Annotated in this window: 112 protein-coding genes, 1 tRNA gene and 5 pseudogenes (2 of these 118 only partly in view); 74 read left to right on the top strand and 44 right to left on the bottom strand. The window is 63.0% G+C overall.

Features of this window, described 5'->3' with window-relative positions; translation table 11 throughout:
* A protein-coding gene (gene rpoD / locus HNO53_RS04890) for an RNA polymerase sigma factor RpoD (RefSeq protein ID WP_209476701.1) crosses the window boundary here: on the top strand, window positions 1–1204 show its 3' portion. 653 nt of this gene lie to the left of the window's left edge; the window shows 1204 of its 1857 coding nt (coding positions 654–1857); its start codon lies beyond the left edge, outside the window; the stop codon is at window positions 1202–1204.
* Between the two features lie 99 nt (window positions 1205–1303).
* On the opposite strand, the gene HNO53_RS04895 is transcribed toward rpoD, so the two are convergent.
* Both HNO53_RS04895 and HNO53_RS04900 read right to left on the bottom strand, forming a co-directional pair.
* Window positions 1304–1966, bottom strand: coding sequence for a hypothetical protein (locus HNO53_RS04895; RefSeq protein WP_242597543.1), 663 nt, complete (start codon window positions 1964–1966; stop codon window positions 1304–1306).
* A 53-nt stretch (window positions 1967–2019) separates the two neighbouring features.
* Window positions 2020–2958: a LysR substrate-binding domain-containing protein gene (locus HNO53_RS04900; RefSeq protein ID WP_209476702.1), complete on the bottom strand. Its 939-nt coding sequence runs from the start codon at window positions 2956–2958 to the stop codon at window positions 2020–2022.
* Between the two features lie 166 nt (window positions 2959–3124).
* On the opposite strand from HNO53_RS04900, the gene HNO53_RS04905 reads away from it, so the two are divergent.
* From HNO53_RS04905 to HNO53_RS04930, 6 genes and pseudogenes are all read left to right on the top strand, one after another.
* Window positions 3125–4504, top strand: a complete 1380-nt coding sequence (locus tag HNO53_RS04905; protein ID WP_209476703.1) for an L-serine ammonia-lyase — start codon at window positions 3125–3127, stop codon at window positions 4502–4504.
* A 270-nt stretch (window positions 4505–4774) separates the two neighbouring features.
* Window positions 4775–5550: pseudogene (locus tag HNO53_RS04910) on the top strand (ABC transporter ATP-binding protein).
* Window positions 5547–6299, top strand: a complete 753-nt coding sequence (locus HNO53_RS04915; protein ID WP_242597544.1) for an ABC transporter ATP-binding protein — start codon at window positions 5547–5549, stop codon at window positions 6297–6299. Before HNO53_RS04910 ends, HNO53_RS04915 begins: the two are co-directional and overlap by 4 nt.
* A 194-nt stretch (window positions 6300–6493) precedes the next feature.
* Window positions 6494–7714 (top strand): ABC transporter substrate-binding protein, encoded by a 1221-nt coding sequence (locus HNO53_RS04920; protein WP_209476704.1) that lies wholly within the window; start codon window positions 6494–6496, stop codon window positions 7712–7714.
* A 61-nt stretch (window positions 7715–7775) separates the two neighbouring features.
* Complete coding sequence (locus tag HNO53_RS04925) at window positions 7776–8663, top strand: branched-chain amino acid ABC transporter permease (RefSeq protein WP_209476705.1); 888 nt, start codon at window positions 7776–7778, stop codon at window positions 8661–8663.
* Between the two features lie 4 nt (window positions 8664–8667).
* The gene (locus tag HNO53_RS04930; protein WP_209476707.1) at window positions 8668–9651 is read left to right on the top strand and encodes a branched-chain amino acid ABC transporter permease; all 984 of its coding nucleotides are present in this window, start codon (window positions 8668–8670) and stop codon (window positions 9649–9651) included.
* A gap of 62 nt (window positions 9652–9713) precedes the next feature.
* On the opposite strand, the gene HNO53_RS04935 is transcribed toward HNO53_RS04930, so the two are convergent.
* Window positions 9714–10619: a LysR family transcriptional regulator gene (locus HNO53_RS04935; protein WP_209476709.1), complete on the bottom strand. Its 906-nt coding sequence runs from the start codon at window positions 10617–10619 to the stop codon at window positions 9714–9716.
* 112 nt (window positions 10620–10731) lie between these two features.
* Between HNO53_RS04935 and HNO53_RS04940 the strand changes: the two genes are divergently transcribed.
* From HNO53_RS04940 to mtgA, 3 genes are all read left to right on the top strand, one after another.
* Window positions 10732–11841 (top strand): S-(hydroxymethyl)glutathione dehydrogenase/class III alcohol dehydrogenase, encoded by a 1110-nt coding sequence (locus HNO53_RS04940; RefSeq protein WP_209476710.1) that lies wholly within the window; start codon window positions 10732–10734, stop codon window positions 11839–11841.
* A gap of 175 nt (window positions 11842–12016) precedes the next feature.
* Window positions 12017–12871, top strand: coding sequence for an S-formylglutathione hydrolase (fghA, locus tag HNO53_RS04945; RefSeq protein ID WP_209476712.1), 855 nt, complete (start codon window positions 12017–12019; stop codon window positions 12869–12871).
* Between the two features lie 24 nt (window positions 12872–12895).
* A complete protein-coding gene (gene mtgA / locus HNO53_RS04950; RefSeq protein ID WP_209476714.1) occupies window positions 12896–13606 on the top strand; it encodes a monofunctional biosynthetic peptidoglycan transglycosylase in 711 nt (236 codons plus the stop codon).
* Between the two features lie 30 nt (window positions 13607–13636).
* Here the strand turns inward: mtgA and HNO53_RS04955 are convergent, their stop codons facing one another.
* Window positions 13637–14551: a DMT family transporter gene (locus HNO53_RS04955; RefSeq protein ID WP_209476716.1), complete on the bottom strand. Its 915-nt coding sequence runs from the start codon at window positions 14549–14551 to the stop codon at window positions 13637–13639.
* Between the two features lie 214 nt (window positions 14552–14765).
* Here HNO53_RS04955 and HNO53_RS04960 point away from each other — a divergent pair, with 214 nt between their 5' ends.
* From HNO53_RS04960 to HNO53_RS04970, 3 genes are all read left to right on the top strand, one after another.
* Window positions 14766–15155 carry a DUF4168 domain-containing protein gene (locus HNO53_RS04960; protein ID WP_209476718.1) on the top strand — a complete coding sequence of 130 codons (390 nt, stop codon included), beginning with the start codon at window positions 14766–14768 and terminating at the stop codon, window positions 15153–15155.
* A gap of 123 nt (window positions 15156–15278) precedes the next feature.
* Window positions 15279–17189 (top strand): DUF294 nucleotidyltransferase-like domain-containing protein, encoded by a 1911-nt coding sequence (locus tag HNO53_RS04965; RefSeq protein WP_209478521.1) that lies wholly within the window; start codon window positions 15279–15281, stop codon window positions 17187–17189.
* Window positions 17190–17192: 3 nt separating this feature from the next.
* Window positions 17193–17918, top strand: coding sequence for a 3'-5' exonuclease (locus HNO53_RS04970; RefSeq protein WP_209476720.1), 726 nt, complete (start codon window positions 17193–17195; stop codon window positions 17916–17918).
* A gap of 21 nt (window positions 17919–17939) precedes the next feature.
* Here HNO53_RS04970 and HNO53_RS04975 read toward each other — a convergent pair whose 3' ends face one another.
* The 3 genes from HNO53_RS04975 to HNO53_RS04985 form a co-directional block, all read right to left on the bottom strand.
* Entirely contained in the window at window positions 17940–19724 is a 1785-nt protein-coding gene (locus HNO53_RS04975; protein ID WP_209476722.1) for a putative bifunctional diguanylate cyclase/phosphodiesterase, read from the bottom strand.
* 242 nt (window positions 19725–19966) lie between these two features.
* Window positions 19967–21631, bottom strand: coding sequence for a BCCT family transporter (locus HNO53_RS04980; protein ID WP_209476724.1), 1665 nt, complete (start codon window positions 21629–21631; stop codon window positions 19967–19969).
* A gap of 53 nt (window positions 21632–21684) precedes the next feature.
* Window positions 21685–22110 carry a universal stress protein gene (locus tag HNO53_RS04985; RefSeq protein ID WP_209476726.1) on the bottom strand — a complete coding sequence of 142 codons (426 nt, stop codon included), beginning with the start codon at window positions 22108–22110 and terminating at the stop codon, window positions 21685–21687.
* 433 nt (window positions 22111–22543) lie between these two features.
* Between HNO53_RS04985 and HNO53_RS04990 the strand changes: the two genes are divergently transcribed.
* The 6 genes from HNO53_RS04990 (at window position 22544) to HNO53_RS05015 (ending at window position 28395) form a co-directional block, all read left to right on the top strand.
* A complete protein-coding gene (locus tag HNO53_RS04990; RefSeq protein ID WP_209476728.1) occupies window positions 22544–23689 on the top strand; it encodes an ABC transporter ATP-binding protein in 1146 nt (381 codons plus the stop codon).
* A gap of 52 nt (window positions 23690–23741) precedes the next feature.
* Window positions 23742–24863 (top strand): extracellular solute-binding protein, encoded by a 1122-nt coding sequence (locus HNO53_RS04995; RefSeq protein WP_209476730.1) that lies wholly within the window; start codon window positions 23742–23744, stop codon window positions 24861–24863.
* Between the two features lie 89 nt (window positions 24864–24952).
* Complete coding sequence (locus HNO53_RS05000) at window positions 24953–26206, top strand: ABC transporter permease (RefSeq protein ID WP_242597545.1); 1254 nt, start codon at window positions 24953–24955, stop codon at window positions 26204–26206.
* 4 nt (window positions 26207–26210) lie between these two features.
* Window positions 26211–27062, top strand: a complete 852-nt coding sequence (locus HNO53_RS05005; protein ID WP_209476731.1) for an ABC transporter permease — start codon at window positions 26211–26213, stop codon at window positions 27060–27062.
* Window positions 27063–27340: 278 nt separating this feature from the next.
* Window positions 27341–27772, top strand: coding sequence for a hypothetical protein (locus HNO53_RS05010; protein WP_209476733.1), 432 nt, complete (start codon window positions 27341–27343; stop codon window positions 27770–27772).
* Window positions 27773–27867: 95 nt separating this feature from the next.
* Entirely contained in the window at window positions 27868–28395 is a 528-nt protein-coding gene (locus HNO53_RS05015) for a hypothetical protein (protein ID WP_209476735.1), read from the top strand.
* A 213-nt stretch (window positions 28396–28608) separates the two neighbouring features.
* Here HNO53_RS05015 and HNO53_RS05020 read toward each other — a convergent pair whose 3' ends face one another.
* The 4 genes from HNO53_RS05020 to HNO53_RS05035 all read right to left on the bottom strand — a co-directional run bounded on the left by HNO53_RS05020 (window position 28609) and on the right by HNO53_RS05035 (window position 33630).
* Window positions 28609–29997, bottom strand: coding sequence for a sigma-54-dependent transcriptional regulator (locus tag HNO53_RS05020; RefSeq protein WP_209476737.1), 1389 nt, complete (start codon window positions 29995–29997; stop codon window positions 28609–28611).
* On the bottom strand, window positions 29994–31451 hold the full coding sequence (locus HNO53_RS05025) for a sensor histidine kinase (RefSeq protein WP_209476738.1): 1458 nt from the start codon (window positions 31449–31451) through the stop codon (window positions 29994–29996). The genes HNO53_RS05020 and HNO53_RS05025 overlap by 4 nt, the downstream gene beginning before the upstream one ends.
* A gap of 71 nt (window positions 31452–31522) precedes the next feature.
* On the bottom strand, window positions 31523–32662 hold the full coding sequence (locus HNO53_RS05030; protein ID WP_209476740.1) for a PQQ-dependent sugar dehydrogenase: 1140 nt from the start codon (window positions 32660–32662) through the stop codon (window positions 31523–31525).
* 92 nt (window positions 32663–32754) lie between these two features.
* Complete coding sequence (locus HNO53_RS05035) at window positions 32755–33630, bottom strand: AEC family transporter (protein WP_209476742.1); 876 nt, start codon at window positions 33628–33630, stop codon at window positions 32755–32757.
* A 170-nt stretch (window positions 33631–33800) separates the two neighbouring features.
* Here HNO53_RS05035 and HNO53_RS05040 point away from each other — a divergent pair, with 170 nt between their 5' ends.
* Window positions 33801–35606, top strand: coding sequence for an ABC transporter ATP-binding protein (locus HNO53_RS05040; RefSeq protein ID WP_209476744.1), 1806 nt, complete (start codon window positions 33801–33803; stop codon window positions 35604–35606).
* A 23-nt stretch (window positions 35607–35629) separates the two neighbouring features.
* On the opposite strand, the gene HNO53_RS05045 is transcribed toward HNO53_RS05040, so the two are convergent.
* Window positions 35630–36232, bottom strand: coding sequence for a hypothetical protein (locus HNO53_RS05045; RefSeq protein WP_209476746.1), 603 nt, complete (start codon window positions 36230–36232; stop codon window positions 35630–35632).
* A gap of 145 nt (window positions 36233–36377) precedes the next feature.
* On the opposite strand from HNO53_RS05045, the gene HNO53_RS05050 reads away from it, so the two are divergent.
* The 36 genes from HNO53_RS05050 (at window position 36378) to HNO53_RS05225 (ending at window position 67579) form a co-directional block, all read left to right on the top strand.
* Window positions 36378–36454, top strand: a tRNA-Ile gene (locus HNO53_RS05050).
* Between the two features lie 65 nt (window positions 36455–36519).
* Complete coding sequence (locus HNO53_RS05055) at window positions 36520–37386, top strand: ParA family protein (protein WP_209476747.1); 867 nt, start codon at window positions 36520–36522, stop codon at window positions 37384–37386.
* A complete protein-coding gene (gene dnaB / locus HNO53_RS05060) occupies window positions 37373–38776 on the top strand; it encodes a replicative DNA helicase (RefSeq protein WP_209476749.1) in 1404 nt (467 codons plus the stop codon). Before HNO53_RS05055 ends, dnaB begins: the two co-directional genes overlap by 14 nt.
* Window positions 38773–39153, top strand: coding sequence for a DUF7673 family protein (locus tag HNO53_RS05065; protein WP_089684758.1), 381 nt, complete (start codon window positions 38773–38775; stop codon window positions 39151–39153). The genes dnaB and HNO53_RS05065 overlap by 4 nt, the downstream gene beginning before the upstream one ends.
* Window positions 39146–39382, top strand: coding sequence for a type II toxin-antitoxin system HicA family toxin (locus HNO53_RS05070; RefSeq protein ID WP_089684756.1), 237 nt, complete (start codon window positions 39146–39148; stop codon window positions 39380–39382). Before HNO53_RS05065 ends, HNO53_RS05070 begins: the two co-directional genes overlap by 8 nt.
* Window positions 39383–39457: 75 nt before the next feature.
* Window positions 39458–41362, top strand: a complete 1905-nt coding sequence (locus HNO53_RS05075; protein WP_089684754.1) for a ParB family protein — start codon at window positions 39458–39460, stop codon at window positions 41360–41362.
* A complete protein-coding gene (locus tag HNO53_RS05080; protein WP_089684752.1) occupies window positions 41359–41961 on the top strand; it encodes a DUF2857 domain-containing protein in 603 nt (200 codons plus the stop codon). The genes HNO53_RS05075 and HNO53_RS05080 overlap by 4 nt, the downstream gene beginning before the upstream one ends.
* A complete protein-coding gene (locus HNO53_RS05085) occupies window positions 41961–43310 on the top strand; it encodes an STY4528 family pathogenicity island replication protein (protein ID WP_089684750.1) in 1350 nt (449 codons plus the stop codon). Before HNO53_RS05080 ends, HNO53_RS05085 begins: the two co-directional genes overlap by 1 nt.
* Before the next feature lie 82 nt (window positions 43311–43392).
* Window positions 43393–44121: a PFL_4669 family integrating conjugative element protein gene (locus tag HNO53_RS05090; RefSeq protein WP_089684748.1), complete on the top strand. Its 729-nt coding sequence runs from the start codon at window positions 43393–43395 to the stop codon at window positions 44119–44121.
* Between the two features lie 214 nt (window positions 44122–44335).
* A complete protein-coding gene (locus tag HNO53_RS05095; protein ID WP_209476753.1) occupies window positions 44336–44833 on the top strand; it encodes a DUF3158 family protein in 498 nt (165 codons plus the stop codon).
* 18 nt (window positions 44834–44851) lie between these two features.
* Window positions 44852–45286: a single-stranded DNA-binding protein gene (locus HNO53_RS05100; protein ID WP_089684744.1), complete on the top strand. Its 435-nt coding sequence runs from the start codon at window positions 44852–44854 to the stop codon at window positions 45284–45286.
* A gap of 37 nt (window positions 45287–45323) precedes the next feature.
* Window positions 45324–45911: a hypothetical protein gene (locus HNO53_RS05105; RefSeq protein WP_143005083.1), complete on the top strand. Its 588-nt coding sequence runs from the start codon at window positions 45324–45326 to the stop codon at window positions 45909–45911.
* A gap of 20 nt (window positions 45912–45931) precedes the next feature.
* Window positions 45932–46156 (top strand): hypothetical protein, encoded by a 225-nt coding sequence (locus HNO53_RS05110; RefSeq protein WP_089684740.1) that lies wholly within the window; start codon window positions 45932–45934, stop codon window positions 46154–46156.
* Window positions 46157–46258: 102 nt separating this feature from the next.
* Window positions 46259–48256: a DNA topoisomerase III gene (locus HNO53_RS05115; RefSeq protein WP_209476755.1), complete on the top strand. Its 1998-nt coding sequence runs from the start codon at window positions 46259–46261 to the stop codon at window positions 48254–48256.
* 820 nt (window positions 48257–49076) lie between these two features.
* A complete protein-coding gene (locus tag HNO53_RS05120) occupies window positions 49077–49352 on the top strand; it encodes a hypothetical protein (protein WP_209476756.1) in 276 nt (91 codons plus the stop codon).
* Between the two features lie 104 nt (window positions 49353–49456).
* Window positions 49457–49990 (top strand): STY4534 family ICE replication protein, encoded by a 534-nt coding sequence (locus HNO53_RS05125; RefSeq protein ID WP_089684733.1) that lies wholly within the window; start codon window positions 49457–49459, stop codon window positions 49988–49990.
* A gap of 92 nt (window positions 49991–50082) precedes the next feature.
* The gene (locus HNO53_RS05130) at window positions 50083–50322 is read left to right on the top strand and encodes a hypothetical protein (protein ID WP_089684731.1); all 240 of its coding nucleotides are present in this window, start codon (window positions 50083–50085) and stop codon (window positions 50320–50322) included.
* 144 nt (window positions 50323–50466) lie between these two features.
* Entirely contained in the window at window positions 50467–51111 is a 645-nt protein-coding gene (gene pilL2, locus HNO53_RS05135; RefSeq protein ID WP_209476758.1) for a PFGI-1 class ICE element type IV pilus protein PilL2, read from the top strand.
* Window positions 51104–51868 carry a hypothetical protein gene (locus tag HNO53_RS05140; protein ID WP_209476760.1) on the top strand — a complete coding sequence of 255 codons (765 nt, stop codon included), beginning with the start codon at window positions 51104–51106 and terminating at the stop codon, window positions 51866–51868. The genes pilL2 and HNO53_RS05140 overlap by 8 nt, the downstream gene beginning before the upstream one ends.
* A 19-nt stretch (window positions 51869–51887) precedes the next feature.
* Window positions 51888–52631, top strand: a complete 744-nt coding sequence (locus HNO53_RS05145) for a TIGR03759 family integrating conjugative element protein (protein ID WP_209476762.1) — start codon at window positions 51888–51890, stop codon at window positions 52629–52631.
* A gap of 9 nt (window positions 52632–52640) precedes the next feature.
* On the top strand, window positions 52641–53225 hold the full coding sequence (locus HNO53_RS05150) for a transglycosylase SLT domain-containing protein (protein WP_209476764.1): 585 nt from the start codon (window positions 52641–52643) through the stop codon (window positions 53223–53225).
* A 14-nt stretch (window positions 53226–53239) separates the two neighbouring features.
* The gene (locus tag HNO53_RS05155) at window positions 53240–53815 is read left to right on the top strand and encodes an integrating conjugative element protein (protein ID WP_209476766.1); all 576 of its coding nucleotides are present in this window, start codon (window positions 53240–53242) and stop codon (window positions 53813–53815) included.
* A gap of 9 nt (window positions 53816–53824) precedes the next feature.
* A complete protein-coding gene (gene traD, locus HNO53_RS05160; RefSeq protein WP_209476768.1) occupies window positions 53825–56008 on the top strand; it encodes a type IV conjugative transfer system coupling protein TraD in 2184 nt (727 codons plus the stop codon).
* Window positions 55977–56267 (top strand): hypothetical protein, encoded by a 291-nt coding sequence (locus tag HNO53_RS05165; protein ID WP_209476770.1) that lies wholly within the window; start codon window positions 55977–55979, stop codon window positions 56265–56267. The genes traD and HNO53_RS05165 overlap by 32 nt, the downstream gene beginning before the upstream one ends.
* 1 nt (window position 56268) lies before the next feature.
* Window positions 56269–56961, top strand: coding sequence for a TIGR03747 family integrating conjugative element membrane protein (locus tag HNO53_RS05170; RefSeq protein ID WP_209476771.1), 693 nt, complete (start codon window positions 56269–56271; stop codon window positions 56959–56961).
* 194 nt (window positions 56962–57155) lie between these two features.
* Window positions 57156–57518 (top strand): integrative conjugative element protein, RAQPRD family, encoded by a 363-nt coding sequence (locus HNO53_RS05175; protein ID WP_209476773.1) that lies wholly within the window; start codon window positions 57156–57158, stop codon window positions 57516–57518.
* A complete protein-coding gene (locus HNO53_RS05180; protein ID WP_209476775.1) occupies window positions 57518–57733 on the top strand; it encodes a TIGR03758 family integrating conjugative element protein in 216 nt (71 codons plus the stop codon). The genes HNO53_RS05175 and HNO53_RS05180 overlap by 1 nt, the downstream gene beginning before the upstream one ends.
* 43 nt (window positions 57734–57776) lie before the next feature.
* Entirely contained in the window at window positions 57777–58139 is a 363-nt protein-coding gene (locus tag HNO53_RS05185; protein ID WP_209476777.1) for a TIGR03745 family integrating conjugative element membrane protein, read from the top strand.
* Window positions 58139–58522 (top strand): TIGR03750 family conjugal transfer protein, encoded by a 384-nt coding sequence (locus HNO53_RS05190; RefSeq protein ID WP_163559715.1) that lies wholly within the window; start codon window positions 58139–58141, stop codon window positions 58520–58522. The genes HNO53_RS05185 and HNO53_RS05190 overlap by 1 nt, the downstream gene beginning before the upstream one ends.
* Window positions 58519–59166, top strand: a complete 648-nt coding sequence (locus HNO53_RS05195) for a PFL_4703 family integrating conjugative element protein (protein ID WP_209476778.1) — start codon at window positions 58519–58521, stop codon at window positions 59164–59166. Before HNO53_RS05190 ends, HNO53_RS05195 begins: the two co-directional genes overlap by 4 nt.
* A complete protein-coding gene (locus HNO53_RS05200; protein WP_209476780.1) occupies window positions 59163–60041 on the top strand; it encodes a TIGR03749 family integrating conjugative element protein in 879 nt (292 codons plus the stop codon). Before HNO53_RS05195 ends, HNO53_RS05200 begins: the two co-directional genes overlap by 4 nt.
* On the top strand, window positions 60038–61483 hold the full coding sequence (locus HNO53_RS05205) for a TIGR03752 family integrating conjugative element protein (protein WP_209476782.1): 1446 nt from the start codon (window positions 60038–60040) through the stop codon (window positions 61481–61483). The genes HNO53_RS05200 and HNO53_RS05205 overlap by 4 nt, the downstream gene beginning before the upstream one ends.
* A 61-nt stretch (window positions 61484–61544) precedes the next feature.
* Window positions 61545–61997: a TIGR03751 family conjugal transfer lipoprotein gene (locus HNO53_RS05210; RefSeq protein ID WP_476695654.1), complete on the top strand. Its 453-nt coding sequence runs from the start codon at window positions 61545–61547 to the stop codon at window positions 61995–61997.
* On the top strand, window positions 61997–64918 hold the full coding sequence (locus HNO53_RS05215; protein ID WP_209476784.1) for a conjugative transfer ATPase: 2922 nt from the start codon (window positions 61997–61999) through the stop codon (window positions 64916–64918). The genes HNO53_RS05210 and HNO53_RS05215 overlap by 1 nt, the downstream gene beginning before the upstream one ends.
* 85 nt (window positions 64919–65003) lie before the next feature.
* Window positions 65004–66056: a nucleoid-associated protein gene (locus HNO53_RS05220; protein ID WP_209476786.1), complete on the top strand. Its 1053-nt coding sequence runs from the start codon at window positions 65004–65006 to the stop codon at window positions 66054–66056.
* Between the two features lie 5 nt (window positions 66057–66061).
* Window positions 66062–67579, top strand: a complete 1518-nt coding sequence (locus tag HNO53_RS05225) for a hypothetical protein (RefSeq protein ID WP_209476788.1) — start codon at window positions 66062–66064, stop codon at window positions 67577–67579.
* Window positions 67580–67692: 113 nt separating this feature from the next.
* Here the strand turns inward: HNO53_RS05225 and HNO53_RS05230 are convergent, their stop codons facing one another.
* The gene (locus HNO53_RS05230) at window positions 67693–68064 is read right to left on the bottom strand and encodes a histone-like nucleoid-structuring protein, MvaT/MvaU family (protein ID WP_209476789.1); all 372 of its coding nucleotides are present in this window, start codon (window positions 68062–68064) and stop codon (window positions 67693–67695) included.
* 237 nt (window positions 68065–68301) lie between these two features.
* On the opposite strand from HNO53_RS05230, the gene HNO53_RS05235 reads away from it, so the two are divergent.
* From HNO53_RS05235 to HNO53_RS05255, 5 genes are read left to right on the top strand one after another with little or no spacing between them, the layout of a single operon-like run.
* Complete coding sequence (locus tag HNO53_RS05235) at window positions 68302–68736, top strand: TIGR03757 family integrating conjugative element protein (RefSeq protein ID WP_209476791.1); 435 nt, start codon at window positions 68302–68304, stop codon at window positions 68734–68736.
* Window positions 68733–69683: a TIGR03756 family integrating conjugative element protein gene (locus tag HNO53_RS05240; RefSeq protein ID WP_209476793.1), complete on the top strand. Its 951-nt coding sequence runs from the start codon at window positions 68733–68735 to the stop codon at window positions 69681–69683. Before HNO53_RS05235 ends, HNO53_RS05240 begins: the two co-directional genes overlap by 4 nt.
* Window positions 69684–69711: 28 nt before the next feature.
* A complete protein-coding gene (locus HNO53_RS05245) occupies window positions 69712–71166 on the top strand; it encodes an integrating conjugative element protein (protein WP_242597546.1) in 1455 nt (484 codons plus the stop codon).
* On the top strand, window positions 71166–71546 hold the full coding sequence (locus HNO53_RS05250; RefSeq protein ID WP_209476795.1) for a hypothetical protein: 381 nt from the start codon (window positions 71166–71168) through the stop codon (window positions 71544–71546). Before HNO53_RS05245 ends, HNO53_RS05250 begins: the two co-directional genes overlap by 1 nt.
* On the top strand, window positions 71546–73090 hold the full coding sequence (locus tag HNO53_RS05255; protein WP_209476797.1) for a conjugal transfer protein TraG N-terminal domain-containing protein: 1545 nt from the start codon (window positions 71546–71548) through the stop codon (window positions 73088–73090). The genes HNO53_RS05250 and HNO53_RS05255 overlap by 1 nt, the downstream gene beginning before the upstream one ends.
* A 46-nt stretch (window positions 73091–73136) precedes the next feature.
* Here the strand turns inward: HNO53_RS05255 and HNO53_RS05260 are convergent, their stop codons facing one another.
* Entirely contained in the window at window positions 73137–73523 is a 387-nt protein-coding gene (locus HNO53_RS05260; protein ID WP_209476799.1) for a hypothetical protein, read from the bottom strand.
* Between the two features lie 65 nt (window positions 73524–73588).
* Entirely contained in the window at window positions 73589–73903 is a 315-nt protein-coding gene (locus tag HNO53_RS05265) for a helix-turn-helix domain-containing protein (protein ID WP_209476801.1), read from the bottom strand.
* A gap of 399 nt (window positions 73904–74302) precedes the next feature.
* On the opposite strand from HNO53_RS05265, the gene HNO53_RS05270 reads away from it, so the two are divergent.
* On the top strand, window positions 74303–74719 hold the full coding sequence (locus HNO53_RS05270; RefSeq protein WP_242597618.1) for a DUF4236 domain-containing protein: 417 nt from the start codon (window positions 74303–74305) through the stop codon (window positions 74717–74719).
* On the opposite strand, the pseudogene HNO53_RS21455 reads toward HNO53_RS05270, so the two are convergent.
* Window positions 74651–75391, bottom strand: a pseudogene (locus HNO53_RS21455) (tyrosine-type recombinase/integrase); the annotation flags it as partial. The gene HNO53_RS05270 and the pseudogene HNO53_RS21455 sit on opposite strands and share 69 nt — an antisense overlap.
* On the bottom strand, window positions 75388–76629 hold the full coding sequence (locus tag HNO53_RS05275; RefSeq protein WP_209476803.1) for a site-specific integrase: 1242 nt from the start codon (window positions 76627–76629) through the stop codon (window positions 75388–75390). The gene HNO53_RS05275 and the pseudogene HNO53_RS21455, both read right to left, overlap by 4 nt.
* Before the next feature lie 247 nt (window positions 76630–76876).
* Between HNO53_RS05275 and HNO53_RS05280 the strand changes: the two are divergent.
* Window positions 76877–77113: pseudogene (locus HNO53_RS05280) on the top strand (transposase domain-containing protein); the annotation flags it as partial.
* Window positions 77114–77768: 655 nt separating this feature from the next.
* On the opposite strand, the gene HNO53_RS05285 reads toward HNO53_RS05280, so the two are convergent.
* The 7 genes from HNO53_RS05285 to HNO53_RS05315 form a co-directional block, all read right to left on the bottom strand.
* Window positions 77769–78227 (bottom strand): c-type cytochrome, encoded by a 459-nt coding sequence (locus HNO53_RS05285; protein ID WP_209476805.1) that lies wholly within the window; start codon window positions 78225–78227, stop codon window positions 77769–77771.
* The gene (locus HNO53_RS05290; RefSeq protein WP_209476807.1) at window positions 78220–79080 is read right to left on the bottom strand and encodes a WD40/YVTN/BNR-like repeat-containing protein; all 861 of its coding nucleotides are present in this window, start codon (window positions 79078–79080) and stop codon (window positions 78220–78222) included. Before HNO53_RS05290 ends, HNO53_RS05285 begins: the two co-directional genes overlap by 8 nt.
* Before the next feature lie 23 nt (window positions 79081–79103).
* Entirely contained in the window at window positions 79104–79847 is a 744-nt protein-coding gene (locus HNO53_RS05295) for a cytochrome c biogenesis CcdA family protein (protein ID WP_209476810.1), read from the bottom strand.
* A 397-nt stretch (window positions 79848–80244) separates the two neighbouring features.
* Window positions 80245–80808 carry a TlpA family protein disulfide reductase gene (locus HNO53_RS05300; RefSeq protein WP_087720536.1) on the bottom strand — a complete coding sequence of 188 codons (564 nt, stop codon included), beginning with the start codon at window positions 80806–80808 and terminating at the stop codon, window positions 80245–80247.
* A 15-nt stretch (window positions 80809–80823) separates the two neighbouring features.
* The gene (locus tag HNO53_RS05305; protein WP_209476812.1) at window positions 80824–81264 is read right to left on the bottom strand and encodes a DUF411 domain-containing protein; all 441 of its coding nucleotides are present in this window, start codon (window positions 81262–81264) and stop codon (window positions 80824–80826) included.
* Between the two features lie 62 nt (window positions 81265–81326).
* The gene (locus HNO53_RS05310) at window positions 81327–82022 is read right to left on the bottom strand and encodes an SCO family protein (RefSeq protein ID WP_242597547.1); all 696 of its coding nucleotides are present in this window, start codon (window positions 82020–82022) and stop codon (window positions 81327–81329) included.
* Window positions 82023–82097: 75 nt separating this feature from the next.
* Window positions 82098–82352 carry a hypothetical protein gene (locus HNO53_RS05315; RefSeq protein WP_209476814.1) on the bottom strand — a complete coding sequence of 85 codons (255 nt, stop codon included), beginning with the start codon at window positions 82350–82352 and terminating at the stop codon, window positions 82098–82100.
* A gap of 256 nt (window positions 82353–82608) precedes the next feature.
* On the opposite strand from HNO53_RS05315, the gene HNO53_RS05320 reads away from it, so the two are divergent.
* Entirely contained in the window at window positions 82609–83040 is a 432-nt protein-coding gene (locus HNO53_RS05320; protein WP_209476815.1) for a MerR family transcriptional regulator, read from the top strand.
* Here HNO53_RS05320 and HNO53_RS05325 read toward each other — a convergent pair.
* From HNO53_RS05325 to HNO53_RS05380, 13 genes and pseudogenes are all read right to left on the bottom strand, one after another.
* A complete protein-coding gene (locus HNO53_RS05325) occupies window positions 83034–83765 on the bottom strand; it encodes a sulfite exporter TauE/SafE family protein (RefSeq protein WP_209476817.1) in 732 nt (243 codons plus the stop codon). The genes HNO53_RS05320 and HNO53_RS05325 overlap by 7 nt on opposite strands.
* A complete protein-coding gene (locus tag HNO53_RS05330) occupies window positions 83766–84305 on the bottom strand; it encodes a protein-disulfide reductase DsbD domain-containing protein (RefSeq protein ID WP_199284340.1) in 540 nt (179 codons plus the stop codon).
* Window positions 84302–85114 carry a prolipoprotein diacylglyceryl transferase gene (gene lgt / locus HNO53_RS05335; protein ID WP_209476819.1) on the bottom strand — a complete coding sequence of 271 codons (813 nt, stop codon included), beginning with the start codon at window positions 85112–85114 and terminating at the stop codon, window positions 84302–84304. Before lgt ends, HNO53_RS05330 begins: the two co-directional genes overlap by 4 nt.
* A 62-nt stretch (window positions 85115–85176) precedes the next feature.
* Window positions 85177–86424 (bottom strand): c-type cytochrome biogenesis protein CcmI, encoded by a 1248-nt coding sequence (gene ccmI, locus HNO53_RS05340; protein WP_209476821.1) that lies wholly within the window; start codon window positions 86422–86424, stop codon window positions 85177–85179.
* Window positions 86421–86897, bottom strand: a complete 477-nt coding sequence (locus tag HNO53_RS05345) for a cytochrome c-type biogenesis protein (RefSeq protein WP_023005049.1) — start codon at window positions 86895–86897, stop codon at window positions 86421–86423. The genes ccmI and HNO53_RS05345 overlap by 4 nt, the downstream gene beginning before the upstream one ends.
* Window positions 86888–87412 (bottom strand): DsbE family thiol:disulfide interchange protein, encoded by a 525-nt coding sequence (locus HNO53_RS05350; RefSeq protein ID WP_209476823.1) that lies wholly within the window; start codon window positions 87410–87412, stop codon window positions 86888–86890. Before HNO53_RS05350 ends, HNO53_RS05345 begins: the two co-directional genes overlap by 10 nt.
* Window positions 87409–89398 (bottom strand): annotated as a pseudogene (locus tag HNO53_RS05355) (heme lyase CcmF/NrfE family subunit). Before HNO53_RS05355 ends, HNO53_RS05350 begins: the two are co-directional and overlap by 4 nt.
* 60 nt (window positions 89399–89458) lie before the next feature.
* A complete protein-coding gene (locus HNO53_RS05360; RefSeq protein WP_209476824.1) occupies window positions 89459–90157 on the bottom strand; it encodes a TVP38/TMEM64 family protein in 699 nt (232 codons plus the stop codon).
* 57 nt (window positions 90158–90214) lie between these two features.
* A complete protein-coding gene (dsbG, locus tag HNO53_RS05365; RefSeq protein WP_209476826.1) occupies window positions 90215–91045 on the bottom strand; it encodes a thiol:disulfide interchange protein DsbG in 831 nt (276 codons plus the stop codon).
* 63 nt (window positions 91046–91108) lie between these two features.
* On the bottom strand, window positions 91109–91243 hold the full coding sequence (locus HNO53_RS21565) for a hypothetical protein (RefSeq protein WP_023005305.1): 135 nt from the start codon (window positions 91241–91243) through the stop codon (window positions 91109–91111).
* A gap of 26 nt (window positions 91244–91269) precedes the next feature.
* Window positions 91270–93759, bottom strand: a complete 2490-nt coding sequence (locus HNO53_RS05370; protein WP_209476828.1) for a heavy metal translocating P-type ATPase — start codon at window positions 93757–93759, stop codon at window positions 91270–91272.
* A gap of 88 nt (window positions 93760–93847) precedes the next feature.
* A complete protein-coding gene (locus HNO53_RS05375) occupies window positions 93848–94255 on the bottom strand; it encodes a heavy metal-responsive transcriptional regulator (RefSeq protein WP_087720525.1) in 408 nt (135 codons plus the stop codon).
* A gap of 91 nt (window positions 94256–94346) precedes the next feature.
* Entirely contained in the window at window positions 94347–94979 is a 633-nt protein-coding gene (locus tag HNO53_RS05380) for a peroxiredoxin (RefSeq protein ID WP_023007340.1), read from the bottom strand.
* A 249-nt stretch (window positions 94980–95228) separates the two neighbouring features.
* Here HNO53_RS05380 and HNO53_RS05385 point away from each other — a divergent pair, with 249 nt between their 5' ends.
* The 4 genes from HNO53_RS05385 to HNO53_RS05400 all read left to right on the top strand — a co-directional run bounded on the left by HNO53_RS05385 (window position 95229) and on the right by HNO53_RS05400 (window position 100830).
* Window positions 95229–95951, top strand: a complete 723-nt coding sequence (locus tag HNO53_RS05385; RefSeq protein WP_023007339.1) for a cytochrome c biogenesis CcdA family protein — start codon at window positions 95229–95231, stop codon at window positions 95949–95951.
* A 100-nt stretch (window positions 95952–96051) separates the two neighbouring features.
* Window positions 96052–98451 carry a heavy metal translocating P-type ATPase gene (locus tag HNO53_RS05390; RefSeq protein WP_209476830.1) on the top strand — a complete coding sequence of 800 codons (2400 nt, stop codon included), beginning with the start codon at window positions 96052–96054 and terminating at the stop codon, window positions 98449–98451.
* 38 nt (window positions 98452–98489) lie between these two features.
* Window positions 98490–100142: a multicopper oxidase family protein gene (locus tag HNO53_RS05395; protein ID WP_209476832.1), complete on the top strand. Its 1653-nt coding sequence runs from the start codon at window positions 98490–98492 to the stop codon at window positions 100140–100142.
* A gap of 67 nt (window positions 100143–100209) precedes the next feature.
* Window positions 100210–100830 (top strand): class I SAM-dependent methyltransferase, encoded by a 621-nt coding sequence (locus HNO53_RS05400; RefSeq protein WP_023007336.1) that lies wholly within the window; start codon window positions 100210–100212, stop codon window positions 100828–100830.
* Here HNO53_RS05400 and merR read toward each other — a convergent pair.
* Complete coding sequence (gene merR, locus HNO53_RS05405) at window positions 100799–101218, bottom strand: Hg(II)-responsive transcriptional regulator (protein ID WP_432206838.1); 420 nt, start codon at window positions 101216–101218, stop codon at window positions 100799–100801. The genes HNO53_RS05400 and merR overlap by 32 nt on opposite strands.
* A gap of 106 nt (window positions 101219–101324) precedes the next feature.
* Between merR and merT the strand changes: the two genes are divergently transcribed.
* The 4 genes from merT to merA are packed head-to-tail and all read left to right on the top strand — an operon-like array spanning window position 101325 to window position 103863.
* Window positions 101325–101675, top strand: coding sequence for a mercuric ion transporter MerT (gene merT, locus HNO53_RS05410; RefSeq protein ID WP_023007334.1), 351 nt, complete (start codon window positions 101325–101327; stop codon window positions 101673–101675).
* A gap of 13 nt (window positions 101676–101688) precedes the next feature.
* Window positions 101689–101967 carry a mercury resistance system periplasmic binding protein MerP gene (gene merP / locus HNO53_RS05415; RefSeq protein ID WP_023007333.1) on the top strand — a complete coding sequence of 93 codons (279 nt, stop codon included), beginning with the start codon at window positions 101689–101691 and terminating at the stop codon, window positions 101965–101967.
* A 2-nt stretch (window positions 101968–101969) separates the two neighbouring features.
* Window positions 101970–102221 (top strand): mercury resistance system transport protein MerF, encoded by a 252-nt coding sequence (gene merF / locus HNO53_RS05420; protein WP_031218777.1) that lies wholly within the window; start codon window positions 101970–101972, stop codon window positions 102219–102221.
* Window positions 102214–103863 (top strand): mercury(II) reductase, encoded by a 1650-nt coding sequence (merA, locus tag HNO53_RS05425; RefSeq protein WP_081712102.1) that lies wholly within the window; start codon window positions 102214–102216, stop codon window positions 103861–103863. Before merF ends, merA begins: the two co-directional genes overlap by 8 nt.
* A gap of 46 nt (window positions 103864–103909) precedes the next feature.
* On the opposite strand, the pseudogene HNO53_RS05430 reads toward merA, so the two are convergent.
* From HNO53_RS05430 to HNO53_RS05440, 3 genes and pseudogenes are all read right to left on the bottom strand, one after another.
* Window positions 103910–104161: pseudogene (locus tag HNO53_RS05430) on the bottom strand (transposase family protein); the annotation flags it as partial.
* A gap of 21 nt (window positions 104162–104182) precedes the next feature.
* Window positions 104183–104695 (bottom strand): signal peptidase II, encoded by a 513-nt coding sequence (lspA, locus tag HNO53_RS05435; protein ID WP_095622753.1) that lies wholly within the window; start codon window positions 104693–104695, stop codon window positions 104183–104185.
* A 3-nt stretch (window positions 104696–104698) separates the two neighbouring features.
* Window positions 104699–105598 carry a cation efflux transmembrane domain-containing protein gene (locus HNO53_RS05440; RefSeq protein WP_095622752.1) on the bottom strand — a complete coding sequence of 300 codons (900 nt, stop codon included), beginning with the start codon at window positions 105596–105598 and terminating at the stop codon, window positions 104699–104701.
* Between the two features lie 95 nt (window positions 105599–105693).
* Between HNO53_RS05440 and cadR the strand changes: the two genes are divergently transcribed.
* Window positions 105694–106101 carry a Cd(II)/Pb(II)-responsive transcriptional regulator gene (gene cadR / locus HNO53_RS05445; protein WP_153716866.1) on the top strand — a complete coding sequence of 136 codons (408 nt, stop codon included), beginning with the start codon at window positions 105694–105696 and terminating at the stop codon, window positions 106099–106101.
* Between the two features lie 166 nt (window positions 106102–106267).
* On the opposite strand, the gene HNO53_RS05450 is transcribed toward cadR, so the two are convergent.
* The 3 genes from HNO53_RS05450 to HNO53_RS05460 form a co-directional block, all read right to left on the bottom strand.
* Complete coding sequence (locus HNO53_RS05450; protein WP_133483786.1) at window positions 106268–107425, bottom strand: ZIP family metal transporter; 1158 nt, start codon at window positions 107423–107425, stop codon at window positions 106268–106270.
* The gene (locus HNO53_RS05455) at window positions 107425–108351 is read right to left on the bottom strand and encodes a multicopper oxidase domain-containing protein (RefSeq protein ID WP_208107412.1); all 927 of its coding nucleotides are present in this window, start codon (window positions 108349–108351) and stop codon (window positions 107425–107427) included. Before HNO53_RS05455 ends, HNO53_RS05450 begins: the two co-directional genes overlap by 1 nt.
* Before the next feature lie 949 nt (window positions 108352–109300).
* Window positions 109301–110740 (bottom strand): DegQ family serine endoprotease, encoded by a 1440-nt coding sequence (locus HNO53_RS05460; protein WP_420827856.1) that lies wholly within the window; start codon window positions 110738–110740, stop codon window positions 109301–109303.
* Between the two features lie 152 nt (window positions 110741–110892).
* Between HNO53_RS05460 and HNO53_RS05465 the strand changes: the two genes are divergently transcribed.
* On the top strand, window positions 110893–111743 hold the 5' portion of the coding sequence (locus HNO53_RS05465; RefSeq protein ID WP_209476834.1) for a cation diffusion facilitator family transporter. 64 nt of this gene lie beyond the right edge of the window; only the first 851 of its 915 coding nucleotides appear in the window; the start codon lies at window positions 110893–110895; its stop codon lies beyond the right edge, outside the window.

A 111743-nucleotide genomic window follows, 5' to 3' on the forward strand; every position in this document is an offset into this window, starting at 1 on the left:
TCCCGAGGAAGCCAAGGCCCGCTTCGAGCAGATCCGCGAGCAGAACGAGCTGGTGCGCGAGGCGATTGCCAAGCACGGTCGGGGTGAAGCGCAGGCCCAGGCCGAGATGGAGCGTCTGGCCGAGCTGTTCTCGCCGATCAAGCTGGTGCCCAAGCACTTCGAGCGTCTGGTCGGTCAGGTGCGGATCAGCGTCGAACAGGTTCGCGCCCAGGAAAAGACGGTAATGCAGCTGTTCGTCAAGAAGGCGAAGGTGCCGCGCAAGAGCTTCATCAAGGCGTTTCCGGGCAACGAGTCGCGCCAGGAGTGGGTGGACGAGTTCATCGCCCAGAATCCCAAGTTCGCCGAGCGCCTGGACCCCCTGCGTCCCGATATCCAGCGTGCCCAGCGCCGGATCGCCTTCGAGGAGGACATGGTTCAGCTGGCGGTGGCGGAGCTCAAGGAGATCAATCGTCGGCTCTCTATTGGCGAGGCCAAGGCCCGGCGTGCCAAGAAGGAGATGGTCGAGGCCAACCTGCGCCTGGTGATTTCCATCGCCAAGAAGTACACCAACCGCGGGCTGCAATTCCTGGACCTGATCCAAGAGGGCAATATCGGCCTGATGAAGGCGGTGGACAAGTTCGAGTACCGTCGCGGCTACAAGTTCTCGACCTATGCCACCTGGTGGATTCGCCAGGCGATCACTCGCTCGATTGCCGACCAGGCGCGGACCATCCGCATTCCGGTGCACATGATCGAGACCATCAACAAACTCAATCGCGTGTCGCGCCAGATGCTGCAGGAGATGGGCCGCGAGCCGACGCCGGAAGAGCTGGGCGAGCGCCTCGAGATGCCTGAGGACAAGGTGCGCAAGGTACTCAAGATCGCCAAGGAGCCGATCTCCATGGAGACGCCCATCGGCGACGATGACGACTCGCATCTGGGCGACTTCATCGAGGACAGCACCATGCAGCTGCCGGTCGACCTGGCCACCGGCGAGGGGCTGATCGAGGCCACGCGCAACGTGCTCGGCGGGCTGACCGCCCGCGAGGCCAAGGTGCTTCGCATGCGCTTCGGCATCGACATGAACACCGACCACACCCTCGAAGAGGTCGGCAAGCAGTTCGATGTCACCCGTGAGCGCATCCGCCAGATCGAAGCCAAGGCGCTGCGCAAGCTGCGCCATCCCAGCCGTTCGGAGCCGCTGCGTTCGTTCCTCGACGAGTGACCAGTCCAGCATACCGGGCATGACAGGACGCCCACCGCCATGGCGGTGGGCGTCCTGCTTTTGGTACGGGCAAAATGAAAGTTTGAGAACTCGCTGCCGTCAGGGCAGGGAACGGGCCTGCTGCCAGCGCCGGGAGAGCAGCACGAGTTCGATGACGGCGATCAGGATCAGGCTGTAGCCGAGCAGCTCGGTGATCTCCTCTGCGGCCTCCTTGAAGGTGCGCAGATAATGTTCTTCGAGGATAGCCATCCACATCTCGCTGCGCCCATACAGGCGAGAGAATACGTAGGTAACGAGGAAGCCGGCGGCGAAGAGGCCAAACGAGAAACTGTTGCCGTAGGTGACAAACTCGCTCGAGAAGCGCTGGCGCCGCCACAGGACGAGGGTCAGGCAGGGAAGCAGCACAAGAGTGACGAGCAACTGCCAGGCGCCGTCGAAAAGGTGCCGGTCCAGATAGTAATCCTGCTCGCGAATCAGCGAAGCAACGATCAGCGCGAACATCAGCAGCGAGACGGTGGGCAGTTCGCGCCTGGCCGAGGGCGTGCACAGCAGAAGCGCGCTGGCTGCCAGCACGACACTCTGGCACAGCTCGGTGAAGCCCAGCTCGGCAAAGGAACGCCGGGCGGGGAGGTACAGCGCTTCGTAGTAGATGCCTTGCAGAAATGCAGCGATGAGCAGGATATAGAATACGGCCCGCAGGCAGGCCGCAGCAAAGCCGATAGGCGCCGCGGGCGGCGACGGCAGGGAAGAAGTTCGAGGCATAGAGGTTCCGGTGGGGCAGGACTAACAGAAACACGCAGAGTGTAGCGTCATCGCTACGGGACTGCCATGGGCAGGGATTGGCTGCGTTGCGCTTCCTCCACGATCCAGTCGTGTACCGCCGCCACGCGGCGGTCGTCCAGGGCGCCGCTGGTATGCACGATGCCGTAGCGCTTGCCCGTGGGGATGCGCTGGGGAAAGGGGGCGATCAGGCTGCCTGACTTCAGTTCGTCGGTCAGCAGGGCCTGGCGGGCGATGGCGACCCCCATGCCTGCCACCGCCGCTTCCATTGTCAGTCGATGGCGATTGAACGTGTAGCCGCGGCGCACATTGATCGGGGGGGCTTCGATAGCTTCCAGGTAGTGCTCCCACTCGGCATAGGAGTGGCCGCCGCGCCAGGCGGTGATGTCGTGCAGCAACGGGTACCAGGCCAGCTCCTCGGGGCGCGACAAGGTGGGGCGGCGACGCATCAAGGACGGGGCGCAAACGGGAAATATCACCTCTTCCATCAGTGGGGTGATGGCAAGGCCGGGGTAGTAGCCGTCGTTGAGGTCTATGGCCAGATCGAATTCGCCTTCGCGCAGCGACAGGCTGCTGTCCTCGGCGATGACCTGCAGCTCGATATCGGGAAAGCGCGCCTGCAGCCGCGGCAGCCTCGGCATCAACCATTTGCTGAGAAATGCCGGCACACTGCGCAGTCGTATCACGCCGCTCATCACGCCGCTGCGCAGTCGCTTCACCTCGAGACCGACCGACTGGTAGGCCTCGTCGACCACGGCAGCCAGCCGCTTGCCTTCCTCGGTGAGCTCCAGGCGCCGCGGCAGGCGGCGAAACAGGCGGAAGCCCAGCCGCTCCTCGAGCTGCTTGATCTGCTGGCTCACCGCGCCGGTGGTGACGTGCAGTTCCTCCGCCGCGCGCGTGAAGGAGAGATGTCGGGCGCTGACGGCGAAGACTTTCAGCCAGGCATGGGTCTGGGCGTGCAAGAGTCGGCTCATGATTTAGTTTTGCTATAGCTTCTAGCAGATATTCTCGTTTGCCGAACGGCAGTCTCGCCACCAACATAAGGTCATCAGTGCCGTAAAGGCAAACATGTTTTAGCCAGGCTGATGCATGAGCCGCATGATGCGCACGGCGAACGACTGGCAGCAGACGAGGTAACGTATGGCAATCAGTGTCTTCGACCTGTTCAAGGTCGGTATCGGCCCCTCCAGCTCCCATACCGTGGGGCCCATGCGCGCCGCCTTCGACTTCGTTCAGGCATTGCGTGACGAGGACCAGCTCGAGCGGGTGGCCCGTATCGAGGTGAGGTTGTACGGCTCGCTGTGCGCTACCGGCAAGGGGCATGGTACCGACCGCGCCGTGATCATGGGGCTGATGGGGGAGCGTCCCGACCAGATCGATCCGGCGATTGTCGCGCCCTGTATCGAGGAACTGCTCGAGGCGAGCACGCTGATGCTCGACGGGCGCCTGGCGATCCCCTTCCTCTGGGCACGCGACATGCAGTGGTACGAGGAGTGCCTTCCCTATCACCCCAATGCCATGACGCTGATCGCCCATGGTCACGGTGGTGAGCTGTGGCGTAATACCTATTATTCGATCGGCGGTGGTTTCGTCGTCGATGAGGCCCAGGCCGAGCGCGGTGAGCTTGACCAGGACCACACCGCGCTGCCTTACGATTTCAACTCGGCCGCCGAACTGATGGCGCTGTGTCGCATGCACGACATGCGTATCAGCGAGCTGATGCTGGAGAACGAAAAGGCATGGCGCAGCGAAGCCGAAGTGCGTGATGGCCTGTGGCGGATCTGGCTGGCCATGCGTGCCTGCGTCGATACCGGCCTCGAGCAGGAAGGCGTGCTGCCTGGTGGGCTCAACGTCAAGCGGCGCGCGGCATCGCTGCACCGTCGGTTGCTGGCGGCGAGTGACGATCAGAGCTTGATCGCTACCACCTTCGGGGCAATGGACTGGGTCAATGTCTTCGCCCTCGCGGTGAACGAGGAGAACGCTGCCGGCGGGCGCATGGTGACCGCGCCGACCAACGGTGCGGCCGGCATCATTCCCGCGGTACTGCACTACTACATGAAGTTTCAGCCCGGCGCCTGCGAGCGCGACGTGGTGGACTTTCTGCTGGCGGCCGGGGCGGTGGGCATCCTGTGCAAGAAGAACGCCTCCATCTCGGGCGCCGAGGTCGGCTGTCAGGGCGAGGTCGGCTCGGCCTGTGCCATGGCCGCGGCGGGCCTGGCCGAGGTCATGGGTGGCAGCGTGGCGCAAGTGGAGAATGCCGCCGAGATCGGCCTGGAACATAACCTCGGGTTGACCTGCGACCCCGTAGGCGGCCTGGTCCAGGTACCCTGCATCGAGCGCAACGCCATCGCCTCGGTCAAGGCGATCAACGCGGCCCAAATGGCGCTGCGTGGTGACGGCGAGCACTTCGTCTCGCTCGACAAGGCGATTCGCACCATGCGCGACACCGGACGCGACATGCAGGACAAGTACAAGGAGACGTCACGCGGCGGCCTCGCCGTGAACGCCATCGAGTGCTGATGCCTGCGACAGGCTCCTGAGGGGGCCTGATCCAATCCCCACGCGATGCCCGATGGCATCGCGTTTTTGTTTGCACGCTATTGACATGGGGCTGCCTCTACGCCATTGGTCGAGTTCGACGTTTCTATGGTTGCCCCGCGAGTGTGTCTCCTCTAGCTTACGTTAACGTAAAGGTTAGAGTTCAGGCTGAACCAGCCACGAACCGCCGCCTTCCACGACAACGACAATAATCAGCATGGGCCGCCGCGAGCGGTCCAGAGAGGACGTCACATGACCCAGGAGTTCATCCTCGAAACTCGCGGACTGACCAAGCAATTCCGCGGCTTCACGGCGGTGGACGACGTCAACCTGCGGGGGTTCGGGAGGGGCATATCCATGCCTTGATCGGCCCCAACGGTGCTGGCAAGACGACCGTCTTCAACCTCCTTACCAAGTTCCTGCCGCCGACACGGGGCGAGATCCTCTACCGTGGCAAGGCCATCACCGGCATGAAGGCCAACGAGATCGCGCGCATGGGCATGGTGCGCTCGTTCCAGATCTCTGCGGTATTTGCCCACATGACGGCCCTGGAGAACGTGCGCGTGGCGCTGCAGCGACCGATCGGCACCTCGTTTCACTTCTGGAAATCCGAACGCAGCCTGGAACATCTCAACGCGAGAGCCATCGAGCTGCTCGACGAGGTTGGCCTACGTGAATACGCCGACGTGCTGACCGTGGAAATGCCCTACGGGCGCAAGCGGGCCCTGGAAGTGGCGACGACGCTGGCCATGGATCCGAAGCTGATGCTGCTCGACGAGCCGACCCAGGGCATGGGGGCCGAGGATGTCGATCGCATCGTCGAGCTGATTCGCCGCGTGGCCAAGGGGCGCACGGTACTGATGGTCGAGCATAACCTCAGCGTGGTGAGCCGCTTGTGCGACCGGATTACCGTGCTCGCCCGCGGTGCCGTGCTGGCGGAGGGCGACTACGAGACGGTTTCCGCCGATCCACAGGTTCGCGAGGCCTACATGGGCAGCGAGGCCGAGACAGAGGAGGCCAGTGCATGAACCAGGTCGTCGAACAGCCGACTCGCAGCGAATATCGCGATCACGATGGCGCCGAAATGCTGCGTATTCGTGACCTTCATGCCTTCTATGGCGAGTCTCACATTCTGCATGGCGTCGACATGGAGGTGCGCCGTGGCGAGCTGGTCACGCTGCTGGGGCGCAACGGCGCAGGCCGCAGTACCACGCTCAAGGCGATCATGAACATGGTCGGTCGACGTACCGGCTCGATCAAAATCAACGGCACCGAAACCGTTGGCATGAAGGCACACCGGATACCGCGGCTGGGGATCGGCTACTGCCCCGAGGAGCGTGGCATCTTTGCCAGTCTCGACGTCGAGGAGAACCTGCTGCTGCCGCCCACGGTACGCTCGGGCGGGATGTCGATCGACGAGATATACGCGATGTTCCCCAACCTTTACGAGCGCCGTCGCAGCCAGGGCACCCGTCTCTCCGGCGGCGAGCAGCAGATGTTGGCCATGGCGCGCATTCTGCGTACCGGGGCACGCATGTTGCTGCTCGACGAGATTACCGAAGGGCTGGCGCCGGTCATCGTGCAGAAGCTGGGAGAGGTGCTGGTGCAGCTGCGCGACCGTGGCATGACCATCGTGCTGGTAGAGCAGAATTTCCGCTTTGCCGCACCGCTGGCGGATCGTCACTACGTCATGGAACACGGCCGCATCGTCGAGGAGATCAGTGCCGCCGAGCTGCCATCGAAGCGTGACCACCTCAATGCCCTGCTAGGAGTCTAGCCAGCCTGCTACGAAGCAAGTCCCGGTTCGCCATGCCCCGGCAGGCGGGCCGCTTGCCAAGACGCGCCTTGAAGGCGAAACAAGAACCACAACCGTCAATACGCAATCGCTAATTTCGAACCACCTAGAATTGCGACTTACCCGCAGTGCGCGTGACAACAACAACCCGCCCAGTTGGGCTATGGAGACGAACAATGACCTTCATCAAGAAGACACTCGCCAGCAGCATCGCCATTGCCGCCACCGCCGCCATGGCAACCACCGCCCAGGCGGAGATCAGCGATGGCGAGGTGCGCATCGGCTACCTCGCCGACATGTCGGGCACTTACCGTGACCTGGCCGGCCCGGGTGGCCTCGAGGCCCTCCAGATGGCCGTCGAGGACTTCGGCGGCAGCGTCGACGGTGCCCCGATCGAAGTGTTCAGTGCCGACGACAGCAACAGCGCCGACGTGGGTGCCAATACCGTGCGCGAATGGGTCGATCAGCGTAATGTCGACCTGGTCGCCGGCATGGTCGCCTCCTCGGTGACTATCGCCGTGACCAAGGTGCTCGAAGACAACGACGGTTTCGGTATCGTTTCCGGTTCGGCGGCGTCGAGCATCACCAACGAGCACTGCACGCCCAACCATATCCACTGGGTCTACGACACGTATCCACTGGCCAACGGTACCGCGCGTGCCGTCGTCGAACAGGGCGGCGACACCTGGTTCATGCTGACCGCCGATTATGCCTTCGGCCATGCACTTGAAGGCGACGTGACCAAGGTGGTGGAGGAGAATGGCGGCGAGGTCATCGGCGGTGTGCGTCACCCGTTCCCGACCAACGACTTCTCCTCCTACATCCTCCAGGCCCAAGGCTCGGGGGCCGAGATCATCGGCCTGGCCAATGCGGGTGCCGATACCGTCAACGCGATCAACACCGCCAGCCAGTTCGGCGTCGTCGAGGCCGGACAGCAACTCGCCGGCCTGCTGGTATTCCTCAACGACGTCCACGCCATGGGCCTGGAGACTACCCAGGGCCTGCTGCTGACGACTGGCTGGTACTGGAACATGGACGATCAGGCGCGCGAGTGGGCCGAGCGCTACTACGAGCGCGTGGGCAGCATGCCGACCATGGTCCAGGCCGGTATCTACTCCAGTACCATGCACTATCTCCAGGCCGTCGAGGCGACCGGCAGCGACGACACCCAGACGGTGCGCGAATACATGATGAAGCAGCCGATCCACGACTTCTTCGCGCGCAATGGCCGCATCCGCGAGGATGGCCGCATGGTGCACGACATGTATCTGGCCCGCGTGAAGTCACCGGAAGAGTCCACTCACGAGTGGGACCTCTACGAGATCCTGACTTCCATTCCTGCCGAAGAGGCATACCGTCCGCTCGCCGAGAGCCAGTGCGACCTGGTTCAGAACTGAGCGTGACACGAGACGGCGGCGGCCTCGGCCGCCGCCCCTCTGACGGCGAGGAGAATCCGACATGACGATGATATTCGGGGTGCCGTTGGCGGTGTTCATGGGCCAGTTGCTGCTGGGTCTGATCAACGGCGCCTTCTACGCCCTGTTGAGCCTGGGCCTGGCGGTGATCTTTGGCCTGCTGAAGATCGTCAACTTCGCCCATGGGGCCATGTACATGCTGGGGGCATTCACCACACTGCTGGGGATGCAATACCTAGGCATCAATTACTGGGCTGCGCTGCTGCTGACACCGGTGGTGGTGGGGCTGGGCGGCATGCTGATCGAGCGCGTGCTGCTGCGACGCATTGCGCATCTCGACCATCTCTACGGGTTGTTGCTGACCTTCGGTCTGGCGCTGATCTTCGAAGGCTCCCTGATCAACTTCTTTGGCGTCTCCGGTGCTCGCTACCCCACGCCCGAGATCTTCCAGGGCGGCTTCCAGCTGGGCTTCATGTTCCTGCCCAAGTATCGGGCCTGGGTGCTGCTGGCGGCTATCGTCGTCTGCTTTGCCACGTGGTTCATAATCGAGCGTACACGTCTCGGCGCCTACCTCCGGGCCGGCACCGAGAATCCCTCGCTCATGCAGGCCTTCGGTGTCAACGTACCGCTGCTGGTGACGTTAACCTACGGCTTCGGCGTGGCGCTTGCGGCTTTCGCCGGCGTGCTTGCCGCACCGCTCTATCCCGTGTCGCCGACCATGGGGTCCAACCTGCTGATCGTGGTATTTGCAGTGGTCGTCATCGGTGGCATGGGCTCCATCCTGGGAGCCGTCGTCACCGGGCTCGCCATGGGGCTGATCGAAGGCTTGACCAAGGTGTATTACCCCGAGGCAGCCAATACCGTAATCTTCCTGGTGATGATCCTGGTGCTGCTGCTCAGGCCCGCCGGACTCTTCGGCAAGGAGGCATGACGCCATGGCCACGACTCAAACCTTGACCCCGTCGATGAAGCGCGAGCGCCGTGCCAACCTGCGTCGCAACGCCTTCTACCTGGCGCTGATCGTCATCGGCCTGGTGGCTCCTTTCGCAGCCTACCCGGTCTTCCTGATGAAGATGCTGTGTTTCGCCCTGTTCGCCTGCGCGTTCAACCTGCTGCTGGGCTATGCCGGCCTGCTCTCTTTCGGTCATGCGGCTTTTCTGGCCACCGGGGGCTACGTGACCGGCTACTTGCTGTCGAGCTATCCGGCGCTGTCTCCCGAGCTCGGCATCCTGGTCGGTACGGCTGCTGCCGTGTTGCTGGGGGCCGTCTTCGGCGCGCTATCGATTCGGCGACAGGGTATCTACTTCGCCATGGTCACGCTGGCCCTGGCCCAGCTGGTGTTCTTCTTTTATATTCAGGCACCCTTTACCGGCGGCGAGGATGGCCTGCATGGCGTGCCGCGTGGCCACCTGTTCGGCGTCATCGACCTGAACAACAGCCTGGCGATGTACTACTTCGTCTTTGCGGTGTTCCTATTCGGCTTCGCCCTGATCCAGCGCACCGTGCATTCGCCGTTCGGCCAGGTGCTCAAGGCGATTCGCGAGAACGAGCCGCGCGCCGTGTCACTTGGCTACAATGTCGAGGCCTACAAGCTGGTGGCCTTCATCCTGTCGGCTGGCCTGGCCGGTCTGGCCGGCTCCACCAAGACGATAGTGTTCCAGCTCGCCTCGCTCACCGATGCCCACTGGCACATGTCCGGCGAAGTGATTCTGATGACTCTGCTGGGTGGCGTGGGCACGCTCTTCGGCCCGGTCCTTGGTGCGGGAATGGTGGTTGGCCTGCAGCACCTGTTGTCGCAATCGCCGCTGGGCAACTGGGTCAGCCCGATCCTTGGCTTGATCTTCGTCGTCTGCGTGCTCAGTTTTCGCAGCGGTATCGTGGGCGAGGCCATCAAGATGTATCGCAAGAACTTCAAGTAAAGGAGTGCTTGAGGCCAAGGTTATCGGCAAGCCTCATCCTGGCGTCCTGCGGGGCGCCTTTTTTATGCTTTGGTTACCGTGCAGGCCCGCGCCAGGTCGGCAGGCAGATGGTCGACCAGGTAGTCGACGAACTGGCGAACCTTGGCGGCATGCTGGCGATGGCGCGGCATGACGGCCCAGACGCCTGCGTCTCGACATTGAAAGCGGGACAGCACTTCGACCAGCTCGCCGCTGGCAAGATAGGGCATGACGTAATAATCGGGCAGCTGCGCCAGCCCCAGCCCCTTGAGAGCCGCATCGAGCAGCGCGAGCCCCGAATTGGCCTGCCAGGGCCCTTGCACACGGACTTCACGATGCAGCCCATCGATATCGAAACGCCACACATCGCGTGAGCCGATCAGGCAACGATGATGGGCCAGTTCCGCCACCGAGTGTGGCTGCGATATGCCCTGGAAGTAATCGGGGGAGGCGACGATGTATTCGTGACGCTCGCACAAACGCCGCGCTACCAGAGAAGAGTCTTGTAGCGTGCCCATGCGAATGACCACGTCGTAACCCTCGTCGATCACGTCCACCTGGCGGTTGGTCAGGTGCAGGCGCATCTCGAGCTGGGGATGAAGGCGCAGGAAGTCGTTGATCAACGGGGCGAGGAAGCGTTCTCCGAAGGTGGTGGCACAGCTGACCTGGAGCACGCCGTGGGGGCGCTCCTGCAGGCTCTGCAGGTCGTTCTCGGCTTCGCGGAAGCCATCGAGCAGTTCGCGGCAGCGCACATAATAGCGCTCGCCGGCATCGGTGAGATGGATCTGGCGCGTGGTCCGGTAGAGCAGCGGCAAGCCCAGCTCCTGCTCGAGCTGAGCGACTTGGCGGCTAATGTGCGAGTTGGACACGTGAAGCTGTCGTGCCGCCGCGGCAAAGGTGCCCAGGCGGACCACCTCGACGAACGCCTCGATGCCATCCCAGTGAGCCATAAATGCTCCATTGTTGCTCAGTTGGAATAATGTTGTGTCGTTGTTTCTATATCATCATAGCCTTGGCCGCACCTAGACTGATAGTGCAAGTCATCATTATCAGGAGATCTGAATGAAGTCGCGTGCCGCCGTTGCCTTCGAAGCGGGCAAGCCGCTCGAACTCACCGAGATCGACGTCGAGGATCCCAAGGCCGGGGAGGTGCTGGTGCGCATCGCCGCGACCAGCGTCTGCCACACCGACGCCTTCACGCTTTCCGGGGCCGACCCCGAGGGCCTGTTCCCCTCGGTGCTGGGCCACGAAGGGGCCGGCATCGTCGAGGCGGTGGGCGAAGGCGTCACCAGCCTCGAGCCCGGCGATCATGTCATCCCGCTCTACACCGCCGAGTGTGGCAAGTGCAAGTTCTGCCGCTCGGGCAAGACCAACCTGTGCCAGGCGGTGCGCGCCACCCAGGGCCAGGGGCTGATGCCCGACGGCACCTCGCGCTTCTCGCTCGACGGCAAGATGCTGCACCACTACATGGGCTGCTCGACCTTCAGCGAGTACACCGTGCTGCCCGAGGTGTCGCTGGCCAAGGTGTCCAAGGAGGCGCCGCTGGACAAGATCTGCCTGCTCGGCTGCGGCGTGACCACCGGTATCGGCGCGGTGCTCAACACGGCCAAGGTCGAGCCGGGCTCCACCGTGGCCGTGTTCGGCCTCGGCGCCATCGGCCTGGCGGTGATCCAGGGCGCGCAGATGGCCAAGGCCAGCCGCATCATCGCCATCGACGTCAACCCGGACAAGTTCGCGCTGGCCAAGCAGTTCGGCGCCACCGACTTCGTCAATCCCAAGGAATACTCGGATCCGATCCAGCAGGTGATCGTCGACCTGACCGACGGCGGGGTCGACTACTCCTTCGAGTGCATCGGCAACGTCAACGTGATGCGCTCGGCGCTGGAGTGCTGCCACAAGGGCTGGGGCGAGTCGGTGATCATCGGCGTGGCCGGGGCCGGCGAGGAGATCTCGACGCGGCCGTTCCAACTGGTCACGGGCCGGGTGTGGCGCGGCTCGGCATTCGGCGGGGTGAAGGGGCGCAGCGAGCTGCCCGGCTACGTGCAGCGCTACATGGACGGCGAGATCAAGATCGACGAGTTCATCACCCACGACATGCCGTTCGAGCAGATCAACGAGGCGTTCGAGCTGCTGCACGCGGGCAAGAGCATTCGGACGGTACTGCACTTTTAACAGGTGCCGCTTTTTACCACGCCCGAAGCCGCGTGCCGCGCCCATGACAGGTGCTCGAAGCCGCACCCAGAATAGGCGCCCGGTGCCGCGCCCATTATTAGCAGGCGCCTGGCGCCAGCTCTGACGAGCCGCCCAGCCGTATTTCGCTGGGCGGTGAAGGTAAGGAGATCGAACCATGACCATGACCGAGAACCTCGAGCCGATATCGAGCAACAAGAGCTTCGGTGGCTGGCACAAGCGCTACCGGCATCGCTCGCGGGCGCTGGACTGCGAGATGGAGTTCGCCATCTACCTGCCGCCGCAGGCCGAGACGGAACGTGTGCCGCTCTTGTGGTGGCTGTCGGGGCTGACCTGCACCGACGAGAACTTCATGCAGAAAGCGGGCGCGCATCGCTTGGCGGCGGAGCTGGGCATCGCCATCGTCTGTCCTGACACCAGTCCGCGAGGCACGGACCTCCCGGGCGAGCACGACAGCTACGACTTCGGCTCGGGAGCGGGCTTCTACGTCAATGCCACCCAGGCCCCCTGGAAGCAGCACTACCGCATGTATGACTACGTGGCCGAGGAGCTGCCCTCGGTGGTGCGTCAGCACTTCCCGGTCAATGGTCGCGAGGCGATCAGCGGCCACTCGATGGGTGGCCACGGGGCCTTGACCCTGGCGCTGCGCCGTCCTGGGCACTACCGCTCGGTGTCGGCCTTCTCGCCGGTCGTCAATCCCACCCAGTGCCCCTGGGGGCGCAAGGCCTTTCGCGAGTATCTGGGTGACGACCCCGGCGCCTGGACGCAATACGATGCCTGCGAGCTGGTGGCCAAGGGCGCTTCGAGTCAGCATCTGTTCATCGATCAGGGCGAGGCGGACCAGTTCCTGGAGGAGCAGCTCAAGCCAGAGCGCCTCGAGGCGGTATGTGAAGAGCATGATCACCCCCTGACGCTGCGGCGCCAGCCAGGTTATGATCACAGCTATTTCTTCATTGCCACCTTCATCGAGGATCACCTGCGCTATCATGCCGAGCATCTGCACAAGCATTGAGCGCTCCACCTGCCAGGGTGGGGCATGATCCAAGCCTGGCTCCATCGCGCACTACGTTGGGCGGCCCTCGTCGGGGCCGCCTTCGTCGTACTGTCCATCGTCCTTGTACTGATGCTGAGGTATGTGCCCGTCTATGGCTCCATGGTGATGCTGGAGCGCAAGGTCGAAGCATGGGCGGCTGGTGAAACGCTGCCCCTTCGCCATCAATGGCGGCCGTGGGCAGAACTCTCCGACCATGCCAAGTTGGCGGTGATCGCCGCCGAGGACCAGCGTTTCGCCCTTCATCACGGCTTCGATGTGGACGAGATACGCCGGGCCTGGGAAGCCAGCCGCAACGGGGCGACGCTGCGTGGGGCCAGCACCATCAGCCAACAGACCGCCAAGAATCTCTTCCTCTGGACTGGGCGTAGCTGGCTGCGCAAGGGGTTCGAGGCCTGGTTCACCGTATTGCTCGAGGCACTGTGGCCCAAGCAGCGCATTCTCGAGGTATATCTCAATATCGTCGAGTGGGACCATGGGGTGTTCGGCCTGGAAGCGGCCGGCCAGCACTATTTTGGCGTCTCGGCCGGGCGACTTAGCGAGACCCAGGCCAGCCGGCTGGCAGCGATCCTGCCCAATCCCCGCCATTGGGACGCGACTCGCCCCGGTCCTCACGTCGAGCGTCGCAGTCAGTGGATTCGCCAGCAGATGCGTAACCTCGGGCCGGGATATCTCGAGCAACTCGCAGCAGATTGAGTCTCTCTGCTCCTACCGCAAGGCGAGGGCCTATCGGCGTGCCTGGCCGCGTGCCGCGAGCACCACACCCACGATGGTGATGGCCATGCCGACCAGCGCCGCCAGCGGCAGACGCTCGTCGAACAGCCACCAGGCCTGCAGTGCCGTGACCGGGGGCACCAGATAGAACAGGCTGGCCACGCGCGAGGCCTCGCCGCGCCGGATCAGCGCCATCAGCAGCAGGATGGCGGCTATCGACAGCACCAGCACCAGCCAGCCCAGGGTCAGTACGAAGGTGGGCGTCCACTCGACATGACGTTCCTCGAGCCACAGGGCACCGAGACCGAGTAGGACGCCGGCGGAGAGATACTGCACCACCGTCCCCGAGAGCAGCGGCATGCCGGTACAGAAGCGCTTCTGGTACAGCGTGCCCAGGGTGATGCCCGCCAGTGCAACCAGCACGCAGGCCAGCGCCCCGAGACCGAAGCCCTGGAACGAGGCCGTCCCCGGATCGAGCTTGCTGCCCAGCACCATGGCGATACCGACCAGCCCGAGTACGAGCCCGAGCCACTGAATGGCAGTGATGCGCTCGCCCAGCAGCGGACCTGCCAGCGTAGCGGTCAACAGCGGTTGCAGGCCGACCAGCAGTGCCGTGAGGCCCGCCGGCATGCCTAGGTAGATGCCGTAGAACACTCCGCCCAGATAGGCGGCGTGCACCAGCAGGCCCGATACGGCGATATGTCCCCTCAAGCGCCAGCCCTGCGGCCAGGTGGTGCCCATCAGCATGACCAGCGGAATCAGCAGGGCGAGGGTCATCACGAAGCGAATGAACAGGAAGGTGAAGGGCTCGGCATGGGGCAGGCCGAATTTTGCACCAATGAAGCCGGTGCTCCACAAGGCCACGAACAGCACCGGCATGCTGGCCAGCAGAGCGGCCTCGAGACGAGAGTTGGCGGATGACGACATGGCAGGGAAGATCCTTGTGCTCGGGCAACCAAGCGCTGACGATACTGAGTTGGTGGCGCAAGCGAAAGCTAGCAGGTTAACTTTTTACACTTGGTTGGCTGGGATTGATGCCAAGGGAGCACTTTTTTACATTTTCTTGCATAAAAATCTGAACTCCCATCGTTCCCCCTCGTCAGACTTCTTACATTCACGGCAACACCCTTGGAGGTATTACATGCAACGGATGACCGCACTGTTCTCGGCTGCCCTGCTCGCTGCCGGGCTGCTGACCGTACAGGCGCATGCTCAGCAGGACCCCGCCCAGGATCCGGCCGGTCAGCCGCAAGCGCAGGCACCCGCACAGGACTTCTCGGATGATCAGCTTCAGCAGTTTGCCGATGCCTCCCAGGAAATCGCCGTGATTTCACAGGAGTACACCGAGCGTCTGCATGCGGCAGAAGACGAGCAGGCCCAGCAGGAAGTGCGCATGGAGGCCAATGACAAGATGGTCGAGGTGGTAGAGCAGAACGGTCTTGACGTCGACACCTTCAATGCCATCGGCCATGCCATCCAGCAGGACCCCGAGCTGATGCAGCGCGTACAGGAGATGGCCGAGCAGTCGTAAGCCGGCCTTCCTGATGGCGAGAAAGGTCACCTGCGGGTGGCCTTTCTTGTGTCTGGCGTCGGCGGGCCCTTATGCTCAAGGCGCGGCATGACGATTGGCATCGACCCTGGGGGCCCTACCGAGATGGAAGCGGAACTACTCGAGATTCGGCAGCACATGGGGCGCTTCCCGCCCTTCGATGCACTCGACGACGACCTGCTCGACAGTATGGCCGGGCAGGTCGAGGTGGCTTATTTCAAGGCAGGAAGCGATATCCTCCAGCTCGATCAGGAGCTCCACGAGCTGTGTTACATCCGCAGTGGAGCGGTAGAGATTCGACGGCGCACGGGCGATCTCTACGATCGCCTGGGCGAAGGCGACATCTTTGGCCATTTCAGTCTGTTGAGAAACAATCGGGTACGCTTCCCGGCCCGGGCCCTGGAAGACACCCTGATCTACTACCTCCCCGAGACGGTCTTTCAGCACCTGTGCGAGGCCGACGAGCATTTCGCCGACTTCGTGGAGCTGGAGCGTCCACGACTGGAAGCGGCGGTGGAGGAGCACAAGAAAGCCAATGACATGATGATCACCCGGGTGCGCAAGCTGCTGACGCGCTACCCGGTGATGGTGGAAGCCAGCGCCACGGTACAGGAGGCAGCCCGCCAGATCACCGCGGCGCAGGCTTCGTCGGCGCTGATCCTGGATGAGCCCGACGACCCGCGTTACACCTTCAGCGACAGTCAGGACCGACCCTGGCGGCTACGCGGCATCCTGACCGACAGTGACTTTCGCACCCGCATCGTGGCCGAAGGGGTGTCGCCCGACACCCCCGTGGGCGAACTGGCGAGTGGCGGGCTGATCACCATTCAATCGGATGAGTCGGTACACGAGGCGATGCTGTGCATGCTGCGCAACAACATTCATCACCTGCCGGTGCTGTACCGTCGCCGGCCGGTGGGCATCGTGCATCTCTCGGATATCATTCGCTACGAGACCCACAGCAGCCTCTATCTGGTCAGCAACATCTTTCACCAATCCAGCGTCGACGGGCTGGCGCGTCTGGCGCCCGACGTGCGTGCCGCGTTCGTGCGCATGGTGGAGGAGGGGGCCAGTTCGCAGATGGTCGGCAGCGCCCTGTCGACTATCGGGCGCAGTTTCGCGCGACGCCTGCTCGAGTTGGCCGAGGAGGCACTGGGGCCACCGCCGGTGGCATACTGCTTCATGGTCAACGGCTCCATGGCACGCAACGAGCAGACCGCGGTCACCGATCAGGACAATGCGTTGATCCTCTCCGACGACTTCGAACCGGCTCGGCACGACGCCTACTTCCTCAGCCTGGCGCAGTTCGTCAGTGACGGTCTGGCGGCCTGCGGCTACGCCTACTGCAAGGGAGAGGTCATGGCGACCAATTCCCAATGGCGCCAGCCCTTGTCGGTATGGAAACGCTACTTCGAGGAGTGGATAGAGTCGCCGACCCCGGAGCGGCTCCTGCACTGTTCGATCTTCTTCGATCTCGACAGCGCTCATGGCGAAGAGGCCTACGTCGAGCAGTTGCAGGACCTGATCGCGAAGAAGGCGCCGAACAGCCCGCTGTTCCTTGCTGCCCTGGCGCGTAATGCGCTGAACCGTACGCCGCCGCTGGGCTTCTTCCGCACCTTCGTGATGGAGAAGGATGGCAAGCATAACAACTCGATCAATCTCAAGCGCCGGGGAACGGCGCCCCTTGTCGACCTGATCCGCGTGCATGCATTGGCGTGTGGCTCGCGTGCCCAGAACAGCTTCGAGCGGCTGGATGACATTGCCGCCACGCAATTATTGGCCCCCGGGGCGAGCGACAAGCTGCGCTATGCCATGGAGCTGCTCTCCATGGTGCGGATTCGCCATCAGGTGTTCGATCTGCAGCAGGAGCATGAACCGGACAACAATATCGAGCCCGAGAACGTTGCCGACAGCGAACGCCACCACTTGAAAGATGCCTTCCAGGCCCTGAGTCATGCCCAGAAATTCCTCAAGTATCGCTATCCGGTGCCGGCGCAAACCGGTCGGGCGCGCTGAGTCATGCTGTCCCATCGATTCACCTCACGCTCGCAAGGGCATGAATGGCCCTCCTACCTGCAGCGCCGGGCGGCCGAAACCCGGGCGCCCTCATTGAAGACCTTCTTCGCCGCGGACTGGCCGGCGCCCGAGACGCCCATCGGCGAGGCACCGCTGGTGGCCCTGGATTTGGAAACCACCGGTCTCGACGTGCAGCGGCATGCCATCGTCAGCATCGGCCTGGTGCCCTTCAGCCTGCAGCGAATCCCCATGGCCGAGCGCCGCTATTGGGTCGTGCGTCCCAGCCGGCCGCTGTCCGAGGCCTCGGTCACCTATCACCACATTACTCACTCGGAAGTGGCCGAGGCCCCTGATCTGGAGGCCATCCTGCCCGAACTGCTCGAGGCCTTGGCGGGGCGGGTCGTCGTGGTGCATTTCCGCCACATCGAGCGGCCCTTTCTGGATGAGGCGATCAAGGAGAGGCTGGGAGAGGGGATTCGCTTTCCGATGATCGATACCATGTCGCTGGAAGCAAGGCTTCACCGGCTTTCGCTGTGGTCGCGAGTACGGCGCTGGATGCGGCGTCCACCCGTGTCGATACGTCTGGGAGACAGCCGGCGGCGCTACGGGCTGCCCGACTATCAGGGGCACCATGCCATGATCGATGCACTGGCGACGGCGGAATTGTTGCAGGCCCAGGTGGCGAGGCACTACGACCCCGCACTTCCCGTCAGTGCGCTGTGGACCTGACGGCTCGTCGCGGCGGGCGACTCACAGCCATAGCTCGGCGAAGGTGTCGCCGTCCACCGGGCGGCCGAAGTGAAAACCCTGAACCCCGGTACAGCCCAGCGCACGCAGGGCCTCGGCCTGCTCAGCGGCCTCGACGCCCTCCGCCACCGTCAGCATGCCCAGGGTCTGGGCCATGGCAATGATGGTGGAAACGATGGCGTGATCATGACTGCTCTTGAGCATGTCCTGGACGAAGGACATGTCGATCTTGAGGGTGTCGGCGGCAAAGCGCTTGAGGTAGGAAAGTGACGAATAGCCCGTGCCGAAGTCGTCGATCGCCAGGCTGAAGCCCGCCTTGCACAGCGCCCGGGTGACGCGCACCGTCTGCTCGGGGTTGCGCATCAGGCCGCTCTCGGTGAGTTCCAGACCCAACTTGCCGGGGGGCACGCGTGTCGCGATGCGCTGAATGTGTTCGGCCAGGCGGGGATCGTCCATCTGCTGTGCCGACACGTTGACACACAGTCGACCGGGGAACGGCTTGCCCTGGCGCTCCCAGGCCAGGAGCTGCTGACAGGCGGCCTCCAGTACCCATTCGCCCAAGGCACAGATCAAGCCCTGCTCCTCAGCCAGTGGGATGAAGGTGCCGGGGCTGACGTGGCCGAGGATCTCGTCGTGCCAGCGGCAAAGCGCTTCCGCTCCGGTCAGCTTGCCTGTCTTGAGGCTGAACTGGGGCTGGAAGGCGAGCGATAGCTTGCCCTTGGCCAAGGCCTCGCTGAAGCGCAACTGTAGCAACTCGTACTGGTGCAGTTCGTCCGCCATGGTGGCGGTAAAGAAGCGGGTGCGGCTGCTGTCCCGCTTGGCATGGTTGAGCGCGATACTGGCATGCTGGAACAGTGATTGGGCCGTGTCGGCATCGCGGGGAAACAGTGCCGCGCCGACACTGGCGGAAATCGAGAAGCTACGTTCCGATAGCTGGATCGGTGCCGTGAGACTGTTGCGGTACCGCTCGATGGCGTGCGCCATGGCAGCCGGCCGAGTGTCGGTGAGCAGCACCATGAACTCATCGCCCCCAAGACGGGCGATGAACTCTCCCGGCTCTGCCTGGGCGCCGAAGCGGCCGGCGATCTCGGCCAGTATGAGATCACCCAGCTCGTGCCCTTGGGTATCGTTGATCTGGCGAAAGCGCTGCAGGTCGAGATAGAGCAGACCCAGGCAGTTGTCACGCAAGCGGGCCTGCTCGCAGGCCTCCTCCAGGCGCTCCATGAAGTAACGCCGGTTGGGCAAGCCCGTGACGCTGTCCCAGTAGATGAGCTGCTGGATACGATAGTCGCTGCTGCGCCGCTTCTCCTCCTCGGCCCGCCGCGCCATCTCGGCGCCAGCCTGGGCCGCGGCGATACGCAGCACCTCCGGGGCATAGGCCGCCAGTTCCAGCGGATGGTTGGAGAGCACCGCCAGCAGGCCGACGAGGTGGCCTTGCGGCGCACGCAGTGGAATGCCCACGTAGCTCTCGACGCCCAGCTCTTCCAGCATGATATCGTCAGGAAAGCGTTGACGAACGTCGCCGGAGAACTCGCAGACTTCGCCCTCCAGAACGTGCTCGCAGGGAGTGCCGGCCAGGGCATAGACCGAGGCTGGCTGGAACGAGCCCCGTGACCAGAAGGCAACGGTTCGGATCGAGGCATTATCGGAAAGCAGCTTTCCGATGAGCACGTGCTCCCCACCGAGTATCGTGGAGATGCGCTCGACCAGGTGATCGAACGCCTGGGGAGTGCCGGCCTTGCCCAAGCCATCGGCGAGCAGACGAAAGGCGTCTTCGGGTGCCATCATGGGCGAGAACGGTCCTTAGGCATAGTTGTAATGATCTACTCGAAATATGCCCGAAGCGATAGCGCGTTGCTAGTGGCCGATAGCCGCATGAAACACTTGACGACGGCGGCTTTTTCATCCCGCAGAATGAGCCCCCGTCGGGAGTGGCCAGTCGGATGGCGATGGAGGTCCGGCAAGCGGGGGAGTGTGTCGCCCTCGACGTCAGGCAGCCCCGTGGGCTGCCTGACGTTCGGCCGGTTGCGTCAAGTACGCGGTTCGCTCATCAACCCCTTGACGATGGCATAGCAGCCAGCCAGCAACACCAACGTGAAGGGCAGACCCGTCGAGACGGCCATGGCCTGCAGGGCGGTCAGCCCGCCGCCCAGCAGCAGGGCGATGGCGATGACACCCTCGATGATGGCCCAGAACACGCGCTGTGGTTTGGGCGCGTCGACCTTGCCGCCGGCGGTGATGGTATCGATCACCAGCGAGCCGGAATCCGACGAGGTGATGAAGAACACCACCACCAGCACGATGCCGACGAAGGAAGTGATGGCCGTCAGCGGCAGTTCACCGAGCATGACGAACAGCTGCAGCTCAAGGGCTGAGTCGCGCACACCCTCGAAGCCGTCACCGACCAGTTGGTCGATGGCCGTACCGCCGAAGGCGGTCATCCACAGGACCGAGACCAGCGAGGGCACCAGCAGCACGGCGATCAGGAATTCGCGCACGCTGCGACCACGGCTCACGCGGGCAATGAACATGCCGACGAAGGGCGACCAGGAGATCCACCATGCCCAGTAGAAGGCAGTCCACCCCTGACTGAAGTTGGCATCCTCACGGCCGAAGGGGTTCGACAACGCCGGCAGGTTGACGACATAGGCGCCCAGGTTCTTGAAGAAGCCGCTCAGGATCAGCAGGGTCGGCCCGACCAGGATGACGAACAGCAGTAGCAGCACCGCCAGCCCCATGTTGATCTCCGACAGCCGGCGTACGCCCTTGTCCACCCCGGCCAGGATCGACACGATGGCGATGGCGGTGATGCCGAGAATCAAGAGCACCATGGTGGCATCCGATTCGGGTACGCCAAAGAGATAGGTGAGGCCAGCCGAGGCCTGCGAGGCGCCGATTCCCAGCGAGGTAGCGAGCCCGAACAGGGTGGCGAAGACTGCCAGGATGTCGACGATATGACCCGGCCAGCCCCATACCCGCTCGCCCAGTATGGGGTAGAAGATCGAGCGCATGGTGAGCGGTAGGCCCTTGTTGAACGAGAAGATGGCCAGCGCCAGCGCCACCACGGCATAGATAGCCCAGGGGTGCAGGCCCCAATGATAGATCGTCGCGGCCATGCTCAGGCGGGCGGCGCCTGCAGGATCGTCCGCGGCTGCCCCCAGCGGCGCCCAGTCGGTGCGCACGCCGTCCTCCACGGCAGTGCCGCCCAGAGCCGAACCGAAATGAGACATCGGCTCGGAGACGCCGTAGAACATCAGGCCGATGCCCATCCCGGCGGCGAACAGCATGGCAAACCAGCCTAGGTAGGTGAAGTCTGGTTTGGCATGCATGCCGCCGATGCGAACCTTGCCCAGCGGTGATACGACCAGGACCAGGCACAGCAACACGAAGATGTTGCCGGCGAGTAGGAAAAACCAGGACAGGTTGCCGGTGAGCCAGTTGCGCATGGCATTGAACAGCGGCTCGACCTCGGTCTGCAGGGCAAGGGTGATGACCACGAAGAATACCGTGACCAGTGCCGATATGGTGAAGACCTTGCCGTGCAGGTCGATACTGAAGCCGAGCTTGTCGGTGGCCAGATTGTCCTGCCCGATGACGTAGTCGGTATCGATCAGGTTGGCCGGCCCTTCCGGCGCCGGCACGCCTTCCGAGGGCTCAGGTTCTCTGGCCCTGTCGGTGCGAGAATCGTTATCCACGTTACGCTCTCCCCTTGAAAGATCGAATGTACGATGGCGGTGAACGGATGGGGTCAGGAACGAGAAGGCCTGACCAGAAAGACCGAGACATCGGTATGGGTGGCAATCTTGCCACCATGAGACGGCATGATGACGTCGAGGTGCTTCGGTGGGTGGGTGGGCATGACCACGAGGTCGGCGCCTACGTCGTCGATTGCCTGAATCAGAAGGTCGTCGAGATCGGCGACCGGGTCGGCACTGCTGATGGTATGCACACTGACGGGCTGGCCATGCAGCGCCGCTCGCTGCTGGGCGAAGGTCTCCAGTTTGCGTTCATACTCTTCCGGGCTTCGGGCCACGCTGCTGGGGGCCGTGGAGGTTACCCCGACATAGCAGACTTCGGCCTGATAATGTCGAGCCAGATCGGCCACGGCTTGCAGGGAAGGCTCGAGCACTTCCAGGTGGGCGAGGTCGACCGGAACCATGATTTTACTGTACATGTTCGTGCTCTCCTGATTTACGTGATGTCGGCGCTCCGACGAGACGTACGCGGGTGCACGTATGGGACGTTACACAATGTCAAGTGTGGCGGCTTTGGCGCGTGGTGCCAGTTCTATAATCGGCATGCAGGACGTTCCTGCGCGACACTATAGTGTGGACAGGGATTGTACATGAACGGAATGGCGTTGCCGAATTCACCCGGAAGAGCGTTGCCAGAGGTATTGGCGTAATAATAATTTACCTTGGGTAACGTTGGGTTAACCGATATCCCGCCGTCTGTCCCCCGTCCTGGTTCAACGATATTTGGACTCTGTGGGGATTGCGGGCACTGACCGGATAGGAATAGGGTCAGGGAATTCCGACAAGAACAAGGGCCAGCCTGAGCAAAGACAATCATTCTTAACGTTCGGCCAGCCGCTATGGGAACCCTGCATGAACGAAAGCCTGCTACAAGAACGCCACGATAACGCAAGGGAAGACGGTCATGAGACGGATGCAGACTTCGTCCGTTTCATTGACGTGCAGAAGAGCTACGACGGGGTCGAGCTGGTCGTCAAGGGATTCAACCTCGACATTCACCGAGGGGAGTTCGTCACGCTGCTGGGCCCTTCCGGGTCGGGCAAGACCACCTGCCTGATGATGATGGCGGGCTTCGAGACACCCACTCATGGCCAGATCCTGCTCAAGGGCGACCCGATCAACGACCTGCCGCCGCACAAGCGGGGCATCGGCATGGTATTCCAGAACTATGCTCTCTTTCCGCATATGTCGGTCGCCGAGAACCTCGCCTTCCCCCTAGAAGTCCGTCACATGAGCAAGGCCGAGACCAAGCGCAAGGTGGACCGTGCGCTGGCCATGGTGCGCCTCGAGAACTTTGGCGATCGGCGCCCGGCGCAACTGTCAGGAGGGCAGCAGCAGCGCGTGGCTCTGGCCCGGGCGCTGGTCTTCGAGCCCGAGCTGGTGCTGATGGATGAGCCGTTGGGGGCGCTCGACAAGAACCTGCGCGAGGAGATGCAGTACGAGATCAAGCGCATCCATGCCGACCTGGGCGTCACCATGATCTACGTGACCCACGATCAGACCGAAGCCTTGACCATGTCCGATCGCATTGCCGTTTTCAACGATGGCGTGGTTCAGCAGTTGGCGGCACCGGATACGCTCTATGAAGCGCCCGAGAATGCTTTCGTGGCCAATTTCATCGGTGAGAACAATCGTCTCTATGGCGAAGTGACCGAGACCATCGGGGACAAGTGCCAGGTCCGCCTCGACAGTGGGGAGACGGTACTGGCCAAGGCCGTCGCCGCAGGGGGCATCGGGACGCGCACGACGCTCTCCCTGCGTCCGGAGCGCGTCGCCATCGTCTCGGGCGAAGCCGACGAGGCTTTCGACAACCGCTTCCCTGCGGAGGTCCGGGAGGTCATCTATCTCGGTGATCACCTGCGTACCCGTCTCAGTGTCTGCGGCAACGATGAATTCATTCTCAAGACTCCCAACGCGAAGGGATATGCTTCGCTGAGGCCGGGCCAGTCGATCGACGTCGGCTGGGCCAGTAGCGACTGTCGGGCTCTCGATGCCTGAATGCGTTTCAATCTGAAGCGGTGTCAACAAGTACAACAAGCGGAGATAGACGATGAAAGACGATAGCAAGCAAGCAGGGAAACCGGCTCTCAAACTGATGGTATGTGCCGTGGCGGGAGCTTCGGCGATGGGCCTGGCGAGCGTGGCGCAGGCTCAGCAGACGCTCAACATCGTCTCCTGGGGTGGCGCCTACACCGAGAGCCAGCAGAAGGCCTACCATGAGCCGTGGATGGAGCAGACCGGCGACGAGATCATCAATCTCGACCGCAGCGGCAATGCCCTGGCCGGCCTGCGTGCACAGACACAGGCGGGCAACGTGACCTGGGACCTGGTCGACATGCTGCCGGCCGATGCCATGATCGCCTGTGCCGAGGGGTTGATCGAACCGCTGGATCACGACGAACTGCTGGCGGATGCGCCGGATGGCACGCCGCCGAGCGAGGACTTCGTCGACGGCGCCCTGGGCGAGTGCTTCGTCGCCTCGATCGTCTACTCCAACATCGTCGCCTTCAACACCGAGATGTTCCCCGAGGACAACCAGCCCAGCACCATTGCCGATGTCTTCGATCTTGAGAACTTCCCCGGCAAGCGCACCCTGCTGCGCAAGCCGATCAACAACCTCGAGTGGGCGCTGGTCGCCGACGGAGTAGCGCCGGAGGATGTCTACGACGTGCTCGAGACGGAGGAGGGCATCCAGCGCGCCTTCGCCAAGCTCGACACGATCAAGGACGAGGTCATCTGGTGGGAGGAGGGCGCTCAGCCGCCGCAGTTGCTCGCCGATCAGGAAGTCGCCTTCGGCTCTGCCTACAACGGCCGCATCTTCAATGCCATGGTCTCCGAGAACCAGCCCTTCGAGATCATCTGGGATGCCCAGGTGTTCGAGCTGGATGGCTGGGTGGTCCCGACCGGCAAGCTCGACAAGGTGAAGGACTACCTCCACTTCGCCACCGACACCCAGCGCCTCGCCGACCAGGCCCAGTACATCTCCTACGGCCCGGCGCGCTACTCCTCCTCGGACCTGGTCTCGGTCCACGCCGAGACGGGCATCGACATGATGCCGCACATGCCGACGTTCCCGCCCAACTTCGCGACTGCCATCCAGAAGGACGACGAGTTCTGGGCCGACTACAACGACGAGCTGACCCAGCGCTTCGACGCCTGGCTGGCCCAGTAAAGGTCCGCCGTCGCCCGGGTTTCCCGGGCGACGGCCCCATCGTCATACGCGTTTCCCAACCGCTTCCTTTGCTAGATGGAGAGGCCTGAGTGTCCCAATCGCCCTCTGTTCCCCTGACCACTGCGGATGGCGTACCGCTCAAGACCAGCCTGCGGCGCGCCGTGCGGCGCTCGAAGGTCAAGGCCTTCTTGCTGGTATCGCCATTGCTGCTGTTCCTGGGGATCGCATTCATCATGCCGATCGTCGAAATGCTGTGGCGCAGCGTCGACAATCCCGAAGTTTCCACCCAGCTGTCGCGCACAGTCGCCGCCCTGGAAGGCTGGGACGGCGAGTCGCTGCCTGGCGAACCGGTATTTGCCGCACTTGCCGAGGATCTGCGTGAGGGGCAGGAAGCGCGCAACCTGGGTTTGCTGTCGAGCCGGCTCAACTACGAGAAGTCGGGCATGCGCTCGACGATCAGCCGCACGGCACGGCGAATTGGCCGTGTAGAACCGCCTTTCCGTGAATCACTGATCGAGATCAACGACACCTGGGGTGAGCTCGACACCTGGAAGCTGATCCAACGCGAGGCAACTCCCTACACGCTTTCCTATTACTTGGCGGCGGTGGATCGCCAGCTGTCGCCGTCGGGAGAGATCGTCGAGGTGCCGGATCATCTCAAGGTGCATGTCTCGCTGTTCTGGCGCACCTTCTGGATGAGTGCGGTAATCACTGGCTTGACGCTGCTGCTCGGCTATCCGATCGCTTTCCTGCTGACGAGCCTGCCACTGCGCCATTCGAACCTGTTGATGATTCTGGTATTGCTGCCGTTCTGGACCTCGCTGCTGGTGCGCACCACCACCTGGATCGCGATCCTGCAGTCCCAGGGGGTGCTCAACGATGTCATGGTCGCGCTTGGCGTGATTGCCGACGAGGCACGCTGGCAGATGATCCACAACAAGGCCGGCACCATCATTGCCATGACGCATATCCTGCTGCCATTCATGATCCTGCCGCTCTACTCGGTGATGAAGACGATTCCGCCGAGCTACATGCGTGCGGCTCGCTCATTGGGCGGCAAGCCGTTCCTGAGCTTTCGGCGAGTCTATTTCCCGCTGACCATTCCGGGCATCGCCGCCGGGGGTATCCTGGTCTTCATCCTGTCGATCGGCTACTACATCACGCCGGCGCTGGTGGGCGGCCAGTCAGGGCGCTTCATCACCAACTACATCGCCTACCACATGCAGACCTCACTCAACTGGGGACTGGCCGCAGCCATCGCCTCGATCCTGCTGTTCGTGGTGATCGTCTTCTACATGGTCTTCAACCGCCTTATCGGTGTCGACAAGGTCAAGCTGGGGTAATCCGATGGCCATTCCTTCCTACGCGACTCGCGGTGAGCGCATCTGGCACTACGTCTTTCTGGGCATTTGCGCGCTGATCTTCCTGTTCCTGGTGGGGCCGCTGCTGATCATCATTCCGCTATCGTTCAATGCGGAGCCCTACTTCACCTTCTCGGATAAAATGCTCAGTCTCGACCCGGCAGGCTATTCGCTGCGCTGGTACGAAGACTTCTTCACTTCCAGCGCTTGGCTCAACTCCATCAAGAACAGCTTCATCATCGGCATCGCCTCGACGTTTTTGGCCACGGTCCTGGGCACCGTGGCTGCGCTGGGCCTCTCCAACCGGCACATGCCGGCGCGCGGCGCGATCATGGCGCTGCTGATCTCACCGATGATCGTGCCGCTGATCATCTCCGCGGCGGCAATGTTCTTCTTCTTCTCCAAGGTCAACCTGGCGCAGACTTACCTTGGCGTAATCCTGGCGCACACCGCGCTTGGCATACCGTTCGTCGTGATCACCGTCACCGCGACGCTGTCGAGCTTCGATACCACGCTGATCAAGGCGGCGCACAGTCTTGGCGCCAACCCCACGCGCACCTTCTTCAAGGTGGTGTTGCCCCTGGTGACGCCGGGTGTCGTTTCCGGCGCCCTGTTCGCCTTCATTACTTCCTTCGATGAAGTGGTAGTGGTGCTGTTCATCTCCGGACCCGCGCAAACCACCATGCCGATACAGATGTGGTCGGGTATCCGCGAACAGATCAGTCCGACGATTCTTGCGGTGGCAACGCTGCTGGTGCTGCTCTCCATGCTGCTGCTGACGACGCTGGAACTGCTACGGCGTCGTAGCGAGCGGTTGCGGGGCATTACGCCGGAATAGTGCGGCGGCGCAAGGCTCGATTCCCTGGCAGGGGCACCGTTCGGTGCCCCTTTTTGCTGCCCCTTGCTTCTGCCCGTGCGAGATACGGGGCCATTGCCTGTGGCAGACCTGCCCATGTGTCAATTTGCGCCAGCAATAAGAACAGTGTCGGGAGCAGGAATGCCTCTCTTGATTAAAGTTAATATTCTGTATTTTAAGAAAAAAATAGAAATCCCGGTGAGGCTGGCACGTCTTCTGCTGGAACGGAGTGAGGACGAGTCAAATCAGGGAGAGAGCCAATGAGTCATGAGACGCGTAAACCCAGATCTGCCTGGCGACTGACTGCCTTGGCTTCGGCAGTGGCGGTAGCGCTAGGGACGCTGTCACTTGCTGGTTGCGGCAATGAGGAAGACGAGCTGCCGCCCATCGAGGAGGAGGCGCCCGCCATGGAGGAGCAGGGTACCCAGATGGATGACGCGACGTCTGATCCCGGAATCGATCAGACCGACACCGCTTCCGATGATGGCGCTGAGGTGCCTGGGACGAACGCCGATGCAAACACGGAAGAGCAGGCTGACTCGGAAGTGACCGAGAACGTGGCTCCCGAGCAGGATCCGCTCCCGGAAGCCGAACAGGAACCGGTACCTGAGGAGCAACCCGAGGGGCAGCAGGCCACCATGGAGGGTGATCAGGAAGCGTCCTCCGAGGAAGAGCAGGGCAGCGGCAGTTAAACCGACGGCCCTTTCACGTGCCCCTGCCGAGGATGGCGGGGGCAGGCAGGAAGCCCAACCCGTCGTCGCAAGACGATATGGCAGGAGGTGGAGAGATGATGTCCAAGGAATTTCTGAAGAAGCTAGGCATTTTTGGCATTACTGTAGGTCTGACGGCGAGCCCGCTGGCGCTGGCGCAGCAGACTCAGCAGGACCAATACCAGACTCAGCAAGGCACCGATCAGCCGTCATACCCGACTACGGAAGAGGCTCCGGGCCATGAGACCGCACCCGGCGTCGATCCGGGGGATCCTGCGGCACCGGGTATCGACGGTACCACTGCACCAGGCGCGGATCCGGCCATGCCGGGCACCGAAGCGGATCCGGGCATGCAGCAGGATCCGGGTATGCCGCAAGAGCCGGGTATGCCACAGGAGCCTGGAATGGAGCAGAACCCGGGCATGCAGCGACAGCCAGGCACTGAAACCGTTCCGGGTGCCGATCCGACCATGCCGGGGGCGCAGGACGACGCCGGCTTCGGCAAGGGCGCGGAGGCGGTCCCGGGTGAAGAGCCCGAGTACGAGTACGAGAACGAGGAAGAAGAGTGGGACTATCCGGAGGAGGAGAACGAAGGCGCTTCGTGATCTACCGGGTTTCGGCCCCGGCCGGGCGGCTGGGGCCAGAGGAGTAGGATCGACGCAAGGATGCGTCACTCTAGCATGACGCGGCGCAATCCGCTGGCGGCCCGCCACCCTCCCCCCTTGCACCGTCAGTAGGATTGCATGGCGTGCTTCGCCCCCGAGCTCCCACGGGGGCCTTTTTGTGTCTTGCCATGGCATTGCATCGCTACGACGCGGTTACTCTTCCTCGAGGCGGCGATAGAGCGTACGCCTGGCGATGCCGAGGATGTCGGCGGTACGCCGCTTGTTGCCACCCGTCGCCTCGAGCACTTTCTGAATGTAGCGCTTCTCGACCTCCTCCAGACTGGGCCAACTCTGCTGGCCACGGGTCATCAAGGCATGGCCGGCTTCGACCTGACGGGCCACCCCCCGCTGTTCCTGACCATGCTGACGAATACGCTCGGGCAGGTCGGCATGGCTGAGCAGACCCTCCTCCGCCAGGGTCACGGCGCGCATGACGGCATTCTCGAGTTCGCGCACGTTGCCGGGATAGGGGTATTCCAGCAAGGTCTGCAAGGCCAGGGGCTCGATGCGCTCGATGTGCTTGCCCTGGGCGCCGGCATGCTTCTCGATCATGGCGGAGATCAGTCGCTCCACATCTCCCGGGCGTTCACGCAAGGGAGGGATGCGTAGCGAAAAGGTCTCCAGACGATAGAACAGGTCGCTGCGGAAGTTGCCGCTCTCGATCTCCTGCTCCAGGTCGCGATGGGTGGCGGCAATGATGCGCACATCCACTGCTTCTTCCTTCTCGGCACCCACTGCCTTGATCATCTTCTCCTGCAATGCCCGTAGCAGCTTGGCCTGCAGGCCGGGCGACATCTCGCCGATCTCGTCGAGAAAGAGGCTGCCGCCATTGGCTGCCTGGAACAGGCCCTGGCGTGATTCGTTGGCGCCGGTGAAGGCGCCTTTCACATGGCCGAAGAACTCGCTCTCCATCAGTTCGGAAGGAATGCTGGCACAGTTGATGGCAATGAAAGGTTCGTCGGCCCGCGGGCTCTCGGCATGAATGGCACGGGCCAGCAGCTCCTTGCCGGTGCCGCTCTCCCCGAGGATAAGGATAGGTGCATCGCTTCTGGCCAGGCGGGCCGCATCGTGGAAGAGAGACTGCATCGTCTCGCTCTCGCCGACGATGCCGTGGAAGTGGCCGGCCGGCTCGCTTTGATACAGACGCTCTGCCAAGCGGCGGTTTTCCAGTACCCGAAAGATCGCCTCCCCCACGCTCTCCAGGTCCAGTGGCTTGGTAAGGAAGTCGTCGGCGCCAATTTTTAGTGCCTCGACGGCCTGGTCGATGGTGCCGAAGGCGGTGATGACGATGAACCCCACTCGATTGCCTTCATGGCGCAGCTGCTCGAGCAACTGCATGCCGCTCATGCCGGGGAGGCGTACGTCGCTGATCACCAGAGCCACTTCGCTATGACTCAGGGTAACCACGGCTTCCTCGGCACTGCTTACACCTAGCGTGTGATACCCGGCCTCCTGGAGCTCCTCTTCCAGCAGTTCGAGAATGGCGGCGTCATCCTCGACGATGAGGATCGGAAGGTCGGTATGGCTGTGGCTCCCAGTCACGTGGCGGTTCCTCCTTCATCGCTATCGTTCAGTGGCAGTCCGATCTCGAAGCCGGCTCCCCCCAGTTCGCTGTCGAACACCCCGACGGTGCCACCATGGTCGTTGATGATTCGGTGCACCATCGAAAGCCCCAGGCCGCTACCTTGGCCAACGGGCTTGGTAGTGAAAAATGGATCGAAGACCTTCGGTTTGTCCTGATCGGCGATTCCAGTGCCATCATCCTCCAACCATAGCGTCAGCCAGCCTCCCTGTTCCCGTGAGTGGATGCGGACACGGCTGACGCCCTCGGCCTGGGCGGCGTTGCGTAGAAGATTGGTCAGCACCTGGATCAACTGCTGGCCATTGGCCAGCAGCGGTGAGGACGACGGCGCAAGGTCGAGTTCGAGCCGGATAGCGTTCTGCTCGAGGTCTTCCTCGACCAATTCGCGTGCCGTCGCGAGAAGGTCGGACAGCTCCAGCGGCTCCTTTTCGACATTGTGACGGCGACCCAGCTCCATCAGTTGGCGCACGATCTCGACGATACGCTCCACCTCGCTGCGAATGCGCCCGAGCTTGGCCCTATCCGCCTCGTCCAGGGTCTCACGCCGGGCCAGGCGCTGGGCCTGGCCGTTGATCACCGTGAGCGGCGCACCAATCTCGTGTGCAACCCCGGCGGCCAGCACGCCCAGCTCGGCGAGCTTCTTCGACTTGCGCAGGCGTTTCTCGAGCTCGATCTCCTTGCGCCGGCGCGCCTCGATGTCGGCGTCTTTCTCGGCCATGGCATCGAGCATGCCGTTGAGCGCAACGGCCAGGCGTTCGTACTCCTGCGGCCCCTTGGCTTCGGCACGCTGGCCGCGGTCGCCGGCCTCGACACGCTGCATAACGGCGAGCAGGCGCTCCAGCGGTCGCTCGATGTGGCGCCGAAAGCCCCACCAAATGCCGAATACGATGCCGGCGGCGCCGATGACGAAGGCCAGTAGCGCCAGCTGACTGAGGAACCCGGTGTAGTTCTCGATGCCGGTATTCAGGCGGTTGACTTGCAGTACGCCTTGAATCTCCCCGGTGGCGGAAAGCAGCGGCTTCAACGCCGAGTAGTAGTGCCAGCCTTCGTGCTCACGGTAGGCGGCCCGCATTTTTCCTTCCTCGGCCACCTCACGAATGGTCTCGGGGCTGAACAGCGCCTGGCCCAGCCCGAGGCCGTAGATCTCCCGCCCGCTGGCGTCGAACACATAGGCGCCGTAGATGCGATGAAACGAAAAAGCGGAGTAGAGCGACTCCTCCAGGGGCTCGGTGGCATCGCGCGTCAGGGCCTGGCTCAGGGTCGTGCCGATTACGTTGGTGATGACCTGGACTTCCCTCTCCAGACGATTGCGCACGTTGTCCTCCAGCGACTTGATGGCCACCAGGCTGAAGGTCAGCAGCGCGAGAAAGAGCGGTGCGATGATGGTCAGGAGTATGAGGTTGCGTAGGCGCATGGCGGCTCGCGAACGGTGGTCGACGAATGCGGCGGCTGTGCCGGCTCTCAGGCCGGGCGCCGCGCCTGAGTTCAATTCACCGGCCTCAGCCGGTAGAGATTGCCCTGGGGATCGTCGTTGATCAGGTAGATGGCGCCATCCTGCCCCTGGTGAACGTCGCGGGTGCGACCGATCTGTCCGTCGAGCACCAACTCCGTGTCGACCACCTGGGCGTTCTCCAGCGTCAGACGATACAGCTGCTCGCGGTGCAGCCCCCCGGCCAGCAGATTGCCGCGCCAAGCCTCGAACATGGGGGAGGTGACCTCAGCCAGGCCGGAGGGGGCGAAACGATCTTCGAAGACGTGAACGGGATCGCGCATGCCGGGCAGGGTGGCCTCGCCGACAGGGCGACGGGAGACGTAGGTCTTGCCGAGACTCACCTCGGGCCAGCCGTAGTTTTCGCCGCCGATCAGCCGGTTGAGCTCGTCGCCACCCAGCGGGCCGTGCTCGGTGGCCCAGGCGTCGCCCGCTTGGGTGACTACCAGGCCCTGGGGGTTACGATTGCCGAAGGTAAATATTTCGTCGAGGGCCTCGTCGTTCCCGACGAATGGGTTATCGTCGGGCACGCCGCCGGTCTCAGTCAGCCGCAGCACGCTGCCGGCATGGTCGCGGCGATCCTGCGCACGCGATGGGCTGCCGCGTTCGCCAACGCTCATCAGCAGGGTGCCGTCGGGCAGCCAAGCGAGCCGGGAGCCGTAGTGACGCCCGGGATCGCTGTAACGCCCTTGTGCGAAGAGCAGCTCGACGTCGGTCAGCTCGCCATCGCCGAGCCGGGCACGACTCAGGGCGGTGGCGGTGCCGCCCGCGCCGGGCTTGCTCCAGGTGAAGTAGAGCCAATCGTGCTCGCCGTCGCCATAGTGCGGATGCAGTGCCACGTCGAGGAGCCCGCCCTGTGACTGTGCGCTGACCTCGGGCACGCCTTGCAGGTGGGTGACATCGCCAGTCTCATCGATCAGCGCCAGGCGCCCCGGGCGCTCGCTGACCAGGAAGCGTCCATCGGGAAGTTGCTCCACCGACCATGGGTGTTCGAGCCCCTCGGCGATGCGCTCCAGGCGCAGCTCGAGGTGTTCGGTAGAGATTCGGTCGAGGGCCTCGACGGCCTGGGCCGAACCGCCACTCCCCAGGGTAGCGGCCAGCAGAGGCACTGCCAGCCGCTTGCTTGCCTTAAGCATGTCTCCCTCCCTTGCATTTTGTTACCGCCCCCATCGAATAAAGACTCCGGGGCGGCCTGGGTGTTCCCATCACCCGTATGCGGCCCTTGGCGCTACATCAGGATCGCCAGCAGGATCGGCAGGTAGAGCAAGGCCAGCAGCGTCGAACAGAACACCAGGCTGGCCACGTACTCCGGCTCACGCTTGGCGCGCTGCGCGAACAGATAATTGAAGACCGCCACCGGCATGCTCATCTGCAACACCAGGATGCTGAGCGCCAAGGGCGACAGATCGAGCAGCGTGCCGATGCCCCAGGCCAGCAGCGCGGCGACCGGGATGCGCAGCAGGCTGAAGCCGATCCCGGAGCGCAGGTTCTTGACCTTGATGCTGGCCAGCGACACGCCCAGCGTGATCAGCATCAGCGGCACGGTGAAGCCCGAGATCAGCCCCACGCTGTTGGCCAGCCAGCGCGGCAGCTCGGTGTCGGTCAGCAGCAGCGTCAGTGCTATCAGGATAGCGTAAACCGTGGGTGTCCTGACCAGCGTTCGCAGCGGGTTGCCGGTGCTGGCGATTACGGCGCCGATGGTGAACTGGAACAGCGAGACCGTGACCATGACCGTGATGCCGAAGGCGAAGCCGGCGCTACCGAAGGCGTAAAGCACGACCGGCAGCCCCATGTTGCCCGTATTGGGGTACATCATGGGGGCCAGCAACACACGCCAGTCACGGCGTAGCAGGCGTGCCATGGCGAAGGTGGCCAGGCCCATGCAAACCATCACCAGGGCGGTGGCCAGCATGGTGCGCCCGAAGCTGCTGGCGTCGATGTCAGCGCCGGCGAGTGACGAGATCACCAAGGCCGGCGTACCGATGTTGAAGACCAGGCGCGTGACGAAGTCCACGGGGTAGGGCTGGCCCATGCGAATCCAGGTGAAGCCCAGGCCGGCGCCGGCCAGCACGGGCGCCATCACGGCAAAGAGGTCGGCGAGCATCGAGCGTCCTTGGCGGTGAGCAAGCTAAGTATTGTACAGTTCCGGTGCGCCAAGATCATGTCGACGGTTCGCCCGTCTCGCCGCTCGAGTCGATGGGCTGGCCCGGTTCCTCCTTGGTGGAAGCGCCCTGACCCGGTAAGCTGCGACTCTTGTTCGCAAGGAATTCTCAAATGCCAACCGATGCTTCCGCCAACAGTTTCCAGGCCCTGGGGCGCCTGCTGCGCTACGCCCGCGGCTATCGCCGCCGTATCGTCGCCGCCACGACCTGCTCGATCATCAACAAGATCTTCGACATCGCCCCAGAGATTCTCATCGGCGTGGCCATCGACGTGGTGGTCAACCAGGAGCGCAGCTTCGTCGCCCGGATCGGCTTCGAGACCGCCCAGCAGCAGATCATGGTGCTCGCCGTGCTCACCTTCTTCATCTGGGCCGGCGAATCGATCTTCGAGTATCTCTTCAAGATCCTGTGGCGCAACCTGGCCCAGCGGTTGCAAGCCGACATGCGCCTGGACACCTACGAGCACGCCCAGCGCCTCGACATGGCCTACTTCGAGTCAAAGAGCTCGGGCCAGCTCGTGGCCACCATGAACGACGACGTCAACCAGCTCGAGCGCTTCCTCGACGGCGGCGCCAATGCGCTGATCCAGGTCGGCGTCACCGTGGTGGCGGTGGGGGCGGTGTTCTTCGTCATCTCGCCGCTGATCGCGCTGCTCGCCTTCACGCCGATCCCGCTGATCATCTGGGGCGCCTTCTTCTTCCAGCGCAAGGCCGGCCCGCTCTACACCGACGTGCGCGAGAAGGTCGGCGACCTTGCCAGCCGGCTCTCCAACAATCTCTCCGGCATTGCCACCATTAAAAGCTTCACCAGCGAGGCGCGCGAGGCCGAGCGGCTGCGCAGCGTCAGCGAAGCCTACGTCGAGGCCAACCGGCGCGCCATCCAGGTCAGCTCGGCCTTTATCCCGGTGATCCGCATGGCGATCCTGGCCGGTTTCCTGGCTACCTTCACCGTCGGCGGCATGATGGCGCTGCGCGGCGACCTCAACGTGGGCGCCTACGGCGTGCTGGTGTTCCTCACCCAGCGTCTGCTGTGGCCGCTGACGGGCCTGGCCGAGGTGATCGACCTGTTCGAGCGCGCCATGGCCAGCACCCGGCGCATCCTCGACCTGCTCGCCGTGCCGATCACGGTGAAGGACAACGAAGGCCAGCCGCTGGCCGAGCCGGTGCGCGGCGAGGTGAGCTTCGATGCGGTGAGCTTCCGCTATGCCGCCAGCGGCGTGGGCGTGGAAGGCGTCAGCCTGCACGTGCCCGCCGGCAATACCCTGGCGCTGGTGGGCGCCACCGGCTCGGGCAAGTCGACCCTGATGAAGCTGCTGCTGCGCTTCTACGACCCCGAGGCAGGCCGTGTCTGCATCGACGGCCAGCCGATCGGCGAGGTCAGCCTGGCGTCGCTGCGCCAGGCCATTGGCCTGGTCAGCCAGGACGTCTACCTGTTCGAGGGCTCGATTCGTGACAACATCGCCTACGCCCGTCCCGAGGCCAGCGAGGCGGAGGTGATCGACGCGGCGCGCACCGCCGAGGCGTGGGAGTTCATCCAGGCCCTGCCCCAGGGGCTCGATACCGCCGTGGGCGAGCGCGGCGTGCGCCTCTCCGGCGGCCAGCGTCAACGCCTTTCGCTGGCGCGTGCGCTGCTCAAGGATCCGCCGATCCTGGTACTCGACGAAGCCACCAGCGCGGTGGACAACGAGACCGAGGCGGCCATCCAGCGCTCGCTGGCCAAGATCGGCCATGGCCGCACGGTGATCATGATCGCTCATCGGCTCTCGACCATCGTGCACTCCGACGAGATCGTGGTGATCGACGCCGGGCAAGTCGTGGAGCAGGGCACCCATGCCGAGCTGCTCGAGAAGGGTGGCCGCTACGCCGCGCAGTGGAAGGTGCAGACCGGGGCGTTGGAGGAGAGCGAGGCGCTTAGCTGAGAGGGCATATTGCCCGAGAGATTTTAAGTCTCTGGTTTGACCAGCAGGGCATCGAGGCTGACCGGTACCTCGTCGCCGATCTGCTCATAGCCGAGCAGCAGCAGCACCGAACGCAGGGTGGGGTTGGCCATCAGTGCCTGCCCATCCAGCGCCACCCGCTCGGCGTTGGTCACCTGCACCTGGCCGCTGCTCGTCTTGGTGAAGCGCACCGGCAGCGACTCCTCGCGCACGGCATTGCCCGAGCGTACCTTCATGGTTAGGGTTTCCACCAGGGAATCGCCCACTGCCAACCGATCCAGCCGTCCGGGCGGGAACTGCGTGGTCAGTGTGGCCATGGGCCGCTCGGTGACGCCGGCAAGCCACGGCGGCAATTGCCCGAGTCGTTCCACTACATCACTCTGGTTGAGTCGCAGCGGCATCTCCAGGGAGCCGTCCTCATTCGCGCTGCCGGAAAGCCGGCGTACCTCATGCTGGCGCGGCACTGGCCCATCGGGAGTGATCTGCATCACCGTGGCGGAGACCCGCGAGTGCTCGGGATCCAGTTCCCAAGCCGCCAAAGGCAGGGCGAACAGCAGGGCGGAGGCGCCCAGGGCGATCAAAGAGAAGGAAGAGAAAAGGTGTTTCATCAGCGGTGCGTCTCCTGCAGCGGAAGCTTCCCCCAGAAGACACGCCAAACGCTGAGAAGTGCCCGAACCGTCGGCATGGAAAAAGCCGACCCCGAGCCTCTGGCCTCGTCCAGCCGCATTCGCTATCATACGGCGGCGCAATGCAGGGCCTATAGCTCAGTTGGTTAGAGCAGGGGACTCATAATCCCTTGGTCGCTGGTTCGAGTCCAGCTGGGCCCACCAAGTACGCACTGCATTGATTGAGGTTCGACCCTTAGGCCACTCGTTACCACACGAGGGCACAATCAATGCGCATCATGTCTGTTATCTCCACCAAGGGCGGCGTCGGCAAGACCACCGTCACTGCCAATCTGGGCGGCCTCCTGGCCGATGCGGGGCTCAAGGTCCTGTTCATCGACCTGGACAGCCAGCCGACCCTCTCCAGCTACTACCCTCTTCGCACCGAAGCCCCCGGCGGTACCTATGAGCTGATCGCGCTCAGCGACACGGCTCCCGACCGCGTCATATCGCAAACGGCCCATCCCAACCTGGATGTGGTGATCTCCAACGATCACGCCGGCCAGCTTCCTCAGCTGCTGCTCAACGCCCCGGACGGCCGCTTCCGGCTTGCCCAGCTGCTCTCCAGCCTATCGGGCTATGACCTCATCCTGATCGATACCCAGGGGGCGCGCTCCATCACCCTGGAGATGGCGGTCCTGGCCTCCGATCACGCCCTCTCTCCCATCACCCCCGAGCTGCTTTCCGCCCGCGAGTTCGTGCGCGGCACCGTCGGCCTGCTGCGCGATCTCGAGGCGCTCAGCCAGTTCACCCACCTCTCCGTTCCTCCCGTTTCCGTACTCGTGAATCGCCTGGATGAAACCGCCGATGCGCGGGGCATCCACCAGACGCTGGCAGAGATGTTTGCCGCCGGCGAGCAGGGCGTCACCGTGATGCAGAGCACCATCCGCGCCGGTGTCGCTTTCCGACAGGCCGCCAGTGCCGGCCTGCCGGCACACCAGTTCGAGCCCAGAAAGCCCGCCGGTCGCAAGTCGCCCGCCGCCGCCGATCAGGTCAAGGCGATGGCCTGTGAGCTCAACCCCGGCTGGCAGCCACTGATCGACGCCATGGTCTGCACCACCACCATGCAGGGAGGCTGCCACGATGAGTGCCATTGAGAACCTGGTCCAGCTCCGGGTGGCCGAAGAGCGCTCCGACGCCGGCTATCTGCCTCCCCACAGCCTGGAAGCGGAGCAGTCGGTGCTGGGGGGCCTGCTGCTGGACAACGCCATGTGGGATGAAGTCGCCGACCGCCTGGCGCCGGCAATGTTCTATCAGCAGGCCCATCGCCTGGTGTTTCAGGCCATTCAGGGGCTGGCCGAGCGTGACCAGCCGATGGATGTGGTGACCGTCTCCGAAGCGCTGGAGGAGGCGCGTCAGCTGGAGCAGGTGGGAGGCCTCGCCTTCCTGGCAGAGCTGGCCCGCAATACGCCCAGCGCGGCCAATGTCGTGGCCTATGCCGAGATCGTGCGGGATCGCCATGCGCTGCGTCAGCTGATCCATACCTGCTTCACGCTGAACCAGCAGGCCCTGAACGCCCAGGGCCGTTCGGCCGCCGAGCTGATCGAGGAGGCCGAGCAGAAGCTCTTCGCCCTGACGGAGGACCGGCATGAGCGGCTGAGCTCCATGAAGGAGATGCTGGGGGAGGCCATCAACGTCATTGATCAGGCCTTCAATGCGCAGGGCGGGGTGACGGGTATCCCGAGCGGACTTAGCGAGCTGGATGCCATGACCGCGGGCTGGCAGCCCGGGGATCTCATTATCCTGGCCGGCCGCCCCTCCATGGGCAAGACCGCCATGGGGCTCGGCTTCGCGGAGCATGCGCTGACGGCAGAGGAGGTTGCCGGTCCGGTCTTTATCTTCTCCCTGGAGATGCCCGAGTCGCAGCTGATGCTGCGGTTGATCGCCAGCCTGGGCAATGTCTCCCTGCAGAAGCTGCGCACCGGAAAGATGGAGGACGAGGATTGGCCGAAGGTGACCGCTGCGGTCAATCGGCTCACCCAGCTGGAAGGGAAGCTCTTGATCGATGATGCCTCAGGCATCACCGCCTCCAGCCTTAAGGCTCGCGCACGCCGCATGACGCGCCGCTTCGGGCGCCCCTCCATGATCCTGGTGGACTACCTGCAGCTGCTTCAGGAGCCGGGCAGCGAGAACCGGACCCTCGAGGTGGGCAAGGTCAGTCGGATTCTCAAGGAGACCGCCAAGGAGCTGCGCTCTCCGGTCATTGCCCTGTCGCAGCTCAACCGCTCGCTGGAAACCCGCCCCAACAAGCGCCCCTGCATGGCCGATCTGCGTGACAGCGGTGCGCTGGAGCAGGACGCCGACGTGATCGCCTTCATCTACCGCGACGAGGTCTACCACCCCGAGAACGAAGACAGCCACGGCCTGGCCGAGCTGATCCTGGGCAAGCAGCGCAACGGGCCGACCGGCACCGTGCACCTGGCGTTCCAGGGAGAGTCGGCGCGCTTCAAACCGTTGGCGTGGCAGCACCAGGAGGGGACCCCATGAGCCAGCATCGTGTACGCACACCCGACCCCCGCTCCCGGCTCTCACAGGCCCTTGCCCAGGTCATGCACGAGACCCGCCAGCGGCAGCTCGAGGCGGAACGGGAGGGCCTGTCAGCGCTCGAGCACCTGATCCGTGTGGCCGAGGGCCATAGCGGCCAGTCCCACCATCTTCGTCGCCTCCTGCTCGGACTCTACAACGGCTACCACTGGCCCTTCGAGATGCAGCGGCTGCGGGGGCTCGATGCGGACCTGCAGGCGGATGCCCTCACGGTGATCCGGATGGCCACCTACAGCGGCCACGAGATCCACACCTTCATCGAGGGCGGTGATGCCTTGCTGAAACGCTTCTGGGAGATCGAGGAGGCCGAAGATGAGTAAGTCGTCTTCTGTAGCGCGAGGGTGCAAGGGGATGCAGCGCCTGATTCGCTATGCCGCGTCTCAGGGATGGGAGGTGCAGCGTACCAGCGGCGGTCACCTGCGGTTCAGCAAGCCGGGCTGTGCGCCGGTCTTCACCTCCTTCACCACCAAGGACCGCCGCGCCGAGCTCAATGCCCGCTCCCAGTTGCGTCGGGCGGAGTGGCAGCAGAGGTGCCGCCATGACGAGTGATGCCACTGTCATCAGCACCAGGGCGCCGCATGCCTGCGCCGCTTCTGTCAGCACCGTCACCAAGGAAGTCACCCGATGAAACGTCCTACCGACCAGCAGCTTCGCGAACGCCTGATGCAGCCGGGCCCCAAGCGTCAGGGGCAGCCCGTGGATGCCGTAACTCCTCCTGACCAGGAGATGGCCGTCTGGGTCACGCTGGACATGCTCAAGCCCTACGAGCACAACCCCCGGCAGGTCCGGAATCCCAAGTACGAGGAGATCAAGGCTTCGATCCGTGCCGCGGGTCTCAAGCACAAGCCCCCGGTGACCCAGCGGCCGGGGGAGAAGCACTACACCATCTGTGATGGCGGCAATACCCGCCTGCAGATCCTGCGCGAGCTCTTTGAGGAGACCGGCGAGTCGCGCTTCCATGCATTCTATGCCCTGTACCGACCCTGGCAGTCGGAAGTGAAGATGCTGACAGGGCATCTCAGCGAGAACGACAACCGCGGCCAGCTGCTCTGGATCGAGCGTGCCAAGGGCGTAGTGGATGCCAAGGCGATGTACGAGGAAGAGAGCGGCGACACGCTCTCGCAGCGCGAGCTGGTCAAGCGCCTGGCCGAGGATGGCTATCAGGTTGCCCAGAGCCATATCAGCAAGATGCTCTATACCGTCGAGCATCTGCTGCCCACCCTGCCCAACACCCTTTACAGCGGCTTAGGGCGGCCACAGGTCGAGAAGCTGATCAGCTACCGGGAAGCCTGCCGACTGATCTGGGAGCGCTGCACCGAGGAGGTCGCGCCCGAGGGCTTTGCCGAGGCCTGGCACCAGACCATGGCCTGGTTCGATGACGAGGGCCAGACAGAGATGAACTGGAGCATCGTGGTGGATCGGCTGTGCGGCATGCTGGCCGACCACACCGGCGTGCACTTCAACGTCTGCGAGCTGACCCTCGATAACATCGTCACCTATCGCAAGCGGCGCTGGGACCTGGAAGAGCATCAGGCCTTCGAAGCCCTGGACGTTGAGCTGCAGCAGATGCGCGACCCCGACGCCCAGCCGCCCTCGCTTTATCCACCGCTGCCCGAGACCTCTGCCGAGCCCGCCGCGGGCGGTGCGCCGGTGGCGAAGGTGTCTGCTTCCGACTCTGGCCGTGAACCCCAATCCCAGCCCCAAGCTGAGCAGCTGCCATCGCCACGGGCCCTGGGCAGAGACGCGCTTTCCGACGACGAGAGGACAGAGAGCGCCGAGCTGCTTCGGCTGCGTGAGCAGGTTGCCGCGCTGGAGCGTGAAAAGGAGCAGCTGAGCGAATCATCGTCTCCCGTGCTGCGAGGAATCGGTGAGCCGGCGTCGGAGCCTGGCCCTGTGCCCATGGCTGCGACCCCAGAGGAGGAGGTCGACTGGCCAGAGGGGGCTGCTCGGACAGAAGCCGAGCGGGCCGCCCGCCTCGAGGGGCTGACCCAGTCCAGCTGGCAGGAGAGTCCGGGGAAGCGCGGTTACCGCCACCATCTGGCCAGCGAGCTCGGCGTGCCCAGCTTCGATTTCGAGCAGCTGGCCCCCCTGGCGGCGCCGGTGCTCTCCGGCGAAACCACCCCGCCCATTGCCGACGTCTGGTTTATCGAAGGGGTGGAGGATGAGCCCCGCTCACTGCGTATTCGTATCCGCGAGCTGGTCCAGGTGATTGCCCGCTGGGGAGGCTTCGGCGGCAGCGACGTGGTGGTCGCCGATGACGACGGCATCGGTTTCGACCTCAACCCGCTGCCGGACGCCGCCGACCGCCGTGCACGCTTCGCCTGGCAGGCGCTGGCGAGCCTGCGCGGTGAACTCAATCCCGAGTACCCCTCTGACGCCACCCTATGGGGAGCGCTGCTGGGCACCCATCGGGAAGAGGGCGATGAGAGTGCCTGGGACGATGCGGTACTGCTTCGTTTCTTCCGTCTGGTGCGGCTGATTCGCCGCCTTCGTGAACACCTGCAGGGACAACAGGAGGCCCAGTCATGAGCTCTTCATCCGCCAACCTGAACCAGGCGCTGCTCAGCCAGGTCATGGGGTTTCTTCGGGAGGGCAATATGCGCCGAGCGCTGGCCCTTGGCTTCAGTGAGGATGAGCTGCGCACCCTGCGACGGCTGAGGGCGAGCGATATCGACTCGCTGGCCTGCGCAGGGCCGGTGGTAGCGCGCTTCTCGGTGGATCATGCCGCGCTGCGCGGTGTTCTGGCGCGCATCGATCGTGACCAGGATCGTGAGACCCTGATCGACCGCTGCCTGAGGCTGGGGGCCAGCGTCAGCATGATGGGAGCCTTCTTCGGCCTGACCGGCAACGACTGCTCGACGCGTCGCCAGCTGCTGGGCATTGCGCCGCGCCAGGGGCGGCTGGCGATGCCGTCGGAGCAGGCAGAGCATGATGCCTGGGAGCGCTGGCAGCATATCGCCCTGGACCCCAAGGCGACCGACGACCTGCAGGGTATGGTCACCCTCGCCGAGGAGACCGATATCCCGCTGGCGGTGGTGTGGCACCTGATCAAGCAGTGGGTCGATCCCGGCCAGCCGCGCACGGCGCCCCCGGCCGAAGAGTGGACGTCCCCTGCGGGAGAGCGGTGATGGTGCAGCTGCGGGACGCCACTCGGCAGGGGCTGGATCGCCTGATCGGCCAGGCAGCTTCCGAGATGACCCAGCGCCGGGGAGAGCCCCCGGCGTCTGGCGCTGTGAACGGCGAGACGGAGCGGTCAGGGGAGGCTTCGTCAGGCCTCGATGGCCTGCTGTTTTTCGGGAACCCCCATGAGACCGTGCCGCGGTCTCTGCTGCTGGATCCCCGCCTCGGGCACGTCGACAAGCTTGGCTGGCAGATGATGCGCATGCTGGTCAATCCGGACCGAACCACGGCGGTGCCGACCTATGACGAGCTGCAGCCCTTGCTGCGGGGGGCGCCGGGCCAGAAGGCGTCGAGGGCCACGGTCGCCCGCGTTATCGCTGTGCTTCGCCTGACCCGCTGGGTCAGTCTCGGTCATCGGGCGCGCAACGCGCAGAACGGCCGCATTATCGGCAACGTCTATATCCTGCACGACGAGCCGCTTTCGCCTGCGGAAGCCTCGGTGCTGGATGCCGACTACGTGGAGTATGTGTGTCGCTGCCTGGATCACCAGAACAAGGTGGTCAAGGCCGTTGCTGCCATGGTGCTCGAGGAGCTCCAGGAGGCCGGGGCGCTACATGAGCTGCCGACGCGTCTCGATACCCTGGCGTCTCGGCCGAGGCAGGCCCAGTGCCGGTCGCCTGCCAAGCATGACGCTGCCCAGTTCTCCGCTGCGACTGAGCAGAAGAACCAGGGCAGGCAGCCGAGTTCTCAGCGAGAACCCGGCCGGGTGAGCCGAGAGAACTCCCCTGGTTTTCAGAGAGAACCAAGTCTGGAATCAAAGGCTTATCGGGCTGTCGAGGCAGTTCTCGATGAAAACTCGGGCAGTTCTTCCCGTACAGTACGTACTTCACACTGTGTAAAACCTACAGGTACGTCAGCCCCGAGGCTGCACTGGCCGGCGTGTCTCTCGCTGGATGGGAGTGAACGTCAGGCGACTCAACTCCTGATGTCGGGCCTATCGGGCGATACCCAGCAAGCGATTCTCGATGAGGCGGCGGGTCGTGTGAGCAGCGGTTCGGTGAGAAACCCCAAGGGCTTCCTGCGGGGGCTGATCAAGCGCGCTATCAGGGGCGAGTTCGTGGCGACCGGCTATGCCCAGACCCAGGCCGAATGCCGGGCGGGCAGCAGGACCCAGAGCGCTTCACCGGCCAAGCATCTGTCTGAACCCCGTGCCGCGGCTCAGCCATCCACGCAGGCGCCGGCGCCCACGCCACCGAGCTCCACGTCACCTGATGAGGCCCGAGCGGCCCGAGAGCAGTGCCTGCGCAAGCTGGGGCTATGGCCTGCTGGCGACAAAAACTCACTCAATAGCCATTAACAATTCCGCTGTCCCCCCCACCTCAACTGATTGACAGTGCCTGCCATACCGCAGACACACATCAGCATGAGGACGACGCGCCATGGCCGTTGATCGCCTGGGAGCACTGCGCAGCAAGATCGAACTGACGCTCCATACCCACCACGCTGCACGGATCTGGAAGGGCCGTGGGGTCGAGACGGGTCGCCCACAGATAATCGGCATGCGGCAGTTCCTGCTGATCTGCGGTGCGATCAAGCAGAACGCAGCCAAGGATGACCCCTATGCGGATCACTGGCTGCTGCAGCTGGATGCCAAACTTGCCGAGACTCGTACTCAGCTGGACCAGCGTCTCCATGAGCTCGATAGCCTGATGGCACAGCTTCCACCAGAGCTAGACGTGGAGGAGAACCTTAATCAGCAACCCTTGAAGATTCCTGTCTATACCGGCGGTCAGCATGGATGGCTCGCCCTGCGCCTGCTGATCGACTTCGACCGCTTCGTCAGGCGCGTCATGCTTGCCCACCATATCGCCCTGATTGGGCGGCGACAGATGGAGGAGTACGTCCGGGGCGGTGGCCACCTGTTGCGTAGCCTATGCGCGAGCACCCAGAAGTACCCGGGCTTCAGCGGTGCCACCCGGGACGACTTCGCCGCCAACAATGCCAAGGCCCGAGACGCCATCGAGAAGTTCGGCGCACTGCCTGACGACGTGCTCTCCGGCAAGCGGCGCAGCGAGTTTGCACCGCCGATTTCCAAGCCGGGAGAGTCCAAGGTCGCCGGTGGTGGGAGCAAGGCGGAGAGTGACCAAGCCCCTTCCGCCGAGGAGTAGCGGCTTGGCTTCCCGGAGTGATTCCACTGGAATCACCTGGGCGGTGGTGCCGGGGAGGCCTCCGGGGTGATTCCACTGGAATCACTGGGGCGGCGGTGCCGAGAGGGCTTCGGGGTGATTCCACTGGAATCACCTGGGCGGCGGTGCCGGAGGAGGTCTCCGGGGTGATTCCACTGGAATCACTTGGGCGGCGGTGCCGAGGAGGTCTGTGGTGATGTCACCGGCATCACAACAAGAGCATGAGGGGGGGGGCAGGGTGAGTAGCGCATCGAATAGCTATGGCAAAGACGCATTCAACAGCTACGCAAAGGGTTTTTTAAAACCCTTTAAGGGTAAGGGGGAGCTGATTCGGCTCCGTGACGAGCTGGAAGAGGCGGCAAGAGCGGCGCGGCAAGAGGCGATCGATATGGCATCTCAAGCGAATGGCGGCTTGCTGAAATCGACCGACCTCTGGCTTACCCCATGGGGTAAGTCAGGCATCCCAGCCAGAACCCTGCAGTGGCGCGATAACAGGCAGAGAAGCATGGGGCTTTGGCTGCTGGAAGCGTTCCTGTCTCGTGACGACATATCCGAGGCGATGCGGCAGTCCGTCATTGATCTCGAGGTGCAGCGCTGCGTGTTCAATGCCAAGGCGGCCACGATCAACTGGTCGATCAAGCGAATCGGCAAGGCGCTGGCCGATATCGAGCATGCTGTCTCATTTCAGCGATAACGACCAAGGAGGATACCCATGGGCACACGCTTCTACGGCGAGGGGAATATCGGCAGCGATCCGGAGGTTCGGACCTTCCCCGTGCGTGACAACCAGCCGCCCCGCACGCTGCTAAGGCTCAATGTGCGGTTCGATAACCTGGTCCCCAAGGACGGAGAGGTCGTGGATCGCGGTGGTTTCTGGGCAGACGTGGAGTGGTGGCACCGGGAAGCAGAGCGCTGGTCGCGGTTGTATCAGCGAGGGATGCGGGTCGTGGTGGTGGGCAAGATGATTCAGGACAGCTGGGAGCAGAACGGCGAGACGCGCACGGCCTTCAAGGTACAGGCTGAGCGAGTGGCCATCTTGCCTCATCGGGTAGCTCAGGTAATCATGGATACCCCCCATAGCCATCAGCAGCCGGCTGAGCAGTATGCCAGTGGCCCGGGGGCCAGCCAGGAAGGCTACGGGGACTAGCCGCTGAGTGATCATGGATGAATCAAGGAGGAGAGCGATGAAGGGAGCCAGGAGGGTGCTGTGCTGGATGGGCCTGGGTGCTGCTGCGGTGCTGGCAGCGGGCTGTACCACACAGGACCATCTCTACTCTCAAGGCCGCTGCCTGACCTGCATCAACAACCCGGTGACCGGGGAGCCGATCAACTACGATCCCGAGCAGCAGCCTGCTATCGACGAGGAGGCTGTGGCAGCCAGCAGCGGCCAGGAGGTATCGGCAAGCAGCCGGCATGGGCGTTTCAGCATGGCGTCGCCGCTGGATGTGGATACGGCCTATGCTCGGGTGCGTTCCGAGTTCGGATTCCGCTCCGAGGCGGACTTCAACCCGAACAGCAACTCTGACCAGTGGGCGATGATGGACAACGCCTGGCACTTCGATGCCACGCCCGGCGCCTTCTATCAGATGAGTGACTATGCCAGGCAGACCGTCAACGGTGCCGAGCACTCCCTGGTGCTGAAGGCACAAATCCAGCGCGACGGCAGCGGCTCTCGCATCAACGTTGAGTACCTGCCGACGACCAATGCCGGGTACGATGGTGATGCCATGGGTGAGGCGCTCGAGGAGCGTTTCCGCATGGTGCTCCGTTAGCGTAGAGAGGAGGGAATTCGGTGACATCGCCAGCACTGAGACAAGAGCGGATCGGCATTGGCCACGCGGCTCAGCTGCTGGGCGTCCGTGTGACCGAGCTCAAGGATGCCCTTCGGCATGGCCGCGATTTGCGCGGCCATGCGCCACCCCAGCCCATTGTCAGAGGCGCCGGCTCATCCGGCACTCAGATGCTGTTTTTCCTGGGCGACGTGATGGACGTCGCCGAGCTGATGGCTAACCCCTGAAGACGGCGGTGCAAAGCCCTATCGCTGATGTTCCCTTTCTTGCTTCGCGCGCTTCCATCGCCTTGCCATGCTGCCCTCCACGTTCATGAGGGAGGCGAGCCAATGCGTGTATTCCTGTGCGAGAAGCCTTCGCAGGCCCGAGATATTGCCCGCGTGATCGGCGCCGGCCAGCGCAGCGAGGGCTTCCTGAAGGGCGAGGGGTGTGTCGTGACCTGGGGCTTCGGGCACCTGCTCGAGCAGGCCCCTCCGGAGCAGTATGACCCAGCGCTCAAGCGCTGGTCGATGGAGGCGCTGCCGATTCTGCCTTCGACCTGGAAGATGGAGATCAAGAAGAGCGGCCGCAAGCAGTTCGGGGTGGTGAAGAAGCTGCTGGGCCAGGCGACTGAAGTGGTGGTGGCCACCGATGCCGACCGGGAAGGGGAAACCATCGCCCGTGAGCTGCTGGATTACTGCGGCTATCGGGGGCGGGTCACACGCTTGTGGCTCTCGGCCCTGGACGACGCCTCGATCCGCAAGGCCCTGGCCGGCATCAGGCCCGGAGAGGCGACCTACCCGCTATATCTGGCTGGGCTTGGGCGTAGCCGGGCCGATTGGCTGGTCGGGATGAATCTGACCCGGGCCTATACGGTGCTGGCCCAGCGACAGGGGCATCAGGGTGTGCTTTCGGTGGGACGTGTGCAGACGCCTGCGCTTCGGCTGGTCGTGGATCGCGACCGGGAGATTGCCAACTTCGTACCCCAACCCTTCTGGGAGGTCGTGGCTCAACTCCAGGCGGCAGGCGGCACCTTCCAGGCGAAGTGGCAGCCGCGTGATGCCTCGATCCAGGATGCCGCTGGGCGCTGTATCAGCGAGGAAGCCGCCCGGTCGCTGGCTCAGCGAGTCACTGGGCAGCAGGGGCGTGTCGGCCACCTCGAGACGAGCCGCAAGAAGGAGGCGGCGCCGCTGGTGATGGACCTGTCATCGCTGCAGCAGGAGGCCTCGCGCCGCTTTGGCTACGGTGCCCAGCAGGTACTGGACATCGCCCAGGCGCTCTATGAAGCCCACAAGGCAACCAGCTACCCGCGAACCGACTGTCGGTATCTGCCGGAGTCGCAGCTCGAGGAGGCCGAGCGCATCGTGACGATGCTGCTGCACTCGGATGAGGCGCTGTCGCCGCTTCGCCAGCGCCTGGACACGACCCGCAAGAGCCGCGTCTGGAACGACAGCAAGATCACCGCACACCACGGCATCATCCCGACGGCGGCATTCGATCTCGCCAAGCTGAGCGATGCCGAGCGCAACGTCTACGACCTGATTCGTCGCCACTACCTGGCCCAGTTTCTGCCGGCTCACGAGTATGATCGGACCGAGCTTCGGGTGGACCTGGAGGGCGAAGCGTTCGTGGCCTCAGGGCGGCAGGTGCGTGTGGAGGGGTGGCGCATGCTCTTTCCCCGGGCGGCTGCTGGAGAGGGCGATGAGGAAGAGCGGGAAGCGTCTCCGCTGCCAGCTCTGAGCGAGGGAGAATCCTGCCAGGCCCGGCAGCTTGAGGTGCTGGCCAAGCAGACGACTCCGCCCAAGGCCTTCACCGAGGGCACCCTGATCGCCGCCATGAAGCATGCCGCTCGATTCGTGACGGACGAGCGCCTGAAGGCGCGCCTCAAGGAGACCGCCGGCATCGGCACCGAGGCAACGCGGGCCGGTATCATCGAGACGCTGCTGAAGCGTGGCTTCATCAAGCGGCAGAAACGCGCCCTGGTCTCGACGCCGACCGGCCAGCAACTGATCGATGCGCTGCCTACCGTCATCACCAATCCCGGCATGACGGCGCTCTGGGAGCAGGCGTTGGATGACGTCGCGGCAGGGCGACTGTCGCTGCAGGAGTTCATGGGGCGTCAGGCCGGCATGGTAGAGAAACTGGTACAGCATGCGCGGGAGTCCACGGTGACGATGCCTCAGCCGAAGAGCAAGACGTGTCCGGAGTGTCAGGCACCTATGCGTAAGCGCCAGGGCCAGTACGGTGCCTTCTGGGGCTGCTCGCGCTACCCGGAGTGCCGCGGCATGTTGCGCGACAAGGCGCCCGGGAAAGGCGCCGGCAGCCGGCGTAAGGCGGCATCGCCTTGACCGTGAAAGGGGCAGGCTCAATAATAGAACTTGTACCCCGTTGGTTGCTGACGGTCATCACGCAACGCCCTTTGAGCCTGCGGCTCGAACCCCCAAAGCGGCAGCGCCTCGCGAGACTGTCGCGTCCCACTCCCTACCTTTGAAGCCAGAGCCACTGACTTCATTGCTTCCACCGGGATACGAGGCTCCTTTATCCCAGGCCAGCTTGGTTGGTTGGCCACCTCTCTCATATGACGACCGGCCTGCCGGCTACCTTGATCCAGGGTGGCGGGCAGGCCGGTTGACGTTTCCACGCTGGAAACGCCTGCCCTTCTGCGGAGCCCGCCGCATCACCAACGGGAGCCCTTTGTACAGGGATCTGTGCTTGATCGACCGAATGCGTCCGCGAAGAGATTCGGGTGCTACCGTGAGCGAAGCATGGCAACGAGGGACATGCCTTGGCTCCAGTTGCATGGCGGACATCCTGGTACTTGTCGATACGGCGACGACCCTGTTGATGCCCTCTATGGTCTTCAATCCCAAGACGTGGCGTGCCGCGTCTTGCGAGTGGGGATATTGAGGAGACGCTGACGAAGAAGTAAGCAGCCTCCCAGTGGGCAAGTGCCGCCGCTGGCGGCCCGGTGGTCTCGACCGGCTCCAACCGAGACACCCCAGGCACCCAGGCGTTTCGAGGGTGCGCCGCTTGGCGGTACGCCGCCACCCAAGGCCTCGCGCATCCCGAGACGAGGCCGCCCATCAGGGCCGGATGCCACTGCTACCACCCATTCGGGGAGATGCCTCCCCAGGGGGGCGGACCCCCTGGAACCTGGAGGAATACCCCATGGCCACGATTGTCGACGACCATGTCATGGTCTGTGACGACTGCCTGATGATCATCGGCAATGACGATGCCACCGGGCTGGATCACTTCCTGGATGAAGAGAGCGCCGCCGCCCGCGAGCGGGAGGTGCGTGACGCCATCGCCGCAGCGCAGCGCGACGGGAACACCCTCGTCGTCGGCGATAGCGAGCAAGACGAAGCGTTCTCGACGTCATCCTGCGGCTGCTGCCACACCAACCTGGCGGGCTCTCGGCACCACTGCGTGCTGATGGGCTGAGCCAGCGCCTGAATCCACCCCTTGCCCACCCGGGAAGCCACTCGACTTCCCAGGGGGGGCGAGTGTCTCCCGGGCGCAGACTGAAACCACCGAGGAGACACACCATGACGGTCACCACTCACCAGAGTGCCACCACTGGCTTCTTCGATCTTCATATCACCGGCCTTGGCTACCTCAATCGCATCCGGGAGGTAAAGCCGAAGCGCGGAGACGCGTTCTGGGCATGCGATATCGCGGCCCTGAATGGTCCCGCGGACGATGTGGGCTACACCCGCTTCGACTGCCGGATCAGCGGCCGCGATGCCGAAGCGCTCGTCAAACGCTGCCGTCAGGCAGTCTACCAGGGCCGCAAGGTGCTGATCGGCTTCAAGCTGGGCGACCTCTGGACGGATACCTTCGTCTATTCCAAGGGCGACAAGGCCGGCCAGACCGGCGTCAGTCTCAAGGCCCGCCTGCTGTTCATCAGCTGGATCAAGGTGAACGGCGAGATGGTTTACCAGGCGCCCCGCCGCGACGAGCAGGGTGCCGGTAACGACAGATCCGCTGACTCAGCGGAGCAGCCTGAGTCCGTCAATGGCTACGCCGCTGCCCACTCGGGAGAAGCGGCCGGCTCCTTCGATTCGCCGGCCATGCACTGAGCCACAGCGTTTCTATCAACCCACCCAGCCGGGGAGTGACCTCCCCGCTGTGGAGGCTCTTCTCAGCAATGCAGTTCACTGGAGGAAACCCCATGCGAGTCGAGATGAACCAGCTGCTCTATGACGCCCAGGATCCGATGTGCAAGTACATCCTGAGCGCGAGCGCCGGCAAGCTGTATGCCTTCGTGCAGTGCATTGATCGTGGTATGGATCTCAAGGCCCGCTATCGCGCCCGCTACTGGGGCGAGTATAGTCATGATGATCCGGAGGGCAGTATCCGACATATTCTCGCCCATGGCGGCAAGTGGCCGGGCCTGCCCACTACCGCGTGACCCAAGTACTTCTGTCTTAGAAGAACGCCCCACCCCGGGGCGTTTTTCATTTCCCGCCTGATTACGCTTTTCAATCGACCCGCCCCCGCAAACCCGAGAACCTCCTGCCTCAACGCCATTGAATGGACTCCCTTGAGGCAACGCATGCTCAACCTTCCCACCCTCTCGACCGCTGCGCTGATCACCACCACGCTGCTGGCGGGCTGTGCCCATCAGCCGCCACAGTCCCCCGAACCTTCGGACTTAGACCCCCTGGTGCTCTCGCTCCCGTACTTCGAAGTGGATGGCGAGCGGCATCGGGCCGTGGTCACCGGCCCCAACCCGCCGACGACCGAGGCCGTGACGCCGGACATCTATAGCGACGAACTGCCTTCCGTCGAGGTGATTCGCACCGGGCGCTACCAGCTGGTGGCGACTCAAGCCTCGCTGGGTCAGCGCTATCTCCTGGAGCAGACCATCGACGTGCGCATCCCGGCATCCATGACCACCACCGTGGAGGATGCGCTGTATCACACCCTGCGCCATACCGGCTATTCGCTCTGTCCCGCGCCCGGTCTCGCCCAGCGCACCCTCTACCGCAAGCCGCTGCCGGCGGCCCACTACCGGCTGGGCCCCATGCCGCTCCGCGAAGCCCTGCAGGTGCTGGGCGGTGACGCCTGGGAGCTGGAGGTCGACCCCGTCGCCAGAGAGGTCTGCTACCAAGTGCGGGATATTCGCTATGTGCCGGGGCATGGCGACGACAGTCGCGACGAGAGCACTGCAGCGGTGACGGAGGTGAGCGATGAGTGAGCCCACCGAGCTAACGCCCGACCACAAGCCGATTGGCCACGCCTCCTCTGCGAAGCACCGCGGCAAGCAAGGGGCAGGGAAGGGCAGCAGGAAGGCCCTCTACGGCCTGCTGGCGGTCAGTCTCGCCGGCGCCGTGGTGTCAGGGGCTCTGCTGTTGAGGCCGGCGCCCGATGAGGTGCCGATGGAATCCCTGGTGCAGTCCCAGGTGCAGCAGGCCGTGGTGCCCCTGGAAGAGACGCTTGCCCGAGTGGAATCACAGCAGGCGGCGCTGGAGCAGCGCCTGACGCGTCTGGATCAGCGCCTCGAACAGGCCGAACAGCAAGTTCAGGAAACTGCTTCTGCCATCACTGCCAGGCAAGCTCAGCTGGAGCAGCTTGAGCCCCGTCTCGCTAGCCTGGCCGAGGAGCTGAGCCGCCTGGATAGCGAGCTCAACCTGCGCATCACCGCCCAGAACGAGCAGATCCATGCGCTGAGCGAGCGCCTCGAGCAGAGCCGGCAGGCGGCGTCACGCCCGGCTCCTGCCCGCCAGGCGCCGCGGCCAGCGGCCCCGCCGTCGCCCTCGTTCCAGGTCACCGGCGTCGAGTCCCGGGGCGGGCGCCCCTACGTTGGCGTTTCTCCCAACGGCTTGTCGAGCCTGCGGGATATCCGGCTGCTGGGCATAGGGGATCGCCAGGATGGCTGGGAGCTGACGAGGATCCGCGGCACCCACGCCGTTTTCAGCCGCAACGGCCGCTCGGTCGACGTCCAGATTCCCTGAGCCCACCGGAGATCCTGCGATGACCACTATGACACGTGCTGTTCTGCCCGTTGTGACCGTTGCCATGGCGCTGCTGGCAAGCCAGGCCGATGCCCAGCCCACCCCGGAGCGCCGCTCCGACGCCTCCGCCGTGATTCAGGAGGCCCAGCGGCTGCTCGAGAGCGAGCGCACCACCACGCGCACGCAGCGGGCCGAAGCCTGGAAGCTGACCGAGCGCGACTGGGAGCGCTACGAGACGCTGATGGAGGGGCCGCGGGGGATCTGGTCGCCCGACATCGACCCCATCACCGCCCTTGGCGTGGAGGCGCGCAGCGCCGAGGAGCGCCGCCGCTATGCGGAGCTGCTGGTGGAAGTGGAGCGGGCCCGCACCGAGCGGGAGCTGGCGTTCCAGCGGGCCTACGACGAGGCCTGGCAGCGCCTCTATCCCGACGAGATGCCGGTGGATGAGTTCACCCTGCGGCCGCGCAGTGCATTTCACTTCACCGACGAGGGCGCGCTGCAGGCGCGGCTGACGGTGTATGTGGCACTCGAGGCGTGCGAGCGTTGCGACAGCACCGTCAGCGAGCTGATGGCCCAGGGCGCCCAGATGGACATCTTCGTGCTCGACAGCGACGGCGACGACGCGGTGATACGCGACTGGGCGAGCCGCGTGGGCGTGCCGGCAGACCGCGTGCGGGCGCGGGACATCACCCTCAACCACGGCCAGCCGGACCCCGAGCACGGTATCACCGTGGGGTCGCTGCCCCAGGTCTACCCGAGGTGAGGGGGCGGAATGAAGATGACAGCATGCCGACGCCTGGTGATGGGATGCGCGCTTGCCTGTGCCCTGGCGGCGCTGTCATCGCTGGCCAAAGCAGCCGCGGTGCCGCCGGCCTATTTCGATGCCGCAAGCCTGCATCAGGTCCCGCCCGAGGTGCTCTATGCGGTGGCCACGGCGGAATCGGTGGTGAGCCTGAAGGCGGGGCGCCGGCCCTGGCCCTGGACCCTGAACGTGGCAGGGGAGGGCTTCCACTTCGCGACTCGCCAGGCGGCCTGCGACGCCCTGATGCTGGCCCTCGAGGAGACCCGCGTCGTAGACGTGGGGATCGCCCAGCTCAACGTGCGCTGGCAGCCGCAGCTGTTCGGCACCGGCAAGCGCTTTCCCCACCCCTGCGATGCCCTGGACCCCTACGCCAACCTGGAGGAGGCGGCCCGCCTGCTGCGCGGCCACTTCGAGGCCACCGGCGACTGGGTGAAGGCGGCCGGGCGCTACCACCGTCCCGCCGGCGGGGAGCCGGCGGCCCGCTATCGCCGCCTCGTCGCCGCCGAGCTCGAGCGGCTGAAAACGTCTCGCCAGCAGCAGCTGGCGGCCAACTAAGGGAGAGTCGACCGATGGTGAAACGTGATCGCTGCCGCTGGGCGTTACCCGCCTTGGTGGGTGGGCTCCTTGGGCTGCACGCCGCCGGCGCCCAGGCAGAGACCATTCCCCCAATGTCCCTGGCCGAGCGGCCTGCGTTGGAGGTGCTCGCCGATCATGGCGGTGAGCCGGCCCGCCCCTACTTCGTCGCCATCGGCATGGCCGACGTGCCGGAGGAGGAGGGCTACGCGCCGGACCCGCGTGCGCCGGTGCCGTTCAGCGAGGCGGATATGCTGCCGGTGACCAGCGAGCGGTTATCTCCCGGCGAGGTGCGCTTCCGCCCGCTGGAGCTGCCGAGCCGCATGACGCCTTTCTTCCTGGTCGGTGACGATGCGCTGTCGCTGCGCTGGCTGGAGGCCCGCGGGGAGACCCTGCGCGAGCTCAACGCGGTGGGGCTGATCGTCGAGGTGGCCGCGCCCGAGGGGCTTGAGCGCCTGCGCGAGGCGGCGCCGGGGCTCGAGCTTCGCCCCACGCCGGGGGACGACCTGGCCGGTCGGCTGGGCCTTGCCCACTACCCGGTGCTGGTGACCGCCCAAGGGCTGGAGCAATAGGAGCGTGCGATGAACCAGACACACCCCCTGGAGGCGCTGCTGCGCCCGGCGGTAGAGCTTAACACCGCCCTGGTCTGCCTGGCCTGTGCGGTGCTCTGCATCATGGCGCCCTGGTCGCTGGCCCTGTCGCCGAGCGTGGGTTACGGCATGGCGGCGGGCTTTTCTGCCTTCGGGCTGTGGCGTGCCCGGCAGGCCTGGGTGGTACTGCGCTACCGTCGCAATATGAAGCGCCTGCCGCGCTTCGCCCTGCGCAGCCGGCAGATTCCGGTTAGCCAGCGGCTGCTGTGGATGGGCAAGGGCTTCAAGTGGGAGGCGCGCCACACCCAGCGGCTCCATGAGAGCCAGCAGCCCCACGTGCAGCGCTACCTGCGTCCGGGGCCGGCCTACCGCGTCGCCCGGGAGCTAGAGAACCGGCTGGAGCGCTATGGCGCCGGCCGGCCGCTGGTGAAGCTGCTCGCCGCGGATGTGCCCTGGAATCCGGTGCGCCCGCTGCCGCCGGTGGGCGGCATGGCGGCACTGCACGCCGTGGAGTGGAAGGAGCGCGACGTCTACCTGCCCTTGGGCGAGCGGGTCGGTCACACCCTGGTGGAGGGCACCACTCGGGTCGGCAAGACCCGGCTCGCCGAGATCCTGATCACTCAGGACATCCATCGCGGCGACGTGGTGATCGCCTTCGACCCCAAGGGCGACGCCGACCTGATGATCCGCATGTATGCCGAGGCGCAGCGGGCGGGCCGCGGGGATGCGTTCTACGTCTTCCACCTGGGCTGGCCGGATATCTCGGCGCGCTACAACGCCGTGGGCCGCTTCGGGCGCATCTCCGAGGTGGCGACCCGGCTTGCCGGCCAGCTCTCCGGGGAGGGCAACAGCGCCGCCTTCCGCGAGTTCGCCTGGCGCTTCGTCAATATCGTGGCCCGGGCCCGTCATGCCCTGGGGCAGCGCCCCACCTACGAGCAGATCCTCTCTGACGTGGTGAACATCGACGGCCTGATGATCGAGTACGCCCAGCAGACCCTGACCCGCCACGACCAGCACGCCTGGGAGCGCATCACCACTATCGAGGGCAAGCTCAACGACAAGAACATCCCCCGCCAGTTTCAGGGGCGCGACAAGCGGGTGGTGGCCATCGAGCAGTACCTGCAGCAGATCAAGGTGGTGGACGCCGTGCTCGAGGGGCTGCGCAGCGCCGTGCGCTATGACAAGACCTACTTCGACAAGATTGTGGCGAGCCTGCTGCCGCTGCTGGAGAAGCTGACCACCGGACGCATCGCCGAGCTGCTCTCGCCGGACTATGACGATATCGAAGATCCTCGGCCGATCATCGATTGGCAGCAGATCATCCGTAAGCGCGGCATCGTCTACGTGGGCCTGGATGCCATGTCTGATTTCGAGGTGGCCCAGGCGGTGGGCAACTCGATGTTCGCCGACCTGGTCTCGGTGGCCGGCCATATCTACAAGCACGGCATCGATGACGGCCTGCCGGCGGTGAACGGCCAGCGCATGGGCAAGGTGCCGATCAACCTGCACTGCGACGAGTTCAACGAGCTGATGGGTGACGAGTTCATCCCGCTCATCAACAAGGGGGGCGGCGCCGGCATCCAGGTCACCGCTTATACCCAGACCCTCTCCGACATCGAGGCGCGCATCGGCAACGCCGCCAAGGCCGGCCAGGTGGTCGGCAACTTCAACAACCTGGTGATGCTGCGGGTGCGCGAGGAGAAGACCGCTGAGCTGCTGACCCGCCAGCTGCGCCAGGTCAATGTGGCTACCCGCATGCTGGTCAGCATGGCCTCCGACTCCAGCGACATCGCCAACGATATCGACTTCACCAGCAGCGGCGGCGACCGCATCAGCACCGTGCAGGTGCCGACCATCGAGCCGGCGGACGTGGTCTCGCTGCCCAAGGGGCAGGCCTTCGCCCTGCTCGAGGGTGGCCAGCTCTGGAAGGTGCGCATGCCGTTACCGCTACCCGACAGGCACGAGGATATCCCCGGCAGCATCGCCGAACTCGCCGAGCGCATGAAGCGCGACTACACCACCGGCGAGCAGTGGTGGACCGCGGTGATGCCACCGCCGGTGAACCTGGAGCTGAGTGACCTGGGGACAGAACTCTCCGTAGTGGGTAACGAACAACCCACGTCTCAAGCAATGGAGAACCCAAATGAACATCGAGACAGTGCCCATGACAGCTGACGCTGCGGCAACCGCCATCGTCTCCAGCGTCGCCCTGGAGAGCGGCTCCCTGAGTGAGCTGCCTCAAGCTCTGTTCGGGCTGCTCGATTACGTGGTCATCGGTATCGATCGCGTCGAGCTGACCCAGCGCGCCTATCGCAAGAGGCTCTCGCCGGTGTGGGAACAGGGCGAGCACCCCCATGAGGGGCGGCTGATTCTGCACTATCACGACCGCCGTTGGTCGCTACTCTGCTCGCTTACACCGGTGAGGGTGCACTGAGATGGCCACCGCAGAGCGTGCCCAGGAGACGAGGCGCGGCTGGCTGGCCACGCTGTTCGGCCTGCCATTTCAGATCCTGGCGGTGCTGGTGGTCTCGCTGCTGATGTCGGTACTGGTCGAGTGGGCGGGGGTCTACTGGCAGTGGTGGAGCCAGCCTGGGGCCCAGCACGCCCTGGAGACCCTGGAAGCGGAGGTGACCCGGCTGGATACCACCTTCACCCGCTCGCTGCTGGTCTCGGACCCAGTGGCCCTGGCCACGGGTGCCGTTACCGGCGCCTACGATTGGCTGTTCATCAGAAGCGGCATCTCGGGGTGGCTGGAGAGTAACGCCACTCAGGGTGGATGGCTGGGTACCTTGCATACCTACCTGCAGGCAGCGATCTATGTCACGCTGATGACCCTGACCCGGGTGGTCATTCTGCTGCTCACCTCGCCGCTCTTCGCCCTGGCGGCCCTGGTCGGCTTCGTCGACGGCCTGGTTCGCCGTGACCTGCGCCGATTCGGCGCGGGACGCGAGTCCGCGTTTATCTACCACCATGCCAAGCGGGCCATCACACCGATCTTCGTGGTCGGCTGGCTGCTCTACCTCAGCGTGCCCTTTGCCGTCCACCCCAACGCCTTCCTGCTGCCCTGCGCGGCACTCTTTGGCCTGCTGGTCAGTATCGCCACGGGAAGCTTCAAGAAGTACCTCTGAGGCCTCACATCGCAGGCCTTTTGCGGCCTCGTCCTTATCGTCCGGAGCCTGAGAGGGCTCCGGCGCTTGCGTGCCTAGGGTGTTGAGCGAGCACAGATAAACGTCGTGTGCGGCGCTTATGGTTTCCTGCTGCGCTGCACCCCGGCGGGCGACAGGATGACGGCAAACACAGCCAACGGATGGACTGTCTAGCCATGACGCTTCGCCGCTTGCCACGAGCCCTGTCGCCCCTGCTCCTGATGCTGCTGACCGCTCAGTTCGGCGCTCCCTATGTCGCCTATGCCGACGAGCGCGACGGCGTGCGCGATGAGATCGCCCGCCAGGACCTGGCCCTGATACAGGACCAGCTGGCCCAGATCCAGCACATCGTGGATCGGCTCGAGAGTCGCGTCGGGGAGTTCGACCCCTATACCACCCGCGTCTTTCTGGACGTGCCGCGTCTGCGCCGTGACCTCGAGGCGGTGGCCGAGGGCATCGACGACGTGCTCGCACCCCCTCGCTTGCCACCCCGGCAGCCGGCACCGCTCGCCGGTGACTACCTGCGGGAGCTGCGCTGATGGAGGCCTTCGCCGCCGGTGCCGGCTTCGAGGCGCCACCCCTGGGCGTCCTGATTGCCGGGGTGGGCTGCACCGTGGTGCTGCTCTGGGCGTGCTGGAGCGCCATCTCCTCCTACCGAGGCTACGCCAAGGGGCGCGTCAGCGGCGACGACTTCGGCTTTGCCGCCCTGCGTGCCGTCTTCCTGGTCGCGGTGATGTTCTGGATTTTCCTCTGAGGCCGCAGGCCTCGCACTTCCGTCATTCAACAAGGAGCTCGTTATGACTACCGTGCGTTCACTCTTCTCTCGTGCCCGTACCCGGGGCCTCGCCGCGTTGGCTGCCGTAGGGCTGGTCCCGGCTCAGGCCATGGCGCAGGGGCTTCCCACCATGGAGGCGCCGTCACGGGGGGAGGGCGATGGCCTTCTCACAACGCTCCAGAATTATCTCTATGACTTTGGCGCCCTGGGCGGCCTGATCCTGGCCACGGTGGCGTTCCTGATCGTCGCGATTGCCGCCATTGCCACCTTCAACGAGGCCCGGGTACGCGGCGAGTGGTCGAAGTTCGGCGTGGTGGTCGTCGTTGGGGTGGTGCTGATCATCGCCATCATCTGGCTGGCCACCAAGGCGGCGGAGATTCTCTGATGGCCAACCGTCTCGACTTTCTGCCGACCCGCCTGAACGCCGCGCCGGTGGTGTTTCGGGGGATGACCGGGCATGAGGTTGGGATGATGGCCCTGGGCGGCCTGGCCGCGGGCCTGCTGCCGGGCGCGATCGGTGCCTGGCTGCTGGGGGCCATCGCCATGGTGCCCACCGTGGCCTTTGCCTGTGCCGGCATGGCGCTCTACTTCGGTGGCGCCGTGATGCGGCGGCTGCGTCGCGGCCGTCCCGCCTCCTGGCTCTATCGCAGCCTTCAGTTCCGCCTGGCCCGGCAGGGGATACGCCTGTGGGGCGGCGAGACCCTGATCACCCGCTCCGGCCCCTACTCGCGGCGGCGGATGCGCTACCAGCCGGGAGGACGACCATGAGTCGCTTTCGTCACGCCCTGAGCGCCCGGGATGCCCATATCACCACCCTGCGCCTGGTCATCGTGGTGCTGGCACTGTTGAGTGCCGGCCTGTGGTGGGGCTGGAAGTCGGCTCCGGAGAACCTGACCATCCACAACCCGCCCGACCTGCGCTCCGGCAGCACCCGCGCTTGGTGGGAGGTCGACCCGTCGAGCGTCTACGCCTTCGGGTTCTACGTCTGGCAGCAGATCAACCGCTGGCCCGCCGACGGCCAGACCGACTATCAGCGCAACCTGCAGGCCTACTCGCCCTTTCTCACCCCCTCCTGCCAGCGCTACCTGGATAACGACTACGAGACCCGCAACCGCCGTCAGGAGCTTTCCGGGCGGGTGCGCGGCATCTACGAGATTCCCGGGCGAGGCTATCGTCCCGAAGCCGTGGAGATCCTCAGTCGCGACGCCTGGGTTGTGACCCTGGACATGGCCATCGACGAGCAATACGCCGGCACGCCGGTGCGCGACCTGTTCATTCGCTATCCGCTGCGCATCGTGCGCGCCGACGTGGACCCGCAGCGCAACCCCTGGGGCCTGCAGGTGGACTGTTTCGATGGCATTCCCCAGCGCCTGTCTCTACCAGACGCAGCGAAGCAAGGAGGCTCCTCATGAAACGGATGATACTGGCCTGCCTGGCGAGTGTGGCGCTGGTCGGCGAAGCCATGGCCGTGGAGATCATGCACTGGGAGCGCCGCCCCCTGGAGATACCGCTGCCGGTGGAGGAGGAGCGCATCGTCACCCTGGACCGCAACGTGCGGGTGGGGCTGCCCCCGGCCCTGGCCAACCCCGTGGTGCTGCGCGTGCAGAGCACCGGCGGCGTGCTCTACCTGAAGGCCTTTGAGACTTTCGAGACCCAGCGCGTGCGGGTGCAGGACGTGGAGAGCGGGGATGTGCTGCTGTTGGACCTCTCGGCCCGCGAGGGAGCCAGCAGCGAGGAGATCCTGGTGGTGGACAGCCGCGAGGCGTCGCTGGCCAGGGCAAGCGGGTCCTCGGGCAGCAGCGGAGGGCGGGCGTCAGAGGCGTCCCGGCCGGCGGCTCAAGCGTCAGGCGGTGAGCCCCCGCGGGCCAATGCCACGCCGGTGCCCGTGCTGCTGACCCGACATGCGGCCCAGTCCCTCTACGCGCCACAGCGGACCATCGAGCCCCTGCGCGGCGTCTCCCGTGTGCCCATGCGGCTACCTGAGTCCTTGCGCACCCTGCTGCCGTCGCTGCCGGTGACCGCCACACCCCTGGGCGCCTGGCAGCTCGATGGCTGGACGGTCACCGCGGTGAAGCTCGAGAACAACGACCGGCGGCGCGCCTTCGAGCTCGACCCGCGCTGGCTGCAGGGGGAGTTCTACTCCGCGACCTTCATGCACCCCTACCTGGCTCCGCGGGGCTCCGTGGAGGACACCACCACGGTCTTCCTGGTCACCCGGCGCGGCGGCCTGGACAGGGCGCTGATCCCGCTGGAGGAGACGGAAAAGGCCGAGGAGGGCGCCTCATGACCCTGCGCAGCAATACCCTGCTGAAGGTGCTGGTCCCGGCGCTGCTGGTGATCGTGCTGCTGATCGTGGTGCGCGGCCTGAGCGGCGGCGGTGATACCGGAACGGACGCCGAGACCGCGGAGGCAGACCCGACGCTGACCCTGAGCGACGATGAACTGCAGGCGCTCGGCATCGAGGGGGATACCCCGCGGGACACCGTGGCCACCCTGGTAGGCCACGTGCAGGCCATGCGTCGCGACCTGGAGCAGGCCCAGGCGGAAACCCAGGCGCTGCGCGACCAGAACGAGCGGCTGATGACCCGCAACCAGGACGTGGAAGGCGCCATCGACGAGGCTCTGCGCCGTGAGCGCGAACGGCTGCGTCAGGAGATCGGCCAGTCCCAGCCGGACAGCTCCATGCTGGGCACGCTGCAGCGTCAGCTGGACCAGCTGCGCCGCCAGGTGGACGGGCAGCGCGACGATGACCTGCCCATCGGCCTGGGCCTTGAGGGCGGCGGTGGCCCCAGCGGGACAGCCTACTCGGGCCCCGGCTCGGCGCAAGCGCTGACCTGGGTCGAGCCTCTGGACGCCCAGGAGGACGAGCGTGGGCGCGGCGAGACCACCTTCCCGACCCGCTTCGGTGAGGCCGCCGGTGAGCTGGGCGAGGCGGCCCGGCGCGGCTCCAGTGCGGTCGAGAGCCGGGTGACCGGACGCCCCGATGAAGCCAGCGTAGAGCCCGTCTACACCCTGCCGGAGAACTCCACCCTGATGGGCTCGGTGGCCATGACGGCGCTGCTGGGCCGGGTGCCGATCGATGGCACCGTCAATGACCCCTATCCGTTCAAGGTGGTGATCGGCCGCGAGAACCTCACCGCCAATAGCATCACCCTTCCCGAGGTGGAGAGCGCCATCGTCAGCGGCACGGCGACAGGCGACTGGACGCTCTCCTGCGTGCGCGGCCAGGTCAACTCGATGACCTTTGTCTTCGAGGACGGCACCGTGCGCACCCTGCCGGCCCCGGAGGACGTCAATTCCGGCGACGGCTCGGGCCGCACCACCATCGGCTGGCTCTCCGATCCGCGGGGCCTGCCCTGCATCCCCGGGGAGCGCAAGACCAATGCCCAGCAGTTCCTGCTGACCAGCTTCATCCTCGGCGCCGCCGAGCAGAGTGCCAGTGCCGTCGCCATGGGCGAGGTCACCACCAGCGTGGACAGCGGCGGCGTGGTCAGCGGCCTCACCGGCAGCTCCGGCCGCTATGCGGCCAGCCAGGCCCTGGCCGGCGGCGTCTCCGACGTGCGCCAGTGGGTGCAGGAGCGCTTCGGCCAGACCTTCGATGCCGTCTACGTGCCGCCCGGCCAGCCGGTGGCCATCCATATCGAGCGTGAGCTGCCCATCGACTATGAGACACAAGGAAGGAGGGTGCGATATGACCGCATGGGCGCGGATGTCCTCGATCTGCCGTAGTGGCGTAAATCGTGCTGCGAGAAGTGCTGCAAAAAGCTCCGCCAGGCCTTTGGCAGCGCTGATGACCATCCTGCTGGTGGCGGGCTGCGCCACCTCCCAGGAAGAGCTGATGCCGGTGGGCGATACCACCATGATGGAGATCTGGCAGCACCAGGCCGGCCACAGCACCGGCGAACGCCGCCTGCTGGACGTGCGCAGCGAGCTGCGCCGACCTCTGGACAGCCCGGAGCTGGTCAGCGTGCAGCTGCGCTACAGCCGTGACGCCAGCAACGAGATCTACAGCCAGTTCCGCCGCCTGCCCAATCCGGACCTGGTGATGTACGTCTTCCCCCATCTGGCCGGGACCGAGCAGGTGCCGGTACCCGGCTACTCGACGGTGTTTCCCCTCTACCAGCGCACCCAGTACGCCATGCCCGGGGAGAGCGCCCGCCCAACCGCGGCGCTGGGTGAGGGGAAAGGTGAAGTGCCGGGCGAAGGGCTGAGCGAAGGCCCGAGTGAGAGGAGGGCGCACTGATGTCCAAGTTCGACGACCTGATGAACCGGCTGTTTGGCAGCGCCCCGGCCGGCGACAGCGGTCCGGGCCAGACGCAGGAAACCGCGCTCTCAGACCGGGATGAGGCCGAGCAGGACGAGACGCCAGCGGCCGAGCCGGAGGCGCTGGCCGCGCTCAACAGCGACGTTCACGGCCGGCCGCTGGCCCTGCCCCGGGGCAAGGCGCCCTCCGTGGCTGAGCTGCGTTCGCACTTCCGCCGGGCGCCGTCTTTCAGCAATTACCTGCCCTGGGTGGAATACCTGCCGGAGTCGGGCTGCTTCCTCCTCGAGGATGGGGTCTCGGTGGGCGTGGTGGCCGAGGTCTTTCCCATCGCCACCGAGGGACGCGCCCCGGAGTCCCTGGAGGCGATTCGCGACCAGATCGAGGCCGCCTTTCAGGACAGCCTGCCGGAGTATGAGCAGCACCCCTGGGTGGTGCAGCTCTTCGTCAAGGATGAGGTCGACGCCCGCCCCGACCTGGAGCGCATGCGCGACTATGTGCGGCCCCGGGCCCGGGAGACCGAGTTCACCCAGGACTGGCTGGCGAGCATGGACGCCCACCTCAAGGCCATCTCCAAGCCGGGCGGGCTGTTCCAGGACGACGGGGTGACCCAGACCCGCTGGCGGGGCCAGACCCGTCGCACGCGTCTGGTGCTCTACCGCTGGCTCGGCAAGAAGCGCCAAGCGGGGGAGCGTCAGCGGGGGCTCTCCCCCGAGCAGGCCGCCAATCAGGTCTACGGCAGGCTGGCCGCCGCGCTGCGCGGTGCGGGCCTGCGCCTGGAGCGCTACGACGGACGCGCCTTTCACCGCTGGATGCTGCCGCGCTTCAACCCGCGCCCGCGGCTGGCCCCCGATGACCCGGCGCGCTTCTATGCCTTGTGCGACTACCCCGAGGATGCCGCTGCCGTGGCCTGGAACTACGACCTGGCCGAGGGAATGCTCTTCAACTCGCCCCGCGGCGACGTCGAGACGGGGCTCTGGTGGTTTGATGGGCTGCCCCAGTGCTGCGTGGTGGTGGAGGAGATGCGCCGAGCTCCGGTGGTGGGCCACCTCACCGGCGAGGTGCGCCGCTCCGATGGCCAGGCGAGCAATGCGCTGATGGACAAGTTACCCGAGGGCACCGAGGCGGTGCTGACCATCGTCGCTACGCCTCAGGAGCCCCTGGAGGACCATATCAACCGACTGCACCATAAGGCGGTGGGTGACAGCGTGCTGGCACGCCAGGTCCGCGAAGACTGCGAGACCGCCCGCCGCTATCTGGGCCAGAACCACAAGCTCTACCAGAGCACCCTCGCCTTCTACCTGATGGGCGAGGACGAGCAGGATCTTCAGCAGCGCAGCATGGAGCTGGCCACCCAGCTGCTGCAGGTCAACCTCTCGCCGGTGGACCCTGAGGATGAGGTCGCCGGCCTGAACACCCACCTGCGCTGGCTGCCGATGAACTTCGACCCGGAGCAGGATCGCAAGAACCGCTGGTACACCCAGTTCAACTACGTCCACCACCTGGCCAATCTGGCGCCGGTGTTCGGGCGTGGCCGTGGCACCGGCCACCCCGGCATGACCTTCTTCAACCGCGGCGGCGAGACTTTCAGCTTCGACCCGCTGAACCTCGAGGACCGCTCGGCCAACGCCCACATGCTGGTGTTCGGCCCTACCGGAGCCGGCAAGTCGGCCACCCTGAACGGTGTGCTGAGCCAGGTCATGGCCATGCACCGCCCGCGGCTCTTCATCATCGAGGTGGGCAACAGCTTCGGGCTGCTGGGCCATTACTTCGAGCGCAAAGGGATGAGCGTCAACCAAGTCAAGCTGTCGCCGGGCTGTGGGGCGAGACTGCCGCCCTTCGCGGCGGCCACGCGGCTGCTGGAGAACGAGGTGGAGGAGAGGCGCCTGGCCCGAGACGCCGAGGACGCCAATCCTTTCGAGGAGGCGCCCGTGGAGGAAGAAGAGGAGCAGCCCGACGAGGAGCGCGACCTGCTGGGCGAGATGGAGATCACCGCCCGGCTGATGATTACCGGCGGCGACCCCAAGGAGGAGCGGGAGTTTCGCCGCGCCGACCGGCGCATGGTGCGCGACGCCATCTACCGGGCGGCGGAGCGCTGCCGGGAAGAGGCCCACGACTGCATGACCCAGGACGTGCGCGAGGCGCTCTATGCGATCTCACGTGACACGGAGATCCCCGAGGAGCGGCAGCGCCGTGCCTATGACATGGGCGAGGCCATGGGGCTGTTCTGCGACGGCTTCGACGGCGAGGTGTTCAACCGCCCCGGCACCGCCTGGCCCGAGTGCGACGTGACCATCATCGACCTGGCCCACTTCGCCCGGGAGGGCTACGAGGCCCAGCTCGCCCTGGCGGTGATCAGCGTGACCAACATGATCACCAACCTGGCCGAGCGCGACCAGTACAGCGGGCGGCCCATCGTCCAGGTCATCGACGAGTGCCACCTGCTCACCGTCAACCCGCTGCTCAGCCCCTACCTGGTCAAGGTGGGCAAGATGGGCCGCAAGCTCTCCCACTGGATCTGGATGGCCACCCAGAACCTCGAGGACTTCCCGGACGCGGCCCGCAAGCTGCTCAACATGATCGAGTTCTGGCTGTGCCTCTACATGCCCCCGGACGAGATCGAACAGGTCAGCCGCTTCAAGGAGCTCACTGCCACTCAGCGCAAGCTGATGGCCTCCGCCACCAAGGTCTCGAAGAAGTACACCGAGGGGGTGGTGCTGTCAGGGCGCCTGGAAGCGCTATTCCGGGTGGTGCCCCCCAGCCTCTACCTGGCCCTGGCCGGCACGGAAGGCGAGGAGAAGGCCGAGCGCATGCGGGTGATGCGAGAGCAGGGCTGCTCAGAGCTCGATGCGGTATTGACTATCGCTAAAAAGTTAGATCTGGCAAGGAATATAGGCTGTTGATTTGGAGTATTTCTTTTTGCCTGCTGCTTGTTTGTTAGGGGTGATTTGCTATGATTTATTGAGTCTGATAAAGCAAGGGTTAGGCATGACTGACATCGATGTTTTGGAGTATTCGCTTCACAGAGTTGATCTTCAAGAGGTTGGCCCAGTTCTTTTGGCTGTAGATGGGTCAGCTTCTGGGTTGAAAAAATACGCTGAAAGAGTCCTCAAGGAGCTTTTTGAAAGCTCTAGGGCAAGGTATTTTAGGTTTCAAAGTATGGGAGAGCTGGTTGCCTCTTCGCTTGTCGATATTTTGGATGGGGGAGATTGGGGCGATAAGTCGTCTGAGATAGCTAAGAAGCTGTATGACGTTGAGGTTGATGTGCAGGAAAGGGTTGATAAGCTCGGAACAAAGGTTCGAAGGGGTGGTCTGCTACAGATAAAAATAAAGCACGAGGGGAAGGTCAAATTTGTAATAACAAAAATTGACGATGATGATTTTTTTGATGAGACTGAACTGGAGTTGAAGAGTGGGCTTCCTGCGTCTAAGGCGCGCTTACAAAAAACGGCTGTGGCGGCTTTTAGTGACGAAAAAGTTTGTGAAGAGCTGATTTTGTCTGATAGTAAGCCAACCATATCTGAGTACTGGTATCGCTATTTTCTTGTTGCAGCTCAGCTGACGGACTCGGAAACAAATACAAAGAATGCGTTCCAGTCTATAGAAAGGCTTCTGAATCGAGAAGTCAAAAAAGTTTCTTCGGTAGATTACTGGTTTTTAAGAAACGAAATTGTTGGTCATTTCAGGAATGAGGAGTCTTTAGCATTCGACGATCTAGTTGAAAAAGTGGCAAAGCATAAGCCAGAGTCTGAGGTCTTTAAAGACAAGTTCCCTGGTTTTTTGGATGCATTCAGAAATCTGCCCAAGTCATCCTCTAAACCTTTTGAAACGCAGTTTGACATTGCTCCGGGTGTGATTAAAGCAAAAATAATAAAAAAGATATTCTTGGATCAGAACTTTGAGTTAAGGATTAGTGGTGAGGTGGAGGACCTAAGAACGAAGATTAGTGCTGACGAAGACAGCAAGGGGAAGTTTGTTAAAATATATTCTGATGCTGGTTACGAAGAGTTTAAGAGTAGAGATCCTAGGAGTGGGGGTTGAGCCCTATGTCTTTTCTGGAAGATGTTTTTAAGAGTGTGACCGCTCACCCAGCACTGAATGTTTCAGAAAATCCTGAAATATGTAAGGCAGATATTTTTGGCGTTCATATTGATAGCATACCATCAGAGAGGAGGCTTCTGCTCGAAAAAAGATTGGTAGAAGCCGTTGATGCTGGCATGGAAGTCAACCTTATATTTGAGGTAGAGTACAGTGAGCCAATTTATGTTTCAGGGAGCAGTGTTGATGATATCAATAAAAAGCTTGACGAGTTGGAGGACGTGGCTGGAGATGGCGGGAAGGTAAAAGTTGAGCTGAGAGTTGTAAAGCCAGAAGGCGGACCACTAAATATATTCTCAATCAGTGCGTTTTCGTCCTATTTGAGTGGATTGGATTTGGAGGGAAGGTTCTCTCTTTGGTCGAGATATATTTCCTCTGGTCTCGGTAATGTTAAGGTTTGGAGTGATGTTTCACCATTTGAGACACGCTCTTTATATTTCTCATCAGTGGATCAAGATATATCAATTCCCCCTGGTGATGAGCTGGAAAGGCACAAGGCTATTGATAATAGAAATAAGTGTGGTCATTTTGCCAATTCTTCGCAGTTCGATTTCTTGCCGGAGGATTTTTTTATACTTAAAGGCAAGGCTCCAGAAAGCCTGAGTGAGCACTTTTATGAGCTTTCTATATTTTCCTTAGTTATTTTCCTGTCGGACTTTTCTTTGGTGGAAGAGAGTTCGCTTAGCTACAATCTTAAGGGCTATAAGACAGTGTCTGGGGTGGTTGGTTTATCAGATGTTTTGGGGGCTAATGGTGACGAATTAAGAGAAATATATGAATGGGTGTATTTGGGTGGAAATTTCTCTGACAAGATAGGTATTGCCCGAAATGTCATGTCGATTCATTTGGAAAGTGAATCTATTTTGTCGATTGAAAAAGGGACTTCAAGGTCAATTAGGTCAGGGTATGATCTTTATCTTAAGGAGAATGTGAAGCAGTATATTGATATTAAGAATAAAATATCAGAATTTATGCAATCTCAGTCTGATAAGGCTTCAGAAATAACAAAAAACATGTTTTCAATGTTTAAGACAGGGATTTGGTCTTTTGCCACATTTCTGATTAGTGTTTTTTTACTTAGGGTTATTGCCCGGAGTGATGAGTCAAATGCTTTTACGCTTGAGGTTGTTCAGGTTAGTGTTTTTCTGTTTGTTTTTTCGTGCGTGTATTTATTTGTCTCGTTAATGGAAGTTAATTCCGATAGAAATAGGCTTCTTGAAAAATATAGGGCTATTAGGGGGCGGTATGAGGACTTACTTGATCCCAAGGATCTAGATAAGATTATTGATACTGGCAAAGTGATAAGTAGGGAGAAAAGTTTTGTTGACAAAAAAAGGAATCGTTATGCATTTTTTTGGATGTTGGTTAATGTGGCTTTCTTGTGCTTTGTGGTAAGTATGTATTTTGAATGGGCATGGTTTTGGTTTTTGCTTGAGTATGGCTCTTCGAGGTTTGGGAGTGAATGAATTTAAGCATCGTTATGGTGCCACTTAGGGTGCTGGTCGATTAGCCTACACCCTGCTTTCCTACTCGAATCAGCCCTGACAGCCACGCACTTGGAAAGCAGGGCAGGCAGTAATCAGTCCTCAGTCCTCACGAGCCACCCCTCGACGGTCTCCGCACCGTATTCCTCCTTCCACGCCTTCAGCGTCTTCTGGTTGCCGCCGCGAGTCTCGACGACTTCACCGGTGTTGGGGTTCTTGTAGATCTTGAGCTTCCGCTTGGCGCGGCCGGTGCTCGTGGTACTGGCGGCCTTGGCGGCAGCCGGCTTCGGGTCCAGCAGCTTAATCACGTCGGCAGCTGACTTGTCGAACTCGCGCATCAGTGCCTCGAGCTTGTCCTTGAACTCCAGCTCGGCCTTGAGACGGTCGTCGTTCTTCAGCTTGTCGAGCTCTTCCTGGAGCTGCTTGAGCTGCTGTTCCTTCTGCATGTAGGTGTTGAGAATGGACATGCGTCTCCTCGCACTGGGTGAATGTTGAGGGAGAGTATGGTGGCAGTTCTTATTTGAATCAATACTCTTGGAAAGATAAACGAAGATTATTTTGGTTGTCGGCCTGATTATGGGGGTTGCGGAGGCATTGATGGCTGATTCAGAAAACACCCCACGGTCGAATTAATATTTCCTGATGCGGCTCACAGGCAGGTCCGGAATGCTGTGCCAGTTCCTTGATCTTCTGGAGTGGCAAGCATGGAGAGACACCACCCGCGCCGTTGGCTGGCCGCTTTCGGGTTATCCGCCTGCCTCGCAGGCCCTGCACTGGCTGAGCCAGCCATCGAAGTCTTTACCACTGCCGGGGAGCCGGCCGTCAATGTGCCCTCGGGCGTGGCGGTGATCGAACTCGACGCGCCCGGTCGCTTGGATGCCGAGTTGTCGCGTGATCTTCCTGCTGATCCCAATGTTGCGGAGGCCATGATGCGGGAGCGCATGGCGACTCCTGAGTGGCAGGAGACGGCCGACCGCTATGCCGATAGCTACCTCGGGCTGGCCAGGGCCTGGCAGCTGGGTATCGAGAAAGTCCCTGCCGTGGTGATCGATGGCAGCTATGTAATTTACGGGCAGCCGGACGTCGCCGAGGCGGTGAGAGAAGCGGAGCGTCTCTTGGGACGGGAGGGCCGCCGATGATGCCCCCCAAGACCGTGGGGGCCGTGCTGGGCGGCGTACTGCTGAGCCTGGGCGTGGCGGAGAAGCCTGCCCATGCGCTGACGACGCCGCAGATCGTCGCCTCGTCGCTCTCCACCCAGTGCCTGGACTACCAGGTCATCGGCATCTGTGTCTGGCTCAACTGCTCCTGGTCGGGCTGCTCGATCCGTACCTCGGTCCAGGTGCGTCACTACATCCCTGAGCTCGTGGTCTCCAGCTACGAGAACACCGGCGATAACCCCTGGTGGGAGGTGGCGGCGCTGTCGCCGCCTCTGGGCGAGGCGCTGGCCGGTGGGCAGAGCACGTCCGATGCCAGTCGGGCTCGGCACGAGCATCTGCGCTTCAAGAACGTGGACGCCATCGGCCACCCAGCCGGCGGTGCCTTCAGCAGCTTCGCCAGCGCCTTCGGTATGACCTGCGCTGGGGCAGCGACGCCCTTCCAGCCCTACCACCTCTCGACCCTGGATGCCCTGGCGTGGCGCAGCGGGATTCCCGAGTCGCTTTACCCCGAGGCGCTGACGCCCGGCATGCGTGAACTGGGGCAGCCCGGCGACCTGTGGGACAACATCTACCCGCGCAGCGGCTTCCTGACCCAGGTGCACGACTACAAGACCGCGGCGACCACCGCCCAGCGCTCCGCCGATATCGTCACCCGCACAGGGCAGCCCCATGTCTACACGCAGCTGGTCGCCTCTAGCCGCCCCGGTTACTGGCCGCCGGGGCCTGTCATCGAAGGCGACGCCTCGACCCACCGCTGGCAGATGCTGACCCCCAGCATGAGCAAATCCTGCCGGGTGTGGCCGGACCGCAGCGTGACCGACACCTATGCCGATCGCCTCGACGAAGGCGGTGACTATGCCTGGTCGCTGTGGCGCCCCTATCGCTGCTGCCAGCGCCGGGGGCAGACCCTGCTCTACGCAGTCCCCTGAAGGAGAGAGGACGATGAAAGGATCTCGCATGAGACGGTTCACCCTCACGCCGCTAGCCGGCGCCCTGGTCATGGGGCTGTTCGCTACTCAGGCCCAGGCTCAGTCGGCCGATGCGCTCTACTACCAGATCGGTGGCGCTTCGCCCTTCAGCGTCTCCGCCGGCCGGGGGTATGACCCCAACAGCCGTGGGCTCGGCATCAGCTGGAACATGAATGCCAGTTGCGGCAACTTCGATATCGGCGCCACGGTCTCCAACCAGCTCAACGGCGTCACCGATGGCTTCCAGAACCTGATGGGGCAGGTCGTCCAGAACGCTCAGGGTGCCGTGGCCTCTCTTCCCGCCATGATCATCCAGCGCGCCAACCCCGGGCTCTATGACCTCCTGAGCAACGGTGTACTGCAGGGGCGGATCGACTTCGACCGCGCCTCCATGTCGTGCCGCCAGATGTCCGAGCGGATGGCGGACATGGTCACCGGTCAGGGATGGCAGCAGATGGCCATGGCCGAGAGCTGGCAGAGCGCGGCGCAGTCCAACGCCGACGTCGTCGAGGCCCAGGAGCAGGTCGACCAGTCGGGCGGCAACCAGGGCGTGACCTGGGTGGGTGGCCAGCGCCGCGGCGGCCAGGATCAGGCGCCGATCCGCGTGGTACAGGACACCGCCCGCGCCGGCTACAACCTCCTGCATGGGCGAGACGACGCCACCAGCAATGCGCCCATCGCCGGAGGCGGAGGCGGCTGGGGGTCGGTGGCCACCAATGATGGTACTTGGATCGGTGGCGGTGGACTGTCAGCCCCTTCCGGTGGGGGTGGCTCAGGTACCGGTGGCGGAACAGGATCTTGCCTGGGCGGCATGTGCACGGTGTGGCAGAGCCCCGAAGAGGCCGCCGAATGGACTCAGACGGTGATCGGCGAGCAGTCGATCCGCACCTGCGACGGCTGCGAGCGAAGCGAGACCCAGGCTGGCAGTGGTCTGGTGCGCGAGCTGGAGCGTGAGCAGCAGGAGGTCTACGGCAAGCTCCTGAGTCTGGTCGACGGCAGCGAGCCGTTGACGCCAGATAACCTGCGCCAGGTCTCCGCCGGTGACGGCCTGACCGTGTCCCGTGGGGTGATCGAGTCGCTGCGCACCGACCCCGAGGCCTCTCTGTTGATTCACCGCCTGAGCGGCGAGATGGCCCTGGCCCGGACCCTGACCAAGGCGCTGTGGGCGCGCCGGCTGCTGCTGGCCGGCAGCAGTGACCCGGGCATCGCCGACAACGAGCAGGGCATGTCGGCGCTGGATCGCAAGCTGGTAGCCCTGGATCGGGATATCGAGTCGCTGCGCTCCGAGATGGAGATCCGCCAGGCGCTGGGCAACAGTGCTGCCGGCATCGCCCTGGAGCGAGCCTCTCGGCGCAGCCAGGGAGCCTCTCAGGGCGAGACTTTCCGGCCGGATGCGGCCCTGGACGGCCGCGGACGCCCAGCCGGCGAGGAGGGCGGCGACTGATGGCCCGATGCGCTTTCTCCTGGATGAATCCGGCTCGCTGGCCGTCGCTACTGGTCGCCATGGCGGTGCTGATCGCCATGTTCCTGCTCAGCGGGATCATTCTGGTGATCAGCGTGCGGCTGCTGGGTGGGCTCGAGGCCCACCATAGCGCCTGGCAGGCCGCCTGGCCGTGGCTGCTGGCCTGGCGGCTGAGCCTCTACGCCGCGCTAGCCCTGGTCTGGTGGCGTAAGGTGCGCCCCCGGGCGGTGGCGCGGTTGCGCCGAGATCATGACGACGGGCGGCAGGCGCTCGCCAAGCTCCGCCGGCTCGAGCTGATGGCCCTGGGCATCCTGGTCCTGCTGGAAGTCACCAACCTGATCAACCAGTTGGGAGGTGCCTGATGGGAGGCTTGCTTACCGCGCCGCTGGTGGTGTTCGACTACTTCGCCAACGCCATGACGCTGCTGGGCTGGATCATCAACAACGCCATCTGGAACGTCATGGTCGGCACCGGCATCGCCGCGGTGCCGTTCATTACCCTGGTGCTCTCCGAGTGGTTCAAGGCCCGGCAGGAGGGCGACGAGGCGGGGACCAAGGGCATCCTTACGGTCAACCGCATCGAGACCCGGCTCTACGCCATGATCCTGGCCTACGCCTTCACCTGCCTGCCGCTACTGCAGGTCCAGCTGGCCACCGCCGACATCGACGAGAGCCGCTCGCTGGAGTGCGGCACTCGCCAATTTGCCTCCGGCGGCTGGTCCGAGGGGGCGTTCGGGGCGACCGAGAATTCCATCGGTGGCCAGCAGGCCAGGATGCCGCTGTGGTGGGCGGGGGTGCATGCGGTATCGCACGGGGTCACCGCGGCGGCGATCCACGCGATTCCCTGCTCGACGGACTTCGAGTCGATCCGCATGGAGCTGGATCTGCACACTATCGAAGATCCGGGGCTGCAACAGGAGGTAGGGGAGTTTCAGCGCCAGTGCTTCGGCCCGGCGCGAAACCGGCTGCTGCAGGAGGGCGGGACCATTGAAGCGACACGTGCCATGGACGTGGACTGGATCGGCTCGAACTACTTCCAGACCACGCCCGGCTACTACGACAGCTTCTACGCCGGGCGGCCCATCGCCGGTTTCCCCTACGATGCCGACCGGGATGTCTCCCGGCCCAACACCGGCCCCGGCCTGCCCGGCTATCCCTCCTGCCAGGAATGGTGGTCAGCGGAGAACGTAGGCCTGAGGTCCCGGCTGCATGGCGAGGTGAGCACAGGATTCTGGGATGACTTCCGCAGCGTCTTCACCAGCAGCGAGGCCGAGGACTACGTGATCCGGCGCCTGGTCAGCCCCCGCTCGGGTGCGGCCAGCGGCAACCTCGATCAGGCCGTGGTGGGCTTTCGCGGCCTGGATGGCGGCAGCAGCTTCTGGGATGCCACCGTCACAGCCGGCTCCGCCATTGGCGGCACCCTGTCGGTCCTGCCCTTCCAGGCCGGCATGGACATGCTCAAGCAGGCGCTGCCGATGGTGCAGGGCATCCTGGTGATGGCCATCATCATCTGCCTGCCGTTCGTGATGGTCATCTCCAGCTACAGCTTCAAGGTCGCGGGCATGGCCACCTTCGGGCTGTTCGCCATGTGGTTCCTGACCTTCTGGTGGGAGCTCGCCCGCTGGATCAACGCCAACCTGGTCGACCTGCTCTACCACAGCGACGCCGCCAAGCTGAGCTGGCTCTCTGCCGCCAACAACCTCTACGACCGCATGGTGATGCAGTTCGTGGAGGGGATGATGTTTCTGGTGCTGCCGACGTTATGGGTAGGAGTGCTGAGTTGGGCTGGGATGCGGATTGGTAGCACAATCGGTCAGAGTGTTTCTCGGGGCTCTGAAGATGCTCAAGGAGCGGGCAGGTCAGGGGGTAGTAAAGCACAATCAACCGCCTCGGGAGGGAAGCTGTAGCGGTACCTTGGCCGATGAATCCTTGCAGAGCCATCATGTGATGGCTCTACACTTCATCATCCATACGCCAGCCACCGTAGTAATACCCGTACCCAGCATGGCCGTCCCTCCAGCCGTTCTGTCTTTCTACTTGATCTTCTTTCTCTTCAGAATCCGCAGCCTGCAGCACCCCTTGGGCCACGCCACCGGCCACCACGGCCGCACCACCGACCACCTTGCCGGCGCCACGAGCAATCCGCCTCCATCCCTCTGGGGTGGTGGCAGTCCGTGCGGTGGATTTGGCTGCACCGGCGGCGGAGTCGCTCAGCACGCGCAGCGATTCTGCTGTACTCGCCTTGGTTTGCCAGCCATCGGACCAGCCGTCCTGCTGATTCTGGCGATGTGCCTGCTTTCCAGCTGCGACGGCTCGGGCCAGAAGTGATTTCAGGGCCATGGCTTCCCTCCCTGGATACATCAGATCTCTAGCATAGACCCAGTATGGGGGAAGCTCCACTGGGGTCAGCTGAGGGATGCGAGATGCTCGATGGTTTCCGGGTATTTCTGAACCAGCCGGATCAGGGTCTTGGCCTGGGCGTTGGGCTTGGCGCGGCCCTGCTCCCAGTTCTCCAGCGTCCTGGGGTTGGTGCGCATGTACATAGCGAATACCGGGCGAGACATATGCAGCCGCTCTCGTAGCGCGATGAGCTCGCTGGCTGTGACGTCGGGAACCTCCTCCAGCTTGACGGAGTGGGAGCGCAGCGTGCGCTTGCCTTGGCGCTTATCTGCCAGTGCATCGAAGCCCTCGATGAGCTCGTCAAAGATGTTGCGGCCCATGGTCATGTCCTCGTAGTGACACCATCAAATCATACGCAGTTTGCGTGCACTTTGTCCTGCTACCGGTATCTGCGGTTCCCTTCCATGTTCAGGCCCTATCGGCTGAGCGGGGCCAGCAAAGGGTGAAAGGGCCAAAGGGTGGAAAGGTGGAAGGGAAGGGGAGCTGAAGGGGAAGGGGCTTGCCCCGAAATGCGCGATGAGTTGCAAACCCCAAAGGGGAAAGGGTAAAGAGTCGCTTCCGGGGCACCGGTGCTGCTCGACCGTGTCACTGCCGCTTTTGCACACGGCTGCCGTGCAGAAAGAATCCCCACTGCTGCAGAAAGAGCTGCTTCTAACCTGCTGAATCTGCTGTTTCTTACGCCGCTTTAGGTGCCCTGCCTTCAGCAAGGCTTCGCCGCAATGCAGAATGAAGCACTGTCTGTATCTACCGACAAGGAGGTCGCCGTCGTGGGCTTTCGCTTTCAGCGCCGCATTACCCTTGCTCCGGGCATCCGGCTAAATCTGAGCAAACGAGGCTTGGGGCTCTCGGTGGGCCCACGAGGGACCAGCCTCAGCCTGGGGCCGAGCGGCGTGCACGGCCATGCCGGTATTCCCGGCACCGGCTTGTCCTATCGGCAGAAGCTCAACACCCGGAACCGCCGCGTGTCTGGATCTAACGGTGGCGCCGGGCGCTCCAGTCCCGCTGCCACCCTGGATGCCCTGTTGGCACAAGGCGAGACGTTGCCAGAGGAGCGCACGGATGGCAAAGCGATGGCGGAAGTCGTGAATTCGGGGACCGGTGTGCTCGCCCGCTCGTCGCAGCCCTATCTCGCGTGACAAGCGCCAGAAGACACGATAGACATACTGGTGGAGCAAGCGGCCACCGCGCTCGGCCACAAAGAAGTGCGGCCCGCAGTGCGACCCGAGGTGAGCATCCCGCCGCTCGGCGTAGCTGCGTAGAGCCGCGCTGGTCGTCGGATGCAAAGGCACCAGGCGCGACTTACCGAACTTGCTCTGTCGGATTGTCAGCGCGCCTTGGTCCAGATCGACGTCGCTGCGGAGAAGCCCGGTCGCCTCGGACAGACGGATGCCTGTCACTGCGATCAACCCAAACAGATAATGGTAGGTCCATCGCCGCAGGCCTTTTGCAGGGGGTAGGGCCAGAGCCGCCCTCAATAGCGCGTTGATCTCTGCATCGCTGTAGACATAGGGTCTGGCGCGTTTCAAGGGCGGCAAGATCCCTGTGGGCGGCACCTCCGTCTGTGGGTTGAAGTTGGCGACATGGCGCGCGAAGCCACGCACATCGGTTAGTCGCAATACCCAGGAAGCGTGCCGTTCAGGCGGCAAGGTCGCCCAGGCGACAGCCAGCTTCGTGGTGATGGTCGCCGTTTCGTGGCGCTCCATGAAGGAGACGAAGTCGGCAAGCCGGCGCGCCTGATGTTGGTATTTGTATCCGAGCCCCTGGCGCATGCTCAGATACTGCTCGAGTGCGGACCGTAGACTGATCATTGCATACCTCCCGGCCAAGGAAGGCTCAATGTCCGAAGCGCCTCGACATCCACCTTCGCGTAGATGCGCGTCGTGTCATGGCTCTTGTGTCGCAGGAATTGGCCGATCTGCGACAAGGTCGCACCGCAACGGAGAAGCTCTGTGGCAAGGCTGTGGCGGAATATATGTGCCCCCTGGTGTGCGAAGCCACTGATTCCGGCACGCTTGAGAGCCGCCCTGGCGATCATCGTGATGGCGCAACCGGAGGCGAAGCCGGCATGGGGTGCCAAGGTGCGGAGAAACAGCCGGCGGCACGTTGAAGCCGGACGGTCATCACGGAGGTAAGCAACGACGGCCGCGCCGACATCTGGGGGCATCGGCATCCGTGTCTGCTGCCGATTCTTGGCGCGAATGAGCATCGTCCCAGATCGCCAGTCGATATCATCCAGGGTGAGGGTCGCGACCTCGTTGGCCCGCAATCCAACCTTGGCCAGCATCATAAGGATGGCGAAGTCCCGCCGCCCTGACGCCGCCGTTCGATCACAAGCATCAAGGACCGCCTGAACCTGCACGACGGATAGATAGGTCGGCAGGCTTGAAAGCTTCCATCGCCTGATGGAAGGCACACAGCCGGCAAGAGCGAGCAAGTTCGACCCACTATGGTAGAGGTATCGAAGAAAGGCGCGCAGCGACCAGCACATCGCCTTCCCCGAGGCCGCGCTTCCGTCCCTGGCGTGGCGCTCGACGTAGCAGATGACGTCCTCCTGCCCAATCTCGCCGAGATCGCTGTCGCCGCCAGGGCACACCTCGCGCAGAAACCGGCGAATGACCGGCAGGTGGCGGATAATGGACTTCGGCGCTAGCCCGCGTTCTTGTCGTAGATAATCTGCGAACTTCTCGAATATCTGGTCCTCCGGCGTGATCGGCGGCAGAGGCGCAGGTGGAATGAGGTCCGCCTGGCGCATCACCGACTGCAGCCGCTTGAGCGCCGCCCAGTCGCTTGGCTGAATAGATTGCTTGCGCGCTCGGTGCCTCAGGTATCGGTCGAGCACGCGCTCATCGAGATCGGTCAGCTTCAAGCGGCTTCTTGTGAGCCAACTCAGGAGACCGTCGACCAAGTTCAGGCCTCGCCACGTGCCTTGGCTAGCCAGCCCGTCCTTGACGAGACGCGCCGCGTAGAGCTCGATGAGCTGTCCGTGGGGGCCACTCTTCAGGCGTCGGAACAGCCGGCTCCTGCCCAGATACTCTTCTGCCACCATAATCCTGTTCTCCAGTGTTGAACGGAGATACAAGACTAACTATGCCGAACCCATCGTGTGCCATTCGCGCTGATTCTGGGGAAGAACGCCCCCGTTCGGCATAGTTCGGCGGACGGCATAAACGGCCTTATGCCGCGCGCGGCATAAGGCCGTTTCGATCAGGCTGTAGATCGCCGCGCTGGCCTGCGCACCACTCGGTGTGTGGCTGAATAGCCAGTTCCGGCGATTATGCGCAGCTGCGCATAATCGCCGGAACTGGCTGTTCTGTTGGAGCGAGATCGGCGCCGAGCATGTCGGTATCCTGCAGAGCCTGCAGAGCCTGCTGACCACCTGCCGGCTGCAGGGCGTGGATCCCTACACCTACCTGGTCGACGTGCTGCAGCGCATCGCCCTCCATCCGGCCTCTCGCGCCGAGGAGCTGACGCCGCGGCGCTGGAAGGCGCTGTTTGCCGACGCTCCTCTCCGGTCAGACATCGAAGAGTAAAACCAGACGTACTGGAATGACCGCTTACCCCGCAGAGGGGCGCAAGGCAAAGGAAGCCATGGCGAGCTGTGACGATGTTCTGGCAGAGATGGAGCTTCTTGAGCAAGTTGATCAGGCGGCAGCAGACCCTGTCATACTGACCATCGGGAGGAAGGAGAGATGACACGACCATCTCGTAAGGCGCGTTCAGAGGCGGCGATGGCCGGTTTGAAACGCAGCCATCAGCAGCGTCGCAATCGAAGCATAGTGATCGTGCGCCGAGCGATCAGTCGGCTACAGGACACTGGCTGCCCCGTGACACTGGGACGCGTTGCGCGCATATCGCGTGAACTCTCCGACACGAAAGTTGGTGTTTCCGCATCCATCATTCTTCGAAATCCTGAATGCCATCAATTATACGAAGAAGCCGCCCAACCCGTTCACCGGCGGCGTGCTGTTGGTTGGCCGCTTTCTCGCGAAGTGGAAAGTCCCACCGATGCGGAGCGTCGACGTATGCATTATTTGATGCGCCAAACCAAAGCTGAGCTGGCTGTCCGAATTATCGCTGTTGAGCGAGAGTTGGTGTGCTCGGAAAAGTCGAATGGAGTCCTGCACGAACAGATTATCCGGGATAAAATTGGGTCTATAATCACCTTTTCAGTTCCTAGCCCCACAGCTACTCACTTTGCGTCGGAAATGGAGCTCCTACGCTTTCTTCCGCCTGGTGGTGTCGTTGCTCCGATGTCCATAACGACTTGAGGAAATTAATCACAGAGCGGATCTCGGCGGGGGTCAGGACATCCTCGAAGGCCGGCATGGTGAGTCTTTCGGTCTTGTTCCAGGGATCGCGCCACCCCTCGGCGATGATCCGGTAGAGCATCGCATCGGAGTGTTTCCAGGTATGCCCCTCCGGCCCGTGTGGGGGAGCGGGCAATTCGCTCTGGGCATTCTGGCGCTCCCAGTTCGGCTGGCCCTCGCCCTCGCTGCCGTGGCAGCTGGCACAGTACTGCTGGTAGATCCTTTCTCCCTCTTCCAGCCGAGAGGTATCGCGCGAAGAGGGGCCACCCCCCGCCATGGCCTGCCCCGCTGCACTCATCAGCAGCCATGTTGTGACGAGGATCCAGCGCTTACGCATCGGGGGGTGTCCAGGTTTGGCCCTGATCTTCGCTGCGCATGAGTTCCCCCTCGCGATCCAGGGCATAGAGCGTTCCCTGCGGCGCGAGCGTAAGCGCGACGAGCGTCGGGCCATTACCCTTTACTTGCTGCCACTCCTGGCCGCCATTGTCGCTGCGCCACAGTCCTTGCTCCGTGGCTACATAGACGTGCTCGGGATCGTCGAGCTTGTAGGCCAGATCATAGACCCTGCCGGCATCGAGCTCCCCGGTCGGTCGCCAGCCGCAGAAGCAGTCCATCGACAGGCGAACCGCATCGTCGGACACCGCATAGAGCCAACCAGTCTGCATGCTCCCCTCCATATCGGAGTGGATGAGCCGGCGAACGGGTTGGGCAGGACCGCTATCCATCTTCTTCCAAGTCGTGCCGGCATCCTCACTCTGGTATAAGCCGTCGTCGGCAATCACCACATAGAGTGTCTCGGGCTGATGGCGGTGCACGTCCAAGGCGGTAACGTCCTGGTTAGGCAAGCCATCGTTGAGTTCCTGCCAGGTTTCTCCATGATCGGTGCTGCGCTGCACCCCGATCGAGGGGCCGGCGATATAGAGGGCCTGTTCGGCGGTTGCCGATACCGTTACCAACCGTCCCTCCGCTACTTCGTCGGGCAATGGAATCATCGTCCAGGCCGCCCGGCCATCCGTGCTTTCGAAAAGCTGGTTGGCCTGGACCTTGAGCAGCCGTTCGCCTGTTTGGTCATAACTCAGCGCTGGCAATGCCTCCTCGGCGGCCCCGGCCATACTGACGAAGCTCAGACTGGCCATGACCCAGCTCGTCAGTGACAGGGCACGCCAGAAGCGACTCGTGATCTTGTTCATTGCAATATTTCCTCGAATAATGGCTAGCCGATGCTGCCTAGCGCCGGGAAGGTGCGCAATAACCAATAGGACAGCTCGGTCAGTTTGCCGGTGATCATCAAGATGCCCATCAGGATCATGATCAGCCCCGCCGCCAGATGCATGACACGGCCCCAGCGGCGCAGGAATGGCTGGTGGTGCAGGAAGCGATCGAGCGACACCGCCGTCAACAGAAAGGGCACCCCCAGGCCCAGCGAATAGATGCCGAGCAACGCCATACCGCTCGAGGCATTGGCCGTCGAGGCGCTGACCGTCAGAATGGCGCCCAGAATCGGGCCGATACAGGGGGTCCAGCCGAAGGCGAACGCCACACCCAGGAGGTAGGCCGCACCAGGCCCTCCACCCGCTTCCTTGAGCCGGCCGATAAACCGCCATTCCCGCTGTAACCAATGCAGCGGAATGAGCCCGGTCATGAAGGCACCGAACAGGATGACGATGAGGCCGCCGACCAGGTTCGCCTCCTGGCGATAGATCAGCAGCAGGCGCCCGATGGCCGTGGCACTGGCGCCCAGCATCAGGAATATCGTGGTGAACCCGAGCACGAACCAGATCGACTGGGTCAACACCCGGAGTCGCTCCCGTCGATCCGCTTCCCGTATCTGCCCCAGCGAGCGCCCGGCGACGAAGGAGAGATAGCCAGGCACGAGCGGCAAGACACAGGGCGAAGCGAACGAGATCAGGCCCGCCAGAAAGGCCGTCGCCAGGCCGATATTGGCAAGCTCCAGCATCCTCCCCTATCCCGCGGCTAGGCTTGGAGCTTGGATATGGGTCGCTCGGTCGGCGCGTTGTGGTCCACTGCCTGGCGAGTGGTGGGCGCTTTCCCTGTAGACACCGCGGTAGAGGCTTCTACCCCGGCTTGCACGTCGGTGGCTTCACTCTGGTCAGTTGATTTGCCTGTCTTGTCCTTGCATTTCATCATGCACAGTCCTAATCCGCACATGACTAGACAAGGCAAGAGGCTCACCAGGAGAGGGGCGAGCCCAAGCAGGACCAACTGATCCCAGCCCATGGCAAGGCCACCAGCCACCGCCACAGCGCCCAGTAGCATCCAGCGGCGTGGGCCTGTTACCAGGCCTTTCAGTCCGGCTTTCTCTTGACTCTTTTGGGGCTTGTCGTCACAGCAACTCATGGCGCGTCCTCCTGGGTGGTTTCTATGGTTTCGGCAAGAAAGTTGATCATTTCAGGGGTATCCCACTCGGCCTCCCCGACCAGGCGTCCGATCTCTCTGCCCTGGCGGTCGAGCAGAAGCGTCGTGGGAATACCCACGGCACCCAGGTTCGCGCTGGCCATGCCGGTTGGATCGACGTAGGGAGCGAGATGCTCGATCCCCACCTCCTGATAGAATTCGTTGACGACTTCGATGCCCTTGCGGTCTATCGAGAGCGCGACGACCTCGAAATCCGTACCACCCAATTTAGCCTGGAGGGCATCCAGGGTGGGCATCTCCTCGCGGCAAGGGCCACACCAGGTCGCCCAGATGTTGAGCAGGATCAGCTTTCCTCCAAAGGTGGTCAGCGTCAGCGGGGTACCGTCGCCAGCCTCGAAGCTGATTTCCGACACCTCGCGTGGGCTTTCCCAGAGAAGAAACCCATTCGGCCCCACACGTTCGGGTGGTTCGGCGACGGCCGAAGAGGTGATCATTCCCCACAATGCCACCGCTACCCAACTGGTTCTGATCAGTTGTCTCATGACCAAGGCTCACCTTCAGTGGGTGGCGTAAACTTCAGGGGTATCGGTCGGCTGAAAGGCCAGGGTGTAGACCTCCAGTGGGCCCTGTTTCTCGCCCGACATCCCCGGTGAGCCAAGTGGCATGCCGGGTACGCTCAGGCCTTTGATGAAAGGTTTCTCTTCGAGTACCTGGGTGACGCTTTCCACGGGTACGTGGCCCTCGAAGACATAGTTGTCGATAAGCGTGGTATGGCAACCCTGCAGTTTCTCGGAAACATCGTGTTCGGCTTTCATCTTCGCGAGATCGTGAGTATCGATTGTCTCCACTTCGAACCCGTTTCGTTCGAGATACTTGGCATATTCGGCGCAACAGCCACAGTTGGGGTTCTTGTAGAGGGTTGCCGACGTCTCGGCTGCCAGTCCCGACAAGGGAAAGGACAGCAGCGCAGCCAGGGTGAATGTTTTCAGGTGTTTCATACGCTGAACCTCCATTGAGCTCGCGAGAACAGTTGATAGCAAGATCGCTATATCTCACAGTATTAATTGAAGGTGTTGACGACAGTATGGCGAATACGATCCCACACACCGGTGGATAATTCCTCTGGTCCTTCTGCCAACACCTTTACATAGGAAACTAAGTGCTCCGGATCGAATTTGAGCCCATGAAAGCGGGCCCGCATCCGTCCTGTTTGGTCGATGACATGAGTCACGACGCCATGCGCCTGGACGCCCTCGGCCACATCATTGAATCGAAGGCCATAGGCCTCCGCGACCTGGCGGGTGGTATCAGCAGGCTCATTTTCGGCCCGATAGAGAAAACGCCAGTTGGCGGGGTCCAGATCGAAATTTTCACCGTAGGCCCGCATGTTGTTGTGCGTGCCGGAAAAATCCTCGCTGTCGGTAGCGATGGTGATAAATTCAACATCATCTCGTAGGCCGGTATCGTTGACTCGCTCCTGCACCTCGGCAATCAGGTTCATATGCACCGGGCAGGCTTCCTGACAGCGCGAGTAGATGAAATTGAGCACCACGACGCTTTCTTCCAGGTCGGAAGACGACACGGTATTACCGTCTGTATCGGTCAACGAAAATGCCGGCGCTGGCTGGTCGACGAATTGGGCGTAGCGTTCCCGCTCTTGCAGCTCTGCCTCGGCATCTTCGAGGGAATGGGAAAAGGAAGGAGAACTGGTCATCAATGCTAAGACAAGTAGTGGTGTATAGAGCTCTTTTTTCACGTACCGTCCTCCCCTCGCGTTATCCAATCCTAGCAGAGGCCGCTCCTATGCGAAGCAGCCCCGGCCAATGCCACTTCAGGCGTTGCTATCGCCCTCATGACCCTGTTGCATGCTTTCCATCATGGCATTGCAGTTTTTCATCATGGTATTCATTTCACTCATCATTCCCATCATGTCGTGCATGCCGCCCTCCTGCATCATGTCGCCCTGCATGCCCTTGCCCTCCATTGGCGCCTGCTGATTCTCTTCCTGCGCAAGAAGCGAGCCGGCACCGAAGCCGCTGGCGACGATGATGGCGGCAGTCAAGATCGCCGTGTGACGTTTCCGCATGACACTTCTCCTCTATCTTCCTGGGAATCACCTTTCCACCAGCAAGGCTGATGGACGGCCTGGCTTCGATTTTTACCCGGCAGCGGCGCTGCTTGCTGGAAAGGTATCCTTGAAGCCCACTTCAAGGTCAAGCCCTTATTTTTTGGCGCCCCGCGTCATGCGGGCGGCCACCCATTGAGCGCTATAACCAGGCCTTGACCTTTGGGCGGCCGCACGGTTGTAGGCTGACTGCAAATGAGTAGGTGAGGAAAAGGCAATGCGAGTCACTGAACTGGCTCGGGCTGGTGGGGTCACTGCGGAAACGGTACGCCACTACACCCGTGAGGGGTTGTTACGACCGCAACGGGACCCGCGCAACGGCTATCAACTCTATGACGAGGAGGCACTGGGTCGCCTGCGTCTCATTGATTGCCTTCGCTCGTTGGGAGTCGGTCTCCCAGACATCAAGAAGATATTGACCTGGGCGGACCAAGGCAGCCCTCTGCTTAGCGATACGTACGCTCCCCTGGTTGAACAACGGCCATACATTCGCTCGCGGATCCATGAACTCCAGGCGATAGCGCGATGGCTGGAAAGCATCGACCACGATGATGGTTCCGAGGCCCCTAGCCTGAAGCAACTGATCGAAGCGCTGGGATCGGCGAAATCCGCTATCGTCACGGATGGCCCGTGCGGTTGCCATCAGTGATGCGACGGCGCCATGCTGGCCATATCGTCCATGCCGGTCATGGAGTGCAGATGCCAGAGTTGCCAGACGGCAAACGCTATGATCAGCAGCGCCGCCAGCGTGCGGGTCGCTGGATGGCGAATCCATAGCGAGACGCGGCGGGCTGCCATACCGGTCGCCAGGACGACGGGGAGGGTGCCGAGACCGAAGGCCCCCATCATCGCCGCGGCGCGTAGCGGCTCGGCCACGGCCAGACTCCAGGCCAGCATTGAATAGATCAGCCCGCAGGGCATCCAGCCCCAGATCGAGCCCAGCGCGAAGGCCTGGGGCACCTTCACGACGGGCATCAAGCCTCGACCAAGCGGTTCGATACGCCGCCACAGCGAGCGACCCAGGACCTCGACACGCAGCAACCCCTTCCACCAGTTGGCGATATACAGCGCCATCAGAATCAGCATGACCGCCGCCAGGATACGCAGCACCAGGGCGATGCCGTCCAGGGCATGATTGAGCACTGAGCCGAGTAGCGCCACCAGGGCGCCGGCGATCATGTAACTGATGATGCGACCCAGATTGTAGCCGAGCAACAAGCCGGCCAGGCGTCCCGGCTGCCGCATGCTGGGGGGCACGGCAAAGGTCAGGGCACTCATGATGCCGCCACACATGCCGATGCAGTGCGCCCCTCCGAGCAGGCCGAAGACGAAGGCCGCCGCCAGCGGCGGCAGGCTCAGGTCGGTGGGATCCATTCAAGGCGCTCCTTCTTCGCTATCCCCAGTATCACCAGGGGGAGAATCAAAGGCTGCCGGAGGGGAACCGTACAGCGCGTCGAGCTCGACCTGCTCGGGCGGATAGCAGAGTCCCCGGTCGGAACACCCCTGAAAGGTCACCGCGATGGCCAGCGGCTCGGCAGCGGTGTCGCTCGCCTCGATGGGCGCACTGAATACCACCTGGTCATAGAACACCTCGATTTCCCCCAGAGACGCGTGCACCATGGGTTCGCCGGGGGGAATTGCCAGCTCACCGAAACTGACGCCCGGAGAGCGACTTTCCAGTGCAAACCGATGGCGGTGGAGGTAATAGTCCTCGGCAATGACGAAACCGACGTAGAGCCGCCTATCGTCTCGCCAGGCGCTGGCCCGGAAGGCTTCTTTAGCCGCCAGGAATTCCCGTTGAGCCGAGGTACCGAAGGGGGAGCTCTTGCCACTGCCCGCGGGAAACTCTCCACGGGCCGCTACCGGTGTGGCGACGAACAGCAGCACCAGCAGAAAGGTGAAGGCCGTGTTCATGAGGCCGCCGCCGTTTTCGCCCTATCCACTGGCTGACGCATTGACCAGACAACCAGAGCCAGCCCCGCGATGAGCATCGGCAGGGTCAACAGCTGCCCCATGGTCAGCCAGCCGAAGGCGACGAACCCTAGGTGAGGATCGGGCAGGCGCACGAACTCCACGGTGAAGCGGAAGGCGCCATACAGCACCAGGAACAGCCCGGAGATGAGGCCCCGCTGGCGCGGTCGGCGCGACAGCCACCACAGCATGACAAACAGCACCACGCCTTCCAGGGCGAACTCATAAAGCGCTGAAGGGTGCCGCGGCTCCGGCCCCAGCCCCATCATGGGGGGGAAGACCATGGCCCAGGGAACGTCACTGATACGTCCCGGTAACTCGTGATTGATGAAGTTGCCGAGGCGCCCGGCGCCCAGGCCGATCGGCACCAGCGGGGCGATGAAATCGGTCAGCTGGAAAAAAGCCAGGCGATGCTTGCGGGCAAACAGCAGGGCGGCGATGAGCACACCGGCAAGGCCGCCATGGAAGCTCATGCCCCCGTCCCAGACCCTGAAGAGCCACAAGGGGTTGGCCAGCAACTGGTCGAGCCCATAGAACAGCGCATAGCCCAGGCGGCCACCCAAGATGATCCCCACGGCAGCGTAAAAAATCAGATCGCCGATATCATCGTGACTCAAACCCAGGCGATGGGCTCGACGACGCCCTAGCCACCAGGCGGCGGCCAGCCCGACCACATACATCAGGCCATACCAGTGAATCTGCACGGGCCCCAGGGAGATGGCCACGGGATCGATCTGCGGATATTGCAGCATGAGTCTTCCTTATGTTCTGGCAGCCAATGGATGTTGCCGGATTAAGTTGCGATAGGTCTGCATTACTCGACGACGCGATCGATGGTGACGTCGATCGGCGAGTCGGCCTCGCCGAGTGTCACCGGCCCCGCCTCGCCGATCAGGTCGCCTGGCTGCGGGGTGGCCTCGCCCGACGCGGAGACGCGCACCGTCAGGCGCAGCTCGGCAACCTGGGAGAGCCGTGCTTGGGGCGCCATGGCATCGTCGTCGTCGAGTGTCACCTCGAGCGGTAGGTCGGCGACCGTGGCCCGCTCGATGGCCAGCGGCGGCAGTTCGCCGGCCACGTCGCGGGCGACGACGAACACCGTGTCGCCCGGCGCGGCCCACTCGCGGAGCGCTTCGGCGAGGCCGACCCTGACCGCGAGCGACGCGCCGTCCTGCGCGGCCTGATGGGCATCGACCTGGTCGGACGAGGCGTCCAGGCGCTGTTGTGCCACGGCAATGCCCTCCCGCAGCGCTTCCGCCGAGCCGGGGTCGTCGAAGCCGGCGATCGCGCGTCGCCAGTAATCGATAGCCTCTTCATAGCGGGCGCGATCGAAGGCATGGATGCCCAGCATGCCGAGCACCGTCGGCTGACGCGGATCCTTGTCTAGGGTCTCGTCGACCAGTGCCTGGACCTCCTCGGTCATCGAGCGATTGGCGACGAAGAATTGGATCTGTGCCAATTGCGCCAGCAGGGAAGGCTGTCGACCCTCCAGCTCAATCAGGCGCTCAAGCGCGGCGATGGCATCACGTCCCCGATTGCTGTCCCGGTACAGCGGAAACAGCGACATCCACACCTTGGGATTGTCCGGCTGTCGCTTGGCCTGCTCCTCGAGCCGCTCGATCAGCATCGCCAGCGAGCCGTCAGGCGAGTTGCGCACCTCCTGATGCACGGCATACAGTGCCAGATCGCCCTCGGCGCCTTCCCGTTGATACCAGAGCAGACTGGCCACCACCAACGCCACCATCACCAGCGGCACCAACAACCGTCCGGCCTGGGGGGATTTGAGCGGTGTGCGTCGGCGTACCTGGGTATCCTCGAGCAGGCTGCGTTCGAGCTCCAGCCGACCCTCCTCGACTCGCGCGGTGTCGAGCTCGCCGCGTGCATGGGCCGTTTCCAGCGAGGCCAGGCGCTGACGATAGACCGCCACGTTCTGGGCATCGGTGCGCTGCTTGGTTTCGAAGGCCTGCTGAGCATCGTGCAGCGGGCGGGTCCGTCTCAGCGGCAGGATCACGAGCCACAGGGCAGGCAACAGTAACAGGGCGATGCCCAACCAGAGCAGATTCATTCGCTCCCCTCGCGGTTAAACAGGGCATTGAGGTACTCGCGCTCCTCGGCGCTGAGCGCTCGAACCTGGGCATGCTTTCGTTTGCGGACGAAGACCGCCACGATAAACCCCCCGATCATCACCAGCACGAACGGCAATCCCCATAGCAGCCAGGTACGCTCGTCGAGTCGCGGGTTATAAAGCACGAATTCGCCGAAGCGTGCGACCATGTAATCGAGGATTTCTTTATCGGATCGCCCTTCGCGTAACAAATCTGCAACGCGTTCGCGCATGTCGGCAGCCACCGGGGAATCCGAGCTGTCGATGGCCTGGGCATCGCATTTGGGGCAGCGCAATGAGGCAGTAAGATCACGATAGCGCTCGGCCATTACTGGCCTCTCGAAGTCACGCACCTCGATAGCCGAATCCGCCAGCACAGGGACCGACGTTATCAACAAGAGCAACAGCAGGCCGGCCCGGGTCATCAACGCCATTTGCCCACCTCCTGCACGACACGTTCGACATCCTCGGGAGTGATATAGCCCGTGTGCTTATAGCGAATGATGCCCTCGGCATCGACGAGGAAGGTCTCCGGCACACCGTAGACGCCGAGCTCGAACCCCAGATCGCCATCCGGATCGAAGATATTGACTTCGAAGGGGTCGCCGAACTCGTCGAGAAACTCCCGCCCCTTGACGCGGGTGTCCTTGTAGTTGATGCCGACCAAGCGCACGCCGCGCTCAGCGAGTGTCAGCAGCTGGGGCATTTCCTCCTTGCAGGTCGGGCACCATTCGGCCCAGACATTGACCAGCGTGACCTGCTCAAGCAGTAGGGACTCATCGACCCGGGCATCGGGATCCTTCAGTGTCGAGAGGGTAAAGGCCGGAAACTGCTGGGCCAGCAGTGCCGAATCACGGGCACTGGGATCCATGGTCAAGCCGCGATAGAGAAAGAAACCCAGTCCCAGGAAAACCAGCAAGGGGAAAAGCAGTAACAGTCGCCGTTTCATGTATGGACCTCACGGAGGAGAGTGGAGTCAGCTGCCACTGAGCGCTGACGCCGATAGCGACGGTCCGCCACCGCCAGCAGACCGCCAGTGGCCATCAACAACGCCCCCAGCCAGAGCCAGCGTACGAACGGCTTGATCTGGATTCGCATGGCCCAGGCACCGTCACCCAAGTCTTCGCCCAGCGCCACGTAAATGTCCTGCAGCAGCCCAGGGCGAAGGGCGACGTCGGTCATGGGCTGACCGCGGGCAATATACAATCGCTTCTCGGGCCGTAGGGTGGTGACATGCTGGCCATCACGTGCCACCTCAAGGGTTGCCGTATCGGCCAGGAAATTGGGACCGCGGCGCTCGCTCAGGTCGGTCATGGTGAAGCTGTAGCCGCCTATCTCGACACGCTCCCCCACGGCAAGACGTACGTTACGCTCGATGGCATAGTTCGACACCATGGCCACGCCCACGATGGTGATGGCCATGCCCAGATGGCCGACTACCATGCCCCAATGCGCCAGCGACAGCTTGCGCAAGCCGGCCAGGGGTGAGGAGGCATGGCGGGTCTTGTCGAACAGGTCACGCATCAACGCCAGCACGACCCACAGGGCCATGACCAGCCCCAGCGCCACGGCGGCGTTCCATTCTCCGCCGTAGATGAACGGCACCGCCGCCGCCATGATCAGCGCGGCGATGCCGGACCAAAGTAGTCGGCGCATCAACTCGCGCCCCGCCATCTGCTTCCAGCGCGCCACGGGGCCCAGCCCCATGAAGGCGCAGAGCAGCACGGTCAGCGGCACGAATAGCGTATTGAAGTACGGTGGGCCGACGCTGATCTTGCCCAGCCCCAGGGCATCGAGAATCAGCGGATAGACCGTGCCCAGCAAAACGGTCACGGTCATGACGACCAAGAGGATATTATTGATCAGCAACAGCGCATCACGAGACAACCAGCCGAAGCCCACATTGCCGCTCATCCGCGGCGCACGCAGGGGCAAAGATCAGCAAGGAAGCGCCCACCGTGAACCCCAGCAGTGCCAGAATGAAGATGCCCCGTGACGGGTCATTGGCGAAGGCATGCACCGACGTCAGCACCCCGGAGCGCACCAGGAAGGTGCCCAGCAGCGACAGCGAAAAGGTAAAGATCGCCAGCAGGGCGGTCCAACTCTTGAAGGTGCCACGCTTTTCCGTGACTGCCAGCGAATGGATGAGCGCCGTCCCGGTCAGCCAGGGCAGGAACGAGGCGTTCTCCACCGGGTCCCAAAACCACCAGCCGCCCCACCCCAGCTCGTAGTAGGCCCACCAACTACCCAGCGCGATGCCCATGGTGAGGAAAGCCCAAGCAATATTGGTCCAGGGCCGCACCCAGCGTGTCCAGGCGGCATCGAGCCGTCCTCCCAGCAAGGCAGCGATGGCAAAGGCGAAAGCTACCGAGAAGCCCACATAGCCCATATAGAGCATGGGGGGATGGAAGATCAGCCCGACGTCCTGTAGCAGCGGGTTGAGATCGGCGCCGTCCTGAGGCACTCCCGGCAGCAGACGTTCAAAAGGGCTCGAGGTGATCAGGATGAACAGCAAGAATCCGGTGCTGACCATGCCCATGACCCCCAGGACACGGGCCAGCATGTCACGCGGCAGGTTGCGCGAGAACAGGCTGACGGCGAAGCCCCAGCCGCTGAGGATCAGGCTCCATAGCAGCACCGAGCCTTCGTGCCCCCCCCACACTGCCGTGAGCTTGTAATACCACGGCAGCATCGAGTTGGAGTTGTTGGCCACATAGGACACGCTGAAATCGTCGAGCAGGAAGCTCGCGGTCAGGCTGGCATAGGCCACCAGCAAGAAGGCGAACTGCCCCCATGCCATGGGCTCGGCGAAGGCCATCCAGAGTGGGCGGCGGAGCGTGACGCCCGCTAACGGAGCCAGCGCCTGTATAAACGCCAGGCCCAGCGCCATGATCAGCGCGAAGAGACCGAGTTCAGGAATGATTCTGACGAGCATAGGGATTCCGTCTTGAGTCGCGTGATTTCTTGGGTCGAGGCGATCGGCCTCTTCAGACCGTCAATTCGAGCTAGTCCGTCGCTTTCGATGCCGAGTCCACACAACTCTCGCCAGGAGCGGCAGGAGCGTGACCCCACTCGCGAGGATCAGCGCGACCGTGAGGCCACGGGAGTCGGCGGTAATCAGGACTTCGCCGAACATGACGATCAAGTACGCCGTCGGAACCACCCCGGCCAGCGTGGCAATCAAGAAACGCCAGAAGGCCAGCGGTGTCAGGCCCGCCGCGTAGCTGACGGCATCGAACGAAATGAATGGCACCAATCGCGATGCGAATACGACGAGCATCAACCCCGTCTGAGAGCGTTCTCTGCCCAGCCAGTCGAGGATGGGACGAGTACGCGACCAGCGATGGATCACCTCATAGCCGAGCAGGCGGGCGATGCCGAAGGCGAGCAACGCGCCGGCCTCGGCACCGATGACCACATACGCCGTCCCCCATAGAGGGCCGTGGATCGCACCGGCCACCATGGCGATCGGCCCACTGGGTATCGGGCTCATGACAATGGCCGCCATCATCATGGCGATAATGGTCAATGGCCCCCAGACACCCAACTGACCAACCCACTCACGCAGAGCCTGCTTATCGGTGAGCGTCGATAAGGCACCGGTCTCCATCAGGATCCAATAGAGGGTCACCAAGCCAATCAGCACAGAAGCTCCCAATATGAGCCTGTGCTTTACACCGAGCGTGCTTGCCATACTCATCTCAGTTGTGTGAGATGACATCTCATGTCACCCCTGTGCCGTTATGGCGTGTCATTCGACACCCAATATGTTGCGAAGCCGGTCGGTCGACACCGCACCATTGATGCGCTGCACATTACCTTCTTCATCGCGGTAATAGCTGGTCGGCGTTCCCGTGGCGCCGGCCTCGCGCATGAGCTGGGCATGCCGCCTAAGAAGCGCTCGACTCTCCTCCGACGGCACCACCGGACTGATGCCGCCATTGCGGAAGTTCAATTCATGGGTTTCGAGGGCTTTGGTTGGGTCATTCGACTCAAGGATCGCGGCCGCCTTGCGGAGACTGTCCTCTGACAGAACGCCGACCAGCACATGACGAAGCTGAAGCTCACCTTGATCGATTAGAGACCGTGAGCTCTTCCACAGCGCATTGCAGTAGGGACAATTGGGGTCGGTCAGCGTATACACGACATGTGATGCATCATCATCTCCTTCCGGAATAAAGCGAGTGTCCTCGAACGCGCTCCAGGTAGCTTCCAGCATCGGTTCCAGCACCAGAGCTTGAAGTTGATTTTCCATTACAGCGTTGCCCTGAGGATCAATTAAGGTACCGATGATGGCGTGGTCGGAAGTGGAGGGAATATAAGCCGCCACGGGCTCATTATCATAGGACAAGGCATAACCTTGTATATCTCCCGGGGCATTAAAGGTTCCGTGGAATTTGAGTCCTTGATCCAATAATGCCGTAATCGATGCGGGCAGGGGTGTTCCAGTATCGGCTGTACTAATGGCCTGGTGGCCTTCAAGAGAATCGCCCCCCGTTTCCTCCGCCAGAGCGGGGAGCGTAATGAGACCGAACAGCCCTACAACAGCAAGGCAATAAGTGGAGTAGATGATTTTCTTCATGAACGGCCTCTTCATCGCTCTCTGATCAACCCGGGGAATCGAACCTGTCGTAGCGATTGGTTGTCAGCTATCACGCTTCTTTCCGAAGAACAGATACTTGGCGAGCGCGGCGACGCCAAGCACCAACGCAATAATCAGCAGGATGGAAATGAGCCCCATCCCCGCCATCCCCCACGTGCATGCTTCGCTTCCCATCATCCTGGTCTCCTGTTGACTTTCGCTGCTTAGGCCTGGTGGACTTGACCTGTCTGGGGTTCACCGCTCGTCACCGGCGAAGCGTCATCGATATCCGGCGTGAAGCGGCGTAGCCGCAACGAGTTGGTCAACACGAAGACGCTGGAGACGCTCATGGCGGCTGCCGCCAGCATGGGGCTGAGCAATACGCCGATGAACGGATAGAGCACGCCCGCCGCCACGGGGATCAGCGCCACGTTGTAGCCATAGGCCCAGACGAAATTCCCGATGATGGTCCGGTGGGTACGCTTGGAGAGCGCCACGGCATTGACGATTCCCCTCAGGTCGCCACGCATCAGCACTACGTCGCCGGCCTCGATGGCGATATCCGTCCCGGTACCGATGGCGATGCCCACGTCGGCCTGCGCCAACGCCGGGGCATCGTTGATCCCGTCGCCCACGAAGGCGACCTTGCCGCCCTCGGCCTGTAGTCGCTTGATCTCGTCCGCCTTCTGGTCAGGCAACACCTCGGCGAGTACGCGCTGAATGCCAACTTGACGAGCGATGGCGTCGGCCGTACCACGGTTGTCGCCGGTGAGCATGGCCACCTCCAGCCCCTGCGCCTTGAGTGCTGAAATGGCTTCGACCGAGCCCTCCTTGAGCGGATCGGCCACCGCGATGACCGCGGCGAGTCGGCCGTCCACCGCGGCATAGAGGGGGCTCTTGGCATCCTCGGCAAGCGCCTTGGCGCGCTCTTCCGCCTTGCCGAGCCCAATCCCGAGCCGGTTCATGTAGCGATCGGCCCCTATGTGAAGCCGGTGACCGGCGACGTCGGCTTCGATGCCGTAGCCCGGCTCGGCGCTGAAATGGCTGACGGCCGGCAGCTCGAGTCCACGTGCTCGGGCACCACGCACGATGGCCTCGGCGATGGGGTGTTCGCTCTGGGCTTCCACCGCCGCGACAAGGCGAAGCACCTCGTTCTCGTGCCCCTCGATCACTTCGAAGTCGGTCAGCTCGGGTCGCCCCTGAGTCAGGGTGCCGGTCTTGTCGAGCACGACGGTATCCATCTTGGCCAACGTCTCAAGCGCCGCGCCCTTGCGAAACAGCACTCCTATCTCGGCCCCCTTGCCGGTACTGACCATGATCGCGGTCGGGGTGGCCAGGCCCATCGCGCAGGGGCAGGCGATCAGCAGCACGCTCACCGTGGTAACGAAGGCGAAGGACAGCGCCGGGGCCGGCCCGAAGGCGAACCACACACCGAAGGTGATCAGGGCGATGACGATCACTGCGGGCACGAACACCCCGGCGATCTTGTCGGCCAGTTGCTGGATTGGGGGCTTCTCGGCCTGTGCCGCTTCCACCATCTTGACGATCTGCGACAGCACGGTGTCGGCACCGACCCGAGTGGCGCGGAAGGTAAGCGCGCCGTTCTTGTTGATGGTGCCTCCGACGACTTCGGCATCCTGCTGCTTGGCAACCGGTACCGGTTCGCCACTGATCATCGACTCGTCGACGAAGGAATGGCCTTCCTCAACGATGCCATCCACCGGGATACGCTCGCCCGGGCGGGCCAGGATGCGATCACCGGGCACGACGGCCTCTATCGGCACCTCGACCGCTTCACCATCGCGAATGACGCGGGCGGTTTTTTCCTGCAACTGCAGGAGCTTCTTGATCGCTTCGGAGGTGCGGCCTTTGGCGATGTGCTCGAAGTAGCGTCCCAACAGGATCAGCGTCACGATCACCGCTGCCGCCTCGAAGTAGCTCACGGCGGTACCAGCCGGGAAAAAGCCGGGCACCAGCAGGGCGGCGACCGAATAGAAGTAGGCGGCGCTCGAGCCGATCATGACCAGACTGTTCATGCCCGGGTTGAGATGCCGGAGTTCGGCATAGCCACCGCGATAGAAGCGTGCCCCGGCATAGAACTGCACGGGCGTGGTCAGCAGCCACTCGACGCCCATCCAGCCGCGATGCGGCATCAGACTCGCCAAGAGCGCATCAAAGGCGGGAATCACTTTTCCCATGGCGATGATGACCACCGGGATGGTGAGCACTGCCGCGAGCATGACCCGGTGGAGAAGCTGTCGTCCCTCGCGATCCTCGTCGTCCGCCTGCTGCTGCGACTCGGTTTCCTGCGGTTCATAGCCCGCCTCGCGGATGGCATGCTGAATACGTGCCAGCGATACGGTCCCCGGCAGGAAACGGACGAAAGCCTTCTGGGTGGCGAGATTGACACTCACCTCCAACATGCCGGGCAGCTTGCCGAGCGCTCGTTCTATCCGCGAGACGCAGGATCCGCAGCTCATGCCGGTGACGGGAATCTCGAGGCTCTCCACCACCGGCTGATAGCCCGCCGTTTCGATAGCGTCGAGCAGGCTGGCTGTCGTGGAGCCTCCCTCCATCTGGATCGTCGCCTTCTGGGTGGCCAGGTTCACCTGAGCGTTAATCACGCCCGGCTGCTGGCCGAGGGCCCGCTCCACCCGTCCGACGCAGGACGCACAGGACATACCCCGAATCTCGATATCGACGTTTTCCGTCATTACTGTGGTCTCCTGGCTTAGTTACCTGCCGGCCCGGCGTGCGCGCTTCGGGACTCCGGCGTTACACTGCCGGAGGCGACGATGTCGCTCATTCGGCCTTCTCGGCGATGGCCTCGACGATCGGGCAGCCTTCCTGCATCGGCCCTTCGCCCGCACATTCGTCGAGTGTTTTCGACAACACGGCCTCGATCCGCGAGAGATGTCGAATTTGCTCGCGGATCTTGTGCAGTTTCTCTCCGGCGATGCGCTTGGCCTGCGCCCGGTCGCCGTTGGCATCCTGGAGGATCAACAGCTCACGGATTTCCTCGAGCGTGAAGCCCCACTGCTTGGCATGGACGATGAATTGCAGCCTGGCCACGGCATCCAGGGGATAACGCCGATAATTGGCGTCCGTCCGCTGGGGGGCGGGCATGAGTTTCTCTTTCTCGTAGAAACGAATCGCCTGGCTGGCGACCCCGCTGCGTTCGGCAAGCTCGCCGATACTGAGTGTTTGCATGGCTTCACCTCACGACACTGTGAATCGGAGCTTCCGACAGGCCGTCTGGGACAGGTGGGACAGGCGGCCTGATTCGCGAGCCGTGGCTCCGTTAGTCCGGTTGACGCACGACTCGCAGGTAGGACGTCTTGGCGTTCCAACCCTCGGGGAAACGTTCTTTGGCGTCGTCATCCGAGAGCGACGGCAAGATGATGACATCGTCACCGTTTTGCCAGTCGACGGGGGTGGCCACCTTGTGCTTGTCGGTTAACTGGAGCGAGTCGATGACCCGCAGGATTTCGTCGACGTTACGCCCGGTGCTGGGCGGGTAGGTCAAGGTCAGGCGGATTTTCTTGTCGGAATCGATAATGAAGACGGTACGCACCGTCACCTTGGGGTCGGCTTTCGGGTGGATCATTCCATATAACTGCGCTACCACTTGGTCCGCGTCCGCCAGCAGGGGGTAGTTTAGGGCCGCGCCCTGGGTCTGCTCGATATCCTCCGCCCAGTCGTGGTGGGAGGCGAGGGGATCGACCGACACCCCCACCAGCTTGACACCACGCGCGGCGAACTCGTCCTTACGCCTGGCAAATGCGCCCAGTTCCGTGGTGCAGACTGGCGTATAATCGGCGGGGTGCGAGAACAGCACGGCCCAGTCCTTGCCCAGCCACTGATGAAAGCCAAGCGTGCCTTCGGTGGATTCGACCGTGAAATCGGGAGCTATCTCCCCTAGCTGTAGGGTCATCTCGCTTTCCTTATCTCTGCTAAGTGTCAGATGATGCACTACGCACGATATCCTTAAAGTCGACTTTAAGGTCAAGGGCTTTCGAGGAAAGGAGTATATTCTTTTACGTTATATCCAAAGGCATTTATTCATGGTTGACCTTGAGGTAGGCGCAACCTTTAGAATCCTCTGCCTAACCAAATGCGAAGCAGGCGGCTGGCCCCAGGCTGCTTCGCGCCCAGCACCTTGCCCCCCAGGAAGCGTAACGCCTTGGAATCTCTCTCTTCTATCGGTCTGATCGGTGCCTTCGCCGGCGGGTTGGTCTCCTTCTTCTCGCCCTGCACCTTGCCGCTGTTGCCGGCCTACCTGTCGGTGGTCACGGGTGGTAGTGCCGGCAAGGCCGACAGGCGGCTGGAGGCATTGATCCTCAGCGTCTTCTTCATCTTCGGCTTCAGCATCGTGTTCATCCTGCTGGGGCTCGGCGCGAGCGGTATCGGCCAACTGATGCGGGGGTATCGCCAGGAATTCAACTGGGTCGCCGGCACGGTGGTAATCGTGCTGGGCCTGTTCATGACCGGGGTGTTCCGGTTGTCACTGTTCCAGCGCACTCTGCAGTTCACACCGAACGTCCAGGGAGGCTCCCCGCTGTCGGCGACGGTGTTTGGGGTCTCCTTCGCCATCGGCTGGACCCCCTGCATCGGCCCTGTCCTGGGCGCCATCCTGATGGCCACCTCCAGTGCCGCCAGTGCCCAGGCCGGTATGCTCTATCTCAGCGCCTACTCGGCGGGCCTGGCGCTACCCTTTCTCGCCAGTACCCTGCTGATCAATCGATTCACCCTGCATCGGCAACGTCTGGGTAGGTGGAGCGCCTATGCTCGCCCAGTCGCCGGCACGATCGTCATCCTGATGGGCATCGCCATTGTCTCGGGCACCATGACGCGGCTTTCCAGCATCATGGTCGACTGGTTTCCCTCGCTGGCGACACTGGGGTAGTCGGGTCGACGGCGGTGGCAAGGTGTAACCTGTTTATATCAGCGAGGAGAAAGGCGACCGACCACGCAACAGGAACCTTTTGTACAATGGAGGGTTCGTCATGGCAAAAGACCCCGTTTGTGGCATGAGCGTCGATCCCGCCTCGGCGGAGAGCGTCGAGCATCGCGGTGAGCGTTACCATTTCTGTAGCAAGCAGTGCGCCGAGCACTTTCGCGAGGATCCGGACGCCGTGCTTGCCGCCACCTCGGCGGCTGCGTCGAAGCCCAGTGGCAAGGCCAACTATTTCTGCCCCATGTGTTCTGGCGTGGAGAGCGACGAGCCGGGGGAGTGTCCCAAGTGCGGCATGGCGCTGGAACCCGTCAAGCCGCAACCGTCGTCGAGGGTCCAGTATACCTGCCCCATGCATCCGGAGGTGCGGCAGGATGAGCCCGGCGACTGCCCCAAGTGTGGCATGGCACTCGAGCCCACCCGCGTTTCCGGAGAGGAACGCAGCGCCGAGTTCCTCGACATGTTCCGACGTTTCTGGGTGGGCGGCCTGCTGACGCTGCCGGTACTGTTCGTCGCCATGGGCAGTATGCTACCCGGCATCGGCCCTTGGTTGGATGAGGTGCTGCCCGCCGGCGGCGGGCACTGGATCGAACTGATCTTTGCCACGCCCGTGGTGCTATGGGCCGGATGGCCATTCTTCCTGCGTGGCTGGAGGTCTCTCGTCTCCCGCAACCTCAACATGTTCACGCTGATCGCCCTCGGTGTGGGGGCGGCCTATGGCTACAGTGTCGTCGCCACGCTCGCCCCTGGGATATTCCCGGCCACTTTCCGTGACGCCGATGGCTCGGTCGGCGTGTATTTCGAGGCGGCGGCGGTGATCGTCGTGCTGATCCTGCTCGGTCAAGTGATCGAGGCCCGCGCCCGCGAGAAGACCGGCAGTGCGCTGCGCGCGATCCTCGATCTCGCGCCGCCGACCGCACGACGCATCGATGCCGAGGGCAATGACGAGGAGGTCTCGCTCGACGAGCTGTGTACCGGTGACCGTCTACGGGTACGCCCCGGTGACAAGGTGCCGGTCGATGGCGAGGTGCTCGAGGGCCACAGCACGCTGGACGAGTCGATGGTGACCGGCGAGTCCCTTCCCGTCGAGAAGCGCGAGGGCGACACGGTCATCGGCGGCACCGTGAGTGGTCAGGGCAGCTTCGTCATGCGCGCCGACAAGGTCGGCGAGGACACGGTGCTTTCGCAGATCGCGGAGATGGTGGCCGAAGCGCAGCGTTCGCAGCCGCCCGTGCAGCGGCTTGCCGACGTGGTCGCCGGCTATTTCGTCCCCGCAGTGGTTACCGTGGCGATCCTGGCATTTATTGCCTGGGGGATCTGGGGGCCACCGCCGGCGATGGCCTACGCGGTGATCGCCGCGGTATCGGTGCTGATCATCGCGTGTCCCTGTGCGCTCGGCTTGGCGACGCCGATGTCGATCCAGGTTGGGGTCGGTCGCGGGGCCCGGGCGGGCGTGTTGATCAAGAATGCCGAGGCACTGGAACGTTTCGAGAAAGTCGACACCCTGGTCGTCGACAAGACCGGCACCCTCACCGAGGGTAAACCCCGGGTCGTATCCCTCGAGCCCGTTTCCGGCAGCGATGAAACGCAGTTGCTGCAACTTGCCGGCAGCCTCGAGCGAGGCAGCGAACATCCGTTGGCCGAGGCCATTGTCAGTGCTGCGCAAGAGCATCATGTCGAGCTGAGCGATGCCAGCGATTTCGAGGCGGTGACCGGCATGGGGGTCACCGGTCGGGTCGAAGGACGCGAGCTTGCGCTTGGCAATGCCCGGCTGCTCGAAACACACGGCGTGGAGGCGCGGGAATGGACGCAGCGTGCCGAGACGCTGCAAGCCGAAGGGCAAACCGTGATGTTCCTGGTGGCCGATGATCAGGTCATGGGACTCATCGGTGTCGCGGACCCGATCAAGGAAACCACCGCACAGGCGATCCGGACGCTCAAAGAGGATGGCCTGCGCCTGGTTATGCTCACCGGCGACAACCGTACCACCGCCGAAGCCGTGGCGCGCCAACTTGGTATCGACGAAATTGAAGCGGACGTACTGCCGGAAGATAAGGGGCGTATCGTGCGCGAGCATCGCGAGGCCGGGCGCGTGGTCGCCATGGCCGGCGACGGCGTCAATGACGCCCCCGCCCTGGCCGAGGCTGACGTCGGTATCGCCATGGGCACGGGGACCGATGTCGCCATCCAGAGCGCGGGGGTGACCCTGGTGAGAGGGGATCTCTCCGGCATTGTTCGCTCCCGCCATCTCAGTCGCCGGGTGATGCGCAATATCCGCCAGAACCTGTTTTTCGCCTTCGTCTACAACAGCCTGGGGGTGCCTCTGGCCGCCGGGGTGCTGTTTCCGTTCACCGGCTGGCTGCTCAGTCCCATCTACGCCGCCGCCGCGATGAGCCTGAGCTCGGTCTCGGTCATCGCCAACGCACTGAGGCTACGCGCCGCCAAGCTATGAGCCGGGGCCGCCGACAACCATAGAAGAGGGGGAGCATCATGGCTTATGTCGACCTGCAGCGACGTAGCGTATTGCGCCGCATCGGCGGTGTGGCGGCGTTGTCGACCCTGGTGGGGGCCGGGGTATGGCTCGGGGGATATCGCCCCGCTCTGCGGGCGGCGTCCGCGTCGACGGCCATGGAGGGGCCCTTCGACGTCGACCTGCGTGTGCGAGCCCACCCGGACAAGGTGGCTATCCTGCCCGGTGCGCCCAGCGACGTCTGGCGCTACACGGCCGAGCGAATCGTCGGGCCTGAAGATACCCTGACGCCCGTGGGTGAGAGTTATACGGGGCCATTGATTCGCCTGCGTCGTGGTCAGCGCTTGCGGGTACGCATCGACAACGATCTCCCCGAAGACACCACCGTGCACTGGCATGGGCTGCACGTGCCGCCAGAAATGGACGGTCAGCCGCGCCTGCCGATCGCTCCGGCGACGAGCACGACGCTCGCCTTCGATGTCGTGGATCGCGCCGGTCTGTACTGGTACCACCCCCATCCTCACGGCCCCAACGGTGGCCGGGTCGGCTTTCAGAGTTACGCCGGCCTTGCCGGTCCACTGATCATCAACGACGACGCCGAGCGTGCCTTGGAGCTCCCCGACGGAGAGCGGGAACTGGTCCTCATCCTGCAGGATCGCACCTTTAGCAATGGCAATGAGCTTCAGTACATCGACGATGGTGGCATGGGGGCGATGATGACCCGCATGCAGGGCTTTCGCGGGGAGCGGGTACTGGTGAACGGCCACCCGGACGCGCGACGCGAGGTGTCCACGCAGCCATATCGATTGCGCCTGCTCAACGGCTCCAACTCGCGCATCTACAAGCTGGCCTGGAGCGATGGCCGGGCGGTGACCGTCATCGGCACCGACGGTGGCCTGCTCGCCAAGCCCGAGCGGCGCCGCTCGGTCACACTGGCGCCGGCCCAACGGATCGATCTGTGGGTCGATTTTGGCGACACCGAGCCGGGAAAGTCCGTACAGCTGGTGAGCGAGGAGTACCAACTCGGCATGATGGGCGAGCGAATGGGCGACATGATGGACCGGGGCATGATGGGCGATCGAATGGGCGGCATGATGGATCGAGGGATGATGGGTGATCGAATGGGCGAGATGATGGATCGAGGCATGATGCGCGACATGATGGGAAGCGAGCGGCTCTCGCTAGTTACCTTCGCCGTCGTCGCACGGGCGAACGATGCGGAAACCCTGCCGGAACGCTTGGCTCAAGACCTGCCGGCCTCCCCGGTTCAGGCCGATACGCCAGTACGCCGCTTCGAGCTGGGCATGCGCATGATGCAGGGGTTCACGATCAACGGCCGGCAGATGGAGGGCGCGACGGTGGCAGATGACGAGATCGTCCGGCTGGCGCAGACGGAGATCTGGGAGTTCGTCAACAACACCATGATGCCGCACCCCATGCACGTTCATGGACTGCAATTCCTGGTTCAGGAGCGGATATCGGCGGGCGGCAAGACGGACCTGCACGATGGGATCATCGACGCGGGATTGCATGACACGGTGCTGGTGTTCCCAGAGGAACGGGTGCGCATCGCTCTGACCTTCAAGGACTTCGAGGGGTTCTACATGTACCACTGCCACAACATGGAGCATGAGGATGCCGGTATGATGCGCTACTTCAAGGTGGTGGCATAACGAACCGGTCTGGTTTCGATCACACCGTATTTCGATCACCTGGCAACCACACGGGATGACGATACAGATGTCCTTCTACGAGAATCGTGTTCTGCCGCATTTCCTCCACCTGGCGTGTGGCAACACGGTGGTCGATCGTCAGCGGGCGGCCGTGGTGCCGCAAGCCCGGGGCCGTGTTCTGGAGGTGGGTATGGGGTCCGGGCTCAATATTCCCCACTACGATCCGGACCGGGTCGAGCTGGTCTGGGGGCTCGAGCCTTCCGAAGGCATGCGACGCAAGGCCCGCCACAACGTCATCGGCGCACCGTTCGAGGTGCGCTGGCTGGACCTGCCGGGCGAGGAGGTTCCTCTCGACGACAACAGTGTCGATACCGTGGTGCTCACCTACACCCTTTGCACGATTCCGGACTGGCACCGGGCGCTGGAGCAGATGCGTCGCGTGCTCAAGCCGGGTGGCCAACTGCTGTTCTGCGAACACGGCACGGCACCTGATGAGGCCGTGCGCCAGTGGCAGGATCGCGTCAACCCCCTGTGGCGCAAGGTGGCGGGGGGCTGCCATCTCAACCGTGCCATCCCCGAGCTCATCGAGCACGCTGGCTTCCGTATCCAGCGAATGGAGACGGGCTATCTACCGAAAGTTCCGCGGTTCGCTGGCTTCAATTTCTGGGGAGCCGCTGTTCCCCTGTGATCGAGCCCTCATGTAAGGACGCAATCAGCGGGCAGGTGATACTTCCCTCCTGTTCATGACACGCCTGTACAAGTTCGTCCAGTGTCCGCTCGATACGCTGGAGGCTGGCGACCTTCTCACGGACATCCCGCAGTTTATGCTCGGCGAGGGTGCTGGCCTCCTGGCAATGAGTGCCATCCTCCAATCGCAACAGCTCGGCAATCTCGTCCAGGCTGAAGCCCAGCCGCTGCCCGGTTTTGACGAAGGTCAGCCGCGCGACGTCGGCTGTGCCATAGCGGCGAATACTGCCGGCAGGACGTTCGGGCTCTGAGAGTAGCCCACGGCGCTGATAATACCGGATGGTCTCGACATTGACGCCAACCGCCTTGGCCAGGCCACCAATGGTCATAGTGCCCGCTACTCTATCCCCCTGTCTCTTCATGACGCTTGACTCCGTATCTGACTACGGATGTAACCTTATCCCAGTAAACAAGGTCATGAAAGGTGCAAGCGCAATGTCTACATCGAAAACGGGGAAAGGGCCTCTGGCTGCCGGTGGGCTTGCTGCCCTCCTTGCCTCGGTCTGCTGCCTCGGCCCGCTGGTGCTGATCATGCTGGGGATTTCCGGCGCCTGGATCGGCAACCTGACGGCCCTGGAACCCTACCGCCCACTCTTCGTCGGTATGGCGCTGGTGGCACTGTTCTTCGCCTGGCGCCGGATCTTCCGGCCAGTGGAAAAGTGCCAGCCAGGTGAGCTTTGTGCCGTGCCACGCGTCAGGACGGGCTACAAGGTCATGTTCTGGATTGTGTCGCTACTGGTACTGACTGCGCTGGTCTTTCCCTACACCTTGCCCTGGTTCTATTGAGAGGAGGTTCTCCATGAAAGCTCGTTTCGCCCTCATCGCGATACTCGCCCTGCTCAGCTCTCCCGCCATGGCGGCCCTGCAGACCGTGACGCTCTCAGTACCGGGCATGACCTGCGCCGCCTGTCCGATCACCGTCAAGGCTGCACTCAACAAGGTGGACGGCGTCTCGCAAATCGACGTGAGCTATCCGGATCGTGAGGCCGTGGTCACCTTCGATGATGCCAAGACCACGGTTGAGGCCCTGCTCCAGGCCACGGCCAATGTAGGTTATCCCTCGACGGTGAAGGAATAAGTGTGAAAGGTCCGAGGAAATTTTCAAACGTCGTGCTTGGCAGCATGCTGATGGGATTGTGTTGCGCCGTGCCAATAGTCCTGATTCTGTCCGGCACGGCGGGCCTGGCCGCGCTGACAGGCTATCTCGACTACGTGCTCTTCGCTGCCCTGGCCCTGGCCATCGTCATCGGCTTGCCTCTCTACGCGCGACACCACAAGCGGAAGCAGGATGCCGGCTTTACTCATAAAGACTCGGAGAAACGTGATGATTGAACTCAACGTGAGTGGCATGACCTGTGACCGCTGTGCGGATCATGTCAGGGAAGCCTTGGAGAAGCTGCCCGGCGTACAGTCGGTGGAGGTCTCCTATCCTCAGGGGACGGCATCGGTAGCCGTTGATCCGGGCACACCGGCCTCGGCGTTGACGTTCGCCGTGACCCGACTTGGCTATCAGGCCCGACTGGCCAACAGTGAAACACCCTCCCCGACAGGCGCATCGGTTTCCAAGGGCCGTGATGAAGACGCCCCGCACATCGCGGTGATCGGCAGTGGCGGCGCTGCCATGGCGGCGGCCCTGAAGGCCGCCGAACGCGGCGCCCGGATCACCCTGATCGAACGCGGCACTCTCGGCGGTACCTGTGTCAATACCGGCTGTGTGCCCTCGAAGATCATGATCCGCGCGGCGCATATTGCGCATCTGCGAAAGGAGAGCCCCTTCGATGCCGGCTTGAGCGCCCAGGCACCGGTGGTGGACCGGGCACAGCTGCTCAGGCAACAGCTGGGGCGTGTCGAGGAACTGCGTGATGCCAAGTACGCGGGGATTCTGCGCGACCACCCGGCCATCACGGTCCTGCATGGCGAGGCCCGGTTCGTCGATGCCCGCAGCCTGACGGTCGAGCTGAATGAGGGCGGCGCGCAGACCGTCCGCTTCGATCGCGCCTTCATCGGCACCGGCGCTCGTCCGACAGAACCGCCGGTGCCGGGGCTGGCCGAGACCCCCTATCTCACGTCCACCAGTGCGCTGGAACTGGACACCCTTCCCGAGCGGCTGATCGTGATCGGGGCCTCGGTGGTGGCCCTGGAACTGGCCCAGGCTTTCGCCCGTCTGGGCAGCCGGGTCACTGTGCTGGCCCGCAGCCGAGTGCTGTCCCAGGAAGACCCGGCGGTGGGTGAGGCCGTGGAAGCGGCGTTTCGCCGTGAGGGCATCGAGGTCCTCAAGCAGACACAGGCCAGCGAAGTGAGCCACGACGGCCAGCTGTTCACCCTGCAGACCCACGCCGGGACCCTGCAGGCGGAGCAATTGCTGGTGGCCAGTGGCCGCACACCCAACACCGAGGCCCTGAACCTGGCGAGCATCGGCGTGGAGACCGCGCGTGGCGCGATTCTGGTGGATGAGCATCTGCAGACCACCGTACCGGGCCTGTATGCCGCCGGTGACTGCACCGATCAGCCGGAGTATGTCTACGTCGCCGCCGCCGGGGGTAGCCGCGCCGCGATCAACATGACCGGCGGCGAGGCCACCCTGGACCTCAGTGCCATGCCGGCGGTGATCTTCACCGACCCCCAGGTGGCCACCGTCGGCCTGACGGAAGCCGAAGCACTGGAGCAGGGCTTCAGCGTAGAGTCCCGCGTGCTCGAGCTGGCGAACGTGCCACGTGCGCTGGTCAATTTCGACACCGGTGGGTTCATCAAGCTGGTGGCCGAACGCGACACGGGGCGGTTGCTGGGGGTACAGGCGGTGGCCGGCGAAGCCGGCGAGCTGATCCAGACGGCGGTTCTGGCGCTGCGCGCGCGCATGACGGTGCAGGCCATCGGCGACGAACTGTTCCCCTACCTCACCATGGTGGAAGGCATCAAGCTCTGTGCCCAAACTTTTACCAAAGACGTGACGCAGTTGTCCTGCTGTGCCGGGTGAACGGGCTGAGATTGAGCGAACCGTACCGGGATTCCCGGAGACTCAATGTTGTCTTGCAGGCCCGGCAGGTGTGTCGGCGGCGGACCAACCAGAGAGTGACCCGCTTGCCTTGGATGGGCAGATCACGATAGGGAACATCACGCTTGCCGAACCGCACGAACTCACCCTGCACGCCGCATTCCTCGCAGGCGATCGGATCGGGCACGTCCACCTGGAAGTGCATTTCGTCGTCGGTTGATTTGCAGCCCAGTACTTGGTATTGCGGCAGGTGAAGGATGTTGTCGGGAAGTTCGGGCATGGTGTTGTATAGGCGTAGGTGTCAGTCAGATCCATCCGGCTCGGCATTGGTGTTTGTTTTTTTACCCAACAAGCTGCCGGAAACGAAAAGTAAGGCACCGAGGACAATTGCAATATCAGCCAGGTTGAAGGCCGGCCAATGCCAGTCTCGCCAATAGAAATCAAAGGAATCCACAACATAGCCGCGAAAGACCCGGTCAATCAGATTGCCCATGGCGCCACCGAGGATAAGACTGTAAGCGATGGCTTCTCCTTTATGACGATTTTCAAGGATCAGCTTGATCAGAAAAATCGAGACCACCACCGCGATTCCGATAAAAAAGTAGCGCTGCCAGCCTCCACCATTCGCAAAAAGACTGAATGCGGCACCGGTGTTCCATACGTGCACCCAGTTAAAGAACGGGGTCACTGAAATAGACTCGCCATAGGCCATTGATTGCTGCACCAGCCATTTTACGGCCTGATCAGACGCTGCCAGCAGGCCCGATATGGACAACAGGGCATACGGCGAGAGCTTTTTGCCAATAATGAGCATTATTTAACCCTTCAACGCCAGAATGCGTCTGGCACCGTTAAGTACAATGACCCCCGCGATGGTGCCGATAATCAGATCCGGATAATTGGACCCGGTCCACGCGACCAGGGCGCCGGCGGTGATGACCCCCAGGTTGATCACCACGTCGTTGGCCGAGAATATCCAGCTTGCCTTCATGTGCGCCCCGCCCTCCCGATGTTTGGATATGAGCAGCAGACAACTGGTATTGGCAATCAATGCGACGAATGCGATAGCCATCATCACCAGCGATTCAGGCTCACTACCGAATACAAAGCGTCTCACCACCTCTATGAGTACGCCCACAGCCAAGATCAGTTGCAGTACACCAGCAAGATGCGCGGCACGTACCTGCATTTTCACGCTATGTCCAACCGCATAAAGGGCAAGCCCGTACACCGCCGCATCGGCAAAATTGTCCAGGGATTCTCCAATCAGGCCGGTGGACTGGGCGATCAGACCGGCAGTCATTTCCACCACGAACAGAAGTGCATTGATGCCGAGCAACCAGCGCAGGGCCCCGGATTCTTGCTTAGCAGAAGCTGCCGAGAACTCGGCGGCCTTGATGGTCTCCGGATTTGCAGCGACGGTTTCCTGAAGCGAGGCGCCTAGCCCCAAGGTCTTCAGTTTCGAGGTGACGGGCTCGACCTCGCCGTCATGTACGACCTTCAGCCGGCGGTTCGACAAGTCGAAGGACAGCGCTCGAACCTCCTCAAAGCCGTTCAGGGCTAGGCGAATCATTCGCTCTTCTGATGGACAGTCCATCTTCGGCACGGCATAAACGCTGACCCATCTCCCCGGCGCTTCGGAGGAGGCCTGTATATCGGTATCCGCCGCGGACGTTGCATCACCGCCACAGGCGCCGCCACCACAGGATTTGTTCATGATACGACTCCACTTGAACAATGTTGTGGTACCATTTAAAACTATAAAGCTACTATAAGGTCAATAGAGTAAAGAATCCGTTGGGGAGGAGGCTGATGCGTATTGGTCAGTTGGCGCAGTTGGTAGGGGTCGAAACACAGACGATCCGCTTCTATGAACAGCAGGGCTTGTTGCCGCCGCCTGATCGGCAGGACAACGGTTACCGTGTCTATACCGAGAAGCATGGTGAGTGGCTGGCCTTCATCCGTCGCTGCAGAATCCTAGGCCTGTCACTGGCTGAGATTCACGAACTACAGAGCTATCAGGACGACCCTCATCAGCCTTGTACCGCCGTCAACGCCTTGCTCGATGATCACATCTCTCATGTGCGGTCGCAGATAACCGCTCTGCAAGCGCTTGAAAAACAACTCGTTTCACTGAGAGCGAGTTGCAACGATGACCGGGAAGTTGAGGCGTGTGGGGTTCTTGCTGGAATTAGCGAAGGAAACATGCACCAGCAGTAGGTGAAGCATCAACCAGATAATCCGATGAGATGCCGGTTTGTCTCACTCTCATGCAAAGGTAAGATCAACCATTTAATCCGCTTGCCCTTCAATTTCTGGGGAGTCGCTGCTCCCCGTTGATCGAGCCTCGTGTAATGAGGCGATCAGTGGACAGGTGGCCCCGAGGTCACACCTGCACGAGCAGTGCCGTGGCGTACATGATCCCGACACCGGCCGTGACACCCAGCACTGAAATGCCGGAGACTGGCGACATCGCCTCAGCCACGGCGGTTCGCCGTAGATAATCTGCGACTTCGACGCAGACCTGTAGAATGGCGCCGGCTCCCAGCCCCAGGAACAGCGCCGACCAATGCGGTGCGAAGGCATAGGCCCCCAGCCAAGTGCCGAGTACCGCGGGCAAGCCGGCCAGGGCCACTAGTCCGACCCACATCCAGGCAGGTATGGACAGGCGCGTCAGGGGAGCAGCGATGGCGACGCCTTCGGTCAGGTTATGCAGCGTAAAACCGATCACCAGGAAGGTGCCCAGCGCCCCGGCACCGGCTGCGAAGGCGCCACCGATGGCGAGGCCCTCGCCCAGGTTGTGCAGCCCGATGCCCAGCGCGATATACCACGCCAGAATGCGACCCTCCGGAGGCAGGCCGTGGCGCCGCCCCACCCCCAGCAGCGCCAGGAAGGCGACCAGCGCCGTCAGCCAGACCAGGGCCGGCCCTTGGAACAGCGACGCCGCCTCGGCCGCGAGTTCGAGCCCGGCCTCGAGGGTGTCCACCAGCAGGAAGGCCAGCAGCCCCAAGGTCAGGGCCAAGGTGAACTGGAACCCCTTCGCGCCGGCATGCTGTAGCGCCGGCAACAGGCACATGCCCAGCGCCACCGGCAGGACCCCCACAAAGAGGCCGAGCACGCCATAGCCGGACAACTGCTCGATGCTCGGCTGTGGGGTTGGCTCCGCCACCTCGATGGTGTGCCCGAAGGTGACCCCTGTGCCGGTGACCAGGGTGACCTCGTGCAGTTCGTCCTCCACCCAGGGATAGGGGATCTGCAGCCATGCGGCCTGCCCCCTGGACAGCTCACCAGCCGGCTCCTGGTGGAAGCGCCAGTAGGCACCATCGACCTGCACCTGGGCGATGCGCATGGGTTCCGATCCCCCCGCGCGTACCTTCAGGGCGAGGCCGTCGTCGTCGATGATGGTGCGCTCGACGGTCAGTTCCTCGAGCGGCGGTGGCGATACGCCGAGCCATTCGAGTGGCTGCGTCATCTGGAACCACAGGAGCGCCAAGCCGAGCATCAGCGGGGGGAGCAGCAACGAGAACCACAGTCGCGGGTGCATCAGACCACCTCGAACAGACTCATCCAGCCGAGTTCCACGAATTCGCTCTGGTGGGCATGGAACATGTACTGCCCCGGCTCGTGGTCGGCGAAGGAGAATTCCAGGATGCCCCGCTGCGCCTGGCACTGCATCACCGTATCCACGGTCCTGAGGGTCGGCGTCAGGGTCGTGCCATGATCGTAGTAATCGAAGAAGTTGGCATGCAGGTGCAGGGAGTTCACTGGATCGAACTCGGTGACGTTAATCAGGTATATCCGTGCCGGGCGAGCCCGCTCGAGGCGAATGGGCCGATTCACGTAGGCATGCGCCACCGAGTTGACCGCGTAGATCTCGTTCTCCTCGTCGAAATTGGTGTCGAAGCCATTCATCACCATCACGAACTCCTGCCAGCGCGCGTTCGCCTCACTGCCCAGTAGGCGTGAGCGAGCCGCCGGCTCATGCTCGGGATGCCGTTGCGGATCCGGGTCGACGATAAAGGCACCGTACAGACCCTTGTGGATATGGCGTTTCAACGGCAACGAATGACAGTGATACAGGTGGCAGCCGAAGGGCTCGGCATCGAACTCGTAGGTGAAGGCTTCCCCAGGTGCTACCTCGCCGGCGCCTGGCACGCCATCCATCCGCGCCGAGTGGATGCCATGGAAGTGCAGAGTGTGCACATGGCTGCCGGCGTTGACGAAGCGAATGCGTATCCGGTCGCCCTCGGTGGCCCTCAGCGACGGCCCCGGCACCCGACCATTGTAGGTCCAGGCCGGGAAGAAGAGCCCTGGTGCGATCTCGATCTCCTTGTCGATGGCGGTGATCGTGTACTCGCGCAGCCGTTGCCCGTTCGCCAGCCGGCTGACCCTGCCGGTATCCCAGTCGGTGAGCATGGCGGTCGGATCGAAGCCATTGCGTGCATGGTCGACCTCGCCTTGGGTGATCATGTTGCCCGTCATAGCCCCGTGGCTTCCGGCAGGGGAGGAAGAGGTCGTCACTGATGCCGAAACGGTGGCTGCGCGGGCCGACGACAGGCCTATCGCTGACATCAGGCCCCAGCCCCCCGCCTTGAGGAAACCCCGGCGGTCGAAACGCCGTCCTGTCATCGCTTATCGCTCTAAGGTGAACAAGGATGCTTCTGATAAGCATTGTAGTTTATCGCGCTCGGATTAGCGCACTCGGCTCTTCAATCATCACTTCACTTTCGCTGAAGGCTCAGCACGGCTGCATGATCCGCGCAGCAGGTAAGAGCAGTAGCTGGAACAGCTGGTCCGGTTTTGCCCACGAGGCGTAGGCTCGCTAGGACGGCATCTCAGCCACTTCACCCGCACCAGCCGCAACCGATACAGGAACTGCTGGTGGGATCGCATGTTGCCCGGTCGCGGCCGGAACTGGGTTATATGCAAAGTAAAGCCGTAGCGAGAAACGCCTGGGGAGTACCTAAAGCACCTTGAAGATATCGGCTTCATTGTTCAAATAAAGCGCGGCATCATCGGCTAAATGCCCCGAGAGTACGCATCTTATCAGTCATGGTTTAAGGTTTTTTATAACCACTCATCCAGCACATAGTCGGGGTTGATCTTTACCAAAAAGGGAGAGATCAAAACGGCAACAACATAGCAAAATCACGCCTACATTGGGCCCTGGGAAGGCCTCGATGTTGCTTGAACCATGGCTTTGCAGGAACGTGCCCTGTGGCGTGGGAGCTTGACAAGAAATCAGCCATTGGGGCACAAAAAATTGAACTAAAACACCGCCGGATGGTTGGCGGTACTCTTTTAATGAGTAGGCCACCTAGCTGCGCATTAGAATGCACGAGATTCTGAAGAAGCGCCCCAGCGATCCTACTCGCCAGGGCGCCGCTGTGCTGATGTATTGAACGCTACTCAGTCGCGGTCAGTCACCATTGCCCACTCGCAGGGCCACGAAATAGGCACGGCCGTCGCGGTTGAGAAGAACCGGCACCGTTTGGTCGTCCGGCAGGTTGGTAAGCAACTCCGTCAGCTGTTCCGGGCTCTCTATCGGTTGCTGGCCCAGGCTGACCAGCACATCGCCGGGGCGAATGCCGGCGGCAGCGGCATGGCCGGTCGGACCGACCTTGGCGATGCGCACCCCGTGATCAATGCCAAGCCGGCGCTTCTCCATGCTACTCAGCGGCTGAACCACGATCCCGAGGCGCACCGGGTCGCCCTCGGCCTGATCGGCACCGGCATCCGGCCACTCGCCAACTTCCACCGTGATGGTCTCCTGCTGACCATCGCGCAGCACCCTGAGCTCGACCTCTTCCCCCGGACTCGTCTGACCGACCAGGCGCGGCAGCGTGGTGGAGTGGTCCACTTCCTGGCCGTTCACCTCAAGGATGACATCACCGGCCTTGAGGCCGCCTTCCGCCCCAGGGCTGCCGGGCTCAAGCTCGGCGATCAAGGCACCCTCGGCCTGTTCCATGCCGAAGGACTCCGCCAGGTCCTTGGACACCGGCTGGATGCTGACCCCCAGCCAGCCGCGGCTCACGTAACCCTCTTCGCGCAGCTGGTTGGCGACATCCAGTGCTACATCGATGGGGATGGCGAAGGAGAGGCCCATGTAGCCACCGCTGCGGGTCAAGATCTGGGAGTTGATGCCCACGACTTCACCATCCAGGTTGAAGAGCGGTCCTCCGGAGTTACCCGGATTGATCGCCACGTCGGTCTGGATGAAGGGGACATAGACGTCCTGAGGCAGGGTGCGGTTGATGGCGCTGATGATCCCGGACGTCACCGAGTGATCGAAGCCGAAGGGGGAGCCGATGGCGGCGACCCACTGGCCGACCTTGAGATCGGTGGACTCACCGAGCTCCAGGGTCGGCAGATTGTCCGCCTCGACTTTGAGGACCGCCACGTCGGTTTTTTCATCAGCACCGACCAGCTCAGCCTCGAGCTCACGCCGGCCATTCAGGCGCACCAGGATCTTATCGGCGTCCTTGACCACGTGGGCGTTGGTCATGATGTAGCCGTCTTCATCGAAGATGAAGCCCGATCCCAGTGACTGACGTGGCTCCTCATTGCGATTGGGCGCACCGCCGGGTGGCATCGGGATGCGGTCGCCGAAGAACTCTCGAAAGATCTCCGGCACCTCCTGCCCCCCAAACTGCCGAGAGGATGTCATGGACCTCTCGATCTCCCGTGAGGTGGAGATGTTGACGACGGCTGGCGCGGCCTTGTCGACCAACTCTGTGAAGTCTGGCAGCCGTGGCTCGGCGAGGGCTGGTGGCGTCGCCAGCATCATGAGTAAAGCTAGGCTCATCAGCCAGGTGTGCGGGTGAGGCTTAGGTATCACAATGGGCTCCTTCCGGGGCATGGGACATGGTAACCATGTCTGGTACAGCGCCCACTATGCAAAGTTGCATACGCTTAGCCTTGGCTCGGTCTTCATTAGAATTCGGGCTTGAAGCTTGAGTTGCTATAGGTTTTATACTGCCGGGTCATCAGGTGACACCACAAGGATGACGCATGGGACATCATCACGATCATCCCCACCTTGACCCCACCTCTGGTGACCGTCGGGTGAGCATCGCCATCTGGGCCAACGGGATATTGACCGTTGCTCAGATAGTGGGGGGTATCCTGGCGGGAAGCCTCGCGCTGATCGCGGATGCGCTGCATAATTTTTCCGACATGGCTGCCCTTGTCATTGCATTTGCTGCCCGTAAGATCGCGAGGCGACCGCCAGACTCGCAGATGACGTTCGGCTATGGGCGAATCGAAATTATCGCAGCGCTGATCAACTACACGACCCTCATCCTCGTTGGGTTTTATCTAATTTATGAAGGCGTGATGCGCATGATCGACCCGCCAGAGATTCAAGGCTGGATAGTCGTCATCATCGGCATTGTCGCTCTTCTTGTCGATGCGCTAACGGCCTTGCTCACCTGGTCGATGCAAAAACACAGTGTCAACATTCGGGCTCTCTTCCTGCACAACCTGTCTGATGCGTTTGCGTCCATCGCTGTGATCATTGGGGGCTCGCTGATTCTGCTATACGACATGCGCTGGGTAGACCCCGCGATCACGATCGGTATTGCACTCTATATTCTCTATCTTGCCTTTACGGAGATAGGTACCCCTATCCGGACACTGATGCTGGGATCGCCTCCCGATGTCGAGGGTCAATCAGTCATTGATGTCCTGCGCAGCGTCGAAGGGGTTGAGGATGTGCATCATGTTCACCTATGGCAAATGCAGGAGAATACCGCCGCACTTGATTGCCACGTGGTGACGACGGAAGAAGGCTGGCAGCAGCTCGAGGCGATCAAGGCGGATATCAAGGCTCAACTGAAAGCGCGCTTTGACATTGGCCACTC

Source organism: Billgrantia antri, from assembly GCF_017868935.1.
Taxonomy (GTDB): domain Bacteria; phylum Pseudomonadota; class Gammaproteobacteria; order Pseudomonadales; family Halomonadaceae; genus Halomonas; species Halomonas antri.

Excerpts from the sequence above, each read along its gene's own strand:
- HNO53_RS05440 (WP_095622752.1), bottom strand. The coding sequence starts at position 105,598 with ATGAACAAATCCTGTGGTGGCGGCGCCTGTGGCGGTGATGCAACGTCC.
- HNO53_RS05100 (WP_089684744.1), top strand. The coding sequence starts at position 44,852 with ATGGGCACACGCTTCTACGGCGAGGGGAATATCGGCAGCGATCCGGAG.
- HNO53_RS05085 (WP_089684750.1), top strand. The coding sequence starts at position 41,961 with ATGGTGCAGCTGCGGGACGCCACTCGGCAGGGGCTGGATCGCCTGATC.
- HNO53_RS04990 (WP_209476728.1), top strand. The coding sequence starts at position 22,544 with ATGAACGAAAGCCTGCTACAAGAACGCCACGATAACGCAAGGGAAGAC.
- HNO53_RS05090 (WP_089684748.1), top strand. The coding sequence starts at position 43,393 with ATGGCCGTTGATCGCCTGGGAGCACTGCGCAGCAAGATCGAACTGACG.
- dsbG (WP_209476826.1), bottom strand. The coding sequence starts at position 91,045 with ATGAAGAAAATCATCTACTCCACTTATTGCCTTGCTGTTGTAGGGCTG.
- mtgA (WP_209476714.1), top strand. The coding sequence starts at position 12,896 with ATGATCCAAGCCTGGCTCCATCGCGCACTACGTTGGGCGGCCCTCGTC.
- HNO53_RS05015 (WP_209476735.1), top strand. The coding sequence starts at position 27,868 with ATGATGTCCAAGGAATTTCTGAAGAAGCTAGGCATTTTTGGCATTACT.
- HNO53_RS21565 (WP_023005305.1), bottom strand. The coding sequence starts at position 91,243 with ATGATGGGAAGCGAAGCATGCACGTGGGGGATGGCGGGGATGGGGCTC.
- HNO53_RS05200 (WP_209476780.1), top strand. The coding sequence starts at position 59,163 with ATGAAACGGATGATACTGGCCTGCCTGGCGAGTGTGGCGCTGGTCGGC.
- HNO53_RS04960 (WP_209476718.1), top strand. The coding sequence starts at position 14,766 with ATGCAACGGATGACCGCACTGTTCTCGGCTGCCCTGCTCGCTGCCGGG.
- HNO53_RS05035 (WP_209476742.1), bottom strand. The coding sequence starts at position 33,630 with ATGCTCGCCGACCTCTTTGCCGTGATGGCGCCCGTGCTGGCCGGCGCC.
- HNO53_RS05205 (WP_209476782.1), top strand. The coding sequence starts at position 60,038 with ATGACCCTGCGCAGCAATACCCTGCTGAAGGTGCTGGTCCCGGCGCTG.
- HNO53_RS04935 (WP_209476709.1), bottom strand. The coding sequence starts at position 10,619 with ATGGCTCACTGGGATGGCATCGAGGCGTTCGTCGAGGTGGTCCGCCTG.
- HNO53_RS05145 (WP_209476762.1), top strand. The coding sequence starts at position 51,888 with ATGACCACTATGACACGTGCTGTTCTGCCCGTTGTGACCGTTGCCATG.
- HNO53_RS05220 (WP_209476786.1), top strand. The coding sequence starts at position 65,004 with ATGACTGACATCGATGTTTTGGAGTATTCGCTTCACAGAGTTGATCTT.
- HNO53_RS05345 (WP_023005049.1), bottom strand. The coding sequence starts at position 86,897 with ATGGCGTTGATGACCCGGGCCGGCCTGCTGTTGCTCTTGTTGATAACG.
- HNO53_RS05390 (WP_209476830.1), top strand. The coding sequence starts at position 96,052 with ATGGCAAAAGACCCCGTTTGTGGCATGAGCGTCGATCCCGCCTCGGCG.
- HNO53_RS04995 (WP_209476730.1), top strand. The coding sequence starts at position 23,742 with ATGAAAGACGATAGCAAGCAAGCAGGGAAACCGGCTCTCAAACTGATG.
- HNO53_RS05320 (WP_209476815.1), top strand. The coding sequence starts at position 82,609 with ATGCGAGTCACTGAACTGGCTCGGGCTGGTGGGGTCACTGCGGAAACG.
- HNO53_RS05025 (WP_209476738.1), bottom strand. The coding sequence starts at position 31,451 with ATGCGCCTACGCAACCTCATACTCCTGACCATCATCGCACCGCTCTTT.
- HNO53_RS05240 (WP_209476793.1), top strand. The coding sequence starts at position 68,733 with ATGATGCCCCCCAAGACCGTGGGGGCCGTGCTGGGCGGCGTACTGCTG.
- HNO53_RS05210 (WP_476695654.1), top strand. The coding sequence starts at position 61,545 with ATGACCATCCTGCTGGTGGCGGGCTGCGCCACCTCCCAGGAAGAGCTG.
- HNO53_RS05370 (WP_209476828.1), bottom strand. The coding sequence starts at position 93,759 with ATGACGGAAAACGTCGATATCGAGATTCGGGGTATGTCCTGTGCGTCC.
- HNO53_RS05215 (WP_209476784.1), top strand. The coding sequence starts at position 61,997 with ATGTCCAAGTTCGACGACCTGATGAACCGGCTGTTTGGCAGCGCCCCG.
- merR (WP_432206838.1), bottom strand. The coding sequence starts at position 101,218 with ATGACCATTGGTGGCCTGGCCAAGGCGGTTGGCGTCAATGTCGAGACC.
- HNO53_RS05395 (WP_209476832.1), top strand. The coding sequence starts at position 98,490 with ATGGCTTATGTCGACCTGCAGCGACGTAGCGTATTGCGCCGCATCGGC.
- HNO53_RS04955 (WP_209476716.1), bottom strand. The coding sequence starts at position 14,551 with ATGTCGTCATCCGCCAACTCTCGTCTCGAGGCCGCTCTGCTGGCCAGC.
- HNO53_RS05450 (WP_133483786.1), bottom strand. The coding sequence starts at position 107,425 with ATGCACCCGCGACTGTGGTTCTCGTTGCTGCTCCCCCCGCTGATGCTC.
- HNO53_RS05095 (WP_209476753.1), top strand. The coding sequence starts at position 44,336 with ATGTCACCGGCATCACAACAAGAGCATGAGGGGGGGGGCAGGGTGAGT.
- HNO53_RS05255 (WP_209476797.1), top strand. The coding sequence starts at position 71,546 with ATGGGAGGCTTGCTTACCGCGCCGCTGGTGGTGTTCGACTACTTCGCC.
- HNO53_RS04975 (WP_209476722.1), bottom strand. The coding sequence starts at position 19,724 with ATGATGGCACCCGAAGACGCCTTTCGTCTGCTCGCCGATGGCTTGGGC.
- HNO53_RS05055 (WP_209476747.1), top strand. The coding sequence starts at position 36,520 with ATGCGCATCATGTCTGTTATCTCCACCAAGGGCGGCGTCGGCAAGACC.
- HNO53_RS05455 (WP_208107412.1), bottom strand. The coding sequence starts at position 108,351 with ATGATCACCCAAGGCGAGGTCGACCATGCACGCAATGGCTTCGATCCG.
- HNO53_RS05330 (WP_199284340.1), bottom strand. The coding sequence starts at position 84,305 with ATGAACACGGCCTTCACCTTTCTGCTGGTGCTGCTGTTCGTCGCCACA.
- HNO53_RS05235 (WP_209476791.1), top strand. The coding sequence starts at position 68,302 with ATGGAGAGACACCACCCGCGCCGTTGGCTGGCCGCTTTCGGGTTATCC.
- lgt (WP_209476819.1), bottom strand. The coding sequence starts at position 85,114 with ATGCTGCAATATCCGCAGATCGATCCCGTGGCCATCTCCCTGGGGCCC.
- HNO53_RS05075 (WP_089684754.1), top strand. The coding sequence starts at position 39,458 with ATGAAACGTCCTACCGACCAGCAGCTTCGCGAACGCCTGATGCAGCCG.
- HNO53_RS05260 (WP_209476799.1), bottom strand. The coding sequence starts at position 73,523 with ATGGCCCTGAAATCACTTCTGGCCCGAGCCGTCGCAGCTGGAAAGCAG.
- HNO53_RS05290 (WP_209476807.1), bottom strand. The coding sequence starts at position 79,080 with ATGAACAAGATCACGAGTCGCTTCTGGCGTGCCCTGTCACTGACGAGC.
- HNO53_RS05165 (WP_209476770.1), top strand. The coding sequence starts at position 55,977 with ATGAACATCGAGACAGTGCCCATGACAGCTGACGCTGCGGCAACCGCC.
- HNO53_RS05230 (WP_209476789.1), bottom strand. The coding sequence starts at position 68,064 with ATGTCCATTCTCAACACCTACATGCAGAAGGAACAGCAGCTCAAGCAG.
- HNO53_RS05270 (WP_242597618.1), top strand. The coding sequence starts at position 74,303 with ATGCAGAATGAAGCACTGTCTGTATCTACCGACAAGGAGGTCGCCGTC.
- HNO53_RS04915 (WP_242597544.1), top strand. The coding sequence starts at position 5,547 with ATGAACCAGGTCGTCGAACAGCCGACTCGCAGCGAATATCGCGATCAC.
- HNO53_RS05130 (WP_089684731.1), top strand. The coding sequence starts at position 50,083 with ATGCGAGTCGAGATGAACCAGCTGCTCTATGACGCCCAGGATCCGATG.
- HNO53_RS04940 (WP_209476710.1), top strand. The coding sequence starts at position 10,732 with ATGAAGTCGCGTGCCGCCGTTGCCTTCGAAGCGGGCAAGCCGCTCGAA.
- HNO53_RS05460 (WP_420827856.1), bottom strand. The coding sequence starts at position 110,740 with ATGCCCCGGAAGGAGCCCATTGTGATACCTAAGCCTCACCCGCACACC.
- HNO53_RS05180 (WP_209476775.1), top strand. The coding sequence starts at position 57,518 with ATGGAGGCCTTCGCCGCCGGTGCCGGCTTCGAGGCGCCACCCCTGGGC.
- HNO53_RS05010 (WP_209476733.1), top strand. The coding sequence starts at position 27,341 with ATGAGTCATGAGACGCGTAAACCCAGATCTGCCTGGCGACTGACTGCC.
- cadR (WP_153716866.1), top strand. The coding sequence starts at position 105,694 with ATGCGTATTGGTCAGTTGGCGCAGTTGGTAGGGGTCGAAACACAGACG.
- merT (WP_023007334.1), top strand. The coding sequence starts at position 101,325 with ATGTCTACATCGAAAACGGGGAAAGGGCCTCTGGCTGCCGGTGGGCTT.
- HNO53_RS05360 (WP_209476824.1), bottom strand. The coding sequence starts at position 90,157 with ATGGCAAGCACGCTCGGTGTAAAGCACAGGCTCATATTGGGAGCTTCT.
- HNO53_RS04930 (WP_209476707.1), top strand. The coding sequence starts at position 8,668 with ATGGCCACGACTCAAACCTTGACCCCGTCGATGAAGCGCGAGCGCCGT.
- HNO53_RS05190 (WP_163559715.1), top strand. The coding sequence starts at position 58,139 with ATGGCCAACCGTCTCGACTTTCTGCCGACCCGCCTGAACGCCGCGCCG.
- HNO53_RS05080 (WP_089684752.1), top strand. The coding sequence starts at position 41,359 with ATGAGCTCTTCATCCGCCAACCTGAACCAGGCGCTGCTCAGCCAGGTC.
- HNO53_RS04895 (WP_242597543.1), bottom strand. The coding sequence starts at position 1,966 with ATGCCTCGAACTTCTTCCCTGCCGTCGCCGCCCGCGGCGCCTATCGGC.
- HNO53_RS04905 (WP_209476703.1), top strand. The coding sequence starts at position 3,125 with ATGGCAATCAGTGTCTTCGACCTGTTCAAGGTCGGTATCGGCCCCTCC.
- HNO53_RS05105 (WP_143005083.1), top strand. The coding sequence starts at position 45,324 with ATGAAGGGAGCCAGGAGGGTGCTGTGCTGGATGGGCCTGGGTGCTGCT.
- HNO53_RS05125 (WP_089684733.1), top strand. The coding sequence starts at position 49,457 with ATGACGGTCACCACTCACCAGAGTGCCACCACTGGCTTCTTCGATCTT.
- HNO53_RS05285 (WP_209476805.1), bottom strand. The coding sequence starts at position 78,227 with ATGCGTAAGCGCTGGATCCTCGTCACAACATGGCTGCTGATGAGTGCA.
- HNO53_RS04985 (WP_209476726.1), bottom strand. The coding sequence starts at position 22,110 with ATGTACAGTAAAATCATGGTTCCGGTCGACCTCGCCCACCTGGAAGTG.
- HNO53_RS05225 (WP_209476788.1), top strand. The coding sequence starts at position 66,062 with ATGTCTTTTCTGGAAGATGTTTTTAAGAGTGTGACCGCTCACCCAGCA.
- HNO53_RS05400 (WP_023007336.1), top strand. The coding sequence starts at position 100,210 with ATGTCCTTCTACGAGAATCGTGTTCTGCCGCATTTCCTCCACCTGGCG.
- HNO53_RS04965 (WP_209478521.1), top strand. The coding sequence starts at position 15,279 with ATGGAAGCGGAACTACTCGAGATTCGGCAGCACATGGGGCGCTTCCCG.
- HNO53_RS05070 (WP_089684756.1), top strand. The coding sequence starts at position 39,146 with ATGAGTAAGTCGTCTTCTGTAGCGCGAGGGTGCAAGGGGATGCAGCGC.
- lspA (WP_095622753.1), bottom strand. The coding sequence starts at position 104,695 with ATGCTCATTATTGGCAAAAAGCTCTCGCCGTATGCCCTGTTGTCCATA.
- HNO53_RS05315 (WP_209476814.1), bottom strand. The coding sequence starts at position 82,352 with ATGCGGAAACGTCACACGGCGATCTTGACTGCCGCCATCATCGTCGCC.
- HNO53_RS05155 (WP_209476766.1), top strand. The coding sequence starts at position 53,240 with ATGGTGAAACGTGATCGCTGCCGCTGGGCGTTACCCGCCTTGGTGGGT.
- HNO53_RS05005 (WP_209476731.1), top strand. The coding sequence starts at position 26,211 with ATGGCCATTCCTTCCTACGCGACTCGCGGTGAGCGCATCTGGCACTAC.
- HNO53_RS05185 (WP_209476777.1), top strand. The coding sequence starts at position 57,777 with ATGACTACCGTGCGTTCACTCTTCTCTCGTGCCCGTACCCGGGGCCTC.
- HNO53_RS05305 (WP_209476812.1), bottom strand. The coding sequence starts at position 81,264 with ATGAAACACCTGAAAACATTCACCCTGGCTGCGCTGCTGTCCTTTCCC.
- HNO53_RS04900 (WP_209476702.1), bottom strand. The coding sequence starts at position 2,958 with ATGAGCCGACTCTTGCACGCCCAGACCCATGCCTGGCTGAAAGTCTTC.
- traD (WP_209476768.1), top strand. The coding sequence starts at position 53,825 with ATGAACCAGACACACCCCCTGGAGGCGCTGCTGCGCCCGGCGGTAGAG.
- ccmI (WP_209476821.1), bottom strand. The coding sequence starts at position 86,424 with ATGAATCTGCTCTGGTTGGGCATCGCCCTGTTACTGTTGCCTGCCCTG.
- HNO53_RS05195 (WP_209476778.1), top strand. The coding sequence starts at position 58,519 with ATGAGTCGCTTTCGTCACGCCCTGAGCGCCCGGGATGCCCATATCACC.
- HNO53_RS05140 (WP_209476760.1), top strand. The coding sequence starts at position 51,104 with ATGAGTGAGCCCACCGAGCTAACGCCCGACCACAAGCCGATTGGCCAC.
- merA (WP_081712102.1), top strand. The coding sequence starts at position 102,214 with ATGATTGAACTCAACGTGAGTGGCATGACCTGTGACCGCTGTGCGGAT.
- HNO53_RS05040 (WP_209476744.1), top strand. The coding sequence starts at position 33,801 with ATGCCAACCGATGCTTCCGCCAACAGTTTCCAGGCCCTGGGGCGCCTG.
- HNO53_RS05245 (WP_242597546.1), top strand. The coding sequence starts at position 69,712 with ATGAGACGGTTCACCCTCACGCCGCTAGCCGGCGCCCTGGTCATGGGG.
- fghA (WP_209476712.1), top strand. The coding sequence starts at position 12,017 with ATGACCATGACCGAGAACCTCGAGCCGATATCGAGCAACAAGAGCTTC.
- HNO53_RS05350 (WP_209476823.1), bottom strand. The coding sequence starts at position 87,412 with ATGAAACGGCGACTGTTACTGCTTTTCCCCTTGCTGGTTTTCCTGGGA.
- HNO53_RS05115 (WP_209476755.1), top strand. The coding sequence starts at position 46,259 with ATGCGTGTATTCCTGTGCGAGAAGCCTTCGCAGGCCCGAGATATTGCC.
- HNO53_RS04925 (WP_209476705.1), top strand. The coding sequence starts at position 7,776 with ATGACGATGATATTCGGGGTGCCGTTGGCGGTGTTCATGGGCCAGTTG.
- HNO53_RS05120 (WP_209476756.1), top strand. The coding sequence starts at position 49,077 with ATGGCCACGATTGTCGACGACCATGTCATGGTCTGTGACGACTGCCTG.
- HNO53_RS05275 (WP_209476803.1), bottom strand. The coding sequence starts at position 76,629 with ATGGTGGCAGAAGAGTATCTGGGCAGGAGCCGGCTGTTCCGACGCCTG.
- HNO53_RS05030 (WP_209476740.1), bottom strand. The coding sequence starts at position 32,662 with ATGCTTAAGGCAAGCAAGCGGCTGGCAGTGCCTCTGCTGGCCGCTACC.
- HNO53_RS05045 (WP_209476746.1), bottom strand. The coding sequence starts at position 36,232 with ATGAAACACCTTTTCTCTTCCTTCTCTTTGATCGCCCTGGGCGCCTCC.
- HNO53_RS04970 (WP_209476720.1), top strand. The coding sequence starts at position 17,193 with ATGCTGTCCCATCGATTCACCTCACGCTCGCAAGGGCATGAATGGCCC.
- merP (WP_023007333.1), top strand. The coding sequence starts at position 101,689 with ATGAAAGCTCGTTTCGCCCTCATCGCGATACTCGCCCTGCTCAGCTCT.
- dnaB (WP_209476749.1), top strand. The coding sequence starts at position 37,373 with ATGAGTGCCATTGAGAACCTGGTCCAGCTCCGGGTGGCCGAAGAGCGC.
- HNO53_RS05150 (WP_209476764.1), top strand. The coding sequence starts at position 52,641 with ATGAAGATGACAGCATGCCGACGCCTGGTGATGGGATGCGCGCTTGCC.
- HNO53_RS05375 (WP_087720525.1), bottom strand. The coding sequence starts at position 94,255 with ATGCAAACACTCAGTATCGGCGAGCTTGCCGAACGCAGCGGGGTCGCC.
- HNO53_RS04920 (WP_209476704.1), top strand. The coding sequence starts at position 6,494 with ATGACCTTCATCAAGAAGACACTCGCCAGCAGCATCGCCATTGCCGCC.
- HNO53_RS05065 (WP_089684758.1), top strand. The coding sequence starts at position 38,773 with ATGAGCCAGCATCGTGTACGCACACCCGACCCCCGCTCCCGGCTCTCA.
- HNO53_RS05380 (WP_023007340.1), bottom strand. The coding sequence starts at position 94,979 with ATGACCCTACAGCTAGGGGAGATAGCTCCCGATTTCACGGTCGAATCC.
- HNO53_RS05325 (WP_209476817.1), bottom strand. The coding sequence starts at position 83,765 with ATGGATCCCACCGACCTGAGCCTGCCGCCGCTGGCGGCGGCCTTCGTC.
- HNO53_RS05250 (WP_209476795.1), top strand. The coding sequence starts at position 71,166 with ATGGCCCGATGCGCTTTCTCCTGGATGAATCCGGCTCGCTGGCCGTCG.
- HNO53_RS05300 (WP_087720536.1), bottom strand. The coding sequence starts at position 80,808 with ATGAGACAACTGATCAGAACCAGTTGGGTAGCGGTGGCATTGTGGGGA.
- HNO53_RS05175 (WP_209476773.1), top strand. The coding sequence starts at position 57,156 with ATGACGCTTCGCCGCTTGCCACGAGCCCTGTCGCCCCTGCTCCTGATG.
- HNO53_RS05265 (WP_209476801.1), bottom strand. The coding sequence starts at position 73,903 with ATGGGCCGCAACATCTTTGACGAGCTCATCGAGGGCTTCGATGCACTG.
- pilL2 (WP_209476758.1), top strand. The coding sequence starts at position 50,467 with ATGCTCAACCTTCCCACCCTCTCGACCGCTGCGCTGATCACCACCACG.
- HNO53_RS05170 (WP_209476771.1), top strand. The coding sequence starts at position 56,269 with ATGGCCACCGCAGAGCGTGCCCAGGAGACGAGGCGCGGCTGGCTGGCC.
- HNO53_RS05295 (WP_209476810.1), bottom strand. The coding sequence starts at position 79,847 with ATGCTGGAGCTTGCCAATATCGGCCTGGCGACGGCCTTTCTGGCGGGC.